Source organism: Pseudomonas sp. GD03903 (assembly GCF_029840045.1).
GTDB classification, from domain to species: Bacteria; Pseudomonadota; Gammaproteobacteria; order Pseudomonadales; family Pseudomonadaceae; genus Pseudomonas; species Pseudomonas pseudonitroreducens.
Genome location: NZ_JAOCBT010000009.1, coordinates 55273 through 165711, shown reverse-complemented (window position 1 = coordinate 165711; position 110439 = coordinate 55273). Strand labels below are relative to the sequence as shown.

101 protein-coding genes (1 of these 101 only partly in view) are annotated in these 110439 nt (G+C 66.8%); 44 read left to right on the top strand and 57 right to left on the bottom strand.

All coding sequences use genetic code 11. The features are described from left to right. Positions 1 to 79 precede the first annotated feature (79 nt). Both N5C91_RS16540 and N5C91_RS16535 read left to right on the top strand, forming a co-directional pair. On the top strand, positions 80 to 826 hold the full coding sequence (locus N5C91_RS16540) for an SDR family oxidoreductase (RefSeq protein ID WP_236175089.1): 747 nt from the start codon (positions 80 to 82) through the stop codon (positions 824 to 826). A 71-nt stretch (positions 827 to 897) separates the two neighbouring features. Then, positions 898 to 2472 (top strand): FadD3 family acyl-CoA ligase, encoded by a 1575-nt coding sequence (locus tag N5C91_RS16535; RefSeq protein ID WP_279830579.1) that lies wholly within the window; start codon positions 898 to 900, stop codon positions 2470 to 2472. 47 nt (positions 2473 to 2519) lie between these two features. On the opposite strand, the gene N5C91_RS16530 is transcribed toward N5C91_RS16535, so the two are convergent. Beyond that, positions 2520 to 2885, bottom strand: a complete 366-nt coding sequence (locus tag N5C91_RS16530; RefSeq protein WP_205335200.1) for a type II toxin-antitoxin system RelE/ParE family toxin — start codon at positions 2883 to 2885, stop codon at positions 2520 to 2522. Between the two features lie 9 nt (positions 2886 to 2894). Continuing rightward, positions 2895 to 3146, bottom strand: a complete 252-nt coding sequence (locus tag N5C91_RS16525) for a type II toxin-antitoxin system Phd/YefM family antitoxin (protein WP_279830577.1) — start codon at positions 3144 to 3146, stop codon at positions 2895 to 2897. A 261-nt stretch (positions 3147 to 3407) separates the two neighbouring features. Between N5C91_RS16525 and N5C91_RS16520 the strand changes: the two genes are divergently transcribed. From N5C91_RS16520 to N5C91_RS16445, 16 genes are all read left to right on the top strand, one after another. Further along, the gene (locus N5C91_RS16520; protein WP_236201946.1) at positions 3408 to 4304 is read left to right on the top strand and encodes a VOC family protein; all 897 of its coding nucleotides are present in this window, start codon (positions 3408 to 3410) and stop codon (positions 4302 to 4304) included. Positions 4305 to 4314: 10 nt separating this feature from the next. Next, a complete protein-coding gene (locus tag N5C91_RS16515; RefSeq protein ID WP_279830575.1) occupies positions 4315 to 5196 on the top strand; it encodes a CoA-transferase in 882 nt (293 codons plus the stop codon). Positions 5197 to 5198: 2 nt separating this feature from the next. Continuing rightward, complete coding sequence (locus N5C91_RS16510; RefSeq protein WP_279830572.1) at positions 5199 to 6014, top strand: ketoacid CoA transferase; 816 nt, start codon at positions 5199 to 5201, stop codon at positions 6012 to 6014. Continuing rightward, positions 6011 to 6868: an enoyl-CoA hydratase gene (locus N5C91_RS16505; RefSeq protein WP_236175095.1), complete on the top strand. Its 858-nt coding sequence runs from the start codon at positions 6011 to 6013 to the stop codon at positions 6866 to 6868. Before N5C91_RS16510 ends, N5C91_RS16505 begins: the two co-directional genes overlap by 4 nt. Beyond that, positions 6865 to 7965 (top strand): nitronate monooxygenase, encoded by a 1101-nt coding sequence (locus N5C91_RS16500; protein ID WP_279830570.1) that lies wholly within the window; start codon positions 6865 to 6867, stop codon positions 7963 to 7965. The genes N5C91_RS16505 and N5C91_RS16500 overlap by 4 nt, the downstream gene beginning before the upstream one ends. Beyond that, on the top strand, positions 7946 to 8698 hold the full coding sequence (locus N5C91_RS16495; protein WP_279830569.1) for an enoyl-CoA hydratase family protein: 753 nt from the start codon (positions 7946 to 7948) through the stop codon (positions 8696 to 8698). The genes N5C91_RS16500 and N5C91_RS16495 overlap by 20 nt, the downstream gene beginning before the upstream one ends. Positions 8699 to 8714: 16 nt before the next feature. Continuing rightward, positions 8715 to 9881 (top strand): acyl-CoA dehydrogenase, encoded by a 1167-nt coding sequence (locus N5C91_RS16490; RefSeq protein WP_279830567.1) that lies wholly within the window; start codon positions 8715 to 8717, stop codon positions 9879 to 9881. Positions 9882 to 9892: 11 nt separating this feature from the next. After that, positions 9893 to 10954, top strand: coding sequence for an acyl-CoA/acyl-ACP dehydrogenase (locus N5C91_RS16485; protein WP_279830566.1), 1062 nt, complete (start codon positions 9893 to 9895; stop codon positions 10952 to 10954). A 10-nt stretch (positions 10955 to 10964) separates the two neighbouring features. Beyond that, a complete protein-coding gene (locus tag N5C91_RS16480; RefSeq protein WP_279830565.1) occupies positions 10965 to 12113 on the top strand; it encodes an acetyl-CoA C-acetyltransferase in 1149 nt (382 codons plus the stop codon). Between the two features lie 165 nt (positions 12114 to 12278). Beyond that, positions 12279 to 13154, top strand: coding sequence for an SDR family oxidoreductase (locus N5C91_RS16475; protein WP_279830563.1), 876 nt, complete (start codon positions 12279 to 12281; stop codon positions 13152 to 13154). A gap of 385 nt (positions 13155 to 13539) precedes the next feature. Further along, the gene (locus N5C91_RS16470) at positions 13540 to 14706 is read left to right on the top strand and encodes an acyl-CoA/acyl-ACP dehydrogenase (RefSeq protein ID WP_279830561.1); all 1167 of its coding nucleotides are present in this window, start codon (positions 13540 to 13542) and stop codon (positions 14704 to 14706) included. Beyond that, positions 14703 to 15896 (top strand): acyl-CoA dehydrogenase family protein, encoded by a 1194-nt coding sequence (locus tag N5C91_RS16465; protein WP_279830559.1) that lies wholly within the window; start codon positions 14703 to 14705, stop codon positions 15894 to 15896. Before N5C91_RS16470 ends, N5C91_RS16465 begins: the two co-directional genes overlap by 4 nt. A 12-nt stretch (positions 15897 to 15908) precedes the next feature. Then, a complete protein-coding gene (locus N5C91_RS16460) occupies positions 15909 to 16691 on the top strand; it encodes an SDR family oxidoreductase (RefSeq protein ID WP_279830557.1) in 783 nt (260 codons plus the stop codon). Position 16692: 1 nt separating this feature from the next. Continuing rightward, the gene (locus N5C91_RS16455; RefSeq protein WP_279830555.1) at positions 16693 to 17151 is read left to right on the top strand and encodes a MaoC family dehydratase; all 459 of its coding nucleotides are present in this window, start codon (positions 16693 to 16695) and stop codon (positions 17149 to 17151) included. A 112-nt stretch (positions 17152 to 17263) separates the two neighbouring features. Continuing rightward, the gene (locus N5C91_RS16450; RefSeq protein ID WP_279830554.1) at positions 17264 to 18466 is read left to right on the top strand and encodes an acetyl-CoA C-acyltransferase; all 1203 of its coding nucleotides are present in this window, start codon (positions 17264 to 17266) and stop codon (positions 18464 to 18466) included. Continuing rightward, on the top strand, positions 18463 to 18849 hold the full coding sequence (locus N5C91_RS16445) for a nuclear transport factor 2 family protein (RefSeq protein ID WP_347815401.1): 387 nt from the start codon (positions 18463 to 18465) through the stop codon (positions 18847 to 18849). The genes N5C91_RS16450 and N5C91_RS16445 overlap by 4 nt, the downstream gene beginning before the upstream one ends. 240 nt (positions 18850 to 19089) lie before the next feature. Here the strand turns inward: N5C91_RS16445 and N5C91_RS16440 are convergent, their stop codons facing one another. After that, a complete protein-coding gene (locus tag N5C91_RS16440) occupies positions 19090 to 19566 on the bottom strand; it encodes an SRPBCC family protein (RefSeq protein ID WP_279830549.1) in 477 nt (158 codons plus the stop codon). Positions 19567 to 19570: 4 nt separating this feature from the next. Then, positions 19571 to 20341 (bottom strand): SDR family oxidoreductase, encoded by a 771-nt coding sequence (locus N5C91_RS16435; protein ID WP_279830547.1) that lies wholly within the window; start codon positions 20339 to 20341, stop codon positions 19571 to 19573. A 378-nt stretch (positions 20342 to 20719) separates the two neighbouring features. Here N5C91_RS16435 and N5C91_RS16430 point away from each other — a divergent pair, with 378 nt between their 5' ends. Genes N5C91_RS16430 through dmpG form a run of 4 tightly spaced genes read left to right on the top strand, consistent with a single transcriptional unit; the run spans position 20720 to position 24299 of the window. Then, complete coding sequence (locus tag N5C91_RS16430) at positions 20720 to 21547, top strand: alpha/beta fold hydrolase (RefSeq protein WP_279830546.1); 828 nt, start codon at positions 20720 to 20722, stop codon at positions 21545 to 21547. Then, positions 21544 to 22335 carry a fumarylacetoacetate hydrolase family protein gene (locus tag N5C91_RS16425; RefSeq protein ID WP_279830544.1) on the top strand — a complete coding sequence of 264 codons (792 nt, stop codon included), beginning with the start codon at positions 21544 to 21546 and terminating at the stop codon, positions 22333 to 22335. The genes N5C91_RS16430 and N5C91_RS16425 overlap by 4 nt, the downstream gene beginning before the upstream one ends. A 9-nt stretch (positions 22336 to 22344) precedes the next feature. After that, complete coding sequence (locus N5C91_RS16420) at positions 22345 to 23268, top strand: acetaldehyde dehydrogenase (acetylating) (RefSeq protein ID WP_279830542.1); 924 nt, start codon at positions 22345 to 22347, stop codon at positions 23266 to 23268. Then, entirely contained in the window at positions 23265 to 24299 is a 1035-nt protein-coding gene (gene dmpG / locus N5C91_RS16415; protein WP_279830541.1) for a 4-hydroxy-2-oxovalerate aldolase, read from the top strand. The genes N5C91_RS16420 and dmpG overlap by 4 nt, the downstream gene beginning before the upstream one ends. Positions 24300 to 24341: 42 nt before the next feature. Here dmpG and N5C91_RS16410 read toward each other — a convergent pair whose 3' ends face one another. Continuing rightward, complete coding sequence (locus N5C91_RS16410) at positions 24342 to 25850, bottom strand: winged helix-turn-helix domain-containing protein (protein ID WP_279830540.1); 1509 nt, start codon at positions 25848 to 25850, stop codon at positions 24342 to 24344. Between the two features lie 107 nt (positions 25851 to 25957). Between N5C91_RS16410 and N5C91_RS16405 the strand changes: the two genes are divergently transcribed. Then, complete coding sequence (locus tag N5C91_RS16405) at positions 25958 to 26173, top strand: hypothetical protein (RefSeq protein WP_236175115.1); 216 nt, start codon at positions 25958 to 25960, stop codon at positions 26171 to 26173. A 3-nt stretch (positions 26174 to 26176) separates the two neighbouring features. Here N5C91_RS16405 and N5C91_RS16400 read toward each other — a convergent pair whose 3' ends face one another. After that, the gene (locus N5C91_RS16400; RefSeq protein ID WP_279830537.1) at positions 26177 to 26662 is read right to left on the bottom strand and encodes a GFA family protein; all 486 of its coding nucleotides are present in this window, start codon (positions 26660 to 26662) and stop codon (positions 26177 to 26179) included. Positions 26663 to 26792: 130 nt separating this feature from the next. Here N5C91_RS16400 and N5C91_RS16395 point away from each other — a divergent pair, with 130 nt between their 5' ends. Then, positions 26793 to 27701, top strand: coding sequence for a LysR family transcriptional regulator (locus N5C91_RS16395; RefSeq protein WP_236201968.1), 909 nt, complete (start codon positions 26793 to 26795; stop codon positions 27699 to 27701). Here N5C91_RS16395 and N5C91_RS16390 read toward each other — a convergent pair. The 11 genes from N5C91_RS16390 to N5C91_RS16340 all read right to left on the bottom strand — a co-directional run bounded on the left by N5C91_RS16390 (position 27698) and on the right by N5C91_RS16340 (position 38034). Beyond that, entirely contained in the window at positions 27698 to 28879 is a 1182-nt protein-coding gene (locus N5C91_RS16390) for an iron-containing alcohol dehydrogenase (protein WP_279830536.1), read from the bottom strand. The two genes, N5C91_RS16395 and N5C91_RS16390, sit on opposite strands and share 4 nt — an antisense overlap. Positions 28880 to 28999: 120 nt before the next feature. Continuing rightward, a complete protein-coding gene (locus N5C91_RS16385) occupies positions 29000 to 30505 on the bottom strand; it encodes an APC family permease (protein WP_279830535.1) in 1506 nt (501 codons plus the stop codon). A 499-nt stretch (positions 30506 to 31004) separates the two neighbouring features. Further along, complete coding sequence (locus N5C91_RS16380) at positions 31005 to 31220, bottom strand: hypothetical protein (protein ID WP_279830534.1); 216 nt, start codon at positions 31218 to 31220, stop codon at positions 31005 to 31007. Positions 31221 to 31595: 375 nt separating this feature from the next. Continuing rightward, complete coding sequence (locus N5C91_RS16375; RefSeq protein ID WP_279830532.1) at positions 31596 to 33632, bottom strand: LTA synthase family protein; 2037 nt, start codon at positions 33630 to 33632, stop codon at positions 31596 to 31598. After that, on the bottom strand, positions 33629 to 34270 hold the full coding sequence (locus N5C91_RS16370) for a hypothetical protein (protein ID WP_236201973.1): 642 nt from the start codon (positions 34268 to 34270) through the stop codon (positions 33629 to 33631). Before N5C91_RS16370 ends, N5C91_RS16375 begins: the two co-directional genes overlap by 4 nt. Further along, complete coding sequence (locus tag N5C91_RS16365; RefSeq protein WP_279830531.1) at positions 34267 to 35541, bottom strand: exo-alpha-sialidase; 1275 nt, start codon at positions 35539 to 35541, stop codon at positions 34267 to 34269. Before N5C91_RS16365 ends, N5C91_RS16370 begins: the two co-directional genes overlap by 4 nt. After that, on the bottom strand, positions 35538 to 35813 hold the full coding sequence (locus N5C91_RS16360; RefSeq protein ID WP_236175124.1) for a PepSY domain-containing protein: 276 nt from the start codon (positions 35811 to 35813) through the stop codon (positions 35538 to 35540). Before N5C91_RS16360 ends, N5C91_RS16365 begins: the two co-directional genes overlap by 4 nt. Positions 35814 to 36091: 278 nt before the next feature. Further along, the gene (locus tag N5C91_RS16355; protein WP_236175125.1) at positions 36092 to 36520 is read right to left on the bottom strand and encodes a TOBE domain-containing protein; all 429 of its coding nucleotides are present in this window, start codon (positions 36518 to 36520) and stop codon (positions 36092 to 36094) included. A gap of 81 nt (positions 36521 to 36601) precedes the next feature. Beyond that, on the bottom strand, positions 36602 to 36943 hold the full coding sequence (locus N5C91_RS16350; protein ID WP_236175126.1) for a gamma-glutamylcyclotransferase family protein: 342 nt from the start codon (positions 36941 to 36943) through the stop codon (positions 36602 to 36604). 15 nt (positions 36944 to 36958) lie between these two features. Beyond that, positions 36959 to 37624 carry a M24 family metallopeptidase gene (locus tag N5C91_RS16345; RefSeq protein ID WP_279830527.1) on the bottom strand — a complete coding sequence of 222 codons (666 nt, stop codon included), beginning with the start codon at positions 37622 to 37624 and terminating at the stop codon, positions 36959 to 36961. A gap of 74 nt (positions 37625 to 37698) precedes the next feature. Further along, entirely contained in the window at positions 37699 to 38034 is a 336-nt protein-coding gene (locus tag N5C91_RS16340) for a hypothetical protein (RefSeq protein ID WP_236201976.1), read from the bottom strand. A 117-nt stretch (positions 38035 to 38151) separates the two neighbouring features. On the opposite strand from N5C91_RS16340, the gene N5C91_RS16335 reads away from it, so the two are divergent. After that, complete coding sequence (locus tag N5C91_RS16335; protein ID WP_236201977.1) at positions 38152 to 38802, top strand: TetR/AcrR family transcriptional regulator; 651 nt, start codon at positions 38152 to 38154, stop codon at positions 38800 to 38802. Positions 38803 to 38814: 12 nt separating this feature from the next. Here the strand turns inward: N5C91_RS16335 and N5C91_RS16330 are convergent, their stop codons facing one another. The 5 genes from N5C91_RS16330 to N5C91_RS16310 all read right to left on the bottom strand — a co-directional run bounded on the left by N5C91_RS16330 (position 38815) and on the right by N5C91_RS16310 (position 42834). Further along, on the bottom strand, positions 38815 to 39288 hold the full coding sequence (locus tag N5C91_RS16330) for a hypothetical protein (RefSeq protein ID WP_279830524.1): 474 nt from the start codon (positions 39286 to 39288) through the stop codon (positions 38815 to 38817). Positions 39289 to 39374: 86 nt separating this feature from the next. Next, entirely contained in the window at positions 39375 to 39689 is a 315-nt protein-coding gene (locus N5C91_RS16325; protein ID WP_236175131.1) for an AzlD domain-containing protein, read from the bottom strand. Then, complete coding sequence (locus N5C91_RS16320; RefSeq protein WP_279830523.1) at positions 39686 to 40384, bottom strand: AzlC family ABC transporter permease; 699 nt, start codon at positions 40382 to 40384, stop codon at positions 39686 to 39688. The genes N5C91_RS16325 and N5C91_RS16320 overlap by 4 nt, the downstream gene beginning before the upstream one ends. A 108-nt stretch (positions 40385 to 40492) precedes the next feature. Next, on the bottom strand, positions 40493 to 41515 hold the full coding sequence (locus tag N5C91_RS16315; RefSeq protein ID WP_279830522.1) for a DNA topoisomerase IB: 1023 nt from the start codon (positions 41513 to 41515) through the stop codon (positions 40493 to 40495). 86 nt (positions 41516 to 41601) lie between these two features. Beyond that, positions 41602 to 42834 carry an oxygenase MpaB family protein gene (locus N5C91_RS16310; RefSeq protein WP_279830521.1) on the bottom strand — a complete coding sequence of 411 codons (1233 nt, stop codon included), beginning with the start codon at positions 42832 to 42834 and terminating at the stop codon, positions 41602 to 41604. A 103-nt stretch (positions 42835 to 42937) separates the two neighbouring features. Here N5C91_RS16310 and N5C91_RS16305 point away from each other — a divergent pair, with 103 nt between their 5' ends. After that, on the top strand, positions 42938 to 43546 hold the full coding sequence (locus tag N5C91_RS16305; protein WP_236175135.1) for a TetR/AcrR family transcriptional regulator: 609 nt from the start codon (positions 42938 to 42940) through the stop codon (positions 43544 to 43546). Between the two features lie 295 nt (positions 43547 to 43841). On the opposite strand, the gene N5C91_RS16300 is transcribed toward N5C91_RS16305, so the two are convergent. Then, positions 43842 to 45044: an NAD(P)/FAD-dependent oxidoreductase gene (locus N5C91_RS16300; RefSeq protein ID WP_236201982.1), complete on the bottom strand. Its 1203-nt coding sequence runs from the start codon at positions 45042 to 45044 to the stop codon at positions 43842 to 43844. 322 nt (positions 45045 to 45366) lie between these two features. Here N5C91_RS16300 and N5C91_RS16295 point away from each other — a divergent pair, with 322 nt between their 5' ends. After that, positions 45367 to 45888: an Rrf2 family transcriptional regulator gene (locus N5C91_RS16295; protein WP_279830519.1), complete on the top strand. Its 522-nt coding sequence runs from the start codon at positions 45367 to 45369 to the stop codon at positions 45886 to 45888. Between the two features lie 7 nt (positions 45889 to 45895). On the opposite strand, the gene N5C91_RS16290 is transcribed toward N5C91_RS16295, so the two are convergent. Continuing rightward, positions 45896 to 46522 carry a cell wall hydrolase gene (locus N5C91_RS16290; RefSeq protein ID WP_279830518.1) on the bottom strand — a complete coding sequence of 209 codons (627 nt, stop codon included), beginning with the start codon at positions 46520 to 46522 and terminating at the stop codon, positions 45896 to 45898. Between the two features lie 172 nt (positions 46523 to 46694). Then, positions 46695 to 47516, bottom strand: a complete 822-nt coding sequence (locus tag N5C91_RS16285) for an alpha/beta hydrolase (protein WP_279830517.1) — start codon at positions 47514 to 47516, stop codon at positions 46695 to 46697. A 421-nt stretch (positions 47517 to 47937) separates the two neighbouring features. Between N5C91_RS16285 and N5C91_RS16280 the strand changes: the two genes are divergently transcribed. Further along, complete coding sequence (locus tag N5C91_RS16280; protein WP_236175140.1) at positions 47938 to 48642, top strand: MgtC/SapB family protein; 705 nt, start codon at positions 47938 to 47940, stop codon at positions 48640 to 48642. A gap of 625 nt (positions 48643 to 49267) precedes the next feature. Here N5C91_RS16280 and N5C91_RS16275 read toward each other — a convergent pair. From N5C91_RS16275 to N5C91_RS16265, 3 genes are all read right to left on the bottom strand, one after another. Then, positions 49268 to 50353: an MBL fold metallo-hydrolase gene (locus tag N5C91_RS16275; RefSeq protein WP_279830515.1), complete on the bottom strand. Its 1086-nt coding sequence runs from the start codon at positions 50351 to 50353 to the stop codon at positions 49268 to 49270. A gap of 627 nt (positions 50354 to 50980) precedes the next feature. Continuing rightward, complete coding sequence (gene ampC / locus N5C91_RS16270; protein ID WP_279830513.1) at positions 50981 to 52123, bottom strand: class C beta-lactamase; 1143 nt, start codon at positions 52121 to 52123, stop codon at positions 50981 to 50983. A gap of 94 nt (positions 52124 to 52217) precedes the next feature. Further along, on the bottom strand, positions 52218 to 52658 hold the full coding sequence (locus tag N5C91_RS16265) for a hypothetical protein (RefSeq protein ID WP_024763830.1): 441 nt from the start codon (positions 52656 to 52658) through the stop codon (positions 52218 to 52220). Between the two features lie 205 nt (positions 52659 to 52863). Here N5C91_RS16265 and N5C91_RS16260 point away from each other — a divergent pair, with 205 nt between their 5' ends. Beyond that, positions 52864 to 53907, top strand: a complete 1044-nt coding sequence (locus N5C91_RS16260; RefSeq protein WP_279830509.1) for an RNA methyltransferase — start codon at positions 52864 to 52866, stop codon at positions 53905 to 53907. On the opposite strand, the gene N5C91_RS16255 is transcribed toward N5C91_RS16260, so the two are convergent. Together N5C91_RS16255 and N5C91_RS16250 are read right to left on the bottom strand one after the other, a co-directional pair. Then, positions 53891 to 54442 (bottom strand): phospholipase D family protein, encoded by a 552-nt coding sequence (locus N5C91_RS16255; RefSeq protein ID WP_279830508.1) that lies wholly within the window; start codon positions 54440 to 54442, stop codon positions 53891 to 53893. The genes N5C91_RS16260 and N5C91_RS16255 overlap by 17 nt on opposite strands. 91 nt (positions 54443 to 54533) lie before the next feature. After that, positions 54534 to 54944 (bottom strand): MAPEG family protein, encoded by a 411-nt coding sequence (locus tag N5C91_RS16250; protein ID WP_236201072.1) that lies wholly within the window; start codon positions 54942 to 54944, stop codon positions 54534 to 54536. A 270-nt stretch (positions 54945 to 55214) separates the two neighbouring features. Between N5C91_RS16250 and N5C91_RS16245 the strand changes: the two genes are divergently transcribed. After that, complete coding sequence (locus N5C91_RS16245; RefSeq protein WP_236174136.1) at positions 55215 to 56015, top strand: helix-turn-helix domain-containing protein; 801 nt, start codon at positions 55215 to 55217, stop codon at positions 56013 to 56015. Positions 56016 to 56136: 121 nt separating this feature from the next. Here the strand turns inward: N5C91_RS16245 and N5C91_RS16240 are convergent, their stop codons facing one another. The 3 genes from N5C91_RS16240 to N5C91_RS16230 are packed head-to-tail and all read right to left on the bottom strand — an operon-like array spanning position 56137 to position 59934. Next, positions 56137 to 57432 (bottom strand): FAD-binding oxidoreductase, encoded by a 1296-nt coding sequence (locus N5C91_RS16240; RefSeq protein ID WP_279830507.1) that lies wholly within the window; start codon positions 57430 to 57432, stop codon positions 56137 to 56139. Positions 57433 to 57446: 14 nt separating this feature from the next. Beyond that, entirely contained in the window at positions 57447 to 58532 is a 1086-nt protein-coding gene (locus N5C91_RS16235) for a polyamine ABC transporter substrate-binding protein (RefSeq protein ID WP_279830505.1), read from the bottom strand. 43 nt (positions 58533 to 58575) lie between these two features. Continuing rightward, positions 58576 to 59934, bottom strand: a complete 1359-nt coding sequence (locus tag N5C91_RS16230; protein WP_054907104.1) for a glutamine synthetase family protein — start codon at positions 59932 to 59934, stop codon at positions 58576 to 58578. A gap of 232 nt (positions 59935 to 60166) precedes the next feature. Here N5C91_RS16230 and N5C91_RS16225 point away from each other — a divergent pair, with 232 nt between their 5' ends. Beyond that, positions 60167 to 61471, top strand: a complete 1305-nt coding sequence (locus N5C91_RS16225; RefSeq protein WP_279830501.1) for a hypothetical protein — start codon at positions 60167 to 60169, stop codon at positions 61469 to 61471. A 78-nt stretch (positions 61472 to 61549) separates the two neighbouring features. On the opposite strand, the gene N5C91_RS16220 is transcribed toward N5C91_RS16225, so the two are convergent. Beyond that, positions 61550 to 62644: a polyamine ABC transporter substrate-binding protein gene (locus N5C91_RS16220; RefSeq protein ID WP_279830499.1), complete on the bottom strand. Its 1095-nt coding sequence runs from the start codon at positions 62642 to 62644 to the stop codon at positions 61550 to 61552. A gap of 220 nt (positions 62645 to 62864) precedes the next feature. On the opposite strand from N5C91_RS16220, the gene N5C91_RS16215 reads away from it, so the two are divergent. Then, positions 62865 to 63641, top strand: coding sequence for a nuclear transport factor 2 family protein (locus tag N5C91_RS16215; protein WP_279830497.1), 777 nt, complete (start codon positions 62865 to 62867; stop codon positions 63639 to 63641). A gap of 23 nt (positions 63642 to 63664) precedes the next feature. Here the strand turns inward: N5C91_RS16215 and N5C91_RS16210 are convergent, their stop codons facing one another. The 4 genes from N5C91_RS16210 to N5C91_RS16195 all read right to left on the bottom strand — a co-directional run bounded on the left by N5C91_RS16210 (position 63665) and on the right by N5C91_RS16195 (position 67175). After that, entirely contained in the window at positions 63665 to 64951 is a 1287-nt protein-coding gene (locus N5C91_RS16210; RefSeq protein WP_279830495.1) for an FAD-binding oxidoreductase, read from the bottom strand. Then, positions 64948 to 65691, bottom strand: a complete 744-nt coding sequence (locus N5C91_RS16205; RefSeq protein ID WP_045214550.1) for an amino acid ABC transporter ATP-binding protein — start codon at positions 65689 to 65691, stop codon at positions 64948 to 64950. Before N5C91_RS16205 ends, N5C91_RS16210 begins: the two co-directional genes overlap by 4 nt. After that, positions 65688 to 66344, bottom strand: a complete 657-nt coding sequence (locus N5C91_RS16200) for an amino acid ABC transporter permease (protein ID WP_038803618.1) — start codon at positions 66342 to 66344, stop codon at positions 65688 to 65690. The genes N5C91_RS16205 and N5C91_RS16200 overlap by 4 nt, the downstream gene beginning before the upstream one ends. A 72-nt stretch (positions 66345 to 66416) precedes the next feature. Then, a complete protein-coding gene (locus N5C91_RS16195) occupies positions 66417 to 67175 on the bottom strand; it encodes an ABC transporter substrate-binding protein (RefSeq protein WP_279830489.1) in 759 nt (252 codons plus the stop codon). A gap of 175 nt (positions 67176 to 67350) precedes the next feature. Between N5C91_RS16195 and N5C91_RS16190 the strand changes: the two genes are divergently transcribed. After that, complete coding sequence (locus tag N5C91_RS16190) at positions 67351 to 68127, top strand: IclR family transcriptional regulator (protein WP_236174126.1); 777 nt, start codon at positions 67351 to 67353, stop codon at positions 68125 to 68127. Positions 68128 to 68161: 34 nt separating this feature from the next. Here N5C91_RS16190 and N5C91_RS16185 read toward each other — a convergent pair whose 3' ends face one another. The 6 genes from N5C91_RS16185 to N5C91_RS16160 form a co-directional block, all read right to left on the bottom strand. Further along, on the bottom strand, positions 68162 to 72130 hold the full coding sequence (locus tag N5C91_RS16185) for a response regulator (protein WP_279830487.1): 3969 nt from the start codon (positions 72128 to 72130) through the stop codon (positions 68162 to 68164). A 51-nt stretch (positions 72131 to 72181) separates the two neighbouring features. Further along, positions 72182 to 73315, bottom strand: coding sequence for a two-component system response regulator (locus tag N5C91_RS16180; protein ID WP_236174124.1), 1134 nt, complete (start codon positions 73313 to 73315; stop codon positions 72182 to 72184). 113 nt (positions 73316 to 73428) lie between these two features. Then, on the bottom strand, positions 73429 to 73995 hold the full coding sequence (locus N5C91_RS16175) for a cysteine dioxygenase family protein (protein ID WP_236174123.1): 567 nt from the start codon (positions 73993 to 73995) through the stop codon (positions 73429 to 73431). Between the two features lie 135 nt (positions 73996 to 74130). Further along, positions 74131 to 74904: a precorrin-6A synthase (deacetylating) gene (gene cobF, locus N5C91_RS16170; protein ID WP_279830485.1), complete on the bottom strand. Its 774-nt coding sequence runs from the start codon at positions 74902 to 74904 to the stop codon at positions 74131 to 74133. A 638-nt stretch (positions 74905 to 75542) separates the two neighbouring features. After that, positions 75543 to 77870: a 5-methyltetrahydropteroyltriglutamate--homocysteine S-methyltransferase gene (metE, locus tag N5C91_RS16165; protein ID WP_279830483.1), complete on the bottom strand. Its 2328-nt coding sequence runs from the start codon at positions 77868 to 77870 to the stop codon at positions 75543 to 75545. A 165-nt stretch (positions 77871 to 78035) separates the two neighbouring features. Continuing rightward, on the bottom strand, positions 78036 to 78830 hold the full coding sequence (locus N5C91_RS16160; RefSeq protein WP_279830482.1) for a helix-turn-helix transcriptional regulator: 795 nt from the start codon (positions 78828 to 78830) through the stop codon (positions 78036 to 78038). 86 nt (positions 78831 to 78916) lie between these two features. Here N5C91_RS16160 and panB point away from each other — a divergent pair, with 86 nt between their 5' ends. Beyond that, positions 78917 to 79744: a 3-methyl-2-oxobutanoate hydroxymethyltransferase gene (gene panB / locus N5C91_RS16155; protein ID WP_236201060.1), complete on the top strand. Its 828-nt coding sequence runs from the start codon at positions 78917 to 78919 to the stop codon at positions 79742 to 79744. Between the two features lie 293 nt (positions 79745 to 80037). On the opposite strand, the gene N5C91_RS16150 is transcribed toward panB, so the two are convergent. The 6 genes from N5C91_RS16150 to N5C91_RS16125 all read right to left on the bottom strand — a co-directional run bounded on the left by N5C91_RS16150 (position 80038) and on the right by N5C91_RS16125 (position 87609). Further along, positions 80038 to 80706, bottom strand: coding sequence for a TIGR04211 family SH3 domain-containing protein (locus N5C91_RS16150; RefSeq protein WP_236174118.1), 669 nt, complete (start codon positions 80704 to 80706; stop codon positions 80038 to 80040). A gap of 265 nt (positions 80707 to 80971) precedes the next feature. After that, positions 80972 to 81313 carry a copper-binding protein gene (locus N5C91_RS16145; protein ID WP_236201059.1) on the bottom strand — a complete coding sequence of 114 codons (342 nt, stop codon included), beginning with the start codon at positions 81311 to 81313 and terminating at the stop codon, positions 80972 to 80974. Next, positions 81310 to 84462: an efflux RND transporter permease subunit gene (locus N5C91_RS16140; RefSeq protein ID WP_279830481.1), complete on the bottom strand. Its 3153-nt coding sequence runs from the start codon at positions 84460 to 84462 to the stop codon at positions 81310 to 81312. Before N5C91_RS16140 ends, N5C91_RS16145 begins: the two co-directional genes overlap by 4 nt. After that, positions 84459 to 85934, bottom strand: coding sequence for an efflux RND transporter periplasmic adaptor subunit (locus N5C91_RS16135; protein WP_279830480.1), 1476 nt, complete (start codon positions 85932 to 85934; stop codon positions 84459 to 84461). Before N5C91_RS16135 ends, N5C91_RS16140 begins: the two co-directional genes overlap by 4 nt. Then, positions 85931 to 87175 (bottom strand): TolC family protein, encoded by a 1245-nt coding sequence (locus tag N5C91_RS16130; protein ID WP_279830478.1) that lies wholly within the window; start codon positions 87173 to 87175, stop codon positions 85931 to 85933. The genes N5C91_RS16135 and N5C91_RS16130 overlap by 4 nt, the downstream gene beginning before the upstream one ends. 89 nt (positions 87176 to 87264) lie before the next feature. Further along, positions 87265 to 87609, bottom strand: a complete 345-nt coding sequence (locus tag N5C91_RS16125; RefSeq protein ID WP_279830476.1) for a hypothetical protein — start codon at positions 87607 to 87609, stop codon at positions 87265 to 87267. A gap of 143 nt (positions 87610 to 87752) precedes the next feature. Between N5C91_RS16125 and N5C91_RS16120 the strand changes: the two genes are divergently transcribed. After that, on the top strand, positions 87753 to 88088 hold the full coding sequence (locus N5C91_RS16120) for a DUF2790 domain-containing protein (protein WP_236174117.1): 336 nt from the start codon (positions 87753 to 87755) through the stop codon (positions 88086 to 88088). A 1-nt stretch (position 88089) separates the two neighbouring features. Here N5C91_RS16120 and N5C91_RS16115 read toward each other — a convergent pair whose 3' ends face one another. After that, positions 88090 to 89475, bottom strand: coding sequence for a heavy metal sensor histidine kinase (locus tag N5C91_RS16115; RefSeq protein ID WP_279830474.1), 1386 nt, complete (start codon positions 89473 to 89475; stop codon positions 88090 to 88092). Then, positions 89472 to 90146: a heavy metal response regulator transcription factor gene (locus N5C91_RS16110; RefSeq protein ID WP_279830473.1), complete on the bottom strand. Its 675-nt coding sequence runs from the start codon at positions 90144 to 90146 to the stop codon at positions 89472 to 89474. The genes N5C91_RS16115 and N5C91_RS16110 overlap by 4 nt, the downstream gene beginning before the upstream one ends. 441 nt (positions 90147 to 90587) lie before the next feature. Between N5C91_RS16110 and N5C91_RS16105 the strand changes: the two genes are divergently transcribed. The 5 genes from N5C91_RS16105 to N5C91_RS16085 all read left to right on the top strand — a co-directional run bounded on the left by N5C91_RS16105 (position 90588) and on the right by N5C91_RS16085 (position 98022). Next, positions 90588 to 91796, top strand: a complete 1209-nt coding sequence (locus N5C91_RS16105; protein WP_347815399.1) for a TolC family protein — start codon at positions 90588 to 90590, stop codon at positions 91794 to 91796. Between the two features lie 171 nt (positions 91797 to 91967). Beyond that, complete coding sequence (locus N5C91_RS16100; protein ID WP_279830471.1) at positions 91968 to 93218, top strand: efflux RND transporter periplasmic adaptor subunit; 1251 nt, start codon at positions 91968 to 91970, stop codon at positions 93216 to 93218. 12 nt (positions 93219 to 93230) lie between these two features. Next, positions 93231 to 96389 (top strand): CusA/CzcA family heavy metal efflux RND transporter, encoded by a 3159-nt coding sequence (locus N5C91_RS16095; protein WP_279830469.1) that lies wholly within the window; start codon positions 93231 to 93233, stop codon positions 96387 to 96389. Between the two features lie 595 nt (positions 96390 to 96984). Further along, positions 96985 to 97395, top strand: a complete 411-nt coding sequence (locus tag N5C91_RS16090) for a hypothetical protein (RefSeq protein ID WP_279830467.1) — start codon at positions 96985 to 96987, stop codon at positions 97393 to 97395. An 81-nt stretch (positions 97396 to 97476) separates the two neighbouring features. Beyond that, a complete protein-coding gene (locus tag N5C91_RS16085) occupies positions 97477 to 98022 on the top strand; it encodes a hypothetical protein (RefSeq protein WP_236174111.1) in 546 nt (181 codons plus the stop codon). A gap of 259 nt (positions 98023 to 98281) precedes the next feature. On the opposite strand, the gene N5C91_RS16080 is transcribed toward N5C91_RS16085, so the two are convergent. Next, on the bottom strand, positions 98282 to 99637 hold the full coding sequence (locus N5C91_RS16080) for an OprD family porin (RefSeq protein WP_279830466.1): 1356 nt from the start codon (positions 99635 to 99637) through the stop codon (positions 98282 to 98284). Between the two features lie 244 nt (positions 99638 to 99881). Between N5C91_RS16080 and N5C91_RS16075 the strand changes: the two genes are divergently transcribed. Next, positions 99882 to 100226: a cupin domain-containing protein gene (locus N5C91_RS16075; protein WP_236174109.1), complete on the top strand. Its 345-nt coding sequence runs from the start codon at positions 99882 to 99884 to the stop codon at positions 100224 to 100226. A 55-nt stretch (positions 100227 to 100281) separates the two neighbouring features. Here the strand turns inward: N5C91_RS16075 and N5C91_RS16070 are convergent, their stop codons facing one another. Continuing rightward, positions 100282 to 100974 (bottom strand): MgtC/SapB family protein, encoded by a 693-nt coding sequence (locus N5C91_RS16070; protein WP_279830463.1) that lies wholly within the window; start codon positions 100972 to 100974, stop codon positions 100282 to 100284. A gap of 303 nt (positions 100975 to 101277) precedes the next feature. On the opposite strand from N5C91_RS16070, the gene N5C91_RS16065 reads away from it, so the two are divergent. Further along, positions 101278 to 101586, top strand: coding sequence for an NIPSNAP family protein (locus tag N5C91_RS16065; RefSeq protein ID WP_236174107.1), 309 nt, complete (start codon positions 101278 to 101280; stop codon positions 101584 to 101586). Positions 101587 to 101861: 275 nt separating this feature from the next. Here N5C91_RS16065 and N5C91_RS16060 read toward each other — a convergent pair whose 3' ends face one another. The 3 genes from N5C91_RS16060 to N5C91_RS16050 are packed head-to-tail and all read right to left on the bottom strand — an operon-like array spanning position 101862 to position 107587. Beyond that, positions 101862 to 103280 (bottom strand): efflux transporter outer membrane subunit, encoded by a 1419-nt coding sequence (locus N5C91_RS16060; RefSeq protein ID WP_279830460.1) that lies wholly within the window; start codon positions 103278 to 103280, stop codon positions 101862 to 101864. After that, complete coding sequence (locus N5C91_RS16055) at positions 103277 to 106408, bottom strand: efflux RND transporter permease subunit (protein WP_236174105.1); 3132 nt, start codon at positions 106406 to 106408, stop codon at positions 103277 to 103279. Before N5C91_RS16055 ends, N5C91_RS16060 begins: the two co-directional genes overlap by 4 nt. Before the next feature lie 27 nt (positions 106409 to 106435). Further along, the gene (locus N5C91_RS16050; RefSeq protein WP_279830457.1) at positions 106436 to 107587 is read right to left on the bottom strand and encodes a MexC family multidrug efflux RND transporter periplasmic adaptor subunit; all 1152 of its coding nucleotides are present in this window, start codon (positions 107585 to 107587) and stop codon (positions 106436 to 106438) included. A 172-nt stretch (positions 107588 to 107759) separates the two neighbouring features. Here N5C91_RS16050 and N5C91_RS16045 point away from each other — a divergent pair, with 172 nt between their 5' ends. Together N5C91_RS16045 and vgrG are read left to right on the top strand one after the other, a co-directional pair. Further along, entirely contained in the window at positions 107760 to 108323 is a 564-nt protein-coding gene (locus N5C91_RS16045) for a transcriptional regulator (RefSeq protein ID WP_279830455.1), read from the top strand. A 255-nt stretch (positions 108324 to 108578) separates the two neighbouring features. Then, positions 108579 to 110439: the 5' portion of a type VI secretion system tip protein VgrG gene (vgrG, locus tag N5C91_RS16040; protein ID WP_279830453.1), read on the top strand. The gene runs 542 nt beyond the window's last position; 1861 of the gene's 2403 nt are visible here — the first part of the coding sequence; its start codon is at positions 108579 to 108581; the stop codon falls past the right edge of the window.

Sequence of the window (110439 nt, the reverse complement as noted above, 5' to 3'; positions counted from 1 at the left end):
AATGGACGATTTGCCGCCGCCGCCGGCTCGCTAGTCTGCGGCGCAGAGCAAACCGACAACAACAAGCAGAGGTGTGCGAATGAATCGACTGCAAGGCAAGATCGCCGTGGTCACGGGTGCGGCATCGGGTATCGGGCTGGCCTGCGCCCGTTGTTTCGCCGAAGAGGGCGCCCAGGTCGTCGGCCTGGACGTGGGCCAGGCGCCGGCGGACTTCCCCGGCCTGTTCATGGCCCTGGACGTGCGCGACGAGAACAACGTGCAGCAGGTGATGGGTGAAGTCGTCTCGCGCCACGGCCGCCTCGACGTACTGGTCAACGCCGCGGGCGTCGCCAGCCAGGGTAGCGTCACCGCGTCGCCCACCAGTGAGTGGCAGCGTGTGCTGGACATCAACCTCACCGGCACCATGTACACCAGCAAGCACGCGGTAGCGCAGATGGTCGAGCAGCGCAGCGGTTCGATCATCAACATCGGCTCGATCTTCGGCCTGCAGGGCTGCGACGGCAACACGGCCTATAACGTCGCCAAGGGCGGCATCAACCAGCTGACGCGCTCCATGGCCATTGACTACGGCCACGCCAACGTGCGGGTCAATGGCCTCTGCCCGGGGCTGATCGAAACCCCGATGACGCAGATGGTCCGCGAGCAGGAAGCCTTCCACGCCTTCTTCGCCTCGCAGCACATGCTGTGCCGCGCCGGGCAGCCGGAGGAGGTAGCCAAGGTGGCGCTGTTCCTGGCTTCCGACGACGCGTCCTTTGTCAGCGGGCAGATGATTGCCGTCGACGGTGGTTTCTCCGCCGGCCGCCGCTTCGCGCCGCCCCAGGCCTGATACCGGCCTTGTCAGCGGGCCGGCGCGATGCCGGCCCACTTTCGATTTCCGTTCGCCTTGAGCTGCCCGCCATGAACTGCCCGCCGTCCGCCCTGACCATTCCGCAACTGCTTGCCGCCACGGCGTCCACCTATGCTGGCCTGCCGGCCATCGAGGATGGCGACGTCCGCCTGAGCTACCGCCAGCTCGACGATGCACGTCGGCGCGCCGCGCGGGCGCTGCTGGCGCTGGGCGTCGGCCATGGCGAACGCGTCGCGCTGTGGGCGCCGAATGTCTGGGAATGGATAGTCGCGGCGACGGCGCTGCAAAGCGTCGGCGCCGTGCTGGTGCCGCTGAATACCCGGATGAAGGGCGCCGAGGCGGCCCTGGTGCTGCGCGAAAGCGGCGCCAGCCTGTTGTTCGTGATGAGCGAGTTCCTCGGCATCGACTTCCCGGCGTTGCTGGACGACGAAGAGCTACCGGCGTTGCGCCAGCGCGTGATCCTGCGTGGTTCCCGGGAGCGCGCGCTGGATTGGCCAAGCTTCCTCGCATTGGCCGATGACATCGACGACAGCGCCCTGGAACAGCGCCAGGCAGCGATTCACGCCGACGACCTGTGCGACCTGCTGTTCACCTCCGGCACCACCGGCAAGCCCAAGGGCGTGATGACCGCCCACGGGCAGAACCTGCAGCTGGTGCGCGACTGGAGTGAAATGGTCGGCCTGCGTGAAGGCGACCGCTACCTGATCGTCAATCCGTTCTTCCACAGTTTCGGCTACAAGGCTGGCTGGCTGGCGGCACTGATGCGCGGGTGCTGCATCCTGCCGCAAGCGCTGTTCGATGTGCCGCTGCTGCTGCAGCGCGTGGCCGCCGAACGGGTGACTGTACTGCCTGGCCCGCCGACGCTCTACCAATCACTGCTGGCCCATCCGCGCCGCAGCGAGTTCGACCTGTCTTCCTTGCGCGTGGCGGTCACCGGGGCTGCTTCGGTGCCGGTGGAGATGGTCCGGCGCATGCGCAGCGAGCTGGGCTTCGAGACCATCGTCACCGCCTACGGCCTCACCGAGACCTGCGGCTTCGTCACCATCTGCCGCCCCGGCGACGCCGCCGAGACCATCGCCACCACCAGTGGCCGGGCCTTCCCCAACGTCGAGGTGCGCTGTATCGATCCCCACGGGCGCAGCGTGGCGCCGGGCGAGCCGGGGGAAGTGGTGGTGCGTGGCTACAACCTGATGCGCGGCTACTTCAACAATCCCGAAGCGACCGCCGAGGCCATCGACCGCGACGGCTGGCTGCACACCGGCGACGTCGGCGTGCTCGATGAGCGCGGCTACCTGCGCATCACCGACCGGCTCAAGGACATGTTCATCAACGGCGGCTTCAACGTGTATCCGGCGGAAGTCGAGCAGACCATCCTCGGCTACCCCGGCGTGGCCCAGGCCGCAGTGATCGGCATCCCCGACGAGCGCCTGGGGGAGGTGGCCATGGCGTTCCTGTTGCCGGCTTCGGGCCAGGCGATCGACCTGGACGCCTTCCTCGCCTGGTGCCGCGAGCGCATGGCCAACTACAAGGCGCCGCGCCGGGCCATGCTGCTCGATGCACTGCCGCTCAATGCCGCCGGCAAGGTGACCAAGGCGGCGTTGCGGGAGCTGGCGGCGAGCTCCTGAATGCACAAGCCCCACTTGGACGCGGCTTTCCTGGAATCAGACGGACGCTAGTTGTTCAGGAACGGATCGTGTGCGAGGTAGGTGCAGTAGTCGACCAGCACCTTGCGCGCGTCCTGCCGCTCATGGATCACCAGGTGGACTACCACGGCGTCGTTCAACACCTGATAGAACACTCGATAGCCGTCCTGCGTAACGTACTCGCGGAACTCTGTCAGGCCGGTGTGCTCGGCGACTTCGCGGGAGATCGGATAGCCCAGCGGTGCGTTCGATAGCGCTTGCACCAGCTCATCCAGGAGTGCATCGATGTGCTGCGCGGCCTTTTCTTTCCCAGCCCTCGCAGCCAGGAAATCTTCCCGGTCCATGATCAGGCTGTCGGCGATCGGCGTGGTGAGGACAGGTCGGCGCTGACTCATGGGATTCCCTTACGGCTCGCTGGAGCGCCTCTTGGCCAGCCGGCTGCGCAGGTCGTCCACGGTGTTGGATTTCCCCTCGGCGTGCTGCCGCGAACTGATGGCGAGCAGCTTGACCAGCGCGAGCGCCTTCTCCCGTCTGACGGACTCCTCGTAGGACTCGACCACCAACTTGGGCAGGCCATTCTGGGTGATGACCATGGGCTCCGACAGGTCCAGATCCGCGGCGTGTTTCTTCAGGAAACTGATGGTCTCGATTCGCATGGAGCGTACCTCGATTGCGTGCGCATTCTGAAACGTAGTGGTCCAAATTTAGACTGTATATGGATTCATGGTCAATTCCGGCTGACCATTGACCGTATTCGCCAGTAGGTGGCACACCCCGCCGAGCTCCATTCAAACCTGCTCCCCGCGGCCCTTTTGCGCTAGTCCCATTGGACGATGTTGGTTACCGCCGGCGCTGTTTGAATCCTCATCACCAGCCGATCCGCACGACGCATCGGCGATGACGATGAGGAGAACACCATGGATATCCGCGGACTGGGCTACGTGACCGTCCTGGCCAGCGACCTGGAGCGCTGGCGCAGCTATGCCAGCGACGTGCTGGGCATGATGGTGGACACCGCCGCTCCCGAGGGCGCGCTGTACCTGAAGATGGACGAGCGCCATTACCGCCTGCTGGTGCTGCGTGACGAGCGCGACGGCTACGGCGCCAGCGGCTGGGAAGTGGCCGGCAAGGCCGCCTTCGAGCAGGCCATCGCCGAGCTGGCCCAGGCGGATGTCGAGGTCGCCCGTGGCAGCGCTGCCGACTGCGCGCTGCGCAAGGTCCAGGAGCTGGCGCTGTTCCGCGATCCGGACGGCAATCGCCATGAGCTGTTCTGGGGGCCGTGCCAGGACTTCCGCCCGTTCGTCTCGCCGGCGGGCGTCAGCGGCTTCGTCACCGGCGCCATGGGCATGGGCCACGTGGTGCTGCCGGCGCCGGCCTTCGAGCGCTGCCGGGACTTCTACGAGCAGGTGCTGGGCTTCGGCCTCTCCGACCTGATGAAGGTGCGCTTCACCCCCGACCCGCAGGAGCCGGAGAAGCGCATCCACTTCCTCCACTGCAACAACGCCCGCCACCACTCCCTGGCGATCTTCGAATGCCCGATCCCCAGCGGCTGCGTGCACCTGATGCTGGAAACCGCCGCCCTCGACGACGTCGGCCGTGCGCTGGATCGCATGCACGCCAGCGGCGTGAAGCTCTCGGCGACCCTGGGCAAGCACACCAACGACCAGATGGTGTCGTTCTACATGCAGAGCCCCGGCGGCTTCGACATCGAGTACGGGCATGGCGGGCTGGAAGTGGACTGGGCGGCGCACACGCCGTTCGAAAGCACCGTGGTCAGCCATTGGGGCCACGACTTCAGCGTCGGCCGCCAGTAAGGAGCGCAACATGGACAAATGCATGACGGCCGCCGAGGCGGTCGCCCGGCTGCGCGACGGCATGACCATCGGCATCGGCGGCTGGGGCCCGCGCCGCAAGCCCATGGCGCTGATCCGCGAAATCCTCCGTTCCGGGCTCAAGGACCTCACCGTCGTCGCCTACGGCGGCGCTGACGTCGGCATGCTCTGCGCCGCCGGCAAGGTCAGGAAGCTGGTATTCGCCTTCGTCTCGCTGGATTTCATTCCGCTCGAACCCTACTTCCGCAAGGCCCGCCAGGCCGGCGAGCTGGAGGTGATGGAAATCGACGAAGGCATGCTGCTGCTGGGCCTGCGCGCAGCGGCGATGAAGGTGCCGTTCCTGCCCACCGCCGTGGGCCTGGGCACCGACGTGCTCAAGCACAACCCGCAGATCAGGCTGGTTGCCTCGCCCTACGCCGACGGCCGCGACTGGGTCGCCATGCTGGCGCTGGAGCTGGACGCGGCGCTGGTCCACGTCGACCGCGCCGATGCCCGCGGCGTCTGCCAGATCGAAGGGCCGGACCACTACATGGACGACCTGTTCGTGCGTGCCGCCAGGCAGACCTTCGTCAGTTGCGACGAGCTGGTGGAGTCCGCGCACTTCCACGCCAACCCGCAGGCGCCGCGCCAGGTGTTCTGGGAACGCAACCTCACCGATGGCGTGGTGCACGTCCCCGGCGGCGCGCACCCCAGTTCCTGCGCACCGCTGTACGGCTTCGACGTGGCGCACTTCCAGCGCTACAACGCCTCGGCCCAGGAAGAGGGCGGCTGGCAGCGCTACTACGACGAATTCATCCGCGACGGCGAAGCCGCCTACCTGGACAAGGTCGGCGGGCTCGACGCACTCCGCAAGCTGCCCCTACCGGTGTTCTGACCATGACTGACGCTACCGCTTCCTGCAGCCTCGCCGAGCTGCTGATCTGTGCCGCCAGCGAGTGCTGGCGCGACGACGGCGAAGTGCTCGCCACCGGCATCGGCGTGGTCCCGCGCCTGGCCGCTTCCCTGGCCATGCTGAGCAGCAACCCGGACCTGCTGATGACCGATTCCGAGGCCTTCATGGTCGCCGAGCCGGTGCCGCTGGGCGCGCGCAGCGGCTACGTGCCGAAGTTCGACAGCTGGATGGGCTTCTCGCGCATCTTCGACAACGTCTGGGGCGGCCGCCGCCATGCGCTGGTCGGGCCGACGCAGATCGACCGCTTCGGCCAGGCGAACATCTCCTGCATCGGCGACTACGCCAGGCCCAAGGCACAGATGCTCGGCGTGCGCGGCTTCCCCGGCAATTCCATCAGCCACGCCAACTCCTTCTTCGTGCCGGCGCACAGCCGCCGGGTGTTCGTCGAAGGCGAGGTCGACATGGTCGCCTCGGTCGGCTACAACCCGGCGCGCCTGGCGCGTGGCTGGTCGCTGGATGACATCGACATCCGCCTGATCGTCACCGACCTCTGCGTGCTCGACTTCGCCGGCCCGCAGCGACAGATGCGCGTGCGCTCGCTGCATCCGGGCGTGGAGCTGGCGCAGGTGCTGGACAACACCAGCTTCGACCTGGCGCTGCCGGCGCAGATCCCGACCACTGCGCTGCCCACGGCGGCGCAGCTGCAAATCCTCCAGCGCCTGGACCCGCACAACCTGCGCAGCCGCCAGCTCAAGGACAACCCGCAGGCCGTGCGCAGCGCCGAAGGGGTGCGGTCATGAGCGAAGAGGTGGTCCTCTACGAAGTCCAGGGCCCGGTGGCCCTGGTCAGCATGAACCGCCCCGAGTTCCATAACGCGCAGAACTCGAAGATGACCTACGCGCTGGACGCGGCCTTTCGCCGGGCCTGCGACGACGATGCGGTCAAGGTCATCGTTCTGCGCGGCGCGGGCAAGCACTTCTCCGCCGGCCACGACATCGGCACGCCGGGGCGCGACGTCAATCAGAGCTTCGAGCGCGCCAGCCTGTGGTACGACCACGTGAACAAGCCCGGTGGCGAGTTCCTCTATGCCCGCGAGCAGGAGGTCTACCTGGGCATGTGCCGGCGCTGGCGCGAGATGCCCAAGCCGACCGTGGCCATGGTGCAGGGCGCCTGCATCGCCGGCGGGCTGATGCTGGCGTGGGTCTGCGACCTGATCGTCGCCAGCGACGATGCCTACTTCCGCGACCCGGTGGTGCGCATGGGCATTCCCGGCGTCGAGTACTTCGCCCACGTGCATGAGCTCAATCCGCGCATCGCCAAGGAATTCCTCTTCCTCGGCGAGCGCCTGGGCGCCGAGCGCGCCTGGCAGTTGGGCATGGTCAACAAGGTGGTGCCGCGCGACGTGCTGCTGGACGTGACCCTGGACATGGCCCGGCGCGTCGCCGAGATGCCGCGCCTCGGGCTGCAGCTGGCCAAGCAGGCGGTGAACAACGCCGAGGACCTGATGGGCAAGCGCGCCACCATGGACATGGTGTTCGGCCTGCACCACTTCGCCCACGCCCACAACGAGCTGGTCAGCGGCGACCGCCTGGGCGGCTACGACGCCCGCGCCATGGCCAGCTCGCAGCGCGAACCGGTGGAGGGCGGCCGATGAGTGCGGACCTGGGCACCCGCGTCAGCCAGCTGCTCGGTTGCCGCTACCCGATCATCCAGACCGCCATGGGCTGGGTGGCCGACCCGCGCCTGGTGGCGGCCACCGGCAATGCCGGCGGCTTCGGCTTCCTCGCCGGGGCGACCATCGAGCCGCAGCGGATGGAAGCGGCGATCCTGGAGACCCGCTCGCTGACGGCGGCGCCGTTCGGCGTGAACTTCCATATGTATCAGCCCAACGCCGGCGAGATCGTCGAGCTGGTGCTGCGCCACGGGGTGAAAGCGGTGAGCTACAGCCGCTCGCCGGGCAAGCAGATGATCGCCCGCCTGAAGGAAGCCGGGGTGATCTGCATGCCCACCGTCGGTGCGCTGAAGCACGCGCAGAAGGCCGTGGAGATGGGCGCCGACATCGTCACCGTGCAGGGCGGCGAGGGCGGCGGCCACACCGGCGCCGTGCCGACCTCGCTGCTGCTGGCGCAGGTGCGCGAAGCGGTGCAGGTACCGGTCGTCGCGGCAGGCGGCTTCCACGACGGCGCCGGCCTGGTGGCTGCGCTGGCCCTGGGCGCCGAGGGCGTGGCCATGGGCACGCGCTTCCTGATGAGCCGCGAAAGCCCGGTGCCGGACGCCACCCTGGCGCGCTACCTGGGCGTGAAGGACCCGGCGCAGGTGATCGTCAGTCGCGCGCTGGACGGCCTGCCACAACGGATGATCCGCAACGAACTGCTCGACGCCCTGGAAGCCGCCGGCCCCTGGCGCCGCCTGGGCCTGGCCGTGCAGTGCGCGCTGGCCTACCGCCGCCACTCCGGCATCAGCCTGGCGCAGATGCTCCAGGCCCTGCGCAAGCGTGGCGAGCTGACGCTTTCCCAGGCGCTGCTGGCGGCCAACGCGCCCATGGTGATCCAGAAGGCCATGGTCGACGGCCAGCCCGAAGATGGCGTGCTGCCGGCCGGGCAGGTCGCCGCGTTGCTCGGTTGCCGCCTGCCGTGCGCCGAGATCATCCAGAACATCGTCACCCAGGCCGAAGTCCGCCTCGCCGAGCTGGCCCGCCGGGTAGAACCGCAGCCGTCACAGGAGAACCGCCATGTCGCCGTTTCGCGTTGAGATCCACGAGCACATCGCCGAGCTGGTGTTCGACCGGCCGCCGGTGAACGCCTTCGACTGCGCCGGCTGGGCCGCCATCGCCGCCGAGCTGGAGCGCCTGGGCCGCGACGACACGGTGCGGGTCATCGTCATCCGCGCCGAGGGCCGGGGCTTCTGCGCCGGCGTCGACATCAAGGAACTGGCCGCCGACGGCAACCTGATCGTCGCGGTGAACAAGGGCAACTACGACAGCTTCAAGGCCGTGCACCGCAATCCCAAGCCGGTGATCGCCGCCGTGCATGGCTTCGTCCTGGGCGGCGGTATCGGCCTGTGCGGCGCGGCGGACATCGTGGTCGCCAGCGAGTGCGCGACTTTTGGCGTGCCCGAGGTGGACCGCGGCGCCATGGGCGGCGGCGCGCACCTGCAGCGTCTGTTCCCGGTGCAGAAGGTGCGCCACATGTACTTCACCGGCGAGCCCATCGATGCCTTCGAGGCTTATCGCCTGGGCGCGGTGGAGCGCGTGGTGCCGCGCGAGCAGCTGCGCGACGCGGCTCTGGACGTGGCCCGCAGGATCGCCGCCAAGAGCCCGGCGATGATCGCCCTGGCCAAGGAGGCGCTGACCGGCATCGAGGACGGCAACCTCGAAGACAAGTACCGCTGGGAGCAGGGCTTCACCCTCGAGGCCTACCGCTCGCTGGACTCCCAGGAAGCGCGCGACTCCTTCGTCGAGAAGCGCGAAGCGCAATTCAACTGATCACAGGCAGCAGCCCATGGACCTGAACTACAACAACGAACAACAGGCCTTCCGCGAGGAAGCGCGCGCCTGGCTGGCGGCCAACGTGCCGCAGAAGCCCTTGCCTTCGTACGACACCGAGGAGGGCTTCCGCCTGCACCGCGAGTGGGAAGCGCGCCTGCACGACGGCCATTGGGGCATGGTGACCTGGCCGCAGGAGTACGGCGGCCGCGGTTGCGACCTGATCCAGTGGCTGATCTTCGAGGAAGAGTACTACCGCGCCGGCGCGCCCGGCCGGGTCAACCAGAACGGCATCTTCCTGCTCGGCCCGACGCTGATGGAATTCGGCAGCGAGGAGCAGAAGGCCCGCTTCCTGCCACGCATGGCGCGCGGGCAGGACGTCTGGGCCCAGGGCTGGTCCGAACCGGGCGCGGGTTCCGACATGGCGGCGATCCGCTCGCGGGCCGAGCGCGTGGGCGAGCACTACGTGATCAATGGCCAGAAGACCTGGTCGACCCGCGCGGTCTGGGCCGACTGGCTGTTCGGCATGTTCCGCACCGACCCGGCCTCCAGCCGCCACCATGGGCTGACCTTCATCCTGGTGCCGCTGGACTCGCCGGGCATCACCGTGCGCCCGATCGCCCAGCTCGACGGCCTGCCGGGCTTTGCGGAAATCTTCTTCGACGACGTCAAGGTGCCGGTGGAGAACGTACTCGGTGGCGAAGGGCAGGGCTGGCACGTGGCGATGTCCACCGCCGGCTTCGAGCGCGGGCTGATGCTGCGCTCCCCGGCGCGCTTCCAGGAAACCGCGCGGCGCCTGCTGCAGCTGTACCTGGACAACCGCGAGGCGGCCGACCGCGACTCGGCCATCGGCGAGGCGGTGATGCGTGCCTGGCTCGACGCCGAGGCCTACACCCTGAGCACCTACATGACCGCCTCGCGCCTGCAGCAGGGCGGCCGTATCGGCCCGGAATCCTCGACCAACAAGATCTTCTGGTCGGAGCTGGACCAGCGCATGCACGACACCGCCCTGAGCATCCTCGGCGCCCGCGCCGAACTGCTGCCCGGCGAGCCGCTGGCCGGTGAGGTCGGGCGCTGGCTGGACGGTTTCCTGTTCTCCCTGGCCGGCCCGATCTACGCCGGCACCAACGAAATCCAGCGCAACATCATCGCCGAACGCATGCTCGGCATGCCGCGCGCCTGAGGAGCCGGGACATGGACTTCACTTTCAACGACGACCAGTTGAGCTTCCACGACAGCGTGCGCGCCTTCCTCACCAACCAGGTGACGCCGGAACGCCAGCGCGAACTCTGGGCCAGCCCGACCGGGCGCAGCGATGAACTCTGGGCGCAGCTCGCGGAGCTGGGCCTGACCGCCCTGAACCTGCCCGAAGCCTATGGCGGCCTGGGCCTGGACGAAACCGACTGGGTGCTGCCGGCGCAGGAATGCGGCTATGCCGCGCTGGCCGAACCACTGCTCGACAGCGTGCTGGTGGGCGCGCCTTTGCTGGCCGCGCTCGGTGACGAGCACGAGGCGCTGAAGGCCGACTGGCTGGGGCGCATCGCCGCCGGCCAGGCGCGGCTTGCGGTCGGCCATCCGGACAACTTGCTGGTAGCCGACGCCCATGTCGCCGACCTGCTGATCCTTGGTAGCCAGGACGATATCCACGCCGTCCCGCGCGAGGCCGTGCAGCTGTCCCGCAGCCAGGCGCTCGACCCGGCGCGCCGGCTGTTCAGCGTCGCCTGGACGCCCAGCGCCGCCACTCGCGTGGCCAGTGGCGAACAGGCCCGCAGCTTGTGGGCGGCGGCCTTCGAGCGCGGCGCGCTGGCGTGCGCCGCGCAGCAACTGGGTCTGGCCCGGCGCATGGTCGACCTGGCGGTGGACTACAGCTTCGAGCGCAAGCAGTTCGGCAAACCCATCGGCAGCTTCCAGGCGGTCAAGCACCTGATGGCCGATGTGGCGGTACTCATCGAGTTCGCCAAGGCGCCGCTGTACCGCGCTGCGCAGTCCCTCGCCGAGGGCCACCCGCAGGTGGCGCTGCACGTTTCCCAGGCGCGCCTGGCGTGCTCGGAAGCCGCGCAACTGGCGGCGAAGAACGCCATCCAGGTGCACGGCGCCATGGGTTACACCTGGGAAGTCGACCTGCAGCTCTACATGAAGCGCGCCTGGGCCCTGGACAAGGTCTGGGGCGACCGCAGCCTGCACAAGGCGCGGCTGTGCCAGGCACTGTTCGGCGGGGCGATCAGCGCCGGCGCCGGCCACACCTTTGCCCGTTGAGGACATACCCATGGCAGAAGCCTACATAGTCGACGCCCTGCGCACGCCCACCGGCAAGCGCAAGGGCGGCCTGGCGCAGATCCATGCCGCCGACCTGGGCGCCCACGTGCTGCGCGAGCTGGTGCAGCGCAACGGCATCCCCGACGCGGACTACGACGACGTCATCTTCGGTTGCGTCGATACCATCGGCCCGCTGGCCGGCGACATCGCCCGCACCTGCTGGCTGGCCGCCGGCCTGGACCAGGGCGTGCCCGGCACCACTGTGGACCGCCAGTGCGGCTCCTCGCAGCAGGCCGTGCACTTCGCCGCGCAGGCAGTGATGAGCGGCACCCAGGACGTGGTGATCGCCGGCGGCGTGCAGACCATGACGCAGATTCCGATTTCCTCGGCGATGACTGCCGCCGAGCCGCTGGGCTTCAGCGATCCCTTCAGCGGCTCGGAAGGCTGGGTCAGGCGCTATGGCGCCACGCCGCCGAGCCAGTTCCGTTCCGCGCAGATGATTGCGGAGAAGTGGGACATCAGCCGCGAGGCGCTGGAAGCCTATTCGCTGGAGTCCCATCGCCGCGCCCTGCGCGCCATCGAGGCGGGGCGCTTTGCCCGTGAGATCGTTCCCATGGCCGGCCTGCAGCACGACGAAACGCCGCGGCAGACCAGCCTGGCGAAGATGGCCGAGCTGGAAACCCTGTTCGGTTGCGACCGCGTCACGGCCGGCGTTTCCAGCCAGACCTGCGACGCCGCCAGCGCACTGCTGATCGTCTCCGAGCGAGCGCTCAAGCGCTACAACCTGACGCCGCGTGCGCGCATTCACCACCTCAGCGTGCGCGCGGACGACCCCGTGTGGATGCTCACCGCGCCGATACCCGCCACCGCCTACGCACTGAAAAAGGCCGGCATGCGCCTGGACGATATCGACCGGGTGGAGATCAACGAGGCCTTCGCCTCGGTGGTCATGGCCTGGCTGCAGGAAACCGGCTATCCCCACGAGCACACCAACGTCAACGGCGGCGCCATCGCCCTCGGTCACCCGCTGGGCGCCACCGGCGCGCGGCTGATGACCACGCTGCTGCATGAGCTGGAGCGCACTGGCGGCCGCTACGGCCTGCAGACCATGTGCGAAGGCGGCGGGCAGGCCAACGTGACCATCATCGAGAGACTGTGATGGGGCTGCTGCGCCAGGTCATGCGGCGTTGCAATGCGGGTCGTGAATGCTCATTGGCTGTAGCCAACACCGCTTTCCGACCGGCATTCCGCCTTGCCTGGTCGTCGCTCGCTACGCCTTGAAGATCTGTTCTGCGCGTATTAGCGCAACCCCCTGGAGAACCCTATGTCCATCTGCAAAGACCGCGTCGTCATCATCACCGGCGCCGGCGGCGGCCTTGGCCGCGCCTACGCCCTGGCCCTGGCGGCCGAGGGCGCGAAAGTGCTGGTCAACGACATCAACCGCGAAGCCGTGGCCGGCGTCGTCGCGCTGATCCGTGACCAGGGCGGCCAGGCCATCGGCGACTGCCACGACATCACCGACTACCACGAGGCCGGCGAGATCGTTCGCGCCGCCATCGCCGCTTTCGGCGACCTGCATGCGGTGGTCAACAATGCCGGCATCTGCCGCGACCGCATGTTCGCCAGCCTCACCGAGGCCGACTGGGACGCGGTGATGAACGTGCACCTCAAGGGCCACTTCTGCATCGCCAGCCACGCCGTGCACCACTGGCGCGACCAGGCCAAGGCCGGCGCGACGGTGCGCGCACGGATCATCAACACCAGCTCCGGCGCCGGGTTGCAGGGCTCCATCGGCCAGTCCAACTACTCGGCGGCCAAGGGCGGCATCGCTTCCCTCACGCTGGTGCAGGCCGCCGAGCTGGCGCGCTACGGCATTACCGCCAACGCCCTGGCCCCGGCCGCACGCACCGGCATGACCGAGCAGGTGTTCGCCGAGGTGATGAAGAAGCCCGACGATGGCTTCGACCACTTCGCCCCGGAGAACGTCGCGCCGCTGGTGGCCTGGCTGGTGTCTGAGGACTCCCAGCACGTCAGCGGCCGCCTGTTCGAGGTGGAAGGCGGCAAGCTTTCCCTCGGCGACGGTTGGCGCCGCGGCCCGCAACGCGACAAGGGCGAGCGCTGGTTGCCGCAGGAAATCGGCGGGGTGGTCAACGAACTGATCGACCAGGCCGTGCCGGCGCAGAAGGTGTATGGCACCTGACCGCATCCCCGCTTTGCGGGACAGTCTTCGCGTTGCTCCACCGATGCTCCGCTGCTGAATCTGCAGGAGCGAGCTTGCTCGCGAACCACCAGCCGCTGCGAGGCCTCCCGCGTTGTAGGGACCTGCTCTTGCTCTTCGTAGGAGCGAGCTTGCTCGCGAACCACCTGCCGCTGCGAGGCCTCCCGCGTTGTAGGGATCTGCTCTTGCTCTTCGTAGGAGCGAGCTTGCTCGCGAACCAATCCCCGCTGCGGGCCGGGTTCGCGAGCAAGCTCGCTCGTACATTGTCTGGCCCACTGCAGTGCATTGCCTCACGTCCATTCGGACGATTCCCGCCCGGGCATCTCCCGCCAGACTGCGCCCATCCGACACCACAGGGCCGCCTTCCATGGAATTCGCCTTCACCGACGAGCAGCTGATGATCCGCGACAGCGCGGAAAGCTTCCTCGCCGATGCTTCACCTACCAGCGCCGTGCGCGCGGCGATGGCCGCGGGCGGGCACGATGCCATGCTCTGGCAGCGGATTCGCGATGAACTCGGCTGGCAGGCGTTGCTGGTGCCCGAGGCCCACGGCGGCCTGGGGCTGGGCTTCGTCGAGCTGGCCATCGTCCAGGAACAGTTGGGCCGTCGCCTGGCGTCGCTGCCGTTCCTCGCCAGCGCCATCGCCATCTGCGCCCTGCGCCTGCTGGGTGACGCGGCGCAACAGGCGCGTTGGTTGCCGGCATTCGCCGAGGGCAGCCTGAGTGCCACCCTGGTGCTGGGCGCCGAAGGCGCGCCGGACGTCGGCGCGGTTCAGGTCCAGGCGCGCAAGGAGGGTGAAGGCTTCGTGCTGGATGGCCGCCTGCGCCCGGCGCTCGATGGCCACAGCGCCGACCTGCTGCTGATCCCCGCGCGGCTGGCCGGCAGCCGGGGCGAAGAGGGCATCTGCCTGTTCGCCGTTCCTGCGCTCAGCAGCGGTTTGCAGCGTCGCGCCCTGGCCACGCTGGACCAGACTCGCCCGCTCGGCGAAATCGAACTGGACAATCTCTATCTCCCCGCCGACGCATTGCTCGGCGTAGCCGGCAGTGCCTGGCCGAAACTGCAGACCGTCCTGCAACTGGCGGCCATCGCGCTGGCCGCCGAGCAGGTCGGCGGCGCCCAGCAGGTACTCGATCTCACCGTTGCCTACACCCGCGAACGCCAGCAGTTCGGCCGCCCGGTGGGCAGTTTCCAGGCGCTCAAGCACCGCATGGCGGACATGATGGTGAAGGTCGAGTGCGCACGCTCAGCGCTCTACCACGCCGCGTGCGTGGCCCAGGCAGCGCTGGATGCCGAGGGCGACTCGGCACTCGCCTCCGAGCTGCCGCTGGCCGCTGCCGTGGCCAAGTCCCACGCCTCGGAAGCCTTCTTCCACTGCGCCGCCGAGTCGATCCAGCTGCATGGCGGCGTCGGCTTCACCTGGGAGTACGACCCGCACCTGTACTTCAAGCGCGCCCGCGCCGGCGAGGGCCTGTTCGGCACGCCCGCCTGGCACCGCGAGCGCATCGCTGCCGCGATCCTGGAGGAACGCCAATGAAGATCGGATTCGACGCCGCCGACGAAGCCTTTCGCGGTGAAGTTGCCCAGTGGCTGGCGGACAACCTGCGCGGCGAGTTCGAGCCGCTGCGTTTCCGCGGCGGGCCTGGTGACGAACACAGCTTCCCGGAGGAGCGCAAAGCCTGGGAGTGCAAGCTCGCCGAAGGCGGCTGGACCTGTGTGGGCTGGGCCAGGGAGCACGGCGGGCGCGGTCTGTCGATCAACCAGCAGGTGATCTTCCACGAGGAATACGCCCGCGCCGGCGGTCCCGGTCGCATGGGCCATATCGGCGAAGGGCTGGCCGGGCCGACCATCGCTGCCTTCGGCAATGAGGAGCAGAAACGCCGGCTGCTGCCGGGCATCGTCAGCGGCCGGGAGTTCTGGTGCCAGGGCTATTCCGAGCCGGGCGCCGGCTCCGACCTCGCGGCGGTCAAGACCCGCGCCACCTTCGACGCCGAGCGTGGCGTGTGGCGGATCAACGGGCAGAAGGTCTGGACCTCGCTGGCCCACGAATCCGACTGGTGCTTCGTCATCGCCCGCAGCGAGGCGGGCAGCGTCGGCCACCACGGCCTTTGCTTCCTGCTGGTGCCGATGCACCAGCCGGGCATCAGCGTGCGGCCGATCGAGCAGCTGACCGGCACGTCGGAGTTCAACGAGGTGTTCTTCGACAACGCCGAAACCGACGCCGAGAACCTGCTCGGCGCACCGGGGGATGGCTGGAAGATCGCCATGGCGCTGCTGGGCTTCGAGCGTGGGGTGTCCACCCTTGGCCAGCAGATGCAGTTCCACAACGAGCTGGACGAGATCATCCGCATTGCCCGCGCCAATGGCGCCGCCCGCGATCCGCTGCTGCGCCAGCGCCTGGCCGAGGCCTGGGGCGGGCTCAAGGTGCTGCGCTACAACTCGCTGCGCATGCTCTCCGGCGCGCAGGACGGCGGCCTGCGGCCCGAGGCGCTGATCTACAAGCTGTGCTGGTCCGACTGGCACGCGCGGCTGGGCAAGCTGGCCATGGACGTGCTCGGCGCCGAGGCGGAAATCCTCGACGGCTCGCCGTACCGGCTCAGCCGCTTGCAGGGCCTGTTCCTGTTCAGCCGCTCCGACACCATCTATGGCGGCAGCAACGAGATCCAGCGCAACCTCATCGCCGAGCGTGCGCTCGGCCTGCCCAGAGAACCCAAGGTGCCTCGCTAGGAGATCGCACTCATGCTCAAACCCGAATACGTATCCGGCCGCGGCCTGCTGCGCGGCAAGTCGGTGCTGATCACCGCGGCCGCGGGCGCCGGTATCGGTTTTTCCGCCGCCCTGCGCGCCGCCGAGGAAGGCTGCCGCGCGCTGATGATCAGCGATATCCACGAAGGCCGGCTGCACGAGGCGGTGGAGCGCATCCGCCAGGCCTGCGGGCTGCAGGCGGTATACGGGCAGGTGTGCAACGTCACCAGCGAGGAGCAGGTACGCGCCCTGGTAGCCGCCGCCGAGGAACGCCTGGGCGGTGTCGACGTGCTGATCAACAACGCAGGGCTGGGCGGCTCGCGCACGCTGGTGGAAATGACTGACGAGGAGTGGAGCCGCGTCCTCGACGTCACGCTCACCGGCACCATGCGCATGACCCGCGCCATGCTGCCGCACATGCTGGAGCGCCGCGCCGGTGCCATCGTCAATAACGCCTCGGTGCTCGGCTGGCGCGCGCAGAAGGAACAGAGCCACTACGCCGCGGCCAAGGCCGGGGTGATGGCGCTGACCCGCTGTGCCGCGCTGGAGGCGGCGGAGCAAGGCGTACGCATCAACGCGGTGAGCCCGAGCATCGCCCTGCACGATTTCCTGCGCAGGTCCGCTCCCCAGGAACTGCTGGAGAAACTGGCCTCCACCGAAGCCTTCGGCCGCGCCGCCGAGGTTTGGGAAATCGCCAACGTGATGATGTTCCTGGCCAGCGACTACAGCTCCTACATGACCGGCGAAGTACTGTCGGTCTCCAGCCAGAGGGCCTGACATGGCGCGTGTCTTCGAGCATCCGGAAGAACTCCTGGCCTGTATCGGCGAAGTGCTGGGCGAGAGTGACTGGCTCACCGTCGAGCAGTCGCGCATCGACCAGTTCGCGCAGGCCACCGGCGACCACCAGTGGATCCATGTCGACCCCGTGCGCGCGGCCAGCGGCCCCTATGGCACCTGTATCGCCCACGGCTACCTGACGCTGGCGCTGGTCAACCTGTTCCTGCCGCAGATCGTCGAGGTGCGTGGCATTGCCATGGGCGTCAACTACGGCTGCGACCGCGTGCGCTTCCCCAACGTGGTCAAGGCCGGCGCCCGCGTGCGTGGCCGCGCCGAGCTGGTCGCCGCCGAGGCGGTAAAGGGCGCGGTACAGGCCACCGTGCGCGTCAGTGTCGAGATCGAGGGCGAACAACGCCCCGGCTGCGTGGTGGACACCATCAGCCGTTACTACCCCGCATAAGCGGCTCTTCGTAGGAGCGAGCTTGCTCGCGAACGAGTCCCGCTGCGAGGTCGATTCGCGAGCAAGCTCGCTCCTACAGGGCGCCAACCCAGGACTACCGAAGGAACCCATCATGAGAGAAGCCGTCATCGTCTCCACCGCCCGCACCGCCATCGGCAAGGCCTTCCGGGGTGCCTTCAACGACACCGAGGCGCCTGCCATGGGCGGCGCAGTGGTGGCCGAAGTGGTACGCCGCGCCGGCGTCGAGCCGGGCGAGGTGGAGGACGTCATCATCGGCGCCGCCGCGCAGCAGGGCACCCAGGCCTACAACCTCGGCCGCCTCTGCGCCATCGCCGGCGGCCTGCCGTCGAGCGTGGCCGGCATGGCCGTGGAGCGCCAGTGCGCATCGGGCCTGATGAGCATCGCCATCGCCGCCAGGTCCATCGCCTGCAATGAACTGGACATCGCCGTGGCCGGCGGCCTGGAGTCCATTTCCCTGGTGCAGAACAAGCACAAGAACGCCTACCGCAACCAGTCGCAGGCGGTGCTGGCGCACGACCCGGCGGCCTATATCCCGATGATCGAGACCGCCGAGATCGTCGCTGCACGCTACGGCATCAGCCGTGAGGCCCAGGACGCCTATTCGTTGCGCAGCCAGCAGCGCACGGCGGCAGCGCAGCGCGATGGCCTGTTCGCCGACGAAATCCTACCCCTGCACGCCCAGCGCCTGGTGCTGGACAAGGCCACTGGCGAAAGCCGCCACGAAACCGTGCTGATCGACCGCGATGAATGCAACCGTGCCGATACCACGCTTGCCAGCCTCGCTGCGCTGGAACCGGTGTGGCAGGGCGGCCAGTGGAGCGAGGCGGGGCGGTTCATCACCGCCGGCAACGCCTCGCAGCTCTCCGACGGCGCCTCGGCATCGCTGCTGATGGAAGCGCGCGAGGCAGAGCGCCGTGGGCTGCAACCGCTGGGCATCTACCGGGGCCTGGCGGTGGCCGGCTGCAATGCCGACGAGATGGGTATCGGGCCGGTCTTCGCGATCCCCAGGCTGCTGCAGCGCCATGGCCTGAAGATGGACGACATCGGCCTGTGGGAGCTCAACGAAGCCTTTGCCTGCCAGGTGCTGTTCTGCCAGGACAAGCTGGGCATCCCCGATGAGCGCCTGAACGTCAACGGCGGCGCCATTGCCATCGGCCATCCGTTCGGCATGTCCGGCGCACGCATGGCCGGCCACGCGCTGCTGGAAGGGCGTCGGCGTGGCGTGCGTTACGTGGTGGTGAGCATGTGCATCGGCGGTGGCATGGGCGCGGCCGCGCTGTTCGAGGTGGCCTGATGGACGCCCAACTGATCCGCCGGCGCATGGCGCGCTACGTGGAACTGGTGGATGCCGGCGATATCGATGGCATCCTGGCGCTGTATGCCGATGACGCGGTGGTCGAGGACCCGGTGGGCTCGCCCGCGCAGGTCGGGATCGAGGCCATCGCGCGCTTCTACCGCGAAGGGCTCGGCCGCGCCGAAGTCAGCGCCCAGCTCACCGGGCCGGTGCGGGTCACCGGCAACGGTTGCGGCGCCATGCCGTTCCGCGTCGACCTGAACTGGAACGGCACGCCGTGCAGCCTGCATGTGATCGACGTGATGGAGTTCGACGAGCAAGGCCTGATTCGCAGCATGAAGGCGTACTGGGGGGACCTCAACCTGGAACAGCGGCCGGAGTGAAGGCTGCGTCTGGGCCGGGCTGTAACCCGTAGGAGTCCACTCCCGCCTGATCGGTCCGTGCTCCGGTCAGCCCTCACCCTAGCCCTCTCCCAGAGGGAGAGGGGACCGTACGGTGCAGGATGACACTCCAGCGTCAATCGGCACGATCGGCTCCCTCTCCCTGGGGAGAGGGCTGGGGTGAGGGGAAAGCATCGGCACGGGCTTCCCGAGAAAGACTGTTACTCCTACGCACAGCTCATCTCACGGAGCAGACGGGTAATCCGCGTTCTGCGTCTTGCCGGTTTCGTAGAAGGCTTTCAGGTTCAGCGCGATCTTCGCCACGGTCCGCCGCAGCGCGCCGGCCAGCAGCCATTCACCCAGGCGCCCGCCGCGCAGGTCGCCGTCCAGGCTCAGGAGCAGGCGGGTGCGCGCCTCTCCCTCGGGAAGCAGCGCATAGCGGAAACTGGCCTGGCGAAACGGGAAGGGCGGTCCCTGCTCGGCGCGGTGCAGGCGCAGCACCAGGCCCTGGCCTTCGCGCCAGTCGACCACGCTTTCGTCGAGGAAGCCGCGCTTCATGTGCACCCGCCGGCTGGCGCCGAGGCCTTCGCGCGGGCCGGGGTGGAAGTCGCAGCTGGTCAGGCCGGGCACATAGTGCGGTGCCAGGCTGAGGTCGCGCAGGCGCGCCCAGGCGGCGGCGTGGGGCAGGTCGAGAATCAGTTCGTGTCGGGCACTGAGCATGGCGTCATCCCTGGGCCGCTTCGAGGAAGGCAGGGCGCTCGCCGCCGCCGTGCAAGGCAATCTCGGCGCCGCTGACATAGGCCGCCAGCGGTGAAGCCAGATACAGGCAGGCATCGCCGATATCGCCGGGCTCGGCCAGTCGCCCCAGCGGAACAGTACTGGCAACGCGTTGCAGGCCGTCTTCATCACCGTAGTGCAGGTGACTCTGCTCGGTGCGGATCAGCCCGCCGATCACCGCGTTCACCCGCACCTTCGGCGCCCATTCCACCGCCAGCGAGCGGCCCAGGTTGAGCAGCCCGGCCTTGGCTGCGCCATAGGCGGCGGTGCCGGGAGAAGGGCGGGTGGCGCTGACGCTGCAGATGTTGATGATGCTGCCGCCGCTGGGCTGTTGCTGCATGCGCTGGTTGGCCAACTGGCAGAGATTGAGCGGCGCCAGCAGGTTGAGCCGGACGATGGCCTCGGAGAAGCGTGGCGAAGCCTCGGCGGCATTGGTGTGGGGCGCGCCGCCGGCGTTGTTGACCAGCACATCCAGGCGGCCATGGCGTTCATCGATGGCCGCCATCAGGGCCTGCAACTGCTCGAAATCACGCACGTCGCAGGGGATGAACCAGGCCTCACGCCCTTCGTGGCTGGGCAGTTGTTCGGGTGCCTCGCGACCGCAGATCACCACCGCGGCGCCCTGTTCCAGGAAGCGCTGGCTGATGCCCCGGCCCACACCCTTGCCGCCGCCGGTGACCAACACCACCTGGCCGCTGAAATCCAATGCTCTCGTCATGTCCGTTCCTCTCTGGGGAAGGCTTGCAGGCTAGGCGCGGCGGCCTCGCGCGCCCACGTCCGAAGGGACTAGGGCGAAGCCTTGGTTCGAGCATGGTGCGGGCGGTCAGTGAGGTGTCGTTGGATAGCGCCCTTCGCGAGCAAGCTCGCTCCTACGAAGAGCCGTTCGGTTCCAGGGGGCGGTGCCGCTGCCCCGTAGGATGGGTGGAGCGCAGCGATACCCATGCGGTCGGTGCACGGATTCGATGGGTATCGCTGCGCTCCACGCCATCCTACGCAGGGCGGTCCATGCGAACGCCTGCCGTAGTCCTCTCGGACGATGTGGCACCGGCCAGGGCGCCGAAATAATCCCGGCACACTCAATGCCAGGAGCGACGCCATGGCCGCCTTGCCGCAAGGGCACTTCGTCACCCTCAACGACGGACTCCGACTGCATTACCTGGACAACGGCAGCGGTGACGCCGTGCTGTTCATCCACGGCAGTGGCCCCGGCGCCAGCGGGCACAGCAACTTCAAGCAGAACTACCCGGAATTCGCCGCCGCCGGCCATCGCGTGCTGGTGCCGGACCTGCCGGGCTACGGCGCCAGCGACAAGCCGGAAACCGACTACACGCTGGATCTCTTCGTCGATGCCCTGTTCGGCCTGCTCGACGCGCTGGACATTGCCCGCTGCACCCTGGTGGGCAACTCCCTGGGCGGCGCCATCGCCATCAGGATGGCCCTCGACCAGCCGCAGCGCATTGCCCGCCTGGTGCTGATGGCGCCCGGCGGCCTGATGGAGAAGGAGCAGTACTACCTGCAGATGGAAGGGATCCAGAAGATGGGCGCGGCCTTTGCCAACGGTGAACTGAACGACGCCGCCGGCATGCGTCGCCTGCTCTCGCTGCAGCTCTTCGATGCCACACAGATCAGCGATGAAACGGTGCACGAGCGGGTCGCCGTGGTGAAGGAGCAGCCGCGTTGCGTGCTGACCCGCATGCAGGTGCCGAACCTGTCGGCGCAATTGGCCGGGCTGAGCTGCCCGATCCTCGGTTTCTGGGGCATGAACGACAGGTTCTGCCCGGCCAGCGGCGCACAGACGCTGATGCAGGCGTGCCGCAACATCCGCTTCGTGCTGCTCAGCGAGTGCGGGCACTGGGTGATGGTCGAGCACCGTGCGCTGTTCAATCGCGAAGTGCTGGCCTTCCTCGCGGAGGACGCCGCATGAGCGAGCTGCTCCAGCGTCAGCACGCCGATGAACTCTACGCCGCGCTCATGGAGGGCCGCACCCTGGCGCCGCTCACCGAGCGTTGGGCCGAGATCGGCATCGAGGATGCCTACCGCATCTCCCAGCACATGCTGCAACGCCGCCTGGCCGACGGCGACGAGCTGGTGGGCAAGAAGATCGGCGTCACCTCCGCAGCCGTGCAGCGCATGCTCGACGTGCACCAGCCGGACTTCGGTTTCATCACCCGGCGGATGTGGTTCGCCAATGGCGCCGACATCTCGCTCGCGGAAAACCGCCTGATCCAGCCCCGCGCCGAGGGTGAGATCGCCTTCCGCCTCAAGCACGACTTGAAGGGCCCCGGCGTGACCGAGGCCGATGTGCTGGCGGCCAGCGAATGCGTGATGGCCTGCTTCGAGATCGTCGATTCGCGTATCCACGACTGGAAGATCCGCATCCAGGACACCGTGGCCGACAACGCTTCCTGCGGCGTGTTCGTCCTCGGTGAAGTGGAACGCGACCCGCGCGAGCTGGACCTGCCCAATCTGCGCATGCGCGTGCGCAAGAACGGCGTGCCGATCAGCGAGGGCCTGGGGTCGGCGGTGCAGGGCAACCCGCTCACCGCCGTAGCTTGGCTGGCCAACACCCTGGGCGCCTTCGGCATCCCCTTCAAGGCGGGCGAAATCATCCTCTCCGGCTCGCTGGTGCCCCTGGAGCCGGCGCGTGCCGGCGACCGTTTCGAACTGGATATCGACGGCCTGGGCAGCGCCCGGGTGTCCTTCCGTGCATAGGAGTCATCCATGAGCAAGAAACTACGGGCCGCGATCATCGGCCCAGGCAACATCGGCACCGACCTGCTGATGAAGATGCGCCGGTCCGAGTGGATCGAACCGGTGTGGATGGTTGGCGTCGACCCGTCTTCGGATGGCCTGGCGCGTGCCCGCGAGTTCGGCCTGAAGACCACCGCCGAGGGCGTCGATGGCCTGCTGCCGCATGTGCTGGACGACGACATCCGCATCGCCTTCGATGCCACCTCCGCCTACGTGCATGCCGAGAACAGCCGCAAGCTCAATGCCCTCGGCGTGATCATGGTCGACCTCACCCCGGCGGCCATCGGGCCGTTCTGCGTGCCGCCGGTGAACCTCGCCGAGCACGCCGGCAACCTGGCGATGAACGTCAACATGGTCACCTGCGGCGGCCAGGCCACGATTCCCATGGTGGCGGCGGTCTCGCGAGTGCAACCGGTGGATTACGCGGAGATCGTCGCCACCGTTTCGTCCCGCTCTGTCGGCCCGGGCACGCGCAAGAACATCGACGAATTCACCCGCACCACCTCTGGCGCGATCGAGCAGGTCGGCGGGGCGAAGCAGGGCAAGGCGATCATCGTCATCAACCCCGCCGAGCCGCCGCTGATGATGCGCGACACCATCCATTGCCTGACCGCCGGCACGCCGGACCAGGCGGCAATCCGCAGCTCGGTGTACGAGATGATCCGCGAGGTGCAGCGCTACGTGCCGGGCTACAAGCTGATCAACGGCCCGGTGTTCGAGGGCAACCGCGTCTCGGTGTACCTGGAGGTGGAAGGCCTGGGCGACTACCTGCCCAAGTCCGCCGGCAACCTCGACATCATGACCGCCGCCGGCCTGCGCACCGCCGAGATGTTCGCCGAACAAGCCCACCAGGGCGCCCTGCAATTGCCGGCCCGCCAAGGAGTAACAGCATGAACCTGCAAGGTAAGAAGGTCCGCCTGCACGACATGAGCCTGCGCGACGGCATGCATGCCAAGCGCCACCAGATCAGCCTGGAGCAGATGGTTTCTGTGGCTACCGGCCTCGACGAGGCTGGCGTGCCGCTGATCGAGATCACCCATGGCGATGGCCTGGGAGGCGCCTCGGTGAACTACGGCTTCCCGGCCCACAGCGACCGCGAGTACTTCGAGGCGGTGATTCCCAGGCTCAAGCAGGCCAAGGTTTCGGCGCTGCTGCTGCCGGGTATCGGTACCGTCGAGCACCTGAAGATGGCCCACGGTTGCGGTGTGTCCACTATCCGCGTGGCGACCCACTGCACCGAGGCGGACGTTTCCGAGCAGCACATCGGCATGTCCCGCGAGATGGGCCTGGATACCGTCGGCTTCCTGATGATGGCGCACATGGTCAGCGCCGAGCAGCTGCTGGAACAGGCGCGGCTGATGGAGAGCTTCGGCGCCAACTGCATCTACTGCACCGACTCGGCCGGCTACATGCTGCCGGCGGAGGTCAGCGAGAAGATCGGCCTGCTGCGCGCCGAGCTGAAGCCGCAGACCGAGGTCGGCTTCCACGGCCACCACAACCTGGGCATGGCCATCGCCAACTCCCTGGCCGCCATCGAAGCCGGCGCTGTGCGCATCGATGGCTCGGTGGCCGGCCTGGGTGCGGGTGCCGGTAACACGCCGCTGGAAGTCTTCGTCGCCGTGCTCAAGCGCATGGGCGTGGATTGCGGCGTCGACCTGTACGGCATCATGGATGTCGCCGAGGACCGCGTGGTGCCGATGATGGACCAGCCGATCCGCCTCGACCGTGACGCGCTGACCCTGGGCTACGCCGGCGTCTACAGCTCCTTCCTGCTGTTCGCCAAGCGTGCCGAGGCGCGCTATGCCATCTCTGCCCGCGACCTGCTGGTGGAGTTGGGACGGCGCGGCACCGTCGGTGGCCAGGAAGACATGATCGAGGACCTGGCCCTGACCATGGCGGCCAAGGCCGGGCTGCTGCCGACCTGAGTGGAACCGCGCCGGCTGCCTTGCGCGCAGCCGGCGCAGTGTTCAGTCGGGCAGGCCGGCCTGGCGGAAGCCTGCGACGAAGTGCTCGCGCACTGCCGCATCGCGCAGCGGCTCGGTCTCCACCCAGTGACGGATGGTGAAGCCCGGATTGCTGACCAGGAAGAATTCGCTCTCCGCATGGGCTTCGTCCAAACGGCCCAACTGCGCCAGGCTGGCGGCGAGGAAGCGCCGTGAGCTGCTGCGGTAGGTCTCGTCGCGGCGCAGGGTCTGGATGGCGCCCTGGTAATCGCGCGCGGCGTACTGCGCCTGGCCGAGGGTCAGGTAGTACCAGCCAGCGGGGAAGGGGTTGAGGCGAAAGGCCCGGCGGATGTACTCCAGGCCATCGTCGATGCGCCCGGCCAATACCGTGACATCGGACAACGCCGTCCAGGCGTCGGCATCGTTCGGGTCCAGCTCGATGGCGCGCTGGAACTGCGCGTCGGCTTCCTCGTACTGGCGTTCGTAGGTCAGCAGGTAGGCCAGGTTCCAGCGGCAGCCGGCATCGTTGGGGTCGATGGCCACGGCCTCGCGCGCCTGCGCCAGGGCCGTTTCGCGCTCGAGCGGTGTCGGCCCGCCGCTGTGTATCCAGCCCATCCAGTGGTTCATCGCCAGCCAGCGTCGTGCCTCGGCGTACTGCGGGTCGAGGGTGATGGCGCGGCTCAACATCAGCTGCGCTTCGCGCGCCGCCAGCGGCGAATCGTCCATCAAGCGGCGAGCGCGCACGCACAGCTCGTAGGCCTCCAGGCTCTTCGGGCGATTGCGTGGCAGTGGCGTGCGCAGGTGGCCGAGCAGGGCCTGGATGATTTGCCCGGTGAGCTGGTCCTGCAGGTCGAAGAGGTCCTCAAGGCGGCTCTCGAAACGCTCGGCCCAGAGGTGCTCGCCGGTGCTGGCGTCCACCAGTTGGGCGTTGATCCGCACACGTGCAGCGGCACGCCGGGCGCTGCCCTCGAGCAGGTAGCGCACGCCCAGCTCGCGGGCGATCTCGCGCACGTCCATGGCCTTGCCCTTGTAGGCGAAGGCCGAGGTGCGGGCGATGACGAACAGCCCGCCGACACGCGACAGCTCGGTGGTCAGGTCCTCGCTGAGGCCGTCGACGAAGAGTGCCTGCTGCGGGTCGTCGCCGAGGTTGACGAAGGGCAGCACGGCGATCGACGGCTCCTCCGGCGGGGCCGGCAGCCTGCGTGGCGCATCCGCCAGGCGCTGTACGCTGCCGCTGAAGCGATAGCCGACACGCGGCACGGTGGTGATCCACGAGCCGCCGTCAGGCGCCTCGCCCAGCACCTTGCGCAGCTGGGCGATCTGCACGGTGAGGTTGCCTTCCTCGACGACCAGGCCGGGCCAGGTAGCGTCCATCAGCTCGGCCTTGGTGCGAATCTCGCCCGGCCTGTCGAGGAGGGTCTGCAGCAGGTTCAGCGCGCGAAAACCAATGGCGACGGGTCGCTCGTCGCGCTTGAGCAGGCCGGCAGCGCCATCGAGCACGAAGGGGCCGAAAGCCAGACGCGATTGCTGCATGACGCCCCCTTTGCAAGTTTTTGCAAGTGTTTGGCGCCGCTTGAGGACGGCGCTGCGGGCTACCGCCATGCTCGGCCCCAAGAGGCACGAGATGAACGGAGGTTGCCATGAACCATACTCCCCGCCTGCTGCTGCCGGAAGTCTCGCTGCGGTCGCTCAGCCTGCCGACCCTGTGGCAATTGCTTGCCCTCTGGCAGGCGCGTGCACGGCTGCGCCGCCAGCTCGCCGGGATGGCCAGGGCCAATCCGCACCTGATCGAGGACATCGGCCTGACGCGGCGCCAGGTGGCGCTGGAGATCGCCAAACCGTTCTGGCGAGCGTGACCCTTACTTTTCCAGACCCAGCCGCTGATGCCACTGGGCGATGGACTCCTGCGGGTAGTCGTCGAATTGCAGATCCTGCGGGCCGGCCGCCACCTCGACCCAGTCGGCCTTCGAGCGCAGCAGCAGATGCGTGTGTTCGGGTGGTACCGGCAAGGGCGTGTCGATGGCCGAGGCGAAGGGATGGATCAGCTCCGGCCAGCGCGCGTCGTAGAGCCACAGGCCGCTGCCGCACAGGCTGCAGAAGTGCCGTTCGGCGCCGCTGGTATGGGTGCGCTGGCCTTCCTCGCGGATTTTCGCGTGGTAGATGCTGATGTGCTGGCGCCCGCGCACCTTGAGGCTGGCGGCGTCGCCGCCGAGGTTGATGGCGTAACCGCCGCCGCCCTGGGTCTTGCGGCAGATCGAGCAGTAGCAGCGCTGGTAAGGGTAGGGATGGGCGCTGTGCAGGCTGAAGTGCACGGCGCCGCAGTGGCAGGAACCTTCGAGCAGCATGGCTTCTCTCCATCTGGGATAGCTGGGCAGAGACATGCGGGCGCGCCGGGAATTCCAGCGCATCGCAGCAACGGGACTGGTCGTGCCCCGTGCAGTAGACTAGCTGCCCGCCCAGCGCCGGACTCTGCCCATGCTCAGGAATTTCACCGACCTCGATCTGCGCCTGCTGCGCATCTTCGCCTCCGTGGTGAAGTGCGGCGGCTTCACCGCGGCGCAGGCCGAACTGAACATGAGCCAGTCGAACATCAGCATGCACATCGGCAGCCTGGAAAAGCGCCTGGGCTACCGGCTGTGCGAGCGCGGCAAGGGTGGCTTCCGCCTGACCGCGAAAGGGCAGCGGATTCTCGATGCGTCGCAGGCGATGTTCGATGCCATCGGACTGTTCCGCGACCAGGCGCAGGCGCTCTCCGGTAAGCTGGTGGGCGAGCTGTACCTGGGGTTGGCGGACAATGTCACGACGCTGCCGCAGGCACGCTTCGACGAGACCCTGGCGGCCTTCCACGGCCGCGAGCAGGACGTGCAGCTGAACCTCTACGTGAATTCGCCCACCGAACTGGAACTGGCGGTGATCGACGGCCAGCTGGACCTGGCGATCTCGTATTTCAGCCGCACGCGGCCGACCCTGGATTACCTGTCGCTGTACACCGAGGAAATCGGCGTGTTCTGCGGCGAGCGCCACCCGCTGTTCACCGCGCGCAAGCCGACGCTGCGCCAGATCGCCGACTGCAACTGGGTGCGCCACGGCTTCCTGCCGGCTGACCAGGAACTGCCGTTCCGCCCCGAACGCAGCAGCGCCACCGCGCATCACATGGAGGCAGTGGCGCATTCGGTGCTGGCCGGTACGCACCTGGGCTACCTGCCGACCCACTACGCGAACATCTGGGTCGAACGCGGGCGCATGAAGCCGCTGCTACCGGAAAAGCTCTGCTACGAGGTGACTCACAGCATGATCACCTATGCCGGGCGGCCCCGCAGCGAGGCCGCCCGCGCGTTCATCGAGGACCTGCTGAGCGTCCACGGGCTCGGGCCTGGGGTTTAGCCGAGGACGCCGTTGACGGCGTTGAGATAGATGCGCGAGTAGTCCTCGGCCTGCAGCGGCAGGGCGTTGGTCTCGGAGGATGAGATGTCCGCCACGGCCTGTTCGCCGACCCACTGCGCATCCTCGCCATCCAGGCCCAGTTCCTTCAGGGAGTGGGGAATGCCCACCGCCGAACGCAGCTCCAGCACCCAGCCGAGCAGGCTGTCGAAGCTCGCCTCCGGCAGCTCCAGGTAGCGGGCCAGGCGCGTGGCGTCGGCCTCGATGGCCGGACGGTTGGCCACCAGCACGTAGGGCAACAGCACCGCGTTGAGCAGGCCGTGGTGTTTGTGGTGCTTGGCGCCCAGCGGGTGGGCCAGCGCATGGACGCCACCCAGTCCCTTCTGGAAGGCCACGGCGGCGCTGGCCGAGGCCACCAGCATGCCTTCGCGCGCGGCAAGGTCGGTGCCATTGTGCACCGCACGCTGCAGATGCTCTTTCACCAGGCGCACGCCTTCGATGGCGACGCCGGCCGACATCGGGTGGTAGAGCGGCGAGAACAGCGATTCCAGGTGATGGGTCAGGGCATCCATGCCGGTGGCGGCGGTAAGCGATTTCGGCAGGCCGACAGTGAGCATCGGGTCAAGGATCACCGAGCGCGCCAGCAGCTCGCGGTGGCCGACGACGATCTTGATGTTGCGTGCAGTGTCGGTCAGCACAGCCTCGCGGCCCAGCTCGGAGCCGGTGCCGGCGGTGGTGGGAATGGCGATTAGCGGCGGCAGGTCGAGGGCGGGGTGGTCGCCCAGGGTCGGGTAGCGCGCGATCAGCTGTGACCATTCGAAGTTGTGCAGACCGTTGGCGTCGCGGCTGAGCAGGGCGATGCCCTTGGCGGCATCCAGGGCGCTGCCGCCGCCCAGGGCGATCAGCGAGTCGTGCTTTCCGTCTGCCAGGGCGCGGGCGCCCGCGTTGACTTCCTCCAGCGCGGGATTGCTGGAGAAACCGTGGAACAGTGCGTAATCGATGCCGGCGGCTTCCAGGCGCCGACGCACCTCGTGCAGCGGCGGCAGTTCGAGCATGCCGGGGTCGGTGACCAGCAGCGGCTTGCGCATCCCGGCGAGGCGGCAGCGCTCGGCCAGTTGGTCGAGTGCACCAACGCCGCAGAGGATTTCCGTGGGGTAGTTCCAGTAGTTCAGGGTGGACATGACAAGCTCCGGACTTCAGGCATGGCCTGCCCGTGCCGGCTATTCATGAAGCCAGCGGCGGGAAGGTGGGGAAAGGCGGGCGCCGGTCTGTACCGGCGCCGATGATTCAGGCGGGCTGGCTCAGCCGACCGCGCGGCCGGCGAAACTCAGGCTGGTGGCGATGCGGCGGTGCGGCTTGGCGATGAACAGGTAGGCCAGGCCGAACAGCGCGAGAGCGGAGAACACCACGACCACTGCCCAGACCTGGAACCAGGGCGCGCCGGGCGGGGCGAGCATCTCCCGCGGCCAGGCCACGTTGATCGCCTCGAACACCAGCCAGACCACGGCGATGACGTTGACCAGCAGGCCCTTGCGACCAAGCTTCAGCGCGCCCTTGTCCGGGTCCCAGCGGCCGCTCAGGCGGGCGTACAGCGCGCTGGCGGCGACGATCAGGAAGACGAAGAAGAAGCCGCCGCTGCCGAAGGCGATCAGCGTGCCGACCGCCGTGGCGTTCAGCCCCAGCGCCAGGCCCAGGCTGGCCAGCAGGGTGCTGCAGACCATCGCGGCCATCGGCACCTTGCGCTTGTCGACGCGGCGCAGCAGCGCGGAGCCGGGCAGGATTTCATCGCGGGCCATGCCGAAGATGGCGCGGCCGATGTAGGTCTGCACCGAGACCACGCAGGCGACGAAGGCGACCAGCACGATGGCCACGAACGGGTGCTCGGCCCAGGCACCGAAGGCGTCCACCACGGCGGGTGTCACCGGGTCGATGATCTGCCCGCTGACCACGGCGGCCGGGTCCTTGTACGACAGGGTGACGGCGAAGGCGGTGAGCATCACCGTCAGCCCGACCACCAGCATCGAACGCAGGATGGCGCGGGGCGTGGAGACGCGGGCGTCGGTGGTTTCCTCGGAAATCTGCGAGCAGGCATCGAAGCCGAGGAAGGCCCAGCCACCCACGGCCAGCGCGGTGAGGAAGCCGCTCCAGTAGGTGCCGCCGGAGACTTCCAGGGCATTCAGGCTGCTGAACAGCATCGCGAAGGAGTGGTTGCGGAAGAACAGCAGCAACAGCACGCCGATGCCGATGGAGGCGATGGCCTCGGCGAAGATGCCGGCGTTGACGAAGTACTTCAGCGGGTTGATGCCCAGCAGGTTCACTCCCAGCCCCAGGGCCAGCAGCGCCGCGCCGCAGACTACCTGCGCGTTGGCCGACGGCGGTTCGCCGGTCAGCAGCAGGCCGAGCCAGAAACCGCCGAGGTAGGCCACGGTGGTCAGCGAGGCGAGGGCGGAGGCGAGGTAGAGGAAGCCGGTGAACCAGGCGGCGCGGTCACCGATGAGGCGGCGCACCCACTGGTAGCAGCCGCCGGCCAGGGGAAACTGCGAGGACAATTCGGCGTACACCAGGGCCACGGTCAACTGCAGCAGCAGGCACAGGGGCACGACCCACACCCAGGACGGCCCGACGCTCATGGCGCCCAGCGACATTACCGAGTAGATGCCGACGACCGGGGAAATGGTGGCGAAGCCGACCGAGAACGACGACCACAGGTTCAGCCCGCGGTCCAGTTCCTGGCGGTAGCCGTGGCTGGCGAGCAGGCTTTCGTCGCCGTTGCTGTTGGGGGCCACGGGGTTGCGAAGGTCAGACATGCCGGCCTCCGGTGTTCTGGGCAAAGGGGGATTCACGGCCAGGCATGAGCGGGCAAAGGCACATGGGAGATCCTCGGGGCAGTTGGAGTTGTTATCGAGAACCCGCGTCTCTAGAGGACGACTGAGTAGCTGGCGCTGTCAATGCAGCGCGTTGCCAGAGTAGGGGGCTGCCGCATCAGGGAAAATTCATATTTGATTGAGCTGACATCAGTTGGGGCTGATGTTTAAGGCCTGGTGCGTGGAATGATGCCAGCGCAGCGCCGGGGCGCAATGGATTGTCCTGTGTGCGCGCGCTGTCGGCGCTATCGTTCTGTGCTGGTATGGGCGGTCGGGCGGTCAACCTGCAGGAGCGAGCTGGCTCGCGAAAAGGCCAGGCGCACACCGGGGTCGTCGGGAAGGATGCGGGTTGGCGAGCAGGCTCGCTCCTGCACAAGGCAACCAGGTCGATGCTGGGGATGGGGAACCGGGAGCGGCGGTGCGCTCCCGGTGTGAAGCGCTATCAGCAGTGCTTGTCCTGCTCGGCCCTCTTCGCGGCGTCGGGCTGGGCATTCTGTGCGGTCTGCTGCTCGGCATCGGTCTTGGCGCGGGTGGCCTGCATGGCCTGATAGTTGGCTTGGGTCAGGCGGTTGGTCATCAGCGGTGACTCTTCGGCCATGGAAGCCTGGCTGGCGAGCAGGGCGGCGAGGATCAGGGCACTGGCAGTGAGCAGTTTCATGCGGAAATTCTCGGGTAATGGAGTTCTGGTGGGTGATTGCTCGCGAGTGGCCACAGTCTACTGATGGGTCACCGGGCGAACCCATGAGGAAAACTGCTGGAAATGATCGAATCGCCGTGCGCTCAGCGCATCGGTATCTACCGGTGCTGCCCGGTAAATCCGTGGATGCGCCGAAGGCTCTGGGTTGCAGCCAGGTGTTGAGCGCAGTCGGCTGAGTTCGGACTGATCGAAAAAACACCGATCATTAAGGCTGGCTAACGAATCCATGCAAGCGGCCTAATGAGTCGCGAGCTGTCCTGCAAGGACCTTCGCGGCATGGTTGATCCGCACAGAAAAGGGGCCGCATCGCGCGGCCCCTTTGCATGGGTGAACAGGTCATTCGCGGACGTTGCGGTAGAGCATCGCCCGCGAGGTCTCGTGCATCGCCCGGGTCAGCGCGGCAAGGCGCTGGAATTCTTCCGGATGATGCCCCGCGACGTTGTCCATCGGCGTCGGCGAGTAGATGTCATGCAGGGTTGGCGCGCTGCCATCGTGCTGCATCTGCAGGAGGAAGCGCCGGGTTACGCCGCCGATGAGCGGGAAGGTGCCTTCGCGCAGCACCAGCGGCACCACGCGCTCGCCTTCCGGAGCGGGTTGCTGCAGGTCGCGGCCCATGCCGCCGTTGACATAGGGCTTGCCGAGCAGGCCGAGCACGGTGGGCAGCAGGTCCGCCAGGCCCACGGCCTCATTGAACTCGCGGGGCTTCAGCAGGCCCGGTGCGTAGATCATCAGCGGCACGTTGTTGCTCTCCAGGCCCAGCTGTTCGAAGCCTGGCGCCATATGCGGAATCTGGCTGATGCGCGTGTTGTGGTCGCCGAAGAACACGAAGATCGTATTGTCGAGGTAGCCATCGCGCTCGGCCATCTCCAGCAGCTTGCCGATGTTGAAGTCCAGCAGGCGCACCGCGTTGAACTGCTCCAGGCTGCGCGAGCCGGCGGCCTGCACCTGCTCCAGCGGCAGGTCGAGCGCGCGGAAGCCGTCGTTGTCGCGCGGGATGGTGAAGGGCCGGTGGTTGCCGGAGGTTTGCAGGTAGGCGAAGAACGGCTGCTCTCTCGGCAACTGGCGCAGGATCGCCGTGCCCTCCTTGAAGAAGTCCAGGTCGGAGATACCCCAGACGTCCACCAGCGGTGCCTTCCAGTGGCGCTCCTCGTACAGCCGCACGCCATCGATGCCGCGCTGGATCAGCGCGTTGATGTTCGCCCAGCCGGCGTTGCCGCCGATCATGTAGAACTTCTCGTAGCCGTCCAGGGCGTTGATCAGGCTGTGCTGGCGGGAGATCAGCGGGTTGCGCGTGGCGGTCTGTTCGCGGGTCACGTCCGGCACGCCGGTGATGCTGGCCCAGACGGTTTTCGCGGTGCCGGTCACCGGCACGTAGAAGTGTCGGAAGAACCAGCCCTCGCGGGCAATGCGGTCGAGGTTCGGGGTTGGCTTCAGCGGGTTGCCGTAGGCGCCGACGGCGCTCGTGCCGAGGGATTCCAGCATGACGAAGATCACGTTCGGCTGGCGTCCGCCGGCCAGCGCCGAAGCTTGCGCGGGTTGCTGGCGGCGGTAGTCGAGGGCTTGCTCGTCGGGGCTGTCGATGCCGAGGTAGCTCGCCATCAACGGGTAGTGCTTGCGCGCTTCGGCCTCGTCATAGGCGACGGGGTCGACGCGCAGCGTGTCGTAGAGGAACACCACCGGGTTCAGCCCGAGCGCGGCGATCTGCGCGTCGCCGCTGTAGAAGGCGTCGCTCCAGCGCAGCGGCACCGGGTTCTCCAGGTTGAGGTTGTCGAGCCGCCCGAGCAGGCCGAGGAACACCAGCGTGGAGACCAGCGCCGCACCGGCGGCGACCGCCCCACGCGAGATCGGCGTGCCAGGGCGCTGTAGTGTCCTGCGTTCGAGTTGCCAGAGCACGGCGAGCGTCAGCATCAGGCAGGCCAGCCAGCCAAGGCTGATCCAGATGACCGGATAGGTCTGCCAGACCATACCGGTGGAGATCTGCGCGTCCTCGATGAAGCGCAGCACGGTGGCATTGATGCGTACGCCGAGGTAGGCGTAGTGGCCGAAGTCGAGGATATGCACCAGCAGCACCAGGCCCACGGCCAGCGCCAGGTAGACGCGGGCGAAGCAGCGCACGGCGCGGCTGCGCAGCAGGTTCAGCCAGGGCAGCCAGGCCAGCAGCATCAGCGGCAGGACGATCAGCAGCGCCAGGCGCAGGTCGAAGCGCAGACCGATGCCGAGGGTGCGCAGGACGTTGTGGTTTTCTCCCAGTGTCTGCCACGGCAGCCCGGAAAAGCCCAACAGGAAGACCCCGCGCAGCAGCGCGAACAGGCAGAACAGCACGGCGGCGACACCGGTGAGGTATTGCAGGCGTCTGGAGCGAATCCAACTCATCGTTCGATCTCGGCGAAATCCGTGGGCCGTTGCGCAGTGCGCGCACCGGCGAACAGCCTGCGGGCGCGCCGCAGCAGCGCAAGGCCGGCCCGCCTGAGGCAGTAGACCCAGGCGTAGAGCGCCAGTAGCGGGTCCAGCAGGTAGTTCCAGTAGTTGCCGGAGCCGTCCCCGCGCAAGGCATACATCAGCGTCGCGACCAGCAGCATTGCTGCCCCCAGGCCATTGCCGCGCAGCAGGAAGAGCAGGGTCAGCACGGCCATCGCCGCCAGCAGCCAGGTCGGCTCGTAGCCCCAGCGGAACGGGTCCAGATAGCTCAGGCCCAGGGACGCCGGGTAGAGCGCCAGCGCCAGCGCGGCGAAGGCCGGCAGCACGTCGCGCAGGTGGCTGGCACGGATCGGTACGCTGGCCAGGTGCGCCAGGCTGAAGCCGGCCAGCAGCACCAGCAGGCTGCTGGACAGGTCGTGGGTGAAGCTGCGCACCAGGATGGCCAGCGGCATGCCATCCACGGGAAGCCAGGTCAGGGCGGCTGCCACCGCCAGTTTCAGCGCCTGCCAGTGACGTGCGGTGCCATACGGCGCGACAAGCAGGAAGAGCAACAGCGCCAGCGCAAGGTGCGCCTGCCAGAGTCCGAACGTCATGGTTTGCCCTCGACCCAGGCGTCGGTGAAGCTGACGTGCTTGATGAAGGTGTCGTTCCACGAATAGACCAGGTGGTAGGCACCGGCGGCATCGCGGGCGAAGTAGGGGTACTCGTACTCGAAGCGGCACTGGCCGGATTCGCACATGCGCTGGCTGACGCTGGCGAGGAAGTGCTGCTCCAGGGCCTGCTGTTGCCGCGCATCGACCTCGTCCCAGGTTGCGCCGATCAGCGCGCGGAAGACTTGCGGCGGCACCGGGTCGCCCCAGGGGTCGGGAGATTCGTCGATCTGCGAGACCAGCCGCCAGTTGCGCAGTTGCGCGTCGGTTTCGTAGAGCGTGAGACGGAAGCGGCCGTCCTCCAGGTCATTCATCGCCACCAGCAGGTTGCCGTTGGCGCGGCCAACGGCAGCCAGCGACGAATTGGGGTTGCTCGGCTCCACCGGTTGCGGCTCGCTCCAGGTCTGCCCGGCGTCGGTGGTGCGGCTGGCCAGCACGCGATGGTGCTGCTCGCCGGCATAGCGCAGCAGGGCAATGGCCTGCCGGCCGTCCTGCGCCACCACCGTCGGTTGCAGCGAATGCTTGCCCTTGCTGATGCGGAATTTATCCAGCACCTCGCCGTCGCGGCTGAGGTAGAGGTACTCGGCGAACTTGCCCATGAATTCGTGGTAGACCGGCAGGCCGATGGAGCCGTCGCGGTGAAACACCGGTGCGCCGCGCACCAGCGTGCTGAGATTGAGGAAGGGCGTGGTCACCAGTTGGCGTGGCGTGCTCCAGGTGCGGCCGAGGTCGTCCGAATGCATGGCATTGATCGCGCTGCCGGCCCAGCCACCGACCGAGACGGAGACGTAGAACAGCCACAGGCGGTTGTCCGGCGAGAGGGCGATGACCGGGTTGCCGAGCTTGCGGATGTGCTTGCGTACCGCCTGCTGGGTGTCGATGCGCGTGGCCAGCACGCGCTCGCTGGACCATTGCCGGGTGTCGGCATCGAATTGCGCGGCGCGAATCTGCACATCGGCAGAACCCTCGCGGGTGCCGGCGAACCACGCCGCCATCAGCGCGCCGTCGGGCAGGGCGGTCAGGGAGGCGGAGTGGACGAAATCGCGCATGTCCGAGGAGGCGAAGCGTCGGCTCAACTCGGCGGGCGCCGCGCCCCCGGCGGGTGCGCTGGCAGCGAAATCGGCCACGTCGAATGAGGGCGACTGGTACCAGGCAAAGCCGAAGACGGCGGCGACCAGCAGGCCGCCTGCGGATCTGAGGGCCAGCCTGTTCATCGTCGCAGCACCGGCTCGGCTTTCACCAGGGCGAAGGTGACGGGGTGGAAGTAGAGTTCGACACGATCGCTCTGCGGGTTGAAGGCGTAGATCTCGTAACAGTTGCCCGGTGTCACGCGGAACTTGGTGATGCGATAGCCCTGCTGCTTCATGGCCGAGCGGAAGATTGATTCCTGTTGCCAGGTGGATCGGTCCGCGCGGGTGCATTGCGCGTCGGCGAAGGCGAGGTTGGTGCTGCCCAGGGCGGCAGCGAGCGGGATGAGCTTCCACATGGGGCCTGTCCGGTAGGTCGAAGGCGCCAAGTTAGAAACCGAAATGTGAATTAAATGTTAAATATAACAAGCAGTTACACTGCTTTTGTGGTGGCCTGTGACGGGTGTTTCCGGCTGCTTTCCGGCGAGCCTAACGGCTGATTCGGCGTCGCGCCAAACCGCTTTTGATGACTTTCTGTTTCGCAGCGGGGTGTCTGGCGGGAGGAGGCGCAACGCGCGGGCCGGTCAAGCATCGTGCGCGCGCAAGGGAGCGCCGGGTGGCGCTCCCTTGCAGAGGGTCAGGCCGGTACGCCGAGGATGACGTGGGAGGCCTTGATCACCGCCGTGGCGGCGGCGCCGGGCACCAGGCCGAGCTCCTCGACGGCATCGCGGGTGACGATGGAGTAGACCTGGGTGCCGCCGGCCAGCTCGATCACCACTTCGGCGTTGACCGCGCCGTCAGTGACGCTGACGACCTTGCCCGGCAGGCAGTTGCGCGCCGACAGGCGGATGTCGCTGGCCTCGGTCATCAGCACGACCCAGGGCGCCTTGACCAGGGCGACGGCTGCGGCGCCAGCAGCCAGCTTCAGGCTGTTGACGCTTTCCACGGTGACCACTGCCACCAGGGTTTCGCCGCCGGCCAGTTCAAGCACGACTTCGCTGTTGACCGCACCGGCGCGGACTTCGCGAACCTTGCCCTGGAAGACATTGCGTGCACTGACTTTCATCGTTTCTCTCCATGTTGGATTCAGAAAAATCCTGACCACAATGTCAAGAAACGCTATGGAATTACCACCACAACGAGTGTTTCAGGCCTTCACGTAGACCCATGCCTGCAACCCCGACTGCAGCTGCGCATTGATCCGCTGGTAGTCGGACACCTCGTAGGTATCGGCCGCCAGCAGCTCCTGCGGGGTGATCTCGAACACCGTGCCGGGCACCCGGTCCGTGTCCACGCCGCTGTACTGCACGATCGGATGATGGGTCTTGCCGCTGGTGGCCAGCACGGCGGGGTCGGTGATTTCCAGCCATTCCTGGCGAAAGCCCACCAGGGCGTCGGCATGCCCGCGAAGTTCGCGGCCGAAGCTGGCCAGTTGCACGGCCTTGTCCTGCAGGGTGCCGTAGGAGAACAGCAGTACGCTATCGCTCATCGCTTGTGCTCCGTGTCAGGCCAGCAGGTCTTCGTAGAAGGCGCCATAGGCTTTGCTCGGGTGGGCGAGCTGGATCTCCAGGATCCACAGACCGCGATTGGGGTGTTCGGCGTAGTCGCCCAGATCGCCGGCGCGGTAGATGGCGTGGGGGAAGTCGCTGACGCGGTGGCCCTTGATGTCCAGGTTGAGTTTCCAGCCCATGGCCTCGGCCTGCTGGTGGGCGAAGTCATAGAGCTCGACGCCGCTGCAGCCGGTCTCGCGCCAGTGTGCCGCGACGCGCTCGAACAGCGACTTGGCTGCCGCTGCGCAGGCCACCATCTGCGGATCGTTGCCGGTGACGAAGGTGGCGCCGGCATCGCCCTCATGGCCGCGCCAGACCACACCCATGTCGATGAAGAAGATGTCGTCCGTACCGAGCACCGGGTTGCCCTCGGAGCGCTGCTTGAAGGTCTTCAGGGTGTTGGCGCCGAAACGGATCAGCAGCGGATGCCAGATACGCTCCATGCCCAGGTCGGCGAGCACCTGCTTGCCGATGGCGACGGCTTCCAGCTCGGTCATGCCGGGGCGGATCGCAGCGGCGATGGCGTCCACGGCTTCCCAGGTGCGGGCCTGGGCGTACTGCATCGATTCCAGCGCGTAATTCGCGCCGACGGCTTCCTTGGCATACACGGCGGTGTTCATGTCCCTTTCCTCTGAACGTCAGGCTAATCGGCGTATATATTTCTACATAGCGATGCCGGAATTCAATCGCCGTTTCAGCAACAGGACATGGCGCAGGCGATGAATGCTGTGGTCAGGGTGGTGATGCTCAGTCCGATCAGGAACAGGCTGTCGGCGATGCGTTCCAGGCGGTGGTTGCGCTGCAGCTTGCGGGTGCGCAGGCCGAAATAGGCGGTAAGGGTGGTCGCCAGGTAGATCACCGTGTTCACCGCGAGCATGTCCTGGCCGATCAGGTCGACGCGGTGCTGGCCGACGATGATGCGCAGGATGCCCACTACTGTCAGGCACACGCCGACCATGGCGCCGGACGCGGCGAAGATGTGCACGCAGATGTCGTCGTCCAGTTGCGCGGTGTGGCTCTTGTGGCTCATGGAGGGGTCTCCTGCGCCGGCCGCTGCGGTTCATCCGCTCGACTTGCCGGTCTCGATGTGGCTGCCATGATAGGTAGGACGCGACGCTTGCTGTACTCGCTTTCCCGGTGGCCCCAGGTGAACCGAAAAACAGCGGAAAATCAGCCAGATAGCCGTCGTCTGCCGCGGCAGGCGCGGGCGCTGGAGAAGGTCGAGCTCATATTGGAGGCGTCGCGGCGCATCCTCGAGCGCCACGGCCTGGAGGGTTTCACCACCAACCATGTGGCGGAACTGGCCGGGGTCAGCGTCGGCTCGCTCTACCAGTACTTCCCCAACAAGGAACGCATCCTCGACGAACTGGCCCGCCGCGAACTGGCAGCGTTGGCCGCCGGCATCATGGGCGCGCTCACCGGGCGCCCGCCGGAGACCCCGGGCGAACGTATCCGCGCGGTGATCCACGCGGCTGTCAGCGCCTACGGCGGACGCACCGGCGCGCACAAGGCGCTGATGCACTACCTGATGACGCGCGGCGGCGGCAGCCCGCTGCCAGCCTTGCGTGGCAGTGTCATGAGCCACCTGGTGACCCACGGCCTGGTCGACCATCACCAGCAGTTGCGCAAGCTCGACGAGGCCGAGGTCTTCGTTCTCGCCCATGCCGTGGGTGGCGTGCTGCGCGCGCTGCTGGAAGACCCCGGCGCCCTGGCTCCGGGGCGGCGCGAGAGCATCGAGGAGGCGCTGGTGCAACTGGTGCTGGCGTACTACCGGTTATCCGCGACGCCGACCGGCTGATTCACGGCGCGCTCAGTCGCCGTCGGCCGGGTAGTCGAAGCAGGCGAACGCCTGGCCACCGTACGTGTCCTGCTGCCGTTGGCAAGCGTTGCTCTGTGCTTCGCAGGCGGCAACGGACCTGGCGTCGGCGGCCGGCACCACGATGCGCACACTGGGCAGGCCCTGTTCGTAACCATGGGCGATGAGCAGCTCGCCAACACGTGCCAGCAGGTCGGGGTCCTGGCAGCTCTCGGCCAGGTTGGCGCAGGCGTGGCCAACGTCGCGGACCCGGCTGGCATCGGGTTCCAGCACGAGGCTGGCGATGCCTGAGCGATCCTGCTCGCCGTCCTTGAACACGTCATAGAAGATCACCGGTGCACCGGTCGGTTTGAACACCTTCACGTCCCTGGGTTGCAGGCTGAAGCCCTCGCCATAGAGGACTTGCGCCTCGGCGAAGGCTTCGCCGGGCTGGACGGCGCGCAGATCTTTACCATTGACGACGGTCATGTCGAGTTGCTCCGGTAAGCGTGGCCCCCACTCAGCCTAGCTCCGTCACCGTCGGCACTCATCATTCATTTGAAGGAAACGCTGCGCTACAGCCACCAGCGCAGCAGGTAGAAGGCGCCCATGCTGAGGATCACGCTGAGCAGCACGTTGCGCGTCCACAGCACCAGCGCCACGGCCACCACGCCGCCGAGCAGGTAGGGATTGTCCAGGCGCAGGTTCAGCTGGTGCTCGGGAAGGAACACGATGGGCCCGCAGATCGCAGTGAGCATTCCCGGTACGGCGAAGCCGAGGAATTGCCGCACGTTGCTGCTCAGGCGGATCGGCAGGCGTGGTTCGAGGAATACGTAGCGGTTGAAGAAGACGATCAGGCCCATGCCCAGGATCACTGCCCAGACCATCATGCGCGTACTCCCGAGAGTTTCTGCCAGAGGAAGCCGGCGAACATGCCCGCCAGGCCGGAGAGCACCAGGGCCGAGCCCAGTTGCCAATAGCTGAAGAGCACCGAGCAGAACAGCGAGACGGCGACGCAGACCACGGTGGGCACGTTCTTCACCACGGGGGTGATCAGGGCGATGAAGGTCGCGGCGATGGAGAAGTCCAGGCCCAGGTGCTCAAGACCCGGAATGCTGGTGCCCACCAGCACGCCGGCGAGGGTGAAGAGGTTCCAGGCGATATAGAACGTCAGGCCCACGCCCAGGGCATACCAGCGATTGAAGGTCTCGCGGTCGTGGCCGCTGGTGAGGGCGAACAACTCGTCGGTGAGCAGGAAACCCAGCCCCGCGCGCCAGCGTCCCGGCAGCGGAGCAATCACCGGGCGCATGGTCATCCCGTAGAGCAGGTGCTGCGAGGTCAGCAGCAGGGTGGTAATCATGATCGAGAAGAACCCGGCGCCGCCCTTGAGCATGCCGATGGCCACCAGTTGCGCGGCGCCGGCGAAGACAATCGCGGACAGGCCCTGGCCGTGCAGCGGCGAGAGGCCGGCGTCGATCGCCAGGGAACCGGCGAGCAGGCCCCAGGGCAGGACCGCGAGTGACAGCGGCATGATGTCGATGGCGCCCCTGAGGAAGGCGCGTGAAGGCAACTGGTGTTGGGACATGAACATTTCTTGCAGACCGATAAGTGCCGTCAGCGTGGCAGAGAACGGCACCGCCTGGCTTGAACAATCTTGCTGTCGTTGTCGTCGCGGGTGGCCCTGCTGGGCATCTCATGCCGGCGGATTTGCCAGGAACGCCAGCAGGGTGGCTTCCTCGGCGCTGAGGTTCTGGCGCTTGCGCGCCTTGCGCAGGCCGGCCAGTTCGCCGGCAAGGAAGGCCTCGATCACCCGCGGATGCACGTAGCACTTGCGGCAGATCGCCGGGGTATTGCCCAGTTCGTCGGCTACCTGCTGGATGATCTCCTTGAGCTGGCGGCTGGCGCTCTTCTCATCCACCCAGCGGGCCTTGCGGCAGTGTTCCAGGGCCAGGGTGGTGCCGGCCCAGGTACGGTAGTCCTTGGCGGTGAACTCTTCGCCGGCGTGCTGGCGCAGGTAGGCATTGATGTCGCGGGAGTCGATCATGTGGCGTTGGCAATCAGCGTCCAGGTACTGGAAGAGTTGCTGGCCCGGCAGCTCCAGGCAGCGCCGGAGGATTCGCGCCAGGCGCGGATGCTCGATGTCCACGCTGTGGCGGATGCCGCTCTTGCCGCGAAAGGCGAAGCGGATTCGCCCGCCCTGGACCTCGACGTGACGGTTGTTCAGGGTGGTGAGGCCGAAGGAGCGGTTCTCCTTGCGGTAGCGCTGGTTGCCGATGCGGATCAGCGTGCGGTCGAGCAGTTCGACCACGGTCGCCATGACCTTCTCGGCGCCCAGCCCCGGCAATGCCAGGTCCCGCTCGATGCGCCGGCGCAGGTTCGGCAGGCTCTGCCCGAAGCGCAGCAGGCGCTCGTACTTGGCGCCATCGCGCACCTCGGTCCAGCGCGGGTGGTAGCGGTACTGCTTGCGCCCACGCCCGTCGCGCCCGGTGGCCTGCAGGTGGCCCAGCGGGTCGATGCAGATCCACACATCGATGTACGCCGGCGGAATCGCCAGGCGGTCGATGCGTTCGATCTCCGCTTCCACGCGGATGCGCTCGCCGCCCGGATCGAAGTAGGCGAAGCGCCCGCGCAGGCGGCGCCGGCTTATCCCCGGCAGGCTGTCGTCGACGTAGTGCAGGTCAGGCGGTAGCTCCAGCAACTCCGGCGGTGTGCTCATGACGGCTCCTCGCAGGCTCTCCCGTCAATGGATCGCACAAGGGCCCTGAGAGTGCCGTTTTTTTCATCCGCGACGCCGCCTGCGCCTCAGGGGCGAGAGTCTTCGGTGGCCAGCTGGGCCGGCGAGACCAGGCGCGGATCGGCGTCGCCAAACAGGGTGCGCAGGTAGTCTTCCTGGCTTTGCAGGCCCCGGCGCACGAGCCACGCCCGGCCGCCGGGCAGCGCGCGCAGCAGGCCGTGGAAGAGCAGGCGTGGCGGCGCGCTCAGCAGCGGGTACCAGGGCAGGCTGCCACTGGGCAGGCCCAGCGCCCGGCGGCCGTGGGCGTCGATGAAGGTGGCGGCGATACTCAGGTGGATGGCGCGGTTCAGGCGCCCGCGCAGCCAGGTGAAGTTGGCGTAGTGACGTTGCAGCGGCTCGTCCACCAGCGCCGAGCCGAGGATGCGGCTGCTGTCATCGGGCGGCGCCTGGGACAGCAGGTTGTGGTAAAGGGCGCGGATCGCGTCGTTTTCGCTGGCGCATAACCAGCGCTCCTCGACACCCATCAGCCAGGCGATATAGCGCCAGAGGTGGACGATGGCTTCGCGCTCGCGCCGGCTCAGGGCGATGCCGAGCATGCGCTGGCCGATCAGGAAGATCGCCGAGAAGGCCAGGTAGGTCGCCTGCATGTCGCCCTGGTTCACCGGCAGGCCGTAATGGCCGGAGTCCCACTCCGCGCGCCGGGATACCTGCCGGCGCACCAGGGCATGCACCAGGCGCACGTGCAGGGTGCTGCGATAACCCGCTGCGCCGCGCGCCATGCCGCCGGGACGAGTGCAGTCGATCCACCACTTGGTGGTTTCGGCAATACGTCGCTGCGGGCCTTTCTCCAGTGCGCCGGTCAGCACCAGGGTGCGATTGATCGCGGACGCCTGGTAGCCCGCCAGGAGGCCGAGATCGCGCAGCACGCGCATGCCGGTCAGCCCGGACAGGCCGCAGGCACGGGCTCCTTCCTCCAGGCGCTGGGGATCGACCCAGGCGGGCAGCGCATCGACCTGGGCAAAGAAATCCCGCAGCGCCCGGGGCGCCTCGGGAAGGGCGCCAATACCTTGCTGCAACGCCTGTTCGTACAGGCGCATGGTGCTGCCGAGGCCGGCTTCGTCCATCCATTCGACCAGCGCATCCATGGGCCCATCGCCCACCGTGAGGGACTCGCCGATGGCCTGCCAGGTCGCGGCATCCGGCTCGCTCGGGCCCTTGAGGAAGCGCCTGACCGGCGCGGCAGTGCGCCGGGCGCGCTGCAGGTCGGCGCCGTGGCGAGTGGGCAGGATGGTTGCGCTCATCGATTCATACCTTGGTTTGGTTGCCGGGCGGATTGCTCGAATTACGCTATTGCGAGTATTTGCTCGCATTCAACTCGCGTCCGGCTCGCACCAGGAGAGAGGCATGAGGAAACAACCCAAGCAGCAGCGCGCCAGCGAGATGGTGGCGGTGCTGGTCGAGGCAGCGGCGCTGGAAATCGGCGAGCACGGCCTCGACGGCCTGACCACCAACCACGTTGCGCGGCGCGCCGGGGTCAGCGTCGGCTCGCTTTACCAGTACTTCGCCAACAAGGAGATGCTCGTTGAGGCATTGCTGATGCAGCGTGCCGGCACCCTGATGAAAGTGGTGCACGAGCGCGTGGCGCCGTTACTGGGCGCGGACATCGGCAGTGTGACCCGTGCGGTGCTGGAGGGGATCTTCCAGCAGGTGGAAGGCGATGCGGCGCAGCGCGAGCTGCTGCGGCACTGGCACCGGCTCAACTCCGCGCCGGTGTTCCGCGCCCTGGAGCAGCAGATGATGGAGGTATGCCGGCAATACCTGATGCGCCACTTCGACGACTACCGCATCGACAACCTGCCGGCGGTGCTCTTCGTGGCGATCAATTCCGTGCAGTACACCAGCGCGCGCTACCTGAGCGAGGGGCAGCCGCTGCTCGGGCGCGAGGAAGTGATCGAGACGCTGGCGCGAATGGTCGAAGCCCTTTGCCTGCCGCGCACCGTGCGGCATCCGTAGGGACCACTGGCTTCTCCCGGCGAGCCTGTGCCAGCGCAACCCCCTCACCCCAGCCCTCTCCCAGGGGAGAGGGCGCCGTTCGGTGGAGGCGGAGGCCTTGGTATCAGCCGGCGCGATCTGCCCCTCTCCCAGGGGGATAGGGGTCGTTCGGTGCGGGCGGAGGTCGTGGTAGCAGCCGGCACGACCTGACCCTTTCCCTGATGGATAGGCACAGCAAGCGCAAGGAGTGACGGGCAGGGGCCGTGCGTAAAAAAGCCCCGGAAGGCTTGCGCCAACCGGGGCCTTGTTCAACACATCAGGCCACGACCGGGATCATCGGGTCGGCGGCGGCCAGCGCGGTGGCGCGGTCGGCGGCCGGCGGGTAGATCCACACGGTGTTGATTTCGGTCTTGATCTTCTTGCCTTCCTCGCGCTGGAAGCGCACCTGGCGATCCCAGCCTTCGGTGAACAGCGCGCCCCAGGCGCCCAGATCCAGGCAGGTCACGTACTTGGGCTGGCTGTAGGGAATGGGTGCCACACCCAGCAGGTCGGCGGCGGCGTTGTTGCCGGCCGAGCGGCCGAGGGCGATGGCGTGCTGGCAGGTCATCAGCGCGTAGTTGCCGGCATCGTCTACGGCGGCGTAGGCGACGTCGCCGGTGGCGAACACGGCGTCCTGGCCGATCACCTGGAGATTGCGGTCGACGTGCAGGCGGCCCTGGCGGTCGCGCTCGCCGGCAACCTGTTCGGTCAGCGAGCTGGCGCGCACGCCGGCAGTCCAGATCACCGTCTTCGCCTCGATGCGCTCGCCGCTGGAGAGGGTCACGCCGTTCTCGTCGATGGATTCCACCGAGGCCTTCAGGCGCCATTCCAGGCCCAGTTCGGTCGAGGCTTCGGCCACCACGGACTGAGAAGTGACGCCCAGGGCGCCACCGATCTCGCTGCCGCGGTCGACCACGATGACCCGCACCTTGGCGTCTGCGCCCAGCACTTCACGCAGGCGCGCCGGCATTTCAGCGGCGGTCTCGATGCCGGTGAAGCCGCCGCCTGCGACGATCACGGTATTGCGCGCTGCGGATTCCGGCAGCTGGTGCAGCGAGCGGATGTGCTGCTCCAGACGTACGGCCTGGTCGATGTCGTCCACGTCAAAGGCGTGCTCGATACCCGGCAGGGCAGGACGGGCGACCTTGCTGCCGCTGGCGAGGATCAGGCGGTCAAAGCCCAGGGTAGCGATGTCGCCACCGGCATTGCGGTAATCCAGCTGGCGGCCGTCGACGTCGATCTGCTCGACGCTGCCCTGGATGAAGGTCACGCCCACGGCGCCGAACAGTTCGCCCAGCGGTGCCGCCATCTGGTGCACGTTCGGCTCGTAGAAGCGCGGGCGGATGCGCAGTTCGGCCTGGGGCGCGAGCACCGCGACTTCGACGTCGCCGCGCTGGTGCAGGTCGAGCAGACGCGTGGCGCTCAGGGCGCTCCACATACCCGCGAAACCGGTACCGACGATCAGGATGCGTTGTTTCATGGTGTCTCCGACGAAAAGGATGAATCCAGGTTGCAGGGTTCCCGAGTGCCTGATATCGGAGCGGTTCGCTTCCCGGCTCGCCTCGGATAACTACGACTATATTGGTCGTAGTTGAGTGGTGCAACCGATTTCTGCTTGAAACTCCGACCGTTCGTCACAGTTGAGGCGGACAAACGGTGCTGCTTCTGTTTATGTGCAGAACATTGGGAAACCCTAGGGGCCGCGCCTGGCGGGTGACAGCTCGTCCGAATGCATGCTTAAGTGCTTGCCGGACGCCCGGTGTGGCATGAGAATAATGCGACTGATCTAGTCGGAGTTTGTGATGGCTTTATACAGCGCAGGGGTGGAGTACGGCATTCACTGCCTGCTCTTCCTGACGGACGAAAAGGGCGACAGCCGTGACTCCAGCGTACGCGCGCTGGCGGAGTTGCAGGGGGTGCCCCAGGAGCTGCTCGCCAAGGTCTTCACCAAGCTGGCCAAGGCCGGCCTGGTGGCGGCTACCGAAGGCGTGCGCGGCGGTTTCCGCCTGGCGCGGCCGGCGGACGAAATCACCGTGCTGGATATCGTCAAGGCCATCGACGGCGACAAGCAGATCTTCGAGTGCCGCGATATCCGTGGTCGCTGCGCGGTGTTCGAGGGTTCGCCGCCAGAGTGGGCGACCTGCGGCACCTGCTCGATCCACGCGGTCATGCTCACCGCACAGAAGCGCATGGAAGAAGCCCTGGCCCAGCACACCGTGCTCGACCTCGCGCGCCGCGTCGGGCGCAAGGCCCCGCCGGAGTTCGGCGAAGCGCTGCTGCGCTGGATGGACGCCCAGCGCGACGGCACCAGCGCCGCCAACTAGCGTCGTCTCAGCGTGCTTCACCGCCGCGCGGCTTGTAGAAAACGAATTCATCGGTCTCGGCGGTGCGGATGTACTCCTTGGCCCAGCTCGGCGATACGTGGCGGTCATGGAAGTACATGGCGCCGCGAGTGCGGTCGCTGAGCTGCTTGTTCAGCGCCTTGCGGGCGATTTCCTTGGCGATGTCGTAACGGTTCTTCTCTTCCACCTGGTCGGGGCGCCCGTCGCACCACCAGGAAAACTGGCAATGCTTCTGCTCCTGGCCCTGCTTGACCACACCGCACACGGTGTCGGGGAAGCCGCTGTGGCCGATACGGTTGAGCACCACGTTGGCCACCGCCTCCATATCGGCGCGGCCGCCACCCTTGGCTTCCCAGTAGATGGTCCGCGACAGGCAGACCACGGCGTCGTCCAGCGGCGCCTTGCCGGCGGGGTCGACGGCTTTCACTTCGGCCTTGGTGATGGGGGCTGCGGTGGTTACCGCGGTAGCGGGGTGGGCGACCTGTTGTTCCAGGACTTCGCCCTTGGACACGGCGGCCTGGGCTTTCTCATCGGTGGATGTGCCCAGTTCGGCGGCGATGGAAGAGGGTGCCCAGAGCGCGAGCAATAACAGCGGAAGCAAATGAAGGCGGCACATGATCGAATCTACCTGCGCGACAAAACCAGTCCGGCCGTTGCGCAGGGCCCTTCCGGTACCCGCGCGACGGCGCCCTTGAGGCTGCTCCCTGGGAAAAGAAAGCGAAGCGACGGCGCCTGGTCGTTGTGACTGTCCTGCACGAGCCCGGATTCAATATTTCAGCCGGACGGTATTACCTGCATCCCGCGGGTGACGGGGCCTGGGGCAGATAGCGCTGGAAGAACTCGGCCACCGCCTGGAGCACCGCAGGTTGCTGTTCGCGGTGCGGAACATGGCCGCAATCGGCCAGCAGCCTGAGCATCGTCGGTACTCCAGGAATCGAGGTGAAACGCTGCGGATGCGCGGCTGAGCCGTACTCGTCCTGCTCACCGTGCAAACTGAGGATCGGGCACTTCACCTGCGCCAGTTCGGCGTCCAGGTTCCAGTCGCTGAAGTCATCGGAGAGCCAGGTGTCGACCCAGGCGCGCAGCACCCAGAAGGCCTTGTCGCCGTGGTACTTCTGCAGGCGCTGCAACTGCCCCTCGCGGGCGAACTCCTGTTCTGCGGCGCGGATGCCGTCGCGGGTACGGTGCTCGACGAAGGCCTGGGCCGACTCGCTGATCAGCGCCGCGCAGGCCTGCGGATGCTGTGCCACGCAGGCCACGGCCATGGCGCCGCCGACGCTGTGGCCGAACACTACGCAGCGCTCGAAGCCGAAGTGCTGCTGCAGCAGAGGGAAGACCGTGCGCGCCTCCTCGTCGATGAAGTCCAGGGGCAGGGCGCCAGGATACTGATCGGAACGGCCGAAGCCGAGGCGGTCGTAGGCGATCACCTGGCGGCCGGTCGCGCGCGCGAGCTGTTGCGGGAAGTCGCGCCACAGGGTCACACAGCCCAGCGAATCATGCAGCAGCAGGATCGGCTCGCCGGTGTTCTCGGCGGGTGTCCAGTCCTGGGCGAAGAGCTGGCCTTTCTCGCTGCTGATCCAGTGCTCGCGGGTGACGGTGGTGGACGACATGCAGTGTTCCTGATCGGGGCAGGGGCGCATGGTAGGGCTCGGGTCCGGTCAATGCCAAGCATTGGCGGGGCACTAAGGAAACCTTAAGGCTGCTCGGCGATGATGATGACTCGCGGCCGGGGCTGTCCCGGGCAGTGCTCACACCGGGCCCGGTCGCTTTTTTTGAATCAACAGAGGAGTCCTGCCTTGGACACTTGCCCTGGTCGATTGCGACAGGTCTGAACAGCGAGCCGTCCGGCAGAACCCTGCCACTGTCTCGCTGCGTTGCGGACAGTGGCGAGACGCATCCCGTCGCGGGATGACGTCTCACCATTCCCCTGCGGGGCCAACCGGCCCTTCGCACCCGCGCAATCCACCACCCGAATGCGCGCCGGCATCGCCCGGCGCATGGAGCGGCTTCGCGCCGCAAACGAGGTGGAGCATGGATTGGAAAATCTTCCTGCTGCGGGTCGCCGCGGCACTCATCCTGGGCGCCCTGATCGGCGCCGAACGCCAGCTGCGCCAGCGCCTCACCGGTCTGCGCACCAATGCGCTGGTGAGCACCGGCGCGTGCCTGTTCGTGCTGATGACCCAGGCCATGCCGGGGCTCTCGGCGGACGCCCCGCGCATCGCCGCTTATGTGGTGTCCGGCATCGGCTTTCTCGGCGGTGGAGTGATCATGCGCGATGGCCTGAACGTGCGTGGCCTGAACACCGCTGCCACGCTGTGGTGCACTGCTGCCATCGGCGTGCTGTGCAGCATGGGGTTGCTGCTGGAGGCCACGCTGGGCAGCGTGGTGGTGCTCTGCGCCAACATCCTGCTGCGCGACATCGCCCAGCGCCTGAACCATCAGGACGTGCTGCCGGCCAGCGAGGCGGAGCAGCGCTATGGCGTCGCCATCATCTGCCGCGCCGAAGACGAGATACAGGTACGCAGCCTGATGCTGCATAGCCTGGACAGCAGCGAACTGCGCCTGCAGTCGCTGCACAGCGAGGATCAGCCCAACCCGGCGAAACTGGAAGTGCGCGCCGAGCTGCTCGGCGGCCACGGCGCCGCCAGCCAGCTGGAACGGATGGTCAGCCGCATCAGCCTGGAGAAGGGCGTCAGCTCGGTGCGCTGGCAGCTGTTCGAGCTGGCCAGCGATTGAGTATGCGAGCACCCATGGCTTTTCGTAGGGCCGGGGGGGACGCCTAGTCCTTTTTCGCGAACAGGCTGAACTCCGCTACCAAGGCGGTTCGCGAGCAAGCTCGCTCCTACAAATGCAGGCTTTATCCCGTGCGTAGGAGAGGGCTCGCTCCTACAGGAGCCGCGCCACGCGGTACCGGAACGTCGATCGTAGGATGGGTGGAGCGGAGCGATACCCATGCTGCTAGTGCAACTCTGGCTGAATTCCGTTGCCAAGGCGGTTCGCGAGCAAGCTCGCTCCTACAAATGCAGGCTTTATCCCGTGCCTAGGAGAGGGCGCGCTCCTACAGGAGCCGCGCTACGCGGTACCGGAATGTCGATCGTAGGATGGGTGGAGCGGAGCGATACCCATGCTGTTGGTGCAACTCTGGCTGAACTCCGCTGCCAAGGCGGTTCGCGAGCAAGCTCGCTCCTACAAATGCAGGCTTTCTCCCGTGCGTAGGAGAGGGCTCGCTCCTACAGGAGCCGCGCCACGCGGTACCGGAACGTCGATCGTAGGATGGGTGGAGCGGAGCGATACCCATGCTGCTGGTGCAACGCATTGATGGGTATCGCTTCGCTCCCAGCCATCCTGCAAAGGCCGGGGCTCAACTCTCGCGGGCGGCACGGCAACCGCAGCGCGGTGCCGGTGCGCGGGCTTCCTCGGCCACCACGCCGCGCCACCAGCGTTCAGCGCTATGTGGCGCTTCGATAGCGATGCGCTCGCCCATCATCGGCGTGGTGACGCTGAGCCCACGCTCGCCGGCGATTTCCAGTACCCGTTCGAAGGGTTCGTACCAGGCGTGCATGGCCAGGTCGAAGGTGCCGTTGTGGATCGGTAGCAGCCAGCGGCCGTTGAGGTCCTGGTGTGCCTGTACGGTCTGTTGCGGGTGCATGTGCACGTACGGCCAGTGTTCGTTGTAGGCGCCGGTTTCCATCAGCGTCAGGTCGAAGTGGCCGAAGCGCCGGCCGATTTCGGCGAAGCCGTCGAAGTAGCCGGTGTCGCCGCTGAAGAAGATGCGCAGGCTGTCGTCCTCGATCACCCAGGAGCACCACAGGGTGCGATTGCCGTCGCGTACACCACGGCCGGAGAAATGCTGCGCCGGGGTGGCGGTCAGGCACAGGCCGTCCACCGTGGTGCTCTGCCACCAGTCCAGTTGGCGGATCTTTTCCGCCGGCACGCCCCAGTCGAGCAGGCGGTCACCGACGCCCAGCGGAGTGAGGAAGACCTGCGTGCGTTCGGCGAGCACAGCGATGGTGGCGCGGTCGAGGTGGTCGTAATGATCGTGGGACAGGATCACGCCACGAATCGGCGGCAGGTCGCGCAGGGCGATCGGCGGTGCGTGAAAACGCTTGGGCCCGGCGAAGCTGAAGGGCGAGGCGCGTTCGGAAAACACCGGGTCGGTCAGCCACCAGCCGCCGCGCAGCTTGAGCAGCAGGGTGGAGTGGCCGAGGCGATACAGGCTGCGGTCAGGCGCTGCGTCCAGCTCGTCCGGCGTCAGCGCGCGCACGGGCACCGGCGCGCGCGGCACGGTGTTCTTCGGCTTGTTGAAGAGCACATCCCAGAGCACTCTCGCGCTGGGCTCGGGCATGTCGGCCGGGCGCGGGGTGAGGTTGTGGAAGCGGCCTCCGCGCGATTGCGCGGAGTGGTCGTAGTCGCCGATGGGCGCGCGTTGCAGTGGGAGGCGGGGCAAGGCACTGATCCTCTGGTGGCGGAGTCTGTCAGGACACCACGCTACAGGCTCGGCCGCCAGGGATCATTACCGGCATTTTGATTCAGAACATCACCGGCATCGATACAAGCCGCGCGCCTCGGGGGATGCCCTGCAGGAGCGAGCTCGCGAACCCCTTGACGCCGGAGCCGCCGGGGGAAACATCGCGGACGGAGCCCGCTTCCACGCGAACGCAAGCGTTGGGGCTGACCTGCAGGAGCGAGCTCGCTCGCGAACCCCTTGACGCCGGGGCTGCTGGGGGAAACATCGCGGACGGAGCCCGCTTCCACGCGAACGCAAGCGTTGGGGCTGACCTGCAGGAGCGAGCTCGCTCGCGAACCCCTCGGCGCCGGGGCTGCTGGGGGAAACATCGCGGACGGAGCCCGCTTCCACGCGAACGCAGGCGTTGGGGCTGACCTGTTGTAGGAGCGAGCTCGCTCGCGAACCCCTTGACGCCGGAGCCGCCGGGGAGACATCGCGGACGGAGCCCGCTTCCACGCGAACGCAGGCGTTGGGGCTGACCTGCAGGAGCGAGCTTGCTCGCGAACCGCTTGGTGCCGGAGCTGCCGGGAGGCATCGCGGACAAGGTTGGTTCCTACAGCAAGCGCATCAATCGAGCTTCGAGAGAATCTCCCAGGCCAGCTTCACCCGCACCTCGTTGGGGTAGTTGCGGTTGGCGAGGATAACGATGCCGCGCTGCTTCGCCGGGACGAAGGCGACGTAGGCGCCGAAGCCGCCGGTGGCGCCAGTCTTGTTCACCCAGACGTCCTGCTGCGGTGGTAGCGGCTTGCGCAGAGCCTTCACCGGCTGGCTCTCCAGCACCATCGACGGACCGTTGTATTGCTGCAGCTCGGCGAGCTTGGGCGGGTAGACGTACTGTTCCCAGATCAGGTCCTGGGTCATCGGGCCAACCTGGTAGTAGCCGGTTCGCGTGGCATCCACCGCGGCCCGCAGCTTGTCGCCGAGCTTCACCTCGCCCAGTTGAATCTGCACGAAGCGCAGCAGGTCGCGGCTGCTGGATTTCACCCCGTAGGCCTCGTCGGCGATCTGGTCGGGGTTCACCCGCACGGGCGCATCATCCTTGTCGTAGCCCTGGGCGTAGATGGCCTGGCGCGTTACCGGCACGTCGATGTGGGTATTGCTCAGGCCCAGCGGGGCGAAGACGTTGCGTTGCATGGCGGTCTTGAACGGCACGTCGAGGGCGCGGGCGGTGGCGATGCCGAGCAGGCCGACACTGGGGTTGGCGTAGGTGCGCTGGGTATCGGCCGGGTACTGCGGCTGCCAGGTCTTGTAATAGTCGGTGAGCTGGGCGGGCGTCTTCACCTCGTCGGGCAGCTGCAGCGGGAAGCCGCCGCTGACGTGGGTGGCGAGCTGGAGCAGCGTCACCTTGTCCAGCGCACTGCCGCGTAGCTCCTTCAGGTAACGCGTCGGGCTGTCCTGCAGCTTAAGCTTGCCGCTGGCCTGGGCGAAGCCGGCGAGGGTGGCGGTGAAGGTCTTGCTCACCGAGCCGATCTCAAACAGCGTGTCGCTGCTCACCGGCTGCCTGCTCTGCTTCGAGGCCACGCCGAAGTTGTAGAAACGCTGCTCGCCGTGGTTGGTGACGCCGATGGCGAGGCCGGCGATGTTCTGTTCGCGCATGACCTGCTGGGCGAGCTTGTTCACCTTTGCGTCGAAGTCCGGCGGGGCCGCCTGGGCGAAGGTGGTGACGAGAAACGGGAGCAGGGCAAGGGCGAGCGGTGCGTTCCGGTGCATGACGACTTCCAGGGCAGTGCAAAAGGCTGACCCTAGCACCGTCGTCGCGTTCGCTCCAGCCGGAGGCGGGGCATTGCACCCCGCCCGGCGAACGTCAACGGATGTTGTTGATGCTGCCCTTGTTGCCGGTGACCTTGACGTCGACCTTCTTGAAGATGAAGTAATCCTGCACGTTCACTTCGTAGCGCGGCGCGACGATCAGGTCGGAACCCGAGCTCTTCACGGCCTTGTACGCGGCAGCGGCCTTGACCGAGGACACCGGATCGAAGGCCGCCAGGCTCATGCCCGAACCGCTTTCGGCGCCGTAGGTCACGCCGTCGGCGTACTGGCTGTCGCCGCCGAACTTGATGAAGCCGAACAGGATGTTGACCTGGGACTGGCCGCTGATCGGGCCACCGACGGCAACGTCTGCCTTCAGGTCGGTCTTGACGGCGCCGGCGATAGGGGCGATCGGCTGGCTGACGTTGTAGCTGGTGCAGCCGGTGGCGAGGGCGGCGACCGAGACGAGTGCAGCGGCGCTCAGGAACTTCTTCATGCTTACTCCTTGTATGCAAATGCCCCTTTTTGCATTGGATTGGGGGCGGCGGCACTGTAGGGGCGCGGTGAGGGGGGCTGAATCAGACGAATCTCAAAGGTGGATGTGCGCGGTTGACGCAGCGACGCGTCTACGACGGGTGTTCCAGCGCCATCGACCGGCAGCGCTACGCCGCGCCGGCGCCGGGTGGTAGGATGCGCGCCCCATGCGAATCTCCGACCTCGACCAACGCCTTGCCGACCTCGGCGCACTGCCCCTGCACCGCGCCCGGATGTTGCGCGCCTGGCTGCAGGGCAGGGCGCTGGATGCCGGCACCAAGCGCCAGGCCAGCGAGGACTTCCTGCCGCTGAGCGTGCGCAACGGCGTGGCGCAGATCGCCGCTGAGCTGGATGCCCTGGCGACCGTCCAGTCGCGCCATCCGGCTGGTGACAACTCCGAGCGCCTGCTGGTCCGCCTGGCCGATGGGCAGATGGTGGAGAGCGTGTTGTTGCCGCGCGGCGGTGTCTGTGTGTCCACCCAGGTCGGTTGCGCCGTGGGCTGCCGCTTCTGCATGACCGGCAAGAGCGGCCTGCTGCGCCAGCTTTCCACCACCGAGATCGTCGCCCAACTGGTACTCGCGCGGCGCGTGCGGCCGGTGAAGAAGGTGGTGTTCATGGGCATGGGCGAGCCCGCGCACAACCTCGACAACGTGCTCGAGGCCATCGACCGTCTCGCTACTGACGGCGGCATCGGTCACAAGAACCTGGTGTTCTCCACCGTCGGCGATCCACGCGTCTTCGAGCGCCTGCCGCAGCAGCGAATCAAGCCGGCGCTGGCGCTGTCGCTGCATACCAGTAACGCCGAGCTGCGCGAACATCTGTTGCCGCGCGCGCCGAAGCTGACGCCTGAGGAGTTGGTGGAGCAGGGCGAGGCCTACGCGCGCGCCACGGACTACCCGATCCAGTACCAGTGGACGCTGCTCAGGGGCATCAACGACAGCCAGGAAGAACTCGACGGCATCCTGCGGCTGCTCAAGGGCAAGTTCGGCGTGCTCAACCTGATCCCCTTCAATGCGCTGGAAGGCGATCAGTACCAGCGCCCAGATGGCGAGCGTATCCTCGAGATGGTCCGCTACCTGCACAGCCGTGGCGTACTGACCAAGGTGCGCAACAGCGCCGGGCAGGACGTCGAGGGCGGCTGCGGCCAGTTGCGGGCGCGGGCGACCGGGCTGATCGCCACGACCCGCCGGCGAATCATTCCCGCCGACTAGCGCTGTCCTCCTGCCGCTCGCGAGCCGGATAGGCTTCACCCTGGTCCCAGCGGGACTGCCAGTGCGCCAGGTACTGGCGCGCCACTTCCGGGGCATTGCGCAGCACCAGCACATTTTCCGAGTTGACGGTCTCAGCCGACACGGCAAAGTTGAACGAGCCGGTTTCCACGGTGTGCTCATCGACGATGAAAGTCTTGTCGTGGTGCAGGTGATAGCGGTCGTTGGTGCGCAATTCGACGCCCTGGCGGGTTACCAGGTCCATGGCCGCCCGGCTGACAGCGCCAAGGTTGCGCTGCTTGTCGACCACCACCTGCACGCGCACGCCGCGCCTGCTGGCATCGACCAGCGCCTGGGCGATGTCCGGCGCCTGGAAGGCGTAGGCGAGCATGTGGATGCTGTGCTTCGCGCTGCCGATGGTCTGCAGGACCAGCGCTCGCGCCGAGCCCTCTGGGGAAAACCCCACCTCGACCTGAGGGGCGGCCTGGGACAGCGCGGGAATGGCGAGGAGCAGCAACAGGAGGCGGAATGTCGGCATGGTTCTGGTTCGACCGAATGCTGGGGCGTCAGGCAATCCTAGTCGTGGTGGCTGTCGAGTGCCTGAGCGCACCGTGATGTTCCCTGCACCGTCAGACGCCGGGCGCTGCGGCAAGCGCGCGGACGGCGACCAGCCACAGTCCGAGCACGGCGAGGAAGTTGATGGTGAAGACCAGCCCGCGCAGGCGCACGTTGCTCGTGAGTATCTGTACCGCGCTGTGCGCCACGCGGCCGGCGATGAACAGCCAGGCGAGCCAGGTTGCCGCGGCGAGGTTCAGCGGGTGCTGGATCAGCAGCAGGCAGGCGACGTAGAAGAACAGCGGCCATTCGAACTGGTTGGACAGGTTGGCGCTGATGCGCGGCTCGATGCCGGCCCAGGGATTGCTTCCGTCCGCCCGCTGGCCGACGCCCCAGATCTTCGGTGCGCGGGCGACGGTCAGCAGCACATAGAGGAAGGCGGCCCACGCCACCTGGGCGGCCATGGGCAGGATGAGCGGGTGCATGGCGGGTGATCCTTCACTGCGGACGCCGGGATGGCTGCTGACTATAGGCGGTGCAGGCGGGTGGTGTCCAAGCCTGCGCCGAGGCGACCAGCGACACGGCTCCAGGGCCGATGGCCGCTGCGTTTGACTTGCACGGGGCTTGCTGCGGTTGGTAGCCTTCCGCATCTGAAAAAACCAGCAGGGCTGGGTATGGCGATCCGGGTTGTCGAAGCACAAGAAGTAGATCAGCAGCGAATTGCCATTCCTGGTTGGGAGCAGCAGTACACGCAGATGTCCGCCGGCCGATTCTCCGGGCGCATCCTGCATGCCGAGGTCGATGGGCTCGAGCTCTACGAGGAGCAGATGAACCTGCGCGTGGAGCAGGAATTCCATGCCCCGCCCGGTGCGCTGGTGTTCAGTTTCGACATGTCCGACAACGCCCTCTACCTTCTCGACGGGGAAACCCGCAACGCTTGGGTCACGCCGGAGAACTACCGCGAGGTGGCGGTGGTGATCAAGGAATCGGCGAACTGGGGCCAGCCGGCCGACGCCTTCGCCGACCTGGTGCTGACGCCGCTGCGCTCTGGCCACTGCCAGTCGGTGGCGACTTCGCTGAGCAACCTGCTGACCGGTGCTTCGACCGGTGACGACCCGATGGATGCGCCGGGTGTGGCGCAGAGTATCGTCGCCAACTGCTTTTCGCTGCTGTGCGAGGCGCCCCTGGATGGCGAGCGCCGCGCGCGCTCCATCGTCCAGGCCAAGCGCGTGGTGCAGCGGGTCAAGGAAGTGGTGAACGACTGTCCCGACGAGCAGTTCGGCATGGCCGACCTTGCCGCCAAGGCGGGCGTTTCACCGCGCACGCTGCAGCAGTCGTTCCTGCATTACGCCGGCATCCCGCCCATCGTCTGGCTGCGCAACCGCCGCCTGAACGCCGCGCGCCGCGACCTGCTGGCCGCCGCCGAGTCCGGCGTGACCGTGGCCGAGGTGGCGATGAAGTGGTCGTTCTGGCACCTGGGACGGTTTTCCCAGTCGTACTTCGCGCTGTTCGGCGAGTATCCGAAGACCACTGCCAGGCTGGGTGGTCGGGCCTGAGGCATAGGCACAGGCCTGGCGTTGGACCGTAGGATGGCGTGGAGCGAAGCGATACCCATCAATCGCGATCGCCGCAGCATGGGTATCGCTGCGCTCCACCCATCCTAAAACCGCTTCGCGATCAGCCGATCAGCTCGCGTACCCGATACCACGCCATGCCCAGCGCCAGCAGCGGCGAGCGCAGCAGCTTGCCGCCGGGGAAGGTCAGGTGCGGCACGGCGCTGAACAGGTCCAGGCCCTTGCTCTCACCCTGGTGGATGGCTTCCGCCAGCAGCTTGGCCGCCCAGTGCGTGACGTTCAGCCCGTGGCCGGAATAGCCCTGGGCGAAGTACACATTCGGATGGCTTTTGAGCCGTCCGACCTGGGGGAAGCGATTGGCGGTAATGCCGATCATGCCGCCCCACTGGTAGTCGAGCTTCACCTGTTGCAACTGCGGGAACACCTTGAGCACCTTCGGCCGCATGTAGGCGCCGATGTCCGCCGGGTCGCGCCCGGAGTAGTGGCAGGCGCCGCCGAACAGCAGGCGACGATCGGCCGTCAGACGGTAGTAGTCGAGCCCCACCTTCTGGTCGCACAGCGCCATGTTCTGCGGGATCAGTTGCGTCGCCAGTTCCTCGGACAGCGGCTCGGTGGCCACCACATAGCTGCCGGCGGGCAGCACCTTGCCGGTCAACTTCGGCTCGAGCTCATCCAGGTGCGCGTTGCAGCCGAGCACCAGGGTGTTCGCCAGCACGCGGCCCTGGGCGCAGTGCACGACGGCCGTGGTGCCATGCTCGATGCGCAGCACCGGGCTCTGCTCGAAGATCTGCGCGCCGAAGGCCTTGGCCGCGCGGGCCTCGCCCTTCACCAGGTCGAGCGGGTGCAGGTGGCCCGAGCCCATGTCGATGTGTCCACCGGCATAGCAGTCGCTGGCGACCACTTCGCGCATGCGCTCGGGCGGCACCAGCCGGGTTTCGTGCGGGTAGTCCGAAGTGCTCAGCGACTCCTGCTCGCGGACCATGGCGGCGTATTGCGCCGGGGTATTGGCCAGCTCGCAGAAGCCCCAGCGCAGGTCGCACTCGATGCCAAGCTCCTGGATGCGTTCGGCGACCAGGGCCACCGAATCCACACCCGCCTGCTCGAGGTAACGAACGCCATCCTCGCCGACGTGCTTGGCGAAGCCGCTGACGTCGTGGCCGATGCCACGGATCAGCTGCCCGCCGTTGCGCCCGCTGGCGCCCCAGCCGATGCGCCGGGCTTCCAGCAGCACCACGGAGTGGCCGCGGCGGGCCAGCTCCAGGGCTGTGTTGACGCCGGTGAAGCCGCCGCCGATCACGCAGACGTCCGCGCGTATCTCTCCGTTGAGGGAGGGATACTGCTGCCGGTCGCGGGCGGTCGCGGCGTAGTAGGACGCGGCGTGCTCCTCGGTGTACTTCATGGGGCTTTCTCGTTTCATTGGTTGAACTTGATCTTGCTCCAGCTGCGGGTCATCAGGCGCATGATCTTGGGCGGCGGCGCCTTGGCGATGTACAGCTTGTCGAGCACGGCCTGGCTCGGGTAGACCTCGGGGTTGTTCTGCATTTCCTCGGGCAGCAGGGTCTTGGCGTCAGCGTTGGCGCTGGGGTAGCCGACGTACTCGCTGATGCCGGCGATCACCTTCGGATCGAGGATGTAGTTGATGAACGCCAGGGCCTGTTCCGGATGGCCGGCATCCGAGGGGATCGCCATCAGGTCGAACCACAGGTTCGCGCCTTCCTTGGGAATGCTGTAGGCGATCTCGATGCCGTTCTTCGCTTCCTTGGCGCGGGCGGCGGCCTGGAACACGTCGCCGGAGTAGCCGAAGGCCACGCAGATGTTGCCGTTGGCCAAGTCCGAGATGTACTTGGACGAGTGGAAGTAGGTGACGTACGGGCGTACCGCCACCAGCTTTGCCTCGGCCTTGGGGTAGTCCGCCGGGTTGGTGCTGTTGGGGTCCAGCCCCAGGTAGTTGAGCACCGAGGGGATCATCTCGTCGGGCGAGTCCATGAAGGCCACGCCGCACGCCTGGAGCTTCTTGATGTTCTCCGGCTCGAACAGCACCGACCAGGAGTCGATCTTGTCGACGCCCAGCACCTGCTTGACCTTGGCGACGTTGTAGCCGATGCCGTTGGTGCCCCACAGGTAGGGCACCGAATGCTTGTTGCCCGGGTCGTTCTGTTCCAGCAGCTTGAGTAGTACCGGGTCCAGGTGCTTCCAGTTCGGCAGCTTGCTGCGGTCCAGTTCGAGGAACACGCCGGCCTGCACCTGGCGGGTCAGGAAGTGGTTGGACGGCACCACCACGTCGTAGCCGGAACGGCCCGCCAGCAGCTTGCCTTCGAGGGTCTCGTTGGAATCGAAGACGTCGTACACCGGTTTGATCCCGGTGGTCTTCTGGAAGCCGGCGAGGGTGTCCGGGGCGATGTAGTCGGTCCAGTTGTAGATGCTGACCGTCGGTTCAGCGTGGGCGCCCATGGCAAAGCTAGCCAGGGCGAAGGGCGCAAGGGTGCGCAGCAGTCTCATGACGACTCCCGAATTGTTGTTGTGAATGGAGTAGTGGGGTTGCTCAGACGCTCAGCAGGAGGAACTCGCGCTCCCAGGAGCTGATCACCCGCTTGAAGTTCTCGTGCTCGGTGCGCTTCACCGCCACGTAGCCCTGCACGAATTTCTCGCCGAGGAATTCCTTCAGTACGGCGCAGTCTTCCATCTGCTGCAGCGCGTCCTCGATGGTGATCGGCAGGCGCAGGTTGCGGCGCTCGTACGCGCGGCCCTGGACAGCAGCGCTGGGGTTGACCTGTTCGATCATGCCCAGGTAGCCGCAGAGCAGGCTGGCGGCCAGCGCCAGGTAGGGGTTGGCGTCGGCGCCCGGCAGGCGGTTTTCCACGCGCATGGCGATCGGCGGGGCCGCGGGGACGCGCAGGCCCACGGTGCGGTTTTCCTCGCCCCATTCGACGTTCACTGGCGCGGAAGTATCCGGCAGGAAGCGGCGGAAGGAGTTCACGTTGGGCGCGAACATCGGCAGTACTTTCGGGATGTACTTCTGCAGGCCGCCGATGTAGTGCAGGAACAGCTGGCTCATGGAGCCGTCTTCGGCGGCGAAGATGTTCTTGCCGGTGGCGATGTCCAGCACGCTCTGGTGGATGTGCATGGCGCTGCCGGGCTCGTCGGTGATCGGCTTGGCCATGAAGGTGGCGCTGACGTCATGCTTGAGCGCGGCTTCGCGCATGGTGCGCTTGAACACGATGATCTGGTCGGCCAGGCTCAGCGCGTCGCCGTGACGGAAGTTGATTTCCATCTGTGCCGGGCCGTCCTCGTGGATCAGCGTATCGAGGTCCAGGCCCTGCAGTTCGCACCAGTCGTAGACGTCCTCGAACAGCGGGTCGAATTCGTTGGCGGCGTCGATGGAGAAGCTCTGGCGGCCGCTTTCCGGGCGGCCCGAGCGGCCCACGGGAGCTTCCAGGGGAAAGTCCGGGTCGCTGCTGCGCTTGGTCAGGTAGAACTCCATCTCCGGCGCCACCACCGGGCTCCAGCCCTTGTCGGCGTAGAGCTTGAGCACGCGCTTCAAGACGTTGCGCGGGGACAGCTCGATGGGGTTGCCGACCTTGTCGAAGGTGTCGTGGATGACCATCGCGGTCGGTTCCAGCGCCCACGGCACGAGGAAGATAGCGTCCGGGTCGGGACGGCAGACCATGTCGATGTCCGCTTCGTCGAGCAGGTCGTAATAGACGTCGTCATCGACGAAATCGCCGGTGACCGTCTGCAGTAGAACACTTTCGGGGAGACGCATGCCCCCCTCGCCGAGGAACTTGTTGGTGGGGGAAATCTTGCCGCGGGCGATGCCGGTGAGATCGCTCACCACGCATTCGACTTCGGTGATTTTCTGTTGCTTCAGCCGTTGCTCCAGTTGCTCGGCGGGGGTGGTCATACAAGCCTCGGATTTGATTTTTTGTAATGGATGCGCGCGCAGCGTCAGGCTGCCAGGCGGGGCTAGTGTCGGCTGGAGCGGGGCCGGCGTTCTATCCACTTTGCGCAAGGCTGCGTGAGTGGGAGGAGGAATGCTGTACTGGCAATCTGAATTGTGCAGATAGTGCTGTAGCGCTCTGGCTCGCGCCTTTGGTGGAAAGAATGGCTACAAACGACGGGCGCGGTAGCAGATAATGCGCGACCACCTCACCCGCCAGCTGATAGGGAAATTCTGCTCGATGAGACGACCGTTGTGTGCCGCTATTTGCGCTTTCGCGCTACTGCCTTCGTTTGCCGATGCCGACGACAGGTCGCTGGAAGATACCTTCGCGGCGTTCTCCCGCTGTGACGCCCAGTTCTTCTCCAGTCTTCAGGCAAATGCCGATGCCTGGAAATCCCTTGCGCCGCTTGGTCATTCGGCCAGCGCTGCATGGATCGCTGTCGGCAACCGCGCGAGCGGTACCGCGAACTCTGTGAATCTGAAGAATTCACCGACCCTCGCTGGCCTGAAGCTGCTGTCCTATTTCGACGAAAGCTCGGACCTGGGGACCCTGGGACGCTACCTGTACTGGGGCTTCATGGTCGACGCCAGCCCCGACAAGGTTGCCCAGCAGCTTTCGCCCCTGATCGCCGACCGCGAGCGTCTGCAACAGGACGGCCCGGCCTACGTACGTAGTGAAGTAAAGGCCGGCGACCGCTGGCTGGCCGTCCGGACACAGTCCGGTAGCGCTCCGGGGACTAACCGCCTGGAGCGGGTGCTTCTGCTCGAGCCGGAAGGCCCGCGAGGTGCGCAGACGCGCGTCAGTTGCTCTCTGCAAGGTGCCATCGACGGTGAGCTGCTGGCAGAGCTGCGTCCCGACATTCCTCCTGCCGAGTATCCCCGGCCGACAGCGCTCACCCCGTTCGACAACGTGGCTGTACCGCAGACGGTACTCAAGAGTCTGGAAACGTCGTTGCTGCAACCGCGCTTCAAGTCCCTGACCTATACATTCCAGTCGCAGAAGGACAACGGCGAACGCATGACTCCGGTCACCGTCCGCTTCGAGGCGAAGGACGGGCTGCTGCGCAAGACCGAGATCTACAGCGACAAGTTCTGGGTCGATCGCCTCACTCAGGCCAACCTGATCCAGTTGAAGTCGAAGATGAACGGCGTCGGTGACGGCCGCGTGCTGTTGACTCAGTCCCTGGAATACAGTCTGCCCCTGGGCTGGATCCTGGGCCGGACGCTGAAGGCGAACCTGGTCATGGAAGAGTTTCCGGCAAAGCCGGGCGATGAACCTAGCGAGTCGGAGCTCAGTTGCAAGATTGGCCAGCGTTTTCCCGCCCGAGACGTCTTCGCATCTCTCGCTGGCGATGCAATCCGGTTGGAGTGCATCCAGGGTAACTATCGGACGACTCGTGCCTTCATCGAGGACCTGGGAGTCGCTCTTGATCTGGAGTCGACCTCGGGCTCGACGCATCAGAAGAATGAAATCGCGTCACTGGAGTTCTCGCGCTGATCGGTGAAGAGAAGTCTCCGATACAGGGTGATCCTGGGCGCATCCGGCGCCCAGGCATTCCCGGTAGAGGTCCAGTCGTCAGACCCCGGACTTGATCCGGCTCCAGTCGCGGGTGATCAGGCGCAGGATCGATGGGCTGGGCGGCAGGCTGACGTACATGCCCTTGACCAGTTGCGCGTCCGGATAGACCGCCGGATTGCTGCGGACTTTCTCATCCATCAGTGCCTTGGCCGGCACGTTGGCGTTGGCGTAGTGCAGGTAGTCGCTGGTCCTGGCGATCACGTCCGGGCGCAGCAGGTAGTTGATGAAGGCGTGGGCGCCTTCGGGGTTGCGTGCGTCCTTGGGGATGGCCAGGTTGTCGAACCAGATGTTGGTGCCTTCCTTCGGTACGCTGTATTCGACGTCCACTGCGCCGCCGGCTTCCTGGGCGCTCTTCTGTGCCTGCAGCACGTCGCCGGAGAAGCCGATGGCGATGCAGACGTTGCCGTTGGCGAGGTCGGCGATGTATTTGGTGGAGCTGAAGTAGGTCACCGAGGGCTTGAGGCTTTCCAGCAGCTTGGTGCCGGCCTCGTAGTCCGCCGGGTTGTTGCTGTTCGGGTCCTTGCCGAGGTAGTGCAAAGCCAGCGGCAGGATCTTCGCCGGCGAGTCGAGGAAGGCCACGCCGCAGCCCTTGAGCTTGGCCAGGTTCTCCGGCTTGAACACCAGGTCCCAGGAGTCCAGCGGTGCGTCGGCGCCCAGCGCGGCCTTGACCTTGGCCGGGTTGTAGCCGATGCCGACGGTGCCCCAGAGATACGGTACGGCGAAGCGGTTGCCCGGGTCGGATTGTGCTACGCGGGCCAGCAGGTCAGGGTCGAGGTTCTTGCGGTTGGGCAGCAGCGCGTCATCCAGCGGGCGGTACACGCCGGCCTTGAGCTGGCGGGCGAGGAAGTCCGCCGAGGGCACCACCACGTCGAAGCCGGAATGCCCGGTGAGCAGCTTGGCTTCCAGCACTTCATCGGATTCGAAGGCGTCGAGCACCACCTTGATCCCGGTTTCCTTCTGGAAGTCCTGCAGCACGGTCGGCCCGATGTAGTCGGCCCAGTTGGCGAAATGCACCTCTTGCGGCGCCGCCAGTGCCGGCAACGCGGCACCGGCCAGCAAGCCGGCCAGACAACCCAAAGCACGCTTGTTCATCTTCACTCCTGGGGCGCCGGCTTGCGCGGCGCCAATGCGATCGGCAGGTGGGAAATGGGCACTGTTCTATTGTTCTCGGCCCTGGCCGAAAACTAGGCGTGGCGGGGTTTTTCGTCGTTCTTCCGTGCACGGGCGGAATCGGCGATGCTGCTGCGGACCCGCGGCACTGTGCAGCGCGATACTCGCGCCCTACGCTGCGGGCCTGGGCGGAGGGAAAACCATGAATGAAGAAACCGAGCGCACCCGCGAAGTGGTCACGCGCTACCACCAGTGCTGGATGAACCGCGACGTCGACGGCGTGCTGGCGATGTTCCATCCGCAGGTGCAGTACTGCGACTTCTACAATGACCTGGAAATTCCCGCCAGCGAGTTGCCCGGCTACATCCGCACGGCCATGCCGCGAAGCCCGCAACATCACATCGAGCATATCGACCAGATTCGTGCCGACGGTGACACCGCGTTCATCCAGTACCGCTCGCGCCTGACGCTGCGGCGCAGCAGCCGGCTGGCGTCGTTCCGCGCCAGCGAGGCGATCACCGTGCGCGACGGGCTGATCTGGCGTGTCCACGAATATGCCACGCCGGTGCGCGAACAGCGCGAGGAGGGCGTCAAGGACCAGCGCCGCCTGGGCCTGAACTCCGCCCAGGTGGGCAAGATGCTGCTGGATATCGAGTCGTACTTCGGCAGCGCCCATCCCTATCTCGATCCGGAGATGGACCTGGAGCGCCTGGCGCGGGCCACCGGCTACACGCGCAACCAGATCTCCTATCTGCTCAACCAGGTGCTCGGGCAGAGTTTCTACCGCTACCTGAACCAGGCGCGTATCGGCCACCTGCTGGAGCGCCTGCGCGAGGAACCGGCGGCACGCATCGACGAACTGGCGTTCGCGGTGGGCTTCAATTCGCTGTCGGTGTTCTACCGCTGCTTCCGCGAGCACACCGGGCAGCCGCCGCGTGCGTACCTGGCGGCCATGCAGGGGGGAAGAGACCCGGCCTGACGCAGGCGCCAGGCCGGGCTCGCTCAGAGGACCGCGTCGAGCAGCCGGTACCAGGCGATACCGACGCCGAGATAGAGGCGTTGCAGACCGTGGAAGGGGATCGGCCGTACCGGCGTGACCGGGAAGGGGAAGTCCTTCTCGCGATCCAGCAGGCGCTCGGCCAGGTGCCGGCCCAGGGCGGAAGCCATGGCGATGCCGCGGCCGTTGTAGCCCAGCAGGATGCTCAGGTTCGGCGCCGGTTCGTGCAGCCGCGGCATGAAGTCCGGCGTCAGCGCCACGCGGCCACTCCACTGGTACTCGAACTCGACCTCGGCCAGTTGCGGGAACAGCCCCAGCAGCGAACGCTTCAGATGCAGCCAGTCACCGGGCGAGCGCGGCTCGGCGAACGGCCCGCGGCCACCCAGCAATAGCCGGCCGCGGGCATCCTGCTTGAAGTACAGCAGCAGGCGACGGGCATCCGAGCAGACCTCGCCACCCGGCAGCACGCTGCGCCGCAGGTGCTCCGGCAAGGGTCTGGTGGCGACGATGAAGCTGTTGGCGGCGATCACCGTCTGCCGCAGCTTCGGCCACAGGTCGTCGGTGTAGCCGTTGGTGGCGAGGACAACGCGCTCGGCAGTCACGCTGTGCCCGGTGGACGCAGTGAGCTGCCAGCCGTTGCCGTGGCGGCGCAGGTCGGTCACCCGGCTGTGCCCGTGGATCGCGGCGCCTTCGCTCAGCGCAGCGCGGGCCAGGCCGCGCACGTAGCTCAGCGGTTGCACGCTGCCGGCGCGCGGGTCGACCCAGGCGCCGAGGTAGTCGTTGCTGCCGATGCGCTGGGCGACGCTGCTCTTGTCGAGCATTTCCACCGGCACGCCGCGCTGGCGCCACTGTTCGGCGCGCTTCTCGATGGCGCGCAGGGCGGCCGGTGAGGCGGCCGGTTGAATCCAGCCCTTGCGGGTGGCTTCGCAGTCGATGTCGTAGCGGCGGATCAGCTCGAAGACTTCATCGGCAGCGCCCCCGGCAACGTCGATCAGGCGCTCGGCCTGCGCGCCGCCGAACATCCGGCGCAGATCGTCGGGATCATGCTTGAGGCCGGGAATCACCTGCCCGCCGTTGCGCCCGGAAGCGCCCCAGCCAGGCTCGCCGGCGTCCAGCACGCAGACGCGCACGCCACTGCGGGCCAGGTGCAGGGCGGTGACCAGCCCGGTGTAGCCGGCGCCGACGATGGCGACGTCGACCTGTTTGTCTTCAGCCAGCGCCGGGGTTGCCGGGCCGGCGTTCGCGGTGGCTGCCCAGAGCGAGGGCGGTAGCGCCAGGGGCTGGGCGTTCATGCCTGGCCTCCATCGGTGTTGAGCAGGCGGCGGAGGAATTCCTGGGTGCGCGGCTGGCTGGGTGCGCCAAGCACGTCCTTGGCCGCGCCTTCCTCGACGATGCGCCCGCCATAGAGGAAGCACACCTTGTCCGCCACTTCGCGGGCGAAGCCCATCTCGTGGGTCACCACCACCATGGTCATGCCTTCGTCGGCGAGCTTGCGCATCACCGCCAGGACTTCACCGACCAGCTCCGGGTCCAGCGCCGAGGTCGGCTCGTCAAAGAGGATTGCCTTGGGCCGCATGGCCAGAGCGCGGGCGATGGCCACGCGCTGCTGCTGGCCGCCGGAGAGTTCGTCCGGGTAGGCGTCCATGCGATGGCTCAGGCCGACCTTTTCCAGCAGCGCGCGGGCGTGCTCGCGGGCTGCTTCCGGGCGCTCCTTCTTCACGTACACCGGGCCTTCCATGACGTTCTGCAGCGCGGTGCGGTGGGGGAACAGGTTGAAGCGCTGGAACACCATCGCCACCTGGGTGCGGATCTCGTGGATGGAGTTGGCGTGGCGGTCGACACGCTCCTGGCCGACCAGGATGTCGCCGCCCTCGTAGGTCTCCAGGCCGTTGATGCAGCGCAACAGGGTGGACTTGCCCGAGCCGGATGGGCCGATCAGGCACACCACCTGGCCGCTCTCCACGGACAGGTCGATGCCTTCGAGGACACGGGTGCTGCCGTAGCTTTTGTGCAGCGACTGGATGCGGATCATGCTTTCTTCCTCGTGGCGATGCGCGCTTCGAGACGGCGCAGGGCATACGACAGCGGCAGGCTCAGGGCCAGGTAGAGCAGGGCCACCAGGGTGTAGACGGTCATGTTCTCGAAGGTCGAGGAGGCGATCAGCTGGCCGGCGCGGGTCATCTCGGCAACGGTGATGGTGGACACCAGCGAGGAGTCCTTGAGCATCATCACCAGGGTGTTGCCGTAGGGCGGCAGGGCGATGCGGAAGGCCTGCGGCAGCACCACCCGGCGCATGATCATCGGGCCGCGCATGCCGAGGGATTCGGCGGCTTCGATCTGCCCCTGCTGGATGGCCTGGATGCCGGCGCGGAAGTTCTCCGCCTGGTACGCCGAGTAGGCGATGCCCAGGCCGATGATGCCGGCCTGCATGGCGCTGAGCTGCACGCCGAAGTCCGGCAGCACGAAGTAGATGTAGAACAGCTGCACGATGATCGGCAGGCCGCGGATCACGTTGACCACGGAGATGCCGAACAGCGCGACGGCGCGAATCTTCGACACCATCATCAGGGCGAAGGCCAGGCCGATGAGGGAGCTGAGCAGGAACGACGCAATCGTGACCTGCACGGTGACCACCGCGCCACTCAGGAGAATGGGCAGGAAGTCCAGAGCATTCTGGAGAAACATGGGAAGTGTCCGTGAGCGGAAATCAGAGAGCGCCCGTGGCCGGGCGCAGGGAGCGCGGAAGGGTGGCGAGGCTCAGTCGAGGTGCCACTTGCCGATGATGCCGGCCAGCGTGCCGTCGGCCTTGATGCTGGCGATGCCCTTGTTCACCTGGGCGAGCAGAGCCGGGTCGCCCCGGCGCAGGATCAGGCAGACTTCGCCCTTGATCTGCGGCTGGTAGCTGTCCACCAGGCGCACTTTTTTCAGCGTGCCCTTGGCCATCTGGTAGGCGAGGATCGGGTGGTCGCCGAAGCCGGCCTTGATGCGCCCCAGGGCCAGGTCGCGGGTGAGGTCGGCGAGGGAGTCGTAGCCGCGCACTTCCTTGAAGATGCCGCGCTGGTTGAGCTTGTCGATGAAGATGGTGCCGACCTGGGCGCCAACGATCTCGCCCTTGAAGTCATCCATGCTGGTGTAGGCCTTGTCGTCGTCGGCGCGTACCACCAGGCCCTCGCCGTACTCGAACACCGGGTCGGAGTACTGCACCACTTTCTCCCGCTCGGGCGTGCGCAGCATGGCGGCGGAGATCAGGTCGATCTTCTTCGCGGTGAGCGAGGGGATCAGGGCGGCGAAGGTGGTCTGGGCGATTTCCACGTCGAAGCCGCCGGCCTTGGCCACGGCCTGGGCGGAGTCGACCATCATGCCCTGGATGCTGTTGGTCTTGACGTCGAGGAAGGTGAAGGGAACGCCGGTGGCGGTGGCGCCGACTTTCAGAGGTTCGGCCTGGGCGGCAAGGGATGCGGCGCAGCTGGCGACGAGCGCGAGGGCGCAGGAAAACACGCGGAGGCGAGGATGCATGGATGAACTCCCATTTGACGCGGTTTGTTGTCTTTATGCGTTATGGATAGCCTCGAGTATCGGCAGGAGGCGTTGGCTGCAATATAAATGATTTACAAGAATCGTAAAGAGATTTATAAATATCGCATATCGATATTCATGGCCTTATAAGGCCTGTTCTTCCCAAGGACGAGACATGAGCGACAACGAAAACAGCCTGTTCAACCAGTCGCTGGAAAAGGGCCTGGCGGTGTTGCGTGCCTTCAATGCACGCAATCGCACCATGAACCTGGCCGAGGTAGCCGAGGCGGCCGACATCACCAAGAGTTCCGCGCAGCGGATGATCCATACCCTCGAGGCGCTGGGCTACGTCAGCAAGCATCCGCAGACCAAGCGCTTCCAGCTGACTCCGCAGGTGATGGAGATCGGCTACAACTACCTCGCCGCCGATACCCTGGTGGATGTCGCCAACCCCTTCCTCGCGGAATTGGCACAGACCACCGGCGAGACCACCAACCTCACCGAGCCGGTGCGCACCGACATGCTCTATGTGGCGCGGTTCGTCGGGCCGAAATTCATCCCGATCCACCTGCCCATCGGCAGCCGCATTCCCATGTACTGCACCGCCTCCGGGCGCGCCTTCCTCAGTGCGCTGAGCGATGATGAAGTGCTGGAGTTGCTGCAGGGCAGCGACCTCTCCAGCCACACCCAGTACACCCGCACTTCGCTGGAGGAAATCCTCGCCGAGATCGCCGAGATTCGCCGCAAGGGCTATGCGATCAACAGCGAGGAGCTGTTCCTGGGCGACATGGCGGTGGCCGCTCCGGTGCGCAACAGCCAGGGGCGCCCGGTGGCTTCGGTGCACGTGGTGGCGCCCACCAGCCGCTGGACCCGCGAAGATGCCGAACGGCGCCTGGCGCCGGCGGCCATCGAGTGCGCGCGGGCGATCAGCACCTCGATCAGGACGCTTTGACGCAAGGTTCCGGCATGCGCGCTCCGGCATGCCCTCAGGGTTGCACCTGCAGGCCCGAGGGTTCGTCATCCAGCAGCCTGTGCAGATGCGCCAGCGCCTGCTCGAAGTCGAAGCCTTCGATGGCCGCGGCCACGTCCTCCAGTTGCGCGGCCCTGGGCGAAGCCCGGTAGAAGACCCGCAGGCGGCCGACAAGGTCACCGGCGCTGGTATCGCTTTGCGCCAGCGCGTCCTGCAATTGCCGGAGCAGGGCGGCTGCCTCGGCGTCGCTCATGGCGGGCTGCGCAATGGCTGGCGGTTGCGCTGCGAGATGTTCCGCGAGCCCGGCCAGGACGACTTCCAGCTCGGCCTGCAGGTCGAGCAGCAGGCGCGCGATCAGTGTCTGCGAAGCCTGCGCCTGGCACGCGTCTTCCAGCGCGGCCGCCGCCCGGGCCAGGGCCTGGGCGCCGATATTGCCGGCGGCGCCGCGCAGGGTATGGGCGGCGCGGCGTTGCGCTTGCGGGTCGCTACCCGGGTCCAGCGCGCGGAACTCGCCGGCGAAATCCGCATAGCTCGTGTGGAAGCGCCGCAACAGCCGTTCATACAGCGCGGTCTTGCCGGCACAGGTGGCGAGTCCGGCCTGGCTATCGATGCCGGGCAGGTCGAACGGGCCGTCTGCGCGGGCGATGGCCACCGCGGCACTGGCGGCCGTTTCGCGGGGGCGCGGCTTTATCCAGCGCGAGAGGGTCAGGAACATCGCTGCCGGGTCGATGGGCTTGGCGATGTGGTCGTTCATGCCGGCGGCCAGCGCCAGTTCGCGGTCGCCGGCCATGTTGTTGGCGGTCATGGCGATGATCGGCAACTGCGCCAGCTGCGGACGCAGGCGTAATGCACGGGTGGCCGCATAGCCGTCGAGTACGGGCATCTGGCAGTCCATCAGCACGCCATCGAAGCGTTGGTCGACGGCCAGCCGGTCCAGCGCTTCCTGGCCGTTGCAGGCCAGCACGATGTCGATGCCGGCGTCACCCAGCAGCTCCAGCGCCAGTTCCTGGTTCAGCTCATTGTCCTCCACCAGCAGCACGCGGCTGCCGGCCAGGCCGGCCATGGCATCGTCTGCGGCGCTCTGGCGTTCGCGGCTGCGCGGTTCGACGGGGCTCTGCCCGCCCAGGGCGATATTGATCGACTCCAGCAGCGTGGAGGGGGTCACCGGCTTGGTCAGTACGGTGCCCAGTTCGACACCACGCTCCTGCGCGGCATCCAGGGCTTCTTCGCGGCCGAACGCGGTGACCATGATCACCGCCGGGATATTCTCGCAGTGGCCATCGTGCAGCCGCGCGACCACCTCGATGCCATCCATCCCCGGCATCTGCCAGTCGACCAGCACCAGTTGGTACGACAGCTGCCGCAGTTCGGCCTCGCGGATCCATTCGAGCGCCTCGCTGCCATTGCGCGCGACGTCGACTTCCAGGCCGTAGCTCAAGGCCATGCCCGAGAGAATCTCCCGAGCCGAGGCGTTGTCGTCGACTACCAGGGCCCGTACACCGAGCATTTCGCTCGCCTGCAGCATGCGCCGGGGCGCCGCGCCTGGCGGGATGCCGAAGTGCGCGTGGAAGTGGAACACCGAGCCTTTGCCCGGCTCGCTGTCCACCCAGATCTTTCCGCCCATGAGCTCCACCAGGCTCCTGGAGATCGACAGCCCCAGCCCGGTGCCGCCATAGCGGCGTGAGGTGGACGAATCGGCCTGGATGAAGGACTGGAACATGCGCCCGCATTGCTCGGCGGTCATGCCGATGCCGGTGTCGCGCAGCCAGAAGTGCAGGTCCGCCTCCTGTGGGCCAAGCACCAGTGGCTCGATGCCAAGGACGATTTCCCCGCGCTCGGTGAACTTCACGGCGTTGTTGCCCAGGTTCAGCAGGACCTGTCCCAGCCGCAGCGGATCGCCGATCAGCGAGGTCGGCAATTCCTGGCTCAGCTGGAAGAGCAGCTCCAGGGACTTCTCCTCGGCCTTGAAGCCGACCAGCCCGGAGAATTGCTCGAGCACGTCTTCCAGGCGGAACTCGACGCGCTCCACGTGCATCATCCCGGCCTCGATCTTGGAGAAGTCGAGGATGTCGTTGATGATTCCCAGCAGCCCTTCGGCGGAGCGGTGGACCTTCTGCACGTAGTTGTGCTGCCGGGCATCCAGCCCGCTCTTCAGCGCCAGGCTGCTCATGCCGATGATGACGTTCATCGGTGTGCGGATTTCGTGGCTCATGTTGGCCAGGAACTCGCTCTTGGCCCGCGTCGCTTCCTCCGCCAGCTCCTTGGCGCGGCGCATCTGCTGTTCGGCCTGCTTGCGCTGGGTGATGTCGTACAACCAGCCGAGCACGGCGAATTCGCCCAGGTGATGGATGGGCAGGAACGTAGCGAAGATGTCGCGTTCCTTGCCGTCGCGGTCGCGCAAGCGCATTTCCCGTTCGACCATCCGTTCGCCGGCATGCATGGCGCTCCACACCACCTCGCGGTCGGCCGGTTCGACGTAGAGCCCGGACGTGGCATCGCCGACCGTGAGACCGAAGGTCTCGATGAAGGCCGGGTTGGCCAGGTGCAGGTGATCCTGGGTCGAAATGGCGACGCTGACCGGGCTGCAATCGAGGATGTACTGCAGGCGTTGCTCGCTTTCCTGCAGAGCCTGGGACTGCTGCTCCATCAGCTCGGCCTGGGTGAGGGTTTCCGCCAGCAGCTGCTCGGTACGTGAGCTGCGTTCGCGGATTTCCAGGTTCATGGCGAGCAGCGGGAGCAGTTCGTCGAGCAGCGTTCGCCGGCTATGCGCGAGCGCCTCCGGGCTTTCCAGGGCCAGCACGCCGACCAGGCGTTCACCGTGGATCAGCGGCAACACGTCGACAAACAGCGCCGGGGCGTAGTCGTCCTGAAAGCGCTGGGCGGGCTGCTGCAAATGAATCGGCTCACGCTGTTTCGCACACTGGCCGACCAGGTCCTGGCCCACGCCCAGGCGCCGCGGCTGGTCAGCGGGCGCCGCGTAGCTGCCCAACAGCAGCAGTTCAGCGTTGTGCTCCTCGTGGACATACAGGGTCGCGCGGCGCAAACCCAGCAATGGTGCCAGTGTGTCGAGGGTGCGATCGCCCAGCTGGTTCGAGCCGGCAACCGATTGCATTGCCGTGCTGAGGGCCGCGACCTGGGTCTTCACCCAGCGCTGGTCGGCCATCTGCCGGGCTTCGGACTGCAGCGCAGTGATCGCCCGCGCCATCTCGCCAATTTCGTTGGGGTAGTCCTGGAAGGGCACCTCCACGTCCAGCTGGCCCTTGCTCAGTGCATCGACCGAGTGCCGCAGGCTTTCCGCCGGGCGGCGAATCGACAGGCTGATGAGGACCCCGAAGAGGAATCCGCCGCCGACGCACAGCGCGAGCAACCAGAAGGTCAGCTCGACGCTGCGCAGGAAGTGCTCGGAGGCGCGATTGACTTCCAGGTCCGCACCCGCGCGCTTGATCTGCGCCACTTCGGACAGGGCCTGGTTGGCGACCTCGCCGGGGCGCTGCAACTGGGTGGAGGAGAGCAGGGCGATGGCGGCGATGTCCGATGAGCGGCCCGCGCTGGCGGGTTGGTCGTTGAGCTGCAGGACCCGGTCGACCTGTCCCTGGTACTCCTCGTAGGCGACCTCGAAGCGGGTCAGTTCCTGCTGGGCATTGGAGCGATAGATGAGCGGACGCGACTGTTCGACTTCCTCGCGCAGGGTCGCCTTGGCCTCCTTGAGCTGCTCCAGCGCCTGCGCCCTGGCGCCCGCGTCCGCGGCGAGCACCGCCTGGCGGACGCTCCGGCCCATGCCCGCGAGGGCCACGCGGGCGGCATCGATATGCGAGAGGCCGAGCATCTCCTTCTCGTAGATCTGGGTGATCCGCTGGTTCTGCTCGCGCTGCACGTACAGGCTGTAAAGGCCAATGGACAGGGCAAACAGGAGGATGCCGCCAAACCCGATCACCAGCCGGGTTCCCAGCTTCAACTGCTGTAGAAAACCGAGGGGATTCACCATCGGGCCGCCTCCTGGCGGGTCTGTCCTGGAGCGATGAACAGCACGGGTTGCTCAACCAGGCGTGCCGACCTCGGCAGAAAGGGCGGTGTGGTCGCCGAAGCGCTCGGCGATGTGGCGGAACTCGTCCTGCAGCGCGACGAAGGCATCCACCACGTCGGGATCGAAATGCTGCCCGCGCTGGCCGCGGATGTAGTCGACGGCGGCCTCGTGCGGCATGGCGTTCTTGTAGATGCGTCGGCTGATCAGCGCGTCGTAGACGTCGGCCACCGCCATCAGCCGCGCCGACAGCGGGATCGCATCGCCGGCGAGGCCCTGGGGATAGCCTGAACCGTCCCATTTCTCGTGATGGCCGTAGGCGATCTGCTTGGCCAGGCGCAGGAAGGGCACGTCCATGCCGAGGCGCTCCTCGGCCTTCGCCAGGGCTTCGAGCCCCAGCGTGGTGTGCTGCTTCATGATCTCGAACTCTTCGCTGGTCAGTCGGCCCGGCTTGAGCAGGATGTGGTCCGGGATGCCGACCTTGCCGATGTCGTGCAGCGGCGCCGACTTGAACAGCAGGTGACGGGTCTCGTCGTCCAGTTCGGCAACGAAGCGCGGGTGCTGCCGCAGGTGCTCGGCCAATGCGCTGACGTAATGCTGGGTGCGCCGGATGTGGTTGCCGGTCTCGTTGTCACGGGTCTCCGCCAGGGAGGCCATGGCCAGGATGGTCACATCCTGGATTGCCGCCACTTCGCGGGTTCGCCGCTGCACTTCCTGCTCGAGGAATTCGTTCTGGTCGCGCAGGAAGTCGGCGGCGGCCTTGATGCGCAACTGGTTGTCCACGCGCATCAGCACGGTCGGTGGATTGATCGGCTTGGTCAGGTAGTCCACCGCGCCGAGTTCGAGGCCGCGTATTTCATTATCGGCGGTGCCCTGCGCGGTGATGAAAATGACCGGGATGCCGCTCGTTCGCGGGTCCTCGCGCAACCGCCGGCAGACCTCGAAGCCATTCATGCCGGGCATCATCACATCCAGCAGGATGATGTCCGGCGGCTCGTCGGAGTGGGCGATCTGCAAGGCCTTCTCGCCGGTGCGGGCGGCCTTGACGCGATACAGCAACTTGAGCAGCTCCGAGAGGAGCGTCAGGTTCTCGGGAGCATCGTCGACGATCAGGACTGTCGGACGAACAACGGGACCAGGCTCATTCATTGACCATCCTCCGCCGAAAGGGGCGCGCCAGAGCAATTCCTTCCTGCGCGCGGAAATCAGTATAGACCGCGCCGTTCAAGCCTCTCGCCCAGGGAGAGAGGCCGGCGACAGCCTCAACCGTTGTGTTCCACTTCGACGAAGTGCCGCGTGCCGGCCTCGACGTCGTAGATGTGGTAGTTGTTCATCATCCGCCCGTAGAGGTGAAGGCTCACGGCGCGCGGACGGTCGGCAGGGACGCCAGTGACATGGATATGGTCGGGGTTGGGGACGAAGCTGGTCACGGCTCCCGGTGGCAGCAGGATCATGCCGCCCTTGACCAGTTCGATGCCCTCGTCGCGGTTGCGGTCGGCGGACAGGCAGACATAGCTGCGCTCCTCCAGCACGCCTTCGACTATGCCCACCACGCCCCAGCTTCCGTGGTCGTGCACTGGCGTCCACTGGCCCGGCGACCACACCAGGGCATAGAGCGACAGGTTGTCGTCAGGCGCCTGGTAGACCAGGTTGCGCGCGTAGTGGCTCGGGTCGCTCTGGTAGTGGTGCGCCTCGAGGAAGTCGCCGGCATGCGCCAGCAGTTCCATCATGAAGGGCGCCAGCGAGGCGACACACTGGCAAGGTTCGGATTCCTGTCGGCTGAGCTGCGTGGCGTGGTCGATGAAGCGGGAAAGGCTGGCGTTGGGCATGAGCGGTGCGCTCCGGAGGGCTTTCGCGACACAACGACCAATCACTCTAGCCGCTTTTGCCAAGCCTGCGCGGCGCCGCAGGACGGATAGTTCGGCACGGGTCATCGGCCATTTCGGCGGATGACGCCGAGTGCGTCACTCGCCCTCGGCGTCCTTCGGCGTGCGCCGCAGCAGGTAGGTGTCCATGATCCAGCCGTTGGCCTCGCGGGCTTCGCGGCGGGTGCGCTGGATGTCTTCAGCAACCTCGGCGAGCCTGCCGCTGCGCAGGATTTCGTCCGCTGTACCGACATAGGCGCCCCAGTAGATTTCCAGCTGCGGGTCATCCAGCTGGCGGTAGGCGTCCTCGGCGTCGAGCATCACCACGACGCTTTCGGCGTTATCCGGAAAGCCTTCTGCCAGGCGCCGACCGGTGGTGATGTGCACCGATTGGCCAATGGCGTTGAGCGGCACCTTGTGGCGCGCGGCCAGGGCCTGGACGCTGGTGATGCCGGGGATCACCTGGTAGTCGAAGCTGACGCGGCCCTCGCGCTGGATGGCGTCGAGGATGCGCAGGGTGCTGTCGTACAGCGATGGGTCGCCCCAGACGAGGAAGGCACCGCACTGGCCGTCTTGCAGTTCAGCGGCGATCAGGCGTTCGAATACCTGCTGCTTGGCCTGGTTCAGGTCGCGCACCTGGCCAGCGTAATCGCCTTCACGCACGCGTTCCGGACTGTCGGCTTCGACGATGCGGTAATCGGAGCGGGAGACATAGCGCTGGAGGATGTCGCGGCGCAACTGGATCAGCTTGTCCTTGCTCGCGCCTTTGTCCATCAGGAAGAACACATCCGCGCGGTTCATCGCGTTGATGGCCTGGACGGTGAGGTACTCGGGATCGCCCGCGCCGATGCCGATGATGAGCAGCTGCTTCATGTAGGGCCTGCATGCCGTGGATCGAAGGGCTTCAAGACTACGCCTGTCCGGCGACATGCTCATCTGCCGGATCGACGCGCTGTTGCGGGTGTTTGCCGATGGTCCGCTGCGGGGCGAGGCCGATCGCGGACGGAGTCCGCTCCTACGCGCGAATTCGGAGTCGCAGGAGCGGACTTTGTCCGCGTTGTTTCAACGTCGCAGCAACGTAGGGCGCATAACCCGGCACGGGTTATCCGCCGTGGCGGATAACGCCTGGGGCGTTATGCGCCCTACGGGGCTGGATAGTCCGTCGCTGCGTATCCCCCCTCACCCCAACCCTGGCTGCGCGCCCCGCTCCTCAGGGAGAGGGAGCAGTCCGTGCCGGCTAGTGCCGACGTTTCATCCTGCACCGAACGGTCCCCTCTCCCCTTGGGAGAGGGCTAGGGTGAGGGATGGCCCAAGCGCAGAGGTATCTCGTAGGAGCGGACTCTGTCCGCGATGTTTCAACGTCGCAGCGAGGTTCGCATCGTTCACCTTCGGCGCGGCGTAACTAACCGCTCAGCCCAGCAACGTAGGGCGGATAACCCGGCACGGGTTATCCGCCGTGGCGGATAACGCCTGGGGCGTTATGCGCCCTACGGGGTGTCATCGACCCGCGTTCAGCCCAGCAGCGCCACATCCCTGCGCAACTCGCGGGCGGCCGCGACCATGTTCACCAGTGCGGCTTCCGTCTCCGGCCAGGCGCGGGTCTTCAGGCCGCAGTCGGGGTTGACCCAGAGGCGCTCGGCGGGAATGCGCTGCGCTGCCTTGCGCAGCAGCTTGACCATCTCGTCCTTGCCCGGTACGCGCGGCGAGTGGATGTCATACACGCCGGGGCCGATCTCGTTGGGGTATTCGAACTTCTCGAAGGCTTCCAGCAGCTCCATGTCCGAGCGCGAGGTCTCGATGGTGATGACGTCGGCGTCCATGGCGGCGATGGATTCGATCACGTCGTTGAACTCGCTGTAGCACATGTGCGTATGGATCTGGGTGTCGTCGCGCACCCCGGATGCACACAGACGGAAGGCCTCGGTGGCCCAATCGAGGTAGCGGCCCCAGTCGCTGCGACGCAGCGGCAGGCCTTCGCGGAAGGCGGCCTCGTCGATCTGCACGATGCGGATGCCCGCGGCTTCCAGGTCGACCACCTCGTCACGGATCGCCAGCGCCAGTTGCCGCGCCTGCGCTTCGCGGGAAATGTCCTCGCGCGGGAAGGACCACATCAGCATGGTCACCGGGCCGGTCAGCATGCCTTTCATCACCTTGCGGGTGAGGCTCTGGGCGTAGCGGATCCACTCCACGGTCATCGCTTGCGGGCGGCTCAGGTCGCCGTAGATCACCGCCGGCTTCACGCAGCGCGAGCCGTAGCTCTGTACCCAGCCGAAGCGGGTGAAGAGGTAGCCGTCGAGCTGCTCGGCGAAGTACTCGACCATGTCGTTGCGCTCGGCCTCGCCGTGCACCAGCACGTCCAGCCCCAGGTGCTCCTGGATTTCCACGGCGTGGCGAATCTCTCTGTGCATCGCCTCGGTGTAGTCGGCGGTGCTGAGCTTGCCCTGCCGGAAGGCCTGGCGCGCCAGGCGGATGGCCGAGGTCTGCGGGAAGGAACCGATGGTGGTGGTGGGGAAGTCCGGCAGGTTCAGCCTGGCGCGCTGCTCCACGATGCGCTCGGCAAACGGCGACTGGCGCTGGCTGTCGGCGGCTTGCACGGCGGCCAGGCGCGCCTTCACTTGCGGCTTGTGGATGCGCGGCGATGCGGCGCGGCTGGCCTGAATGGCGCGGCTGCGCTCGACGGCGGCGAGGGTTTCCGGGGCGTCGGGCTGATTGACGGCGCGGGCGAGGAGCGCGACTTCGGCGCACTTCTGTACGGCAAACGCCAGCCAGCTCTTCAGCTCGGCATCCAGTTGGTCTTCGCGCTCCACGTCCACCGGGCTGTGCAGCAGCGAACAGGAGGGCGCGACCCAGAGGCGCTCGCCGACCCGATCATGGGCGTGGCGCAGCACCTCCAGGCTTTTCTCCAGATCGCAGCGCCAGACATTGCGGCCGTTGACCACGCCGAGGGAGAGAATCTTGTAGGCCGGCAGGCGGTCGAGGATGCTCGGGAACTGCTCGGGCGCGCGCACCAGGTCCAGGTGCAGGCCGTCCACCGGCAAGCCGGCGGCCAGCCCCAGGTTGTCATCCAGGCCGCCGAAATAGGTGGCCACGAGTTTCTTCAGCGGCTCGCTCTGCAGCAGGTTGTAGGTGCGTTCGAAGGCGTTTTTCCAGTCCTGCGGCAGGTCGAGGGCGAGGATCGGCTCGTCGATCTGCACCCATTCGACGCCCTGGGCGGCGAGGCGGCGGAAGATCTGGCCGTAGAGCGGCAGCAGGCGCTCGACCAGGTCAAGCTTGTCGAAGTCGCCGCCCTTGGTCTTGCCCAGCCAGAGGTAGGTCAGCGGGCCGATCACCACCGGCTTGACGTTGTGACCAAGCGCCTTGGCCTCATCGACCTCTTCGAACAGCTGTTCCCAGCTCAGTTCGAACTGCTGGTCGGCACTGAACTCCGGGACCAGGTAGTGGTAGTTGGTGTCGAACCACTTGGTCAGCTCCAGTGCAAGAACGGGTTGCCCATGGGCGCCGCAGCAACCGGCACTGCTGTCGTTTCCAACAGCACCACGCGCCATGGAAAACAGCGTCTGCAGGGTCGGCCTGGCGCCGCCATGCGAGCGGAAACGCTCGGGGATCACGCCGAAGGTCAGCGAGTGGGTCAGGACCTGGTCGTACCAGGCGAAGTCGCCCACCGGCAGCAACTCGATGCCGGCGTTCTTCTGCACCTGCCAGTGGGCGGCGCGCAGCTCGCGGCCAACGGCGCGCAGGCCGGCTTCATCCAGTTCACCCTTCCAGAAGGCCTCCTGGGCCTTCTTCAGCTCGCGGTCGCGGCCGATGCGGGGAAAGCCGAGGTTGTGTGCCAGCGCCATGTGAATCTCTCCAATGAATCAACGATGGGGAAATTCTCCCGGCGCAAGCATCATGAGACAAACTCAATGTTCTCGTGATGAATACAAGAAATCTTCATGTTGAGCTGCGCGGGTGAGCACTTCGCAGCGCCGCGCCATGGGCAATGCCTCCAGGCTGCCTCGCCCTTACTCGTTGCCGCGCATCTGCCGCGCCAGCGCCCCTGGCGAGGTGCCGAGCTGGCGCTGGAACAGCTCGATGAAGGCCGAGGTGGATTCGTAGCCCAGCTCACCGGCAATCAGCGTGACCGCTTCACCGCGCTCCAGCTTCGGCAGCGCCGCCAGCAGCCGGACGCGCTCGCGCCACTGGCGGAACGACAGCCCGGTCTCGTCGCGGAACAGCCGCGCCAGGGTGCGCCGTGAGGCGCCCACGCGCTGTGCCCAGTCTTCGATGCCCAGGCGCTCGCCGGGGTGTTCCTGCAGGTGATCGGTGACCCGCCGCAGCCGGGCATCGCGCGGCAGCGGCAGGTCCAGGCCGGAGTCCGGCGCATTGTGCAGTTCATCCACCAGCACCTGCATCAGGCGGGCTTGCGGGCCTTCGTCGGGGTAGTCGCTGGCGAACTCGCTGGCGCGCTGGATGAGGTTGTCGAGTAGCGGCGAGATCTCCACCACGCGGCACGGGCCGAGCCCCGCGGCGATCTCCGGGGCCAGGTAGAAGCTACGGAACACCACGGCCGTCCGTGCCCTTACGCTGTGGGATACGCCTGCCGGCAGCCACATGGCGCGGCGTGGCGGGATGAGGCAGGCGTGCTGCTCGGTGCTGGCCTCCAGCACTCCGCTGGCGGCGTACATCAGTTGCCCCCAGGGATGGCTGTGCGGCTCCACGCTGTGGCCGGCCGGCATGTCGAATGCGCGCAGCCACACGGGCCGGGGCAGGGTGGTGAAGCCGGGAAGCGCCAGAGGATCCTGTCCCGTCGACGGCATAGCTTGTCTCTCTCACGGAAGTGGGCCACGAACTGCCGATGGTAGCGTTTTCTCCGGCCCAAACCAGCCCGTAATGAGGAAAACGCATGAGCAGCCATCGTCCGCAACAACGCCTTTCAGTACTGGATATCCGCCAACGTCGCGACGCCGGCAGCCTTGTGGTACTGACCGCTTATTCAGCACCCATGGCGCGCCTGCTCGACCCGCACGTCGACATTCTGCTGGTGGGCGATTCACTGGGCATGGTGCTTTATGGCATGCCGCATACCCTGGCCGTCAGCCTGGACACCATGATTGCCCACGGTGCTGCGGTGGTCCGTGGCTCGCAACGGGCGTGCGTGGTGGTGGACCTGCCATTCGCCAGCTACCAGGCCTCGCCACAGCAGGCCTTCCTCGCTGCTGCGCGGGTACTCGCCGAGAGCGCCGCGCAGGCGGTGAAGCTCGAAGGCGGGGTGGAGATGGCCGAGACCATCGCCTTCCTGGTCGAGCGTGGCATTCCGGTGATGGCGCATGTCGGCCTGATGCCCCAGAAGGTCAACGCCCTCGGTGGGTTCAAGGTGCAAGGCAAGGACGAGCAGGGCGCTGCCCGGGTACTGCGTGACGCCGAAGCCGTGGCCGCCGCCGGGGCCTTCAGCGTAGTGCTCGAAGGCGTGCTGGAACCACTCGCGCGGCAGGTATGCGAGCGTCTGGAGATACCGGTGATCGGCATTGGCGCCTCGCCCGCCTGCGCCGGGCAGGTGCTGGTGAGCGAGGACATGCTGGGGCTTTCCGGCGAGCAGATTCCGCGCTTCGCGCAGCAGTACGTGCGGGTGGATGAGCTGATCAGCTCCGCGGCCGAACGCTTTGCCAGCGAGGTACGCGCGGGCCAGTTTCCGCAGGCGCGACATTGCTTCGGGATGAATTCATCCCGCTGAGGCGGGAGCAAGGGCTGGATCATCGCGGACGGAGTCCGCTCCTGCGAGATACCTTTGCGCGTGGGCCATCCCTCACCCTGGCCCTCTCCCAAGGGGAGAGGGGACCGTTCAGAAACCTGCGGGCTGCCCCCTCTCCCTGACGGGGCGCGCAGCCAGGGTTGGGGTGAGGGGGAAGACGCAGCGACAGACTATCCAGAAAAGACAGTTGCTCCTGCGAACGCTGACGTCTGCCTAGGAGCGGACTTCGTCCGCGATCGTCTCCGGCATTGCATGGCGCCAGGTGTTGTGGCGCGTCAGACCCACTCGGTGCTGCGCTTGCGCCGCACGCGCAGCATGGTCGGCAGGATCAGCCCGGCGAGCAGGCCGGCTCCGGCTATGCTGCCGCCGTAGGCCATGTAGCGCATCAGCACCTGCTTGTTCTCGTCGCCCAGTTGCGCCTGGGTGTCGCGTAGCTGCGAGCGTGCCTGGTTCAGCTCGGAGTCCAGCGCAGAGCGCGCCGCCTGCAGTTCGTCGATGAGTTTCTTGCGTGCGTCCAGGGTTTCCTGCATGCCCTGCACGCGGTTTTTCCAGCTGTCGTCGATGGTCTGCAGCTGGGTGCTCAGCTCGGTGACCTTCTGCTCCAGCGCCGGCAGACGTTCGGCCTGGCCGGGTTTCTCCTGCAGGTCCTTGCTGGCGATCCACACCGTGCTGCCGCTGTCGCTGCGCACCTGGCTGTAGTCGCCGGAAGTGCTGACCAGCTGGACCTTCTGCCCGGAGGTCAGGGTGCCGACGATGCGGTAGCCGTCGGTAGGGCCGCTGCGCACGTAGGTGCTCAGGCTGTCGTTCACCCAGCGCGCGCTGCTGGCGGGCTCCTCGGCCTGGGCCGGAGCGCCGGCTGCCAGCAGGCCGGCGAACAGGCAGGCGCCGATGGCGCGGGTCTGGAGGGGAGAAACTCGTGCGGGGAAGCGACGCGATAGGGACATGGGCAATCTTCACATGACTTGGAACGAAACCCGCCTTGCGGGAGCGAAAACGTCGGCCGGGCGTTTTATTTGAAACGAAGGGTTCAGAACCAGCCGGGTGGCCAATGGCCAGGAATCCCACCCGGTGGGCCGACAGCACACAGACAGTCGTCGGATGCCGAGAGTTCACCGGTAGGAAATTGCACGGATGAGTGGTGGAAAATGCGAAGACCCAGGCCGCCCATGGACGCTTCGCCGTGATGGCGAGGCGTCCATGGGGCCGGCTTCAAGGCTTGCGGATGTTGACCAGGGTGGCGCCATCACTGGCGTTGCGGAACTCGAAGGAGACCTTGTCGCCCACTTTCAGGCCCTCGAGCTGTGCAGCGGTGGCCTTGAAGGCCATGGTCATCGGTGGCCAGTGCAGCGCCGCCACCGGGCCATGGGCGAGGGTAACGAGGTGGCGCTCGGCGTCGATCGCGCGGACGCTGCCTTCGGCGCTGGCGGTCGGCGCTTGCTGGGCGCTGTCCATGCTCATGTCGTCCATCTTCATGCCGGCCATGTCTTCGGCCAGGGCGGAATGGGAGAGGCCGAGCAGCAGGGCGCCGAGGGCGATCAGTGGGGTTTTCATGGGATGTCTCCAGGTTGGTTTTGGCTGGTTGCCGGTAGCTGACGACGGCGCATCAGCCAGTAGGCGGCGGGGATGACGAAGAGAGAAAGCAGGGGCGCGGTGAGCATGCCGCCGACCATGGGCACGGCGATGCGACTCATCACCTCGCTGCCGGTGCCGCTGCTCCAGAGGATCGGCAGCAGGCCGGCGACGATCACCGCCACGGTCATGGCCTTGGGGCGCACGCGCTGGACCGCGCCCTCGCGGATCGCCGCGAGCAGCGCGGATGGCTGGTTGGCCTGGGGCTGCTCGGCCCAGGCGTTCTTCAGGTAGACCAGCATGATCACCCCGAACTCCGCCGCCACGCCGGCCAGGGCGATGAAGCCGACACCCGTGGCTACCGACAGGTTGAAACCCATCAGGTACAGCAGCCATACCCCGCCGGTGAGGGCGAAGGGCAGGGTGGCCATGATCAGCAGGGCCTCGTCGATGCGTCCGAAGGTCAGGTAGAGCAGCACGAAGATGATCGCCAGGGTCGCCGGGACGACCAGCTTGAGGCGGGCGTTGGCGCGTTCCAGGTACTCGAACTGTCCGGAGTAGCCCAGGCTCATGCCCGGGGCGAGGCGTACCTCGCGCTCCACTGCCTGGCGCAGGTCCGCCACGACCGAGGCCAGGTCACGGCCACGAACGTCGACGTAGACCCAGCCGGAGAGGCGGGCATTCTCGCTCTTGAGCATCGGCGGCCCCTCGCTGATGCCTATTCGTGCCACGCTGCCGAGGGTGATCTGGCCACCCTGGGTGGTGTAGATCGGCAACTGGCGCAGCGCGTCCAGCGAGTCGCGCCATTCGCGCGGGTAGCGCACGTTGATCGGATAGCGGGCGAGTCCTTCCACCGTTTCACCGACGTTCTCGCCGCCGATGGCGCTGCCGACGATGGCCTGCACGTCGGCGATGTTCATGCCGTAGCGCGCCGCCGCCTGGCGGTCGATGTCGACGTCGATGTAGCGCCCGCCGGTCAGGCGTTCGGCCAGCGCCGAGCTGACGCCCGGCACCATCTTCGCCACTCGCTCCACGGCCTGGGTCGCGCGGTCGATCTCGGCCAGGTCGGTGCCGGCGATCTTCACCCCGATGGGACTCTTGATGCCGGTGGCGAGCATGTCTATACGGTTGCGGATCGGCGGGATCCAGATGTTGGTCAGGCCCGGCACCTTCACCGCGCGGTCCAGTTCCTCCACCAGCTTTTCGCTGGTCATGCCGGGTCGCCACTGGTCCCTGGGCTTGAAGCGGATGGTGGTTTCGAACATCTCCAGTGGCGCCGGGTCGGTAGCCGATTCGGCGCGCCCGGCCTTGCCGAACACGCTGGCGACTTCCGGCACGCTGCGGATCAGCCGGTCGGTGCGCTGCAGCAACTCAGAAGCCTTCTGCGCGGAGAGCCCGGGCAGGGCCGAGGGCATGTACAGCAGGTCGCCTTCGTCCAGTGGCGGGAGAAACTCGCCGCCCAGGTGGGACAGCGGCCACAGCCCGGAGAGGAACACCAGCGCTGCCACCGCCAGCGTGCTGCGTGGCCGGCGCAGTACCGCGTCCAGGGCCGGCTGGTAGAGGCGGATCAGCCAGCGATTGAGCGGGTTGCGCTGCTCCGAGGGCAGGCGCCCGCGAATCCAGTAGCCCATCAGTACCGGCACCAGGGTGACCGACAGCCCGGCGGCGCCGGCCATGGCGTAGGTCTTGGTGAAGGCCAGCGGGCCGAACAGGCGACCCTCCTGGGCTTGCAGGGTGAACACCGGGACGAACGACAGGGTGATGATCAGCAGGCTGAAGAACAGCGCCGGGCCGACCTCCACGGCGGCCTCGGTCATGACCTTCCAGTGCCGCTCGCCGACCAGTGGGACGCCGGGGTGCTGCTGATGCCAGGCCTCGACGCGCTTGTGCGCGTTCTCGATCATCACCACCGCCGCGTCGACCATCGCACCGATGGCGATGGCGATGCCGCCAAGCGACATGATGTTGGCGTTGATCCCCTGGTGCCGCATGACGATCAGCGCGATCAGCACGCCCACCGGCAAGGACACGATGGCCACCAGCGACGAGCGCAGATGCCAGAGGAAGGCCGCGCACACCAGCGCCACCACGAGGAACTCCTCGATCAGCTTGTGGCCGAGGTTGCTCACCGCGCGGTCGATCAGTTGGCTGCGGTCATAGGTGGTGACGATCTCCACGCCCTCGGGCAGGCTCTTCTTCAGCTCCTCCAGCCTGTCCTTCACCCGCGTGATGGCTTCGCGGGCGTTCTTGCCGCTGCGCAGGACGATCACCCCGCCGACTGCCTCGCCTTCGCCGTCCAGTTCGCCGATGCCGCGGCGCATTTCCGGGCCGAGCTGCACACTCGCGACATCGCCCAGGGTGACCGGGCTGCCGTTGCCGGCCAGGCGCAGCGGGATCGCCCGAAAGTCGTCCAGGCTCTTCAGGTAGCCCGAGGCGCGCACCATGAATTCCGCCTCGCCCAGCTCCAGCACAGCGCCGCCGGTTTCCTGGTTGGCCTTGCCGATGGCCTCGATCACCTGGCCCTGGGTGATGCCCAGGCTGGCCAGTCGAAGCGGGTCGAGCAGCACCTGGTACTGCTTGACCATGCCGCCCACGGTGGCGACTTCGGCCACGTCCGGCACCGTCTTCAGCTCGTACTTGAGGAACCAGTCCTGCAACCCCCTCAGCTGGGCCAGGTCATGCCGGCCCGTGCGGTCCACCAGGGCGTACTGGTAGATCCAGCCGACCCCGGTGGCGTCCGGGCCGAGCGTTGCCCTTGCCGTTGGCGGCAGGCGCGACTGCACCTGGTTCAGGTACTCCAGCACCCGCGAGCGGGCCCAGTAGAGGTCGGTGCCGTCATCGAACAGCACATAGACGAAGCTGTCGCCGAAGGAGGAAAAACCGCGCACGGTCTTAGCTCCCGGCACTGACAGCATCGTGGTGGCCAACGGGTAGGTGACCTGGTTTTCGACGATCTGCGGCGCCTGCCCCGGATAGCTGGTACGGATGATCACCTGTACGTCGGAGAGGTCCGGCAGCGCGTCGATCGGCGTGCTGCGCAACGACCAGAGGCCCCAGGCGACGATGAACAGAGTGGCCAGCAGCACCAGCAGGCGGTTGGCCACCGACCAGCGGATCAGCTTGGCAATCATGGCTGCGCCTCCTGCCGGCTCACTTGCTCGATCACCAGCCCGGTATCGCCCTGGCTGACCCCGAAACGGATGCGGTCACCGACCTTCAGCCCGTCCGCCAGGCCGGCTCGGGCCAGGGGGAAGGTCATGGTCATGCCAGGCATGCCCAGGGTGTGGAAGGGGCCGTGGCTGATCGTCAGCCCCTGGGCATTGATTGCGACGATCCGGCCCTCGGCTTCATGCAGCGTGGATGTGCTTGCGCTGGGGACGGGCAGGACGTCCGTGCGGGTTTCGATGCCCTTCAGGCTGGCTTCCGAATCGATCAGGAACTGCCCGGAAGCGACCACCCGCTGACCTTCCTCCAGGCCCTGGAGCACAGCCACCTGGCCGCCGTTCTCCTGGCCGAGGCGTACCTCCACGGGGCGGAAGCGGCCGTGGTCCTCGGCGAGCATCACCAGGTTGCGCTTGCCGGTGCGAATCACGGCTTCGCTGGGAATCTGCAGCACGTCGGACTCCCCGGCGAGAGCGAGGCTGACCTCCACGGTCATCCCCGGGCGCAGTTGGCCATCCGGGTTGGGCAGTTCGATGCGCAGGCGCAGGGTGCGGCTCTGCTGGTCGTTCTCCGGCAGGATGCTGGCCAGGGTGCCCGTCACCGGACGATCCGGGAATGCCGGCAGGCGAGCATCGACCGGCTGGCCGATCTTCAGGCCAGCCGCTTGTGTTTCCGGCACCGCTGTTTCCAGCCAGACCTGTCCCAGACCGTTGATCCGCGCCAGTGGTGCGCCGGCGGGCAGGGTCATGCCGCTACGCACGTTCAGTTCGCGGATCACCCCGGCAATAGGCGAACCGAGCGTGATCACCGGGCGCGCCCGGCCGCTGCGCGCGACCTGGACAACCAGCGCGGGCGGCATCCCCGCCAGCAGCAGGCGCTGCCGCGCCGCTTCGCGCAAGGTCGGCTCCGCGGTGCCCTGCAGGGCGAGATATTCCTCCTGCAGGCCGGCCCACTCCGGGACCAGAATGTCGGCAACCGGCGCGCCGGCCTTTACCACGTCGCCGGGCGCCAGGGCGTAGGTGCGTTCGACGAAGCCGCCGGCCCGCGTCTGCAGCAGTGCCACGTCGCGGTCATTGAAGGTCAGCAGGCCGGTAACCTGCAGCTTGCGATCGAGCCTGCCGTGGCCGACCGAGGCCAGGCGCACGCCGAGATTCTGCTGGATGCCCGGTTCCAGGCGAACCGCCGGCGGGCCGCTGTTGCTCTCATCGTCGGCGTAACGGGGCACCAGTTGCATGTCCATGAATGGCGACTTGCCCGGCGCATCGAAGCGCTGCTGCGGGACCATCGGGTCGTACCAGTAGAGCGCCTTGCGTTCCGCGGCCACACCGCTGGTTTCCGCTGCCGGGGTCGATTGTCGCTGGGCGAACCAGTAGCCGCCGGCGCTGCCGGTGGCCAGGGCGAGCAACAACAGTGCGGAGGTCTTCAAGGGGAGCCGGTTCATGCGCGTACTCCCTCATAGGTGAAATACAGGCGCGCGGCGACCTGCGCCAGGGAGCCCAGCAGGTCAATCTGCCGGAGCCGCTCCTCGAGCAATTGCTGGCGTGCACCGAGCACTTCGCCGAGCTGCAGCTTGCCGGCGCGATAGCTGGCAGTGGCCAGGCTGGCCTTCTCCTCGGCCAGCGGCAGCAGCGTGGCGCTGCTGCGTTCGACGGCGCGCTGCAGGCGCCGGTATTCGGCGAGGTCGTCTGCCAGTTGTTGTTCATGCTCGCGGGCCAGGGCCTCGCGCTCGGCATCCAGCTGGCGAACCTGGGCGCGGCGGGCGGCGATCTTCGGGTCCTGGCGGGTGCCGCTGAACAGCGGCAGGTCGAAGCTGACCTGCAGCGTCATCATGTCGCCGAATTCGCGGCCACGATGCTGGTAGTCCACCTCCCAGCTCCAGTCCGGCTTCTTCTCCGCCACGGCTTCGCGGACCAGCGCTTCGGCCTCGCGGGTCATCGGCCCGTAGGCGGCGAGCTCCGGGTGCTGGTGCAGCGCCTGCTGGTAGTGGGGCGCGTCGATCGACCAGCGCGGGAAGTCGCCGCTGAGCGTCTGCGGCGCGTCCTCGCCGATCCAGCGCTTGAGCGTCGCCCGGGCCCGGGCCTGCTGGCTCAGCAGATCATCCTTGCGCTCGTCGAGCAGCGCGGCTTCCTGGCGCGGCAGCACCGCGTCCACCGCGCTGGCGCCGCCACTGGCCAGGCGCGCGCGGACGCTGGCGTCGAGCAGCCGGTTTTCGCGGTAGAAGTCGTCGAACATCGCCAGCTTGCGTTGCAGCGTATAGGCCGCGATCCAGGCCTGCGCGAGGGCGTTGCGGACCTTCAGGCGCTCCACGCCGGCCTCGGCGTCGGCGCGTTCGACGGCGGCCTGGGCGGTCTCGATGCGGGCCTTGCGCTTGTCGCGATTGGGCACCTCCTGCATCAGGCCAACCATCTGCATGCTCATGTTGTCGCGCTGGGTGGTCCAGCGCTCCTGTCCCTCGATGGGGATGTTCTGCAGGCCGAGGTTGAGCTTGGGGTCGGGCAGTTCGCCGGCCGGAATGGCGGCGCTTTTCGCCGCTGCGAGTTTTTCGCTCTCGGCGAGCAGGGAAGGGGCGTTGCGTTCGGCCAGCAACAGGGCGTCGTCCAGCGACAGGGACGCACCCTGGGCGGACAGGCTGGACAGCAGCGCGAGCAGCAGCCAGCCCGAATGGATTCGGACGTGAGTCACGATGGGGATTCCTCTGGAAAACCAGCGCACGGGCGCAAGCCACCCGGCAGCCTTGAGGGCCGCGGGCGGGGTTCAGGTCGGGAGAGGAATCAGGCGCAGGGAGGTCGCCAGAGATCGGCGGGAGCCTGGCTCAGTACGAGGGGGTTGTAGCGTGGCGCAATCTGCGCTGCGGCAGGGTGCTGCGGGGCATTCAGGAGGCTGACCTGGAGCAGGCTGCTGGTCTTGCACTCCTGGCCGCTCTTGCAGGCCTTCTTGCCGTGCGGGGTCATCTTGCCCGCGTCCTGGCAGCAATCCTGATCCATGCCGGCCATCTGGCTCATGCCCTGTTCCTGCATCGGACAGGGTTCGGCCGGCGCCTCGAAGCCCGCCATCCCGGTGAGGGGAAGCGCAAGGCTGAGCCACAGGATGATGAAGAGCCGCAGGCGACGAAGCATGCCGCGCAGTTTAGAACCTTCCCCTGGGGCAAGGTCAACGGCGGCGGCGCCTGGATAACCGAATCGTCATGCTTGCCTCAGCTTCCCGTTAGGGGCGGCCTCTTAAGGTGGAGTCACTTTCAACCACCCGTGAGGTGACTGCCATGCAACGCTCCCGCATCCTCCTGATCGCTGCCCTGATGGGCGCTTCTTCCCTGGCGCTGGCCGACGGCGGCGGCGACATTACCTTCGCGCGCATGGAGCAGGCCCGCCTGCAAGCCATGCAGGCCCGCCAGGACGCGCCTTCGCCGACGCAGGTCGCCGAGGCGAAGCAGTACACCTACGGGATGAACCTGGACATCGCCGAAGTCGTGGCGGTAACGCCGATGAGCAGCGACTGCGGCGTGGTCCCGGTGCAACTGCGCTACAAGGATTCCTTCGGCGAGGAGCAGGCCATCGAGTACCGCACCGAGCGCGTCGCCTGCCGCGTGACCCGCTGATTCAGTCGGGCGAGGCGGGGAATTCCAGGAGGAAGCGCGTCGGCCCTTCCTCCGAGCTCTGCGCGCTGGCCGCGCCCAGGTGCAACTCCATGATCGAACGCACGATGGCCAGCCCCAGGCCCGTGCCGCCCTGCGCTCGCGAGCGGCCCTTGTCCACCCGGTAGAAGCGCTCGAACAGGTGCGGCAGGTGCTCGGCGGCAATGCCCGTTCCGGGGTTTTGCACCTGCAGAGTTACGGTCTCATCGTCGTTGCGGACCTGCACGCTGATGCGCTCGCCCGCGGGCGTGTGGCGGATGGCGTTGGACAGCAGGTTGGAAATGGCGCGCTGGATCATCAGGCGATCGCCGACGACCCGCCCATGGCCGTCGATGCTGATGCGCAGCGACTTCTCTTCGGCGCTGAAAGCGAACAGTTCGGCGACCTTCGCGGCTTCCTCTTCCAGCTGCACCGTCTCCTGCGGCAGCAGCGCGCGCGGGTGGCTGACCTGAGCGAGGAACAGCATGTCGCTGACGATCCGGCCGACCCGTTCCAGCTCCTCGGTACTCGCGGCCAGCACCGCTTCGTACTCTTCCTTTTGCCGCGGTCGCGACAGCGTCACCTGCGCCTTGCCCAGCAGGTTGCCGATGGGCGAGCGCAGCTCGTGGGCGAGGTCGTCGGAGAACTGCGTGAGCTGCTGCACGCCGCCATCCAGCCGGTGCAGCATCAGGTTCAGCGCTCGCGCAGCCTTGCCCAGCTCCCGTGGCAGGTCCTGCACGGGAATGCGGTGGCTGAGGTCCTGGGTGGTGATCAGCGAGGCCACCTGGCCGAACTGCCGCAAGGGTTGCAGGCCGCGCTTGGCCACCAGGCGCGCGCCGAGGGCGATCAGCAGCAACAGCAGCGGCACCGCCAGCCAGGCCGAACGCAGGAAGGCGCCGAGCAGGGCATCGTCGTCGCGGCGATCCAGGCTCAGGAATACCCGCAGGGTGTTGCCGTCGCGCAAGCGGATCAGGCTGCGCTCGGTGAGCAGGCGGCGGCCGTCCGCCGAGCGCCAGGCAAAGGCGCGGCCACTGCCGGCGAACCCATCGAGCACCGGCAGGTCGCGAGTCGGCCCGCTGCTGAACTGCGCCGGCTGCCCGCGTCGCTCATCGAGCAGCGCGGCGCTCAGGTTGTCGTGGCCCATCAGTTGGTCCTGCAGGGCATGGCCGCGCAAGGGCAGGGCGGCGAGACCCGGATCGGCGTCGAGGGCGTGGCGCAGTTGCCCGAGCTTGTCCTCCAGCTCGCGGTGGGCGCGCTGGTCCAGTTGGTGGTCGAGGGCGAGGTAGGCCAGGCTGAGCAACAGGATCATCAGCACCGAGCCCAGCACGCCGACCCACAGGCCGATGCGCAGCGACAGGCTGGCCGGCTTCATGCGCGGGACTCCAGCACGTAGCCGACCCCGCGCAGGGTATGGATCAGCTTGTCGGCAAAGGGATCGTCGATCTTCGCGCGCAGGCGGCGGATGGTGACTTCCACCACGTTGGTGTCGCAGTCGAAGTTCATGTCCCACACCAGCGAGATGATCTGCGTACGCGAGAGCACTTCGCCGCTGCGGCTCATCAGCAGGTGCAGCAGGGCGAACTCCTTGCTGGTCAGGTCGATACGCTGGCTGTCGCGGTAAGCGCGGTGGCGCCCGGGGTCGAGCTCCAGCCCGCCGATCTCCAGCACCTGGGGCTGGTCGATACGCTCGCTGCGGCGCATCAGTGAACGCACGCGGGCCAGCAGTTCGGGGAATTCGAAGGGCTTGAGCAGGTAGTCGTCGGCGCCCAGGTCGAAGCCCTTTACCCGCTCGGTGAGTCGGCTGCGGGCGGTGAGCATCATCACGCGGATGTCGCTGTGCTGGCGCAGGCTGGCGAGTACGTCCCAGCCATCCATCTGCGGCAGGTTCACATCGAGGATGACCAGGTCGTAGGCGCACTGTCGGGCCAGGTGCAGGCCGTCGACGCCGTTGTCCGCGCGATCCACCACATAGCCGCTTTCGCTCAGCCCCTGTTGCAGATAATCGGCCGTCTTGTGGTCGTCCTCGATGAGCAGGATTTTCATGGATAGTTACCCGGTAATTACGTGGAGAGTGGTGCCGCAGGCGCAGGAAAGTTCATGCCGCCGGTGAAAAGCGCGGGCAGTCTAGAAGCTGTAGCGACTTCAGGGTCAATCGTGCAGGGGTCGCATTTGGTATCGCAGTTGAAGGCTTCAAAGTTATGCAGGTGGCTGTCCTGAAAGGATTTTTCAGCCGTCAGAGAGTTTCTCGGAATGGCGCGAATTGTTTCCTGAAGTTACCTGGAAGTGGCACAAAGCCTTTTTAAATACATACAACGGGAAGTCGCTGGATGGCCAATTACATGTTTGTAATTATCCAGTCACCTTGTCGCTAGAGAGGCACTTCTAGATTCGCCGGTGGAAATGACGGAATACCGTCGAAGTTGACTCCACCGTGCGAGGTTCGCTGTGTTTTCAAGACGTTCTGGATTCGCCGCCTGGGCAACGCTGCTGGCGCTGCTGCTGGGGCAGTTCCCGGCCTGGGTGCAGGCCCGCGAGATCGGCATCGAGGATGCCTTGCAGGCCGCCGCCAGCGGCAACCCCGAACTGGCCGCCAGTGCCCGGGAAATCGGCATCGCCCAGGGACTGCGCGAGCAGGCCGGCCTGCTGCGCAACCCGACGTTCTCCTGGGAGCAGGAAGGCACCGAGTCGCGCAATCGCACCACCACCCTCGGTATCAGCCAGCCGCTGGAGCTGGGCGGCAAGCGCGGTGCGCGGGTGGCGCTGGCCGAGCGCGGCCAGGAGGTGGCGGCCCTGGGCCTGGAAGCCCGGCGCAACCAGCTGCGTGGCGAGGTGATCGCGGTTTTCTACAGCGCCTTGCGGGCCCAGGAGCGCGAGCGCCTGGCACAGCAGTCGGTGGCGCTGGCGCAGCGTGGCGTGGTCGCGGCGCAAGGCCGCGTGCGTGCCGGCAAGGCAGCGCCGCTGGAGGCCAATCGTGCGCAGGTGCAACTGGCCGAGGTGCGCCTGGAACAGGACCGCGCGCGCCGCGAGCGGGCCGACGCCAACCAGGCGCTGGCCGCGCTGATGGGGCTGGCCTCGGCGGATTTCACTGGTGTGCGCAGTGACAGTGGCAAGCCATTGCCCGGGCTGCCAAGCCCCGATGAGCTGCTGCGTCGCCTGGGCGACAGCGCGCCAATGCGCCTGGCGCAGAGCCGTATCGATGAAGGCGAAGCCGCCGTGCGCCTGGCGAAGACCCAGCGGATTCCCGACCTCGACGTCAGCCTGGGCAGCCAGGAAGCCATCGAGGACGGCAACCGCGACCGCATTGCAGTGCTCGGCCTGAGCCTGCCGTTGCCGCTGTTCGACCGCAACCAGGGCAACATCCTTGCCGAGTCGCGCCGTGCCGACCAGGCCCGCGACCTGCGCAACGCCACCGAGCTGCGCCTGCGCCAGGAAACCCAGCAGGCGCTGCAGCAGTGGAGCACCGCCCAGGGCGAGGTGAATGCCTTCCGCCAGACCATCCTGCCCAGCGCCCAGAGCGCCGTGGAAAGCGCCACGCGCGGCTTCGAGATGGGCAAGTTCGGCTTCCTCGAAGTGCTCGACGCCCAGCGCACCCTGATCACCGCCCGCGACCAGTACCTGCGCGCGCTGGCTCAGGTCAGCGACGCCTGGGGGCGGATCGAGCGGGTTTACGGCGATGTCGGTGCGGCCCGTTAAGGCTCGCCGTGCCTGGTTCGGTTTGCTGCTCGTGGCCCTGACGCCATCCGCTGCCGCGCCGCCCGCGAGCCTGCCGCCGCACTGGTGCGTCCATGACCTCTTCAGCACCCTCCATCACCCTGCGGTGCCTGCGCCACGGCGCGGCGCCGACGGATTTTCCCCGGAGCTTCCATGATCAAGAAAACCCCACTTGCCGCCGCTGTACTGCTGGCCTCTGCACTGGGCGTCAGCGCTTACGCCTGGATGGGCAGCGAACAGGCTGACGGCAGCCATCTCGACGACGCGACCCATGCCGACGCTGAGCACCACAACAGCGCTGCACCGACTCGCCATGCCGAATCGGCGAACCATGCCGACGGCGAGCACCACGCCGCACAGGAAACCCAAGCCGAGGAGCAGGGGCTGCACCTGAGTCCGGCACAGATCGAAGCGGCCGGCATCCAGTTGGCCATCGCCGGCCCGCAGGCGCTGGACGAGGCGTTCAGCCTGCCCGGAGAAATCGGCTTCGACCAGGACCGCACCGCCCACGTCGTGCCGCGTACTCCCGGCGTGGTGGAGTCGGTGTCGGTCGAGCTGGGGCAGAGCGTGAAGAAGGGCCAGCTGCTGGCGGTGATCGCCAGCCAGCAGGTCTCCGAGTTGCGCAGCGAGCTGGCCGCCGCCCAGCGCCGGGCGAGCCTGGCAAGCAAGACCTTCGAACGCGAACGCGAGCTCTGGCAGGAGAAGATTTCCGCCGAGCAGGACTACCTTCAGGCGCGCCAGGACCTGGAGGAAGCGCGCATTGCCCTGGCCAATGCGCAGCAGAAGACCAACGCGCTGAGCGGCGTGTCGGTCAGTGCCGGTGGCAATCGTTATGAGCTGCGTGCGCCTTTCGACGGTGTGGTGGTCGAGAAGCACCTGGTGCCTGGCGAGGTGGTCAGTGAGACCACGGCGGCTTTCACGCTGTCCGATCTGTCGCGGGTCTGGGCCAGCTTCAGCGTGGCGCCGCAGGACCTCTCGCGGGTGCAGGTGGGCAAGCCGGCGCGGGTGGAGGCGGCGGACCTGGGCATGCAGGTCGATGGCCGCGTCAGTTATGTCGGCAACCTGCTCGGTGAGCAGACCCGCAGTGCGGTAGCCCGCGTTGCCCTGGCCAATCCCGATGGCGCGTGGCGCCCTGGTCTGTTCGTCAACGTGCGGGTGAGTAGCGAGGCACGCCAGGTGGCGGTCGCGGTGCCCGAGCAGGCGATCCAGGAAGTGGAAGGCAAACCCAGCGTGTTCGTGCGCAGTGCCGAAGGCTTCGACCCGCGCCCGGTCGACCTGGGGATGCGCAGCGCCGGCCAGGTGGAAGTGCTGGCGGGACTTTCTGCGGGTGATCAGGTGGCGGCCGCCGGCAGCTTCATTCTCAAGTCGGAGCTGGGCAAGAGCTCGGCGTCCCACGCGCACTGACGGGGCGAGAGCATGTTCGAACGCATCATTCGTTTCGCCATCGAGCAGCGCTACCTGGTGCTGCTCGCCGTCCTCGGCATGGCCGGCCTGGGTATCGCCAGCTACCAGAAGCTTCCCATCGACGCGGTACCCGACATCACCAACGTGCAGGTGCAGGTCAACACTTCGGCGCCGGGCTTCACGCCGCTGGAGACCGAGCAGCGCATTACCTACCCGGTGGAAACCGCCATGGCCGGCTTGCCGGGCCTGCAGCAGACGCGCTCGATTTCGCGCTCCGGGCTGTCGCAGGTGACGGTGATCTTCAAGGACGGCACCGACCTGTTCTTCGCCCGCCAGCTGGTCAACGAACGCCTGCAGCAGGCGCGCGAGCAGCTCCCCGAGGGCGTCGAGGCGGCCATGGGGCCGATCTCCACCGGCCTGGGCGAGATATTTCTGTGGACCATCGAGGCCGAGCCGGGCGCGCGCAAGGAGGACGGCAGCGAGTACACGCCGACCGACCTGCGGGTGATCCAGGATTGGGTGATCAAGCCGCAGTTGCGCAACGTGCCGGGCGTGGCCGAGGTGAACAGCATCGGCGGTTTCGCCAAGCAGTTCCAGATAGCCCCGGACACCCGCCGGCTGGCGGCCTACCGGCTGACCCTGGCGGATGTGATCGCCGCCCTGGAGCGCAACAACGCCAACGTCGGCGCCGGCTACATCGAGCGCAACGGCGAGCAGCTGCTGGTGCGCGCGCCGGGGCAGGTGGGCAGCCTGGAGGACATCGCCAACATCGTCGTGGCCAACGTCGATGGCACGCCGATCCGCCTGCGCAATGTCGCCGAGGTCGGCCTGGGCCGCGAGCTGCGCACCGGCGCCGCCACCGAGGACGGCCGCGAGGTGGTGCTCGGCACGGTGTTCATGCTGATCGGGGAGAACAGCCGCACGGTCGCCAAGGCTGCCGCGGCGAAGCTGGGCGAGATCAACCGCACGCTGCCGGCCGGGGTCAAGGCGGTGACCGTCTACGACCGTACGCAACTGGTCGACAAGGCCATCGCCACGGTCAAGCGCAACCTCACCGAAGGTGCGATCCTGGTGGTCGCGGTGCTCTTCCTGTTCCTCGGCAACATCCGCGCGGCGCTGATTACCGCCATGGTGATCCCGCTGGCCATGTTGTTCACCTTCACCGGCATGTTCAGCAACCGCATCAGCGCCAACCTGATGAGCCTCGGCGCGCTGGACTTCGGCATCATCGTCGATGGCGCCGTGGTGATCGTCGAGAATGCCATCCGCCGCCTGGCCCACGCGCAGCAGCACCACGGCCGCCTGCTCACCCGCAGCGAGCGCCTGCACGAGGTCTTCGCCGCCTCGAAAGAGGCGCGCCGTGCGCTGATCTACGGGCAGCTGATCATCATGGTGGTGTACCTGCCGATCTTCGCCCTCACCGGCGTCGAGGGGAAAATGTTCCACCCCATGGCCTTCACCGTGGTGCTGGCGCTGCTGGGCGCGATGATCCTCTCGGTGACCTTCGTGCCGGCGGCCATTGCGTTGTTCATCACTGGCAAGGTGAAGGAAGAGGAAAACCTGCTCATGCGTGGCGCGCGCCGCGCCTATGAACCGGTGCTGGACTGGGTGATGGCGCGGCGCGCGCTGGTGTTCGCCGGCGCCGCCGTGCTGGTGCTGCTTTCGGGGTTGCTCGCCAGCCGCATGGGCAGCGAGTTCGTGCCCAGCCTGGGCGAGGGTGACTTCGCCCTGCAATCGCTGCGCACGCCGGGCACCAGCCTGTCGCAATCGGTGGCCATGCAGGAGGCTCTGGAACGCCAGGTGCTGGACAAGGTGCCGGAGGTACAACGCATGTTCAGCCGCACCGGCACCGCGGAGATCGCCTCCGACCCGATGCCGCCGAACATCTCCGACGCCTACGTGATGTTGAAGCCCAAGGAGCAGTGGCCCGACCCGAAGAAGAGTCGCGCGCAGCTGGAAGCGGAAATCCAGGAGGCCGCCAACGGCATGCCGGGCAGCGCCTATGAACTGTCGCAACCGATCCAGCTGCGCTTCAACGAGCTGATATCCGGGGTGCGCAGCGACGTGGCGGTGAAGCTCTTCGGCGACGACATGACGGTGCTGAACCAGACCGCCGAGCAGATCGCCGGCGTGCTGCGCCAGGTACAGGGTTCGTCCGAGGTGAAGGTCGAGCAGACCAGCGGCCTGCCGGTACTCACCGTCAACATCGACCGCCAGCGCGCTGCGCGCTACGGGCTGAATGTCGGCGACATCCAGGACAACGTCGCCGTGGCCATCGGCGGCCGCGAGGCAGGCACGCTGTTCGAGGGCGACCGCCGCTTCGATCTGATCGTGCGTCTGCCGGAACACCTGCGCAGCGACATCGATGCGCTATCGCGCATGCTCATCCCGGTGCCGGCCCCGGCCAATGCTGCGGATTCGCGCATCGGCTTCATCACCCTGGGCGAGGTGGCGCGCCTGGAGCTGGTGCAGGGGCCGAACCAGGTCAGCCGCGAGAACGGCAAGCGCCTGGTGGTCGTGAGCGCCAACGTGCGCGGGCGGGATATCGGTTCGTTCGTCGCCGAGGCGAGCGGCAACATCGAGCAGCAGGTCAAGCTGCAGGCCGGCTACTGGACCACCTGGGGCGGCCAGTTCGAGCAGTTGCAGTCGGCGGCGCAGCGTTTGCAGATCGTGGTGCCGGTGGCGCTGTTGCTGGTCTTTACGCTGCTGCTGATGATGTTCAACAACGTCCGTGACGGGCTGCTGGTGTTCACCGGGATTCCCTTTGCCCTGACCGGGGGCGTGGTCGCGCTGTGGCTGCGCGACATTCCCTTGTCGATCTCCGCTGGCGTCGGTTTCATCGCGCTGTCGGGCGTGGCAGTGCTCAACGGCCTGGTGATGATTTCCTTCATCCGCAGCTTGCGGGAGGAGGGGCGCAGCCTCGACGAAGCGATCCGCGAGGGGGCGCTGACGCGTTTGCGTCCGGTGCTGATGACGGCACTGGTGGCCTCGCTGGGCTTCGTCCCGATGGCCCTGGCCACCGGCACCGGCGCGGAGGTGCAGCGGCCCCTGGCGACGGTGGTGATCGGCGGCATCCTGTCTTCGACCACGCTGACGCTGCTGGTGCTGCCGGCGTTGTATCGGTGGATGCACCGGCGGGATGAGGAGGCGCAGGTGGGCACGCCAACGTAGTGCGTATAACCGTTTGCGGTTATACGCCGCTGCACCTGTCGCGACTTGAGCTTTGTGGCCGAGCCAGGGGCCCATGTGCCTCAGGGCTTGCCCCCCAGCGGGCCGGAAATCTGCGCCAAACGGCGGATAACGCTGCGCGTTATTCGCCCTACAGGGCTGGTGCTGCCGGCGCTGTATCGGTGGATGCACCGGCGCGATGAGGGCTCCTGAGAGGGGAGTTCCAGGCGCCCATGGGGCGTATGAGCATTCACAGTCATACGCCGGATGGCCCGAAGCCTTCCGCGGTGCCTGGTGCGGGGCGGTGATCACGCTGAAGTGGCGGATAACCTCGACGGTTATCCGCCCTGCGGGGTTGAGCGTTCGCGTTGCAGTGTCCGGAGGGCGGTAGAACCGTCGCCCAGATTGGCGCAAGGGTCACTTGCGCCGTCCAAGCCAAGTGGCACCATGCCACCCCATCTGTAAGAACTCGGATACAGGCTGCAGGAAGCCTGGCTTTTCGCGTGGGAGATTGCCTGGGGTTTGGTCCGACAGGCTGCGCCGCGCGGGAGCCCATTCCTGAATCACCCATCAGTTGAATGTTGCCAAGGATGCCTGGATGAGAGAGCGGAATATCGAGATCGGGAATATCGCGGAGATCGATATCAGAGAGGTATATGCGCCCCCTGCCGCCAAGCTGGTCGTGACGCAGTCCACCGCCGAGATTCTGAAGCTCAAGAAGCGCATGCAGTATTCGTTCTGCGCCGCTTTTCTCGCCAGTTTCCTGCCGTCGCTGATCTTTCAAATGGCCGGCGGCGTACCGCTGTTGTTCCTTGCCGTGTTTTTCCTCGTGCCGCTGTTCTGGCTCGCCATGCTGGTGTTCATCTTCCTGCTCAACAAGCGGCTTTCCTCGGTGGGCTATGCGCTCTTCAGGACCGCTATCGCGCTGGTTCCGATCCTCGCTCTCTACGTGCTGTACCGCACGTCCTACGACGCCAACAAAGTCATTCGCGCCAATAGCGCAGCGTGACTGCCGGGCGCTGGAGAACCTGGCGGGGCGCCGGGGCGCCCTCTGCTGTCAAACAAACAACAACGAGAAGGTTTGCCGTTCATGCTCAAGAAGATTTTCGGGGGATTGCTCCTGCTGGTCACGCTGTCCGCGATCGGGGGATGCGTCAGCCAGCCGACCGCTGTTTCCAAGTCCAATATCGCGGAGGGATACACCTCGGCGTCAAAGAGCATCTATGTCATGTCGCTGGTGGGTAGCACCCAGCCGGAGTTCAATACGCTGCTGGAGAAGAGCCTGACACGCAAGCTCGAGTGGGCCGGATACCAGGTCAAGTACGCGAACTCCAACGGTCTTGAGCTCGATCCGGATTCCCACCTGGCCAAGGCCAAGGAGTTCGGTGCGCAATTTGTGCTGGTCATTACCCCCAACGGCGGAAAGGTAATGGGTATGTCGAATCTCTACGTCGAAGGCCAGTACCGCATCGCGGCTGTCGATGTGACGCTCAAGCGCGTGGTTTACAAGTCGCAGTTGCGGTTCTGGCCCTACAACGAACCGTGGATCATGGGAATCCAGTGGAACGACGTGAGTGCGCAGGGGCTCGCCGATGCCATCTACAACGAAGGGCACTACCAGGGCCTGCTGTTCTGATCCGGGCTCGTCTCCGGCCGCGCTGAAAGCAGAGCCGGTTGCCGGTTTGTCTCGGGAAAAAAAGGCGCCCTTGCGGGCGCCGAGGGTTCCTCTTCCTCCAAAGGGGCACGTGGAGCGCCAGGAAGCGGAGCAGTCTTGCGGGGAAAATCATCACCGGTTGCCTTGGGGGGCGGTGATGCCTGCCGTTATACGCAGGGGCGCCTAACGGCAGGCTGAGGCGCAGCTGACAATTCCGTCATCCGCCCGCCCGGCGCTGGTGTTACAGCACCGCCAACGGGTACTCGATGATCAGCCGCACTTCGTCCAGGTCCGATTCGAAGGCCGTGGCGCGGGTCGTCGCCTGGCGTACGCGCAGGGACAGGTCCTTGAGCTGGCCTTCCTGGAACACGTACTTGGCCTCGATGTCGCGCTCCCAGCGCTTCTGGTCAGTGAGCGGATCGCCATTGTCGTCGCGGCGCATGTAGACGGCGTTGGCGTTGGAGTAATCGGCGTCGGTGCCGCGGGCGTAACGGGTCATGAAGCTCAGGCCCGGCACGCCGTAGGTGGCCATGTCGAGGTCGTAGCGGACCATCCAGGAACGTTCCTTCGGCGAGTTGAAGTCGCTGTACTGGATGGAGTTGTCGAGGTAGATCGAGTCGGCCTGGCGCAGGTAGTCGAAATCGTTGTTGCCGTTGTTGCGCTGGTGGCTGACGGCGATGCGGTGGGCGCCGAAGTGCACGCCGGCGCTGGCGCTCCAGATGTTGGTGTTGAACTCGCCGAGCAGCTCGCGGCCCTCGTCCTGCGACTTGTAGTAGTTGAAGCCGCCGAACAGCTCCACTGCCTCGCTGAGCGGGAAGTTCAACGCGGTGCCGAAGTAGTACTGGTTCCAGGCGTCCTTCAGGCGGCTGCTGTAGAGGCTGACGCTGGCATTGTCATTGATCGTGTAGTCACCGCCGCCGTAGGCGAGCCAGGAGGAATCCACCGGGCCGGCGTAGAAGGTGGCGAAGCCGTCGTCCATCTGCCGCGATTGCGGCTGGCTCATGGCGTGCAGGCGGCCGCCTTGCAGGGTCAGGCCTTCGAGGCTGGTGTTCTGCAGGGTGAAGCCGCGGAAGGATTCGGGCAGCAGGCGCGAGTCGCCGTAGTGCACCACGGGAGTCTCGGGGAACACGTCGCCGACCTTCAGCACCGTGTCCCACAGGCGCACCTTGGCGGCGCCACCGGCCTTGGAGTAGTCGCTTTCGGTACGCCCGTCGTTGTCGGTGGGCAGCACGTCCACCGAGCTGCCGGCGCCGTTGCGGCCATCGCCGGTATCGAGCTGGAAGCCAAGCATGGCGAAGGCGTCCACGCCGACGCCGACCGTGCCCTGGGTGAAGCCGGATTCGAACTTGCCGATGATCCCGTGGGCCCAGACTTCCGAGTAGCCGTTGCCGCGCGGCGGTGCGGACTGGCCATGGCGGGCGTCGCGGTTGAAGTAGAGGTTGCGGTTGAGGACTTCCAGGCTGGCGCCTTCGATGAAGCCTTCAGGCTTCTCTTCGGTGGTCGCCTCGGCGAAGACGGTCGGCGATGCGACTCCCAGAGCCAGCAGCGAAGCCGCCAGCGGAAACTTGTGTCGGTACTTTCGATACGTGTGATGCATGGATGTGCTCCCAAGGGCAGGGTGGTTTGGTTACCGCCTGCTGTTGTTGTTTTCGCCCAGGCGTGGCGAGGGCCACGGGCATCGTGTAGGAGCGTGGATAACGACCCGGTGAGCGGCGCATGACAAATCTGTCAGGCAGCGGCTGGGCAGCGCTGGCAGGCAAGCCGATGTCGGAACCAGGCAATCGTTCCGGGTGGTCGATGCCTAGGGTGGCGAACCCTCACCGAAACGATCTGGAGCTGACATGTCCGACTTCATTACCGTGCTGCGCGACACCTGCCCGACGCCCGTGCTGGATGCCACCAGGTGGCAGCGCATCGGCGGCGATCCGCACACCGTCAACCTCAATGCCTACCTGTCGGCGGACGGCAGCAAGATCATGGGCACCTGGATCTGCACCCCCGGCAAGTTCCAGGTGAACTACGAGAAGTGGGAGTACTGTCATTTTCTCGACGGCTACTGCGTCATCACCCCCGAGGGTGAGCAGCCGATCCATCTGCGTGCCGGCGATGTATTCGTCATCGAGCCGGGCATGAAGGGCACCTGGGAAGTGGTGGAGACGGTGCGCAAGTATTTCGTCTTCGCCTGAGCCTGCATGGAGAGAAAAAAGGGAGCCGATGGGCTCCCTTTTTCATTCGCGAGGATCACTGCGGGCCGTCGCTGACCGACCAGCTGGCCGCCGACACATACGGCGCCAGCGCCAGTTCGCCGACCAGGGCTTCCAGCAGGCTGTCCTTGTCGCAGGGGGCGAGGACCAGGGCTGCCACCTCCACTTCGCCGCCGGTCTTGCGCGCGTGGCTTTCCAGGCTCTGCAGGGCCAGGCCGTTGGCACTCAGGCGGCGCAGCAGGGTGGAGCGCACCAGCGCTTCCTGGTGGGCCTCGGTGACGGCTTCGACCGTGTAGTAGCGCTCGCTGCTCGGTTCTATCGGCGCGTGACGCTGGATCCAGCGTGTCACCGAGGGCAGCGTCAGGTTGCACAGCACGATCAGCAGGGTGGCGACCAGCGCCGCCGCGAGAAAGCCGCTGCCGGCCAGCACGCCCACCGCGCCGGTACACCAGATCGTCGCCGCGGTACTCAGGCCGCGTACGCTGAGGCCGTCGCGCATGATCACGCCGGCGCCGAGGAAGCCGATGCCGGTGACGACCTGGGCGGACATGCGCACCACCTGGTCTTCCGCGCCCATGAGGAAGGGCAGGGTGGCGAAGGTGGCGGCACCAAGGGAAACCAGCCCATGGGTGGCGACCCCGGTGAAGCGCTGGCGCCACTGGCGCTCCATGCCGATCAGCGCGCCGAAGCAGAGCGCTGCGAAGAGGTCGAGGATGATGTCGAAGTACATGCCGTTGTGCTCCGCGCCGGTCTTGTGCCGACGCCGGTGGAAAGGAGCATCGTGCCCCTGGTGATTATGGAGGTGCGTCCAGTCTAACGGGCTGGCAAGCGATACGGGCTGACATGTCGCAGGTGGGCTGTGACCTGTAGGAGCGAGCTTGCTCGCGAACCGCTTGACTACGAGGTCGCCGGGAGGTCTGTTCGCGAGCAAGCTCGCTCCTACGAAGAGCCATATGCCGGGGAGGCCGTTTAGGCGTTCCCGCGAGAACTAGGTACAGTGGCCGCCCCCTTTCACTGGAAGAGAGTTGGCAAAATGGTCACCTGTTACCTGCGCTACGTGCTGGACCCTTACAAGCTCAAGGAATTCGAACACTACGGCCGGTTGTGGATCCCGCTGGTGGAGCGCTTCGGCGGCCAGCACCATGGCTATTTCCTGCCTTCCGAGGGCGCCAGCAACATCGCCCTGGCGATGTTCACCTTTCCCAGCCTGGCCGATTACGAACGCTACCGGCAGCAATCCATGGACGATGCCGAGTGCCAGGCCGCCTTCCGTTACGCCGAGGAAACCCGCTGCATCCTCAGCTACGAGCGGAGTTTCTTCCGGCCGGTGTTCGGTGCCTGATCAGTCTGCGGAATAGCTGTTCGTCATGCGCCGGCCTTGAGGGTGGAGCACCCTGCAGGAGCGGGCACAGAGTCAGCCGCCCGGTATCCCGTGGCTGGGGGCATCGCGGACGAAGCCCGCTCCTGCGCGGGGATCAGGCTCGGCAGGAGCGGACTCCGTCCGCGATCGCCATCCGCCGGCAGAGCAGCAGCGTAGGGCGCATAACGCCGGAGGCGTTATCCGCCATGGCGGCGGATAACCGGTCCGGGTTATGCGCCCTGCGTGGAGGTGGTGGATCAGCGCCGCGCCGTCACCTCGCCGCTCCAGCCACCACCCAGTGCGCGGAACAGGTCGACCAGGGCGATCTGCCGCTGGGTGCTGGTCTCGATGTAGGCCGACTCGTTGACGAAGTTGCTGCGCTGCGCGTCGAGGTAGCGCAGGTGGCTGTCCACGCCGCCTTCGTAGCGCGCCTTGGCCAGCTTCAGCGTCTCGTTGGTGGTGTTGGCCAGCGCGCGGCGCGCGGCTTCCTCGCGGCGCAGGGTATCGGTCGCGGCGAGCGCATCGGCGACTTCGCGGAAGGCGGTCTGGATGGTGCCTTCGTAGGCGGCCACGGCGGAGTCCTTGCGCACCTTGGCGAGGTCGAGATTGGCGCTGTTGCGCCCCGCGTCGAAGATCGGCAGCGACAGCGTCGGCACGAAGCTCCAGGAGCGCGAACCGCCGTCGAACAACCCGGACATTTCCGCGCTGGATGTACCGAAACTGCCGGTCAGGCTGATGCGCGGGAAGAACGCCGCGCGGGCCGCGCCGATGTCGGCATTGCGCGACTTCAGCCGATGCTCGGCGGCGAGGATATCCGGGCGCCGCTCGATCAGCTCCGATGGGGTGCCCGGAGCGATGTCCTGGATCAGCATCGGTTTGTCCTGCGGTACCTGCGGGATGCGCTTGGCCGCATCGGCAGTGCCGAGCAGCAGCACCAGGGCGTTGAGCGCCTGCTGCTTCTGCCGGGCGTTGCTTTCCAGCTCCGCACGGGACTGTTCGACCAGCCCCAGGGCTTCCTGATAGTCCAGCGCGGTGGCCGCGCCGGCGCTGCGTCGCTGGCTGATCAGGCTGAGCGAATCCTCGCGGCTGGCCAGGGTCTGCTCGGTGAGCAGCAGGCGGCGCTGGGCACCGTCGTAGGTGAGATAGGCCTGGCTGACTTCGGCGATCAGTGCGATGCGCGCGCTGCGAGCGGCCTCCTCGGTGGCGAGGTACTGCTCCAGTGCGGCGTCGGTCAGGCTCTTCACCCGGCCGAACAGGTCCAGTTCGTACTCGGGCAGCGCCAGGCCAACCTGGTAGCTGCTGCTCACTGCCGAGCCGCCGCTGTTGGACAGGTCCGCCGGCAGCCGCTGGCGATTGCCGTTGGCCGCGGCGTTCAGCCCCGGTACGCGGTCGGCGCGCTGGATGCGGTACTGCGCGCGGGCCTGCTCGATATCCAGCAGGGTCTGGCGCAGCGAGCGGTTGTTGTCCAGGGCGGTGCTGACCAGGCCGCGCAGTTCGCTGTCGACGATGAAGGTCTGCCAGTCGAGGTTGCTGGCGGCCTCGCCGGTCTTCGCGGCCGGGCTGTTCCAGCTCGACGCCACCGGTGCTTCGGGGCGTTCGTAGGTGGGCGCCATCGAGCAGCCGGCCAGGCTCAGCGCCAGCAGCAAGGCGCAGGCGGGTTTATGCAGGGCGGTCATTGCGCGACCTCCGAAGCTTGTTGCGCAGGTTTAGGTTGGCGACGCAGCAGTGACAGCAGCCAGACGAAGCAGATGGGCACGAAGATCACGCCGAGCAGCGTGGCGCTGAGCATCCCGCCGATCACCCCGGTGCCGATGGCGCGCTGGCTGGCGGCGCCGGCGCCGCTGGCGAGCACCAGCGGCACGACGCCGAGGATGAACGCCATGGAGGTCATGATGATCGGGCGGAAGCGCAGGCGTGCGGCCTGGATCGCGGCGTCGCGCAGGCTGTGGCCCTGTTCCCAGAGCTCCTTGGCGAACTCGACGATGAGGATCGCGTTCTTCGCCGCCAGGCCGATGATGGTGATCAGGCCGACCTTGAAGTACACGTCGTTGGGCAGCCCGGTGACCGTCACCGCGAGCACCGCGCCGAGGGCGCCGATGGGTACGATGAGCATCACCGACAGCGGGATCGCCCAGCTCTCGTAGAGCGCCACCAGCAGCAGGAACACCACCAGGATCGCCAGGGCGAACAGCTGGGTGGCCTGGCCGCTGGCGACCTTCTCCTGGTAGGAGAGGCCGGTCCACTCGTAGCCGATGCCCGCCGGCAGCTCGGCGACCAGGCGCTGCATCTCGGCCATGGCCTCGCCGGTGCTGACGCCAGGGGCGGCGTCGCCGGAGATGCGGATCGACGGGTAGCCGTTGTAGCGCGCCAGCTGCACTGGGCCTTCTTCCCAGCGCGTGCTGACGAAGGCGGACAGCGGCACCAGCTCCCCGGCGCTGTTGGGCACGTAGAGCTTGAGCACGGCTTCCGGGGTCATGCGGTCGCCCTGTTCGGCCTGCACCACCACGCGTTGCTGGCGGCCGGCGTTAGCGAAGTCGTTGATCACCGAGGAGCCGAAGGCAGTGGACAGTGCGCTGCTGATGGACTCGAAACTGACGCCCAGGGTGCGCGCCTTCTCGCGGTCGATATCGAGGCGCAGCTGGGGTGCCTCGGCGAGACCCTCCATCATGGCGTAGAGGATTTTCGGATTGCCGTTGGCCTCGCCGAGCAACTGGTCGCGGGCCGCCAGCAGCGCGTCGCGGCCGAGGCCGGCGCGGTCCTGCAGGCGCAGCGAGAAGCCGCCGGAGTTGCCCAGGCCATCGATCGGCGGCGGGGTGACGGCCATGATCGCGCCGTCGCTGATGCCGGCGAAGCGCTCGTTCACCGCGGCGGTTTCCGCTTCGGCCGACTGCGACTTGTCACGCACGGACCAGTCCTTCAGGGTCGGGAAGGCCAGCGCGGCGTTCTCGCCCATGCCGGAGAAGCTGAAGCCCATCACCAGGAAGGACGAGGCCACGGCCTCGCGGGATTTCAGGAACTGCTCCAGCTCCTGGCCGGTGACATCGGCGCGCGCACGGGTGGCGCCCGGCGGCAGCTGGATGTCGACGATCATGTAGCCCTGGTCTTCCACCGGCACGAAGGACTCCGGCAGGCGCAGGTAGCTGTAGCCGAGCAGCGCGACGATGCCGGCGTAGATCAGCATGTAGCGTCCGGCACGCTTCACCAGCGCCGTGTTGAGCAGGGTGTAGCGCTCGGTCAGGCGGTTGAAGCCACGGTTGAAGGCGCCGAAGAAGCCGCGCTTCTCATGGTGGCCCGCAGGGATCGGCTTGAGCAGCGTGGCGCACAGCGCCGGGGTGAAGGTCAGGGCGAGGAAGCCGGAGAAAAGGATCGACACCGCCAGCGACAGGGAGAACTGCTGGTAGATCACGCCCACCGAACCGGCCATGAACGCCAGTGGCAGGAACACTGCCGAGAGCACCAGGGTGATACCGATGATCGCGCCGGACACCTGGCCCATCGCCTTGACGGTGGCGGCAGGCGGGGAGAGGCCTTCCTCGGCCATGATCCGCTCGACGTTCTCCACCACCACGATGGCGTCGTCCACCAGGATGCCGATGGCCAGCACCATGCCGAACATGGTCATCATGTTCACCGAGAAGCCCAGCAGGTACATCGCCGTCAGCGTGCCCAGCAGGCACACCGGCACCACGATGGCCGGGATCAGGGTGTAACGCACGTTCTGCAGGAACAGGAACATCACCAGGAACACCAGCACCATGGCTTCGAGCAAGGTATGGATGACCTTCTCGATGGCCACGTCGACGAAGCGCGAGGTGTCATAGGGCACCGAGTACTCGACGTCGTCGGGGAAGTTCACCGACAGCTCGGCCAGGCGTTCCTTCACCAGCGCGGCGGTCTGCAGGGCGTTGGCCCCGGGCGACAGCTGGATGGCGCCGGCCACGGTCGGCTTGCCGTCCAGGCGGGCGGTGAAGTTGTAGCTTTCGCTGCCCACTTCCAGGCGCGCAACGTCGGCCAGCTTCACGGTGGAACCATCCGGATTGGCACGCAGGACGATGCGACCGAATTCCGCCGGGTCGTCCAGGGTGCCTTTCACCGCGAGGGTAGCCGTCAGCTCCTGCTCGGTACTGCCGGGGGAAGCGCCGAAGCTGCCGGCCGGCACCTGCACGTTCTGCCCGCGAATGGCGTTGCCCACGTCATCGATGGAGAGGCCATAGCCGACCAGCTTCTGCGGGTCGATCCACACGCGCATGGCCGCTTCGGAGGAGAAGAACTGCAGCTTGCCGACGCCTTGCACGCGGCGCAGCTCGTTGTTGATGTTGCGCGCGGCGTAGTCGCCCAGGGCGGTGGTATCGGTGCGCGCGGAACCTTCCTTGTAGTTGAGCGCGTAGATCAACAGGAAGCCGGCGCTGGTCTGCTCGACCTCCAGGCCCTGCGTCAGTACGGCCTGGGGCATGCGCGCCTCGGCCTTCTTCAGGCGGTTCTGCACGTCCACCTGGGCCAGCTCCGGGTTGGTGCCGGGCTGGAAGGTGACCACCACTTCGGCCATGCCATTGGAGTTGCTGGTGGATTCGAAGTAGAGCAGACCCTTGGCGCCGTTGAGCTCTTCCTCGATCACGCTGGTGACCGAGTCCACCAGCACCTGCGCCGAGGCGCCGGGGTAGGTGGCGGTGACGGTGATCTGCGGCGGCGCCACGCTGGGGTACTGGGCGACCGGCAGCAGCGGAATCGCCAACAGGCCGGCCAGGGAAATGAACAGCGCCACCACCCACGCGAAGTTGGGGCGCTTGATGAAGAACAGTGACATGGGGAATTCCTCGCGGCGATGCTCGCCTTACTGACGCGACGCCTGCTGTTGCTCGGGGGCGTGACGGGCCTCGACCTTGGCGCCGGGCTGCAGGCCGGTCAGGCCGCCGACGATGACCTGGTCGCCACTGGCCAGGCCCTGGCTGATCTGCCAGCGCGAGCCCTGCATGGCGCCGGTCTGAACCTGGCGCGTCTCGACACGGTTCTCGGCACCAATCACCAGTACGTGGGCGGTGCCGTCGGTGGCACGCTGCACGGCGCGCTGCGGCACCAGAATGGCCTTGGCATCGGTACCCTGCGGGGCGGTGACACGCACGTACATCCCCGGCAGCAGCAGGCCGTCGGCGTTGTCGAACTTGCCGCGCAGCGAAACCTGGCCGGTGCCGCGATCCACCGAGATATCGGTGAACAGCAGCTCGCCCTTGCGCTCGTATGGGGTGCCTTCGACGCGCAGGCTCAGCACCTGGCTCTGGCCGGCGGGGAGGTTGCCGCTCTTCAGCGCTTCACGCAGGCGCAGGGCGTCGGCCACCGGCTGGGTGAAGTCGGCGTAGATCGGGTCGAGTTGCTGGATGCGCGCCATCAGCGTCGCGTCACCCTGGCCGACCAGCGCACCTTCAGTCACCAGGGCGCGACCGATGCGCCCGGAGATCGGCGCCTTGACCGAGGCGTAGCCCAGGTTCAGGCGTGCGGTTTCCAGGTCCGCCTGGGCCGAGCGCACGGAGGCCTGGGCACTGCGCAGGTCGGCGGTGGCGGTGTCGAAGTCCTGCTGGCTGACCGCTTCGATCTTCACCAGCGGCTCGTAGCGCTTCACCCTGGCCTGGGCTTCCTGCTGCGCTGCCTGGGCGCGCGCCAGGTCGCCTTCGGCGCGCGACACGGCGGCCTTGAGCGGCGCCGGATCGATCTGGAACAGCAGGTCGCCGGCCTTGACGTCGGCGCCTTCCTCGAAGCGCTTCTGCAGGATGATCCCCGCCACCCGCGCCCGCACCTCGGCCACGCGCATCGGCTCGATGCGCCCCGGCAGTTCCGAAGTCAGGGTGAGCGGTTCGGTCGCGACCGCCACCACATCCACCGGGCGCGCCGTCTCGGCGGCGGCCTGGGGCTCGGCGGATTGTCCGCAACCCGCCAGCGCCAACGCCGTCACCAGCGCACTGATTGTCCCTACTGCACGCAACCTGCCCATGTTTCACCCGGGGTCTGTCTAACTGGAAAGGTGCGTATGATCCTTTCAAAACCAAAATGAGTCAAGAATGTCTCATTTGCTTCTGTGATGTATAAAATGTGTCATGACCTTTCAAAAGGAAGGTCTTTTTCTGCACAATGAGACGATCCGCCACCTGACACGAGGCCCCCGAATGACACTTTCCGCCCATGATGAACGTCTGCTCAAGGCGCTGGCCGTCGCCATCGTCGACCGCCCACGGGCGACGCTGAAAGAGCTGGCGGAATCGGCGGGGGTGAGCAAGGCGACGCTGCACCGCTTCTGCGGTACCCGCGATGGGCTGATGGCGATGCTGGAGGACTACGGCCATGTGGTGATCCGGCAGATCCTCGAAGCCGCCGGGCTGCAGCAGGCCGAGCCGCTGGAGGCGCTGCGAGGGCTGATCGCCGAGCACCTCAAGCACCGCGACATGCTGAACTTCCTGCTGTTCCAGTACCGCGCCGAGAACCTCGACATGGAGGCCACCGCCGAGCGCTGGGGCTACTACACCGAGGCGGTGGATGCCTTCTTCCTGCGCGGCCAGCAGAGCGGCGTGCTGCGCATCGACATCACCGCCGCGGTGTTCACCGAACTGTTCCTCTCGATGCTCTACGGCATGGTCGACGCCGAGCGCTATGGCCGCGCGGCCAGCTCCAGCTCTGCCCACGTGCTGGAGCAACTGTTCCTCCACGGGGCGCTGGTCCAGCCCCAGGGCTGATGCCGTGTTTCGCGGGTGGATTCACCGCTACCGCGCTGGAAGGTGTCCCCTCTGGTCCAGTCGGCTTCATTGAAGAGAAGTATCTGTAGTCCCCAAGACTTTTCCCCTGATCTTTCCGGCACCCTCCCGGACCATTCCTATATGTCTGGGTATTAGGTAGCTCATATCGTGGCCGACTGAGTCAGCAGGTCGGCTACATCAGGTGTCCCAGCCTATCTCCTGCGCTCGCACCCATAGCACGCACGGAGGTCAGGCATGCTTCAGGAAACGCGGATACTCTTCGACCACAGCCGCCACAAGTTCAGTGTTCGCGGCCTGGATACTCAACTCGACCTGCTCGCTTTCGAGGGTGAGGAAGCCCTCAGCCAGGTCTTCACCTACCGCATCGAATTCACCTCTTCGCAACAGGACATCCCGGCCAGCGCCATATTGGGTCAGGACGCCCAGTTCAGCCTTTACCCGCCCCCCGTACCCGTCCCCTACGCTGGCATGGCCATCCCGCCGGCCAAGCCGCTGCGCACCTTGTACGGCGTGGTCAGTCGATTCCGCCGTCTCTCCGGCTCCAGGGATGAAGCGCACTACGAAGTACTCCTGCAGCCGCGCCTCGCTCAACTGGGGCGCGGCAAGCAGTACCGCATCTACCTGCAGCAGTCGGTGCCGGAGATCGTCGAAAGCATTCTGCGCAGCGACCGACACCACCTCCGCGGGCAGGATTTTCTCTTCGACCTCAAGCGCGGCGACTACCCCAGCCGTGAGCAGGTCATGCAGTACGGCGAAAGCGATTTGTCGTTCATCGAGCGCATCTTGGCTGAGGCCGGAATCTGGTACCGCTTCACCACCGACGAGCGCCTGAAAATCGATGTCGTGGAGTTTCACGATGACCAGAGCAGTTACCAGTTCGACGTTCGCCTGCCGTTAAGACCGCAGTCCGGTACCAGCAGCAGTGGCCAGGATGCTGTCTGGCGATTGCAAGCCAAGCATGGCGTCGTCGACAAGGAGGTGTACTTCCGCACTTACGACCCACGCAATGCCGGTGCCTACCTCGATGGCGATATCGACCAGACCCGTGGTGACACCACGACTTACGGCGAGGCCTACCACTATGCCGAGCCCTACACCGTACTGGGCGACCGCTACGACCAGGATGCGCAACTGGAGTCGGGTTTCTCCTACGCTCGTCTGCGCCATGAACGCTACCTCAACGCGCAGACCTGTCTCAGTGGCTGCACCAGCAGCGCATTCCTCGCCCCCGGCCAGGTCCTGAGCGTCGATGGTGGCGCCCCGGAGGCCTTCGGCCCCGGTGCCGTGATCACCCACCTACGTACCTGCGCTGCCCGCGATCGCAGCTTCGAAGCGAACTTCGACGCCATCCCCTATGCGGAGAACATCTGCTTCCGCCCACCGCTGCTCGCCAAACCCGTCATCGCCGGCACCATCCCTGCCCGCGTCAGCAGCCCGCAGCCCAACGACCTCTACGGCCATATCGACAGGGAAGGCCGCTACCGGGTCAGCTTCCTATTCGACCGCGACACGCCCAGCTGGAGGCCCGGCCACGAGAGCATGTGGGTACGCCTGGCACGGCCCTATGCGGGGGAGACCCATGGCTTCCACTTCCCGCTGATCCAGGGCACCGAGGTCGCGATATTCTTCCTCGAAGGCGACATCGACAAACCCTACATATCCCACGCGCTGCATGACTCCCGGCACCCCGACCTGGTGACCTTGCGCAACTACCGCTACAACAGGATTCGCACGCCAGCCGACAACGAGCTACGCATCCACGACCTGCGCGGGCAAGAGCACATCCACCTGCGCAGCCCCCACAGCGGGCAAAGCCAGCTCAACCTGGGGCACCTCGCCACCGACGATCTGCCGCCTTACAAACGCGGCGAGGGCTTTGAACTGCGCACCGATGCCTGGGGTGCCCTGCGAGCCGGCAAGGGGCTGTTCATCAGCGCTGATGCACAGCCCAATAGCCAGGGCCAGGTACTCGCCATGCAACCGGCGGAAGGCCTGCTCAAGGGCGCCGTGAACCAGATGGCGGCGTGGGCCGAAACCGCCCAGTCCCACCACAGCCTCGCGCCGGAGCGTAAAAGCCTGCGGCGCCTGCAGGCCG

What these genes read in the sequence shown, in the direction of transcription:
- N5C91_RS16540 (WP_236175089.1), top strand. Translation starts at nt 80, where the DNA reads ATGAATCGACTGCAAGGCAAGATCGCCGTGGTCACGGGTGCGGCATCG.
- N5C91_RS16535 (WP_279830579.1), top strand. Translation starts at nt 898, where the DNA reads ATGAACTGCCCGCCGTCCGCCCTGACCATTCCGCAACTGCTTGCCGCC.
- N5C91_RS16530 (WP_205335200.1), bottom strand. Translation starts at nt 2,885, where the DNA reads ATGAGTCAGCGCCGACCTGTCCTCACCACGCCGATCGCCGACAGCCTG.
- N5C91_RS16525 (WP_279830577.1), bottom strand. Translation starts at nt 3,146, where the DNA reads ATGCGAATCGAGACCATCAGTTTCCTGAAGAAACACGCCGCGGATCTG.
- N5C91_RS16520 (WP_236201946.1), top strand. Translation starts at nt 3,408, where the DNA reads ATGGATATCCGCGGACTGGGCTACGTGACCGTCCTGGCCAGCGACCTG.
- N5C91_RS16515 (WP_279830575.1), top strand. Translation starts at nt 4,315, where the DNA reads ATGGACAAATGCATGACGGCCGCCGAGGCGGTCGCCCGGCTGCGCGAC.
- N5C91_RS16510 (WP_279830572.1), top strand. Translation starts at nt 5,199, where the DNA reads ATGACTGACGCTACCGCTTCCTGCAGCCTCGCCGAGCTGCTGATCTGT.
- N5C91_RS16505 (WP_236175095.1), top strand. Translation starts at nt 6,011, where the DNA reads ATGAGCGAAGAGGTGGTCCTCTACGAAGTCCAGGGCCCGGTGGCCCTG.
- N5C91_RS16500 (WP_279830570.1), top strand. Translation starts at nt 6,865, where the DNA reads ATGAGTGCGGACCTGGGCACCCGCGTCAGCCAGCTGCTCGGTTGCCGC.
- N5C91_RS16495 (WP_279830569.1), top strand. Translation starts at nt 7,946, where the DNA reads ATGTCGCCGTTTCGCGTTGAGATCCACGAGCACATCGCCGAGCTGGTG.
- N5C91_RS16490 (WP_279830567.1), top strand. Translation starts at nt 8,715, where the DNA reads ATGGACCTGAACTACAACAACGAACAACAGGCCTTCCGCGAGGAAGCG.
- N5C91_RS16485 (WP_279830566.1), top strand. Translation starts at nt 9,893, where the DNA reads ATGGACTTCACTTTCAACGACGACCAGTTGAGCTTCCACGACAGCGTG.
- N5C91_RS16480 (WP_279830565.1), top strand. Translation starts at nt 10,965, where the DNA reads ATGGCAGAAGCCTACATAGTCGACGCCCTGCGCACGCCCACCGGCAAG.
- N5C91_RS16475 (WP_279830563.1), top strand. Translation starts at nt 12,279, where the DNA reads ATGTCCATCTGCAAAGACCGCGTCGTCATCATCACCGGCGCCGGCGGC.
- N5C91_RS16470 (WP_279830561.1), top strand. Translation starts at nt 13,540, where the DNA reads ATGGAATTCGCCTTCACCGACGAGCAGCTGATGATCCGCGACAGCGCG.
- N5C91_RS16465 (WP_279830559.1), top strand. Translation starts at nt 14,703, where the DNA reads ATGAAGATCGGATTCGACGCCGCCGACGAAGCCTTTCGCGGTGAAGTT.
- N5C91_RS16460 (WP_279830557.1), top strand. Translation starts at nt 15,909, where the DNA reads ATGCTCAAACCCGAATACGTATCCGGCCGCGGCCTGCTGCGCGGCAAG.
- N5C91_RS16455 (WP_279830555.1), top strand. Translation starts at nt 16,693, where the DNA reads ATGGCGCGTGTCTTCGAGCATCCGGAAGAACTCCTGGCCTGTATCGGC.
- N5C91_RS16450 (WP_279830554.1), top strand. Translation starts at nt 17,264, where the DNA reads ATGAGAGAAGCCGTCATCGTCTCCACCGCCCGCACCGCCATCGGCAAG.
- N5C91_RS16440 (WP_279830549.1), bottom strand. Translation starts at nt 19,566, where the DNA reads ATGCTCAGTGCCCGACACGAACTGATTCTCGACCTGCCCCACGCCGCC.
- N5C91_RS16435 (WP_279830547.1), bottom strand. Translation starts at nt 20,341, where the DNA reads ATGACGAGAGCATTGGATTTCAGCGGCCAGGTGGTGTTGGTCACCGGC.
- N5C91_RS16430 (WP_279830546.1), top strand. Translation starts at nt 20,720, where the DNA reads ATGGCCGCCTTGCCGCAAGGGCACTTCGTCACCCTCAACGACGGACTC.
- N5C91_RS16425 (WP_279830544.1), top strand. Translation starts at nt 21,544, where the DNA reads ATGAGCGAGCTGCTCCAGCGTCAGCACGCCGATGAACTCTACGCCGCG.
- N5C91_RS16420 (WP_279830542.1), top strand. Translation starts at nt 22,345, where the DNA reads ATGAGCAAGAAACTACGGGCCGCGATCATCGGCCCAGGCAACATCGGC.
- dmpG (WP_279830541.1), top strand. Translation starts at nt 23,265, where the DNA reads ATGAACCTGCAAGGTAAGAAGGTCCGCCTGCACGACATGAGCCTGCGC.
- N5C91_RS16410 (WP_279830540.1), bottom strand. Translation starts at nt 25,850, where the DNA reads ATGCAGCAATCGCGTCTGGCTTTCGGCCCCTTCGTGCTCGATGGCGCT.
- N5C91_RS16405 (WP_236175115.1), top strand. Translation starts at nt 25,958, where the DNA reads ATGAACCATACTCCCCGCCTGCTGCTGCCGGAAGTCTCGCTGCGGTCG.
- N5C91_RS16400 (WP_279830537.1), bottom strand. Translation starts at nt 26,662, where the DNA reads ATGCTGCTCGAAGGTTCCTGCCACTGCGGCGCCGTGCACTTCAGCCTG.
- N5C91_RS16395 (WP_236201968.1), top strand. Translation starts at nt 26,793, where the DNA reads ATGCTCAGGAATTTCACCGACCTCGATCTGCGCCTGCTGCGCATCTTC.
- N5C91_RS16390 (WP_279830536.1), bottom strand. Translation starts at nt 28,879, where the DNA reads ATGTCCACCCTGAACTACTGGAACTACCCCACGGAAATCCTCTGCGGC.
- N5C91_RS16385 (WP_279830535.1), bottom strand. Translation starts at nt 30,505, where the DNA reads ATGTCTGACCTTCGCAACCCCGTGGCCCCCAACAGCAACGGCGACGAA.
- N5C91_RS16380 (WP_279830534.1), bottom strand. Translation starts at nt 31,220, where the DNA reads ATGAAACTGCTCACTGCCAGTGCCCTGATCCTCGCCGCCCTGCTCGCC.
- N5C91_RS16375 (WP_279830532.1), bottom strand. Translation starts at nt 33,632, where the DNA reads ATGAGTTGGATTCGCTCCAGACGCCTGCAATACCTCACCGGTGTCGCC.
- N5C91_RS16370 (WP_236201973.1), bottom strand. Translation starts at nt 34,270, where the DNA reads ATGACGTTCGGACTCTGGCAGGCGCACCTTGCGCTGGCGCTGTTGCTC.
- N5C91_RS16365 (WP_279830531.1), bottom strand. Translation starts at nt 35,541, where the DNA reads ATGAACAGGCTGGCCCTCAGATCCGCAGGCGGCCTGCTGGTCGCCGCC.
- N5C91_RS16360 (WP_236175124.1), bottom strand. Translation starts at nt 35,813, where the DNA reads ATGTGGAAGCTCATCCCGCTCGCTGCCGCCCTGGGCAGCACCAACCTC.
- N5C91_RS16355 (WP_236175125.1), bottom strand. Translation starts at nt 36,520, where the DNA reads ATGAAAGTCAGTGCACGCAATGTCTTCCAGGGCAAGGTTCGCGAAGTC.
- N5C91_RS16350 (WP_236175126.1), bottom strand. Translation starts at nt 36,943, where the DNA reads ATGAGCGATAGCGTACTGCTGTTCTCCTACGGCACCCTGCAGGACAAG.
- N5C91_RS16345 (WP_279830527.1), bottom strand. Translation starts at nt 37,624, where the DNA reads ATGAACACCGCCGTGTATGCCAAGGAAGCCGTCGGCGCGAATTACGCG.
- N5C91_RS16340 (WP_236201976.1), bottom strand. Translation starts at nt 38,034, where the DNA reads ATGAGCCACAAGAGCCACACCGCGCAACTGGACGACGACATCTGCGTG.
- N5C91_RS16330 (WP_279830524.1), bottom strand. Translation starts at nt 39,288, where the DNA reads ATGACCGTCGTCAATGGTAAAGATCTGCGCGCCGTCCAGCCCGGCGAA.
- N5C91_RS16325 (WP_236175131.1), bottom strand. Translation starts at nt 39,689, where the DNA reads ATGATGGTCTGGGCAGTGATCCTGGGCATGGGCCTGATCGTCTTCTTC.
- N5C91_RS16320 (WP_279830523.1), bottom strand. Translation starts at nt 40,384, where the DNA reads ATGTCCCAACACCAGTTGCCTTCACGCGCCTTCCTCAGGGGCGCCATC.
- N5C91_RS16315 (WP_279830522.1), bottom strand. Translation starts at nt 41,515, where the DNA reads ATGAGCACACCGCCGGAGTTGCTGGAGCTACCGCCTGACCTGCACTAC.
- N5C91_RS16310 (WP_279830521.1), bottom strand. Translation starts at nt 42,834, where the DNA reads ATGAGCGCAACCATCCTGCCCACTCGCCACGGCGCCGACCTGCAGCGC.
- N5C91_RS16305 (WP_236175135.1), top strand. Translation starts at nt 42,938, where the DNA reads ATGAGGAAACAACCCAAGCAGCAGCGCGCCAGCGAGATGGTGGCGGTG.
- N5C91_RS16300 (WP_236201982.1), bottom strand. Translation starts at nt 45,044, where the DNA reads ATGAAACAACGCATCCTGATCGTCGGTACCGGTTTCGCGGGTATGTGG.
- N5C91_RS16295 (WP_279830519.1), top strand. Translation starts at nt 45,367, where the DNA reads ATGGCTTTATACAGCGCAGGGGTGGAGTACGGCATTCACTGCCTGCTC.
- N5C91_RS16290 (WP_279830518.1), bottom strand. Translation starts at nt 46,522, where the DNA reads ATGTGCCGCCTTCATTTGCTTCCGCTGTTATTGCTCGCGCTCTGGGCA.
- N5C91_RS16285 (WP_279830517.1), bottom strand. Translation starts at nt 47,516, where the DNA reads ATGTCGTCCACCACCGTCACCCGCGAGCACTGGATCAGCAGCGAGAAA.
- N5C91_RS16280 (WP_236175140.1), top strand. Translation starts at nt 47,938, where the DNA reads ATGGATTGGAAAATCTTCCTGCTGCGGGTCGCCGCGGCACTCATCCTG.
- ampC (WP_279830513.1), bottom strand. Translation starts at nt 52,123, where the DNA reads ATGCACCGGAACGCACCGCTCGCCCTTGCCCTGCTCCCGTTTCTCGTC.
- N5C91_RS16265 (WP_024763830.1), bottom strand. Translation starts at nt 52,658, where the DNA reads ATGAAGAAGTTCCTGAGCGCCGCTGCACTCGTCTCGGTCGCCGCCCTC.
- N5C91_RS16260 (WP_279830509.1), top strand. Translation starts at nt 52,864, where the DNA reads ATGCGAATCTCCGACCTCGACCAACGCCTTGCCGACCTCGGCGCACTG.
- N5C91_RS16255 (WP_279830508.1), bottom strand. Translation starts at nt 54,442, where the DNA reads ATGCCGACATTCCGCCTCCTGTTGCTGCTCCTCGCCATTCCCGCGCTG.
- N5C91_RS16250 (WP_236201072.1), bottom strand. Translation starts at nt 54,944, where the DNA reads ATGCACCCGCTCATCCTGCCCATGGCCGCCCAGGTGGCGTGGGCCGCC.
- N5C91_RS16245 (WP_236174136.1), top strand. Translation starts at nt 55,215, where the DNA reads ATGTCCGCCGGCCGATTCTCCGGGCGCATCCTGCATGCCGAGGTCGAT.
- N5C91_RS16240 (WP_279830507.1), bottom strand. Translation starts at nt 57,432, where the DNA reads ATGAAGTACACCGAGGAGCACGCCGCGTCCTACTACGCCGCGACCGCC.
- N5C91_RS16235 (WP_279830505.1), bottom strand. Translation starts at nt 58,532, where the DNA reads ATGAGACTGCTGCGCACCCTTGCGCCCTTCGCCCTGGCTAGCTTTGCC.
- N5C91_RS16230 (WP_054907104.1), bottom strand. Translation starts at nt 59,934, where the DNA reads ATGACCACCCCCGCCGAGCAACTGGAGCAACGGCTGAAGCAACAGAAA.
- N5C91_RS16225 (WP_279830501.1), top strand. Translation starts at nt 60,167, where the DNA reads ATGCGCGACCACCTCACCCGCCAGCTGATAGGGAAATTCTGCTCGATG.
- N5C91_RS16220 (WP_279830499.1), bottom strand. Translation starts at nt 62,644, where the DNA reads ATGAACAAGCGTGCTTTGGGTTGTCTGGCCGGCTTGCTGGCCGGTGCC.
- N5C91_RS16215 (WP_279830497.1), top strand. Translation starts at nt 62,865, where the DNA reads ATGAATGAAGAAACCGAGCGCACCCGCGAAGTGGTCACGCGCTACCAC.
- N5C91_RS16210 (WP_279830495.1), bottom strand. Translation starts at nt 64,951, where the DNA reads ATGAACGCCCAGCCCCTGGCGCTACCGCCCTCGCTCTGGGCAGCCACC.
- N5C91_RS16205 (WP_045214550.1), bottom strand. Translation starts at nt 65,691, where the DNA reads ATGATCCGCATCCAGTCGCTGCACAAAAGCTACGGCAGCACCCGTGTC.
- N5C91_RS16200 (WP_038803618.1), bottom strand. Translation starts at nt 66,344, where the DNA reads ATGTTTCTCCAGAATGCTCTGGACTTCCTGCCCATTCTCCTGAGTGGC.
- N5C91_RS16195 (WP_279830489.1), bottom strand. Translation starts at nt 67,175, where the DNA reads ATGCATCCTCGCCTCCGCGTGTTTTCCTGCGCCCTCGCGCTCGTCGCC.
- N5C91_RS16190 (WP_236174126.1), top strand. Translation starts at nt 67,351, where the DNA reads ATGAGCGACAACGAAAACAGCCTGTTCAACCAGTCGCTGGAAAAGGGC.
- N5C91_RS16185 (WP_279830487.1), bottom strand. Translation starts at nt 72,130, where the DNA reads ATGGTGAATCCCCTCGGTTTTCTACAGCAGTTGAAGCTGGGAACCCGG.
- N5C91_RS16180 (WP_236174124.1), bottom strand. Translation starts at nt 73,315, where the DNA reads ATGAATGAGCCTGGTCCCGTTGTTCGTCCGACAGTCCTGATCGTCGAC.
- N5C91_RS16175 (WP_236174123.1), bottom strand. Translation starts at nt 73,995, where the DNA reads ATGCCCAACGCCAGCCTTTCCCGCTTCATCGACCACGCCACGCAGCTC.
- cobF (WP_279830485.1), bottom strand. Translation starts at nt 74,904, where the DNA reads ATGAAGCAGCTGCTCATCATCGGCATCGGCGCGGGCGATCCCGAGTAC.
- metE (WP_279830483.1), bottom strand. Translation starts at nt 77,870, where the DNA reads ATGGCGCTGGCACACAACCTCGGCTTTCCCCGCATCGGCCGCGACCGC.
- N5C91_RS16160 (WP_279830482.1), bottom strand. Translation starts at nt 78,830, where the DNA reads ATGCCGTCGACGGGACAGGATCCTCTGGCGCTTCCCGGCTTCACCACC.
- panB (WP_236201060.1), top strand. Translation starts at nt 78,917, where the DNA reads ATGAGCAGCCATCGTCCGCAACAACGCCTTTCAGTACTGGATATCCGC.
- N5C91_RS16150 (WP_236174118.1), bottom strand. Translation starts at nt 80,706, where the DNA reads ATGTCCCTATCGCGTCGCTTCCCCGCACGAGTTTCTCCCCTCCAGACC.
- N5C91_RS16145 (WP_236201059.1), bottom strand. Translation starts at nt 81,313, where the DNA reads ATGAAAACCCCACTGATCGCCCTCGGCGCCCTGCTGCTCGGCCTCTCC.
- N5C91_RS16140 (WP_279830481.1), bottom strand. Translation starts at nt 84,462, where the DNA reads ATGATTGCCAAGCTGATCCGCTGGTCGGTGGCCAACCGCCTGCTGGTG.
- N5C91_RS16135 (WP_279830480.1), bottom strand. Translation starts at nt 85,934, where the DNA reads ATGAACCGGCTCCCCTTGAAGACCTCCGCACTGTTGTTGCTCGCCCTG.
- N5C91_RS16125 (WP_279830476.1), bottom strand. Translation starts at nt 87,609, where the DNA reads ATGCTTCGTCGCCTGCGGCTCTTCATCATCCTGTGGCTCAGCCTTGCG.
- N5C91_RS16120 (WP_236174117.1), top strand. Translation starts at nt 87,753, where the DNA reads ATGCAACGCTCCCGCATCCTCCTGATCGCTGCCCTGATGGGCGCTTCT.
- N5C91_RS16115 (WP_279830474.1), bottom strand. Translation starts at nt 89,475, where the DNA reads ATGAAGCCGGCCAGCCTGTCGCTGCGCATCGGCCTGTGGGTCGGCGTG.
- N5C91_RS16110 (WP_279830473.1), bottom strand. Translation starts at nt 90,146, where the DNA reads ATGAAAATCCTGCTCATCGAGGACGACCACAAGACGGCCGATTATCTG.
- N5C91_RS16100 (WP_279830471.1), top strand. Translation starts at nt 91,968, where the DNA reads ATGATCAAGAAAACCCCACTTGCCGCCGCTGTACTGCTGGCCTCTGCA.
- N5C91_RS16095 (WP_279830469.1), top strand. Translation starts at nt 93,231, where the DNA reads ATGTTCGAACGCATCATTCGTTTCGCCATCGAGCAGCGCTACCTGGTG.
- N5C91_RS16090 (WP_279830467.1), top strand. Translation starts at nt 96,985, where the DNA reads ATGAGAGAGCGGAATATCGAGATCGGGAATATCGCGGAGATCGATATC.
- N5C91_RS16085 (WP_236174111.1), top strand. Translation starts at nt 97,477, where the DNA reads ATGCTCAAGAAGATTTTCGGGGGATTGCTCCTGCTGGTCACGCTGTCC.
- N5C91_RS16080 (WP_279830466.1), bottom strand. Translation starts at nt 99,637, where the DNA reads ATGCATCACACGTATCGAAAGTACCGACACAAGTTTCCGCTGGCGGCT.
- N5C91_RS16075 (WP_236174109.1), top strand. Translation starts at nt 99,882, where the DNA reads ATGTCCGACTTCATTACCGTGCTGCGCGACACCTGCCCGACGCCCGTG.
- N5C91_RS16070 (WP_279830463.1), bottom strand. Translation starts at nt 100,974, where the DNA reads ATGTACTTCGACATCATCCTCGACCTCTTCGCAGCGCTCTGCTTCGGC.
- N5C91_RS16065 (WP_236174107.1), top strand. Translation starts at nt 101,278, where the DNA reads ATGGTCACCTGTTACCTGCGCTACGTGCTGGACCCTTACAAGCTCAAG.
- N5C91_RS16060 (WP_279830460.1), bottom strand. Translation starts at nt 103,280, where the DNA reads ATGACCGCCCTGCATAAACCCGCCTGCGCCTTGCTGCTGGCGCTGAGC.
- N5C91_RS16055 (WP_236174105.1), bottom strand. Translation starts at nt 106,408, where the DNA reads ATGTCACTGTTCTTCATCAAGCGCCCCAACTTCGCGTGGGTGGTGGCG.
- N5C91_RS16050 (WP_279830457.1), bottom strand. Translation starts at nt 107,587, where the DNA reads ATGGGCAGGTTGCGTGCAGTAGGGACAATCAGTGCGCTGGTGACGGCG.
- N5C91_RS16045 (WP_279830455.1), top strand. Translation starts at nt 107,760, where the DNA reads ATGACACTTTCCGCCCATGATGAACGTCTGCTCAAGGCGCTGGCCGTC.